The 114,071-nt window shown below is 71.0% G+C and carries 103 protein-coding genes and 1 pseudogene (2 of these 104 running past the window's edge); 62 read left to right on the forward strand and 42 right to left on the reverse strand.

What is annotated here, in order from left to right; genetic code table 11:
- The 6 genes from DEJ49_RS30000 to DEJ49_RS30025 all read left to right on the forward strand — a co-directional run.
- On the forward strand, positions 1–97 hold the 3' portion of the coding sequence (locus DEJ49_RS30000; protein WP_150186999.1) for a PP2C family protein-serine/threonine phosphatase. It extends 1,151 nt beyond the left edge of the window; only the last 97 of its 1,248 coding nucleotides appear in the window; its start codon lies off the left edge, out of view; its stop codon occupies positions 95–97.
- A 75-nt stretch (positions 98–172) separates the two neighbouring features.
- Positions 173–616: a DUF6278 family protein gene (locus tag DEJ49_RS30005; RefSeq protein WP_150187000.1), complete on the forward strand. Its 444-nt coding sequence runs from the start codon at positions 173–175 to the stop codon at positions 614–616.
- 123 nt (positions 617–739) lie between these two features.
- The gene (locus DEJ49_RS30010) at positions 740–1,483 is read left to right on the forward strand and encodes an amino acid ABC transporter ATP-binding protein (RefSeq protein ID WP_150187001.1); all 744 of its coding nucleotides are present in this window, start codon (positions 740–742) and stop codon (positions 1,481–1,483) included.
- 46 nt (positions 1,484–1,529) lie between these two features.
- Complete coding sequence (locus DEJ49_RS30015) at positions 1,530–2,435, forward strand: glutamate ABC transporter substrate-binding protein (protein WP_150188566.1); 906 nt, start codon at positions 1,530–1,532, stop codon at positions 2,433–2,435.
- Between the two features lie 9 nt (positions 2,436–2,444).
- Positions 2,445–3,089, forward strand: a complete 645-nt coding sequence (locus DEJ49_RS30020; RefSeq protein WP_150187002.1) for an amino acid ABC transporter permease — start codon at positions 2,445–2,447, stop codon at positions 3,087–3,089.
- Entirely contained in the window at positions 3,086–3,967 is an 882-nt protein-coding gene (locus tag DEJ49_RS30025) for an amino acid ABC transporter permease (RefSeq protein ID WP_150187003.1), read from the forward strand. Before DEJ49_RS30020 ends, DEJ49_RS30025 begins: the two co-directional genes overlap by 4 nt.
- A 56-nt stretch (positions 3,968–4,023) precedes the next feature.
- On the opposite strand, the gene DEJ49_RS30030 is transcribed toward DEJ49_RS30025, so the two are convergent.
- From DEJ49_RS30030 to DEJ49_RS30040, 3 genes are all read right to left on the reverse strand, one after another.
- Positions 4,024–5,625 carry a CocE/NonD family hydrolase gene (locus DEJ49_RS30030; protein ID WP_150187004.1) on the reverse strand — a complete coding sequence of 534 codons (1,602 nt, stop codon included), beginning with the start codon at positions 5,623–5,625 and terminating at the stop codon, positions 4,024–4,026.
- Positions 5,626–5,741: 116 nt separating this feature from the next.
- Positions 5,742–6,926 carry an Ig-like domain-containing protein gene (locus tag DEJ49_RS30035; protein WP_150187005.1) on the reverse strand — a complete coding sequence of 395 codons (1,185 nt, stop codon included), beginning with the start codon at positions 6,924–6,926 and terminating at the stop codon, positions 5,742–5,744.
- Positions 6,927–7,059: 133 nt separating this feature from the next.
- Positions 7,060–7,815, reverse strand: coding sequence for a hypothetical protein (locus DEJ49_RS30040; RefSeq protein ID WP_150187006.1), 756 nt, complete (start codon positions 7,813–7,815; stop codon positions 7,060–7,062).
- Positions 7,816–7,919: 104 nt separating this feature from the next.
- Between DEJ49_RS30040 and ggt the strand changes: the two genes are divergently transcribed.
- Positions 7,920–9,755 (forward strand): gamma-glutamyltransferase, encoded by a 1,836-nt coding sequence (gene ggt, locus DEJ49_RS30045; RefSeq protein WP_150187007.1) that lies wholly within the window; start codon positions 7,920–7,922, stop codon positions 9,753–9,755.
- A 47-nt stretch (positions 9,756–9,802) separates the two neighbouring features.
- Here ggt and DEJ49_RS30050 read toward each other — a convergent pair whose 3' ends face one another.
- Positions 9,803–11,677 (reverse strand): WD40 repeat domain-containing protein, encoded by a 1,875-nt coding sequence (locus DEJ49_RS30050; protein WP_150187008.1) that lies wholly within the window; start codon positions 11,675–11,677, stop codon positions 9,803–9,805.
- 46 nt (positions 11,678–11,723) lie between these two features.
- Complete coding sequence (gene map, locus DEJ49_RS30055) at positions 11,724–12,491, reverse strand: type I methionyl aminopeptidase (protein WP_150187009.1); 768 nt, start codon at positions 12,489–12,491, stop codon at positions 11,724–11,726.
- Positions 12,492–12,554: 63 nt separating this feature from the next.
- On the opposite strand from map, the gene DEJ49_RS30060 reads away from it, so the two are divergent.
- The 15 genes from DEJ49_RS30060 (at position 12,555) to aroC (ending at position 29,389) form a co-directional block, all read left to right on the forward strand.
- Positions 12,555–12,806 carry a helix-turn-helix domain-containing protein gene (locus DEJ49_RS30060; protein WP_150187010.1) on the forward strand — a complete coding sequence of 84 codons (252 nt, stop codon included), beginning with the start codon at positions 12,555–12,557 and terminating at the stop codon, positions 12,804–12,806.
- Positions 12,807–12,905: 99 nt separating this feature from the next.
- Positions 12,906–14,150, forward strand: a complete 1,245-nt coding sequence (locus DEJ49_RS30065; RefSeq protein WP_190329492.1) for a hypothetical protein — start codon at positions 12,906–12,908, stop codon at positions 14,148–14,150.
- 173 nt (positions 14,151–14,323) lie between these two features.
- The gene (locus tag DEJ49_RS30070; RefSeq protein WP_150187011.1) at positions 14,324–15,166 is read left to right on the forward strand and encodes a nitrilase-related carbon-nitrogen hydrolase; all 843 of its coding nucleotides are present in this window, start codon (positions 14,324–14,326) and stop codon (positions 15,164–15,166) included.
- Positions 15,163–16,446, forward strand: coding sequence for an aspartate aminotransferase family protein (locus DEJ49_RS30075; protein WP_150187012.1), 1,284 nt, complete (start codon positions 15,163–15,165; stop codon positions 16,444–16,446). The genes DEJ49_RS30070 and DEJ49_RS30075 overlap by 4 nt, the downstream gene beginning before the upstream one ends.
- Before the next feature lie 56 nt (positions 16,447–16,502).
- Positions 16,503–17,894, forward strand: a complete 1,392-nt coding sequence (gene hydA / locus DEJ49_RS30080; protein ID WP_150187013.1) for a dihydropyrimidinase — start codon at positions 16,503–16,505, stop codon at positions 17,892–17,894.
- A 328-nt stretch (positions 17,895–18,222) separates the two neighbouring features.
- The gene (locus DEJ49_RS30085; protein WP_150187014.1) at positions 18,223–19,131 is read left to right on the forward strand and encodes an aromatic prenyltransferase; all 909 of its coding nucleotides are present in this window, start codon (positions 18,223–18,225) and stop codon (positions 19,129–19,131) included.
- A 124-nt stretch (positions 19,132–19,255) separates the two neighbouring features.
- Positions 19,256–20,293, forward strand: a complete 1,038-nt coding sequence (gene mvk / locus DEJ49_RS30090) for a mevalonate kinase (protein WP_150187015.1) — start codon at positions 19,256–19,258, stop codon at positions 20,291–20,293.
- Positions 20,283–21,338, forward strand: a complete 1,056-nt coding sequence (gene mvaD / locus DEJ49_RS30095; RefSeq protein ID WP_150187016.1) for a diphosphomevalonate decarboxylase — start codon at positions 20,283–20,285, stop codon at positions 21,336–21,338. Before mvk ends, mvaD begins: the two co-directional genes overlap by 11 nt.
- Positions 21,335–22,450, forward strand: a complete 1,116-nt coding sequence (locus DEJ49_RS30100; protein ID WP_150187017.1) for a phosphomevalonate kinase — start codon at positions 21,335–21,337, stop codon at positions 22,448–22,450. Before mvaD ends, DEJ49_RS30100 begins: the two co-directional genes overlap by 4 nt.
- A complete protein-coding gene (fni, locus tag DEJ49_RS30105; RefSeq protein WP_150187018.1) occupies positions 22,447–23,538 on the forward strand; it encodes a type 2 isopentenyl-diphosphate Delta-isomerase in 1,092 nt (363 codons plus the stop codon). Before DEJ49_RS30100 ends, fni begins: the two co-directional genes overlap by 4 nt.
- Entirely contained in the window at positions 23,535–24,596 is a 1,062-nt protein-coding gene (locus DEJ49_RS30110; protein ID WP_150187019.1) for a hydroxymethylglutaryl-CoA reductase, read from the forward strand. The genes fni and DEJ49_RS30110 overlap by 4 nt, the downstream gene beginning before the upstream one ends.
- Before the next feature lie 3 nt (positions 24,597–24,599).
- Positions 24,600–25,775, forward strand: a complete 1,176-nt coding sequence (locus DEJ49_RS30115) for a hydroxymethylglutaryl-CoA synthase (protein WP_150187020.1) — start codon at positions 24,600–24,602, stop codon at positions 25,773–25,775.
- A gap of 4 nt (positions 25,776–25,779) precedes the next feature.
- Positions 25,780–26,775, forward strand: coding sequence for a 3-oxoacyl-ACP synthase III family protein (locus DEJ49_RS30120; protein WP_150187021.1), 996 nt, complete (start codon positions 25,780–25,782; stop codon positions 26,773–26,775).
- A 132-nt stretch (positions 26,776–26,907) separates the two neighbouring features.
- The gene (gene aroA / locus DEJ49_RS30125) at positions 26,908–28,176 is read left to right on the forward strand and encodes a 3-phosphoshikimate 1-carboxyvinyltransferase (protein WP_223833044.1); all 1,269 of its coding nucleotides are present in this window, start codon (positions 26,908–26,910) and stop codon (positions 28,174–28,176) included.
- Positions 28,177–28,204: 28 nt separating this feature from the next.
- Entirely contained in the window at positions 28,205–29,389 is a 1,185-nt protein-coding gene (gene aroC / locus DEJ49_RS30130) for a chorismate synthase (RefSeq protein WP_150187022.1), read from the forward strand.
- A 133-nt stretch (positions 29,390–29,522) separates the two neighbouring features.
- Here the strand turns inward: aroC and DEJ49_RS30135 are convergent, their stop codons facing one another.
- The 9 genes from DEJ49_RS30135 to DEJ49_RS30175 all read right to left on the reverse strand — a co-directional run bounded on the left by DEJ49_RS30135 (position 29,523) and on the right by DEJ49_RS30175 (position 37,884).
- Positions 29,523–30,008, reverse strand: coding sequence for a hypothetical protein (locus DEJ49_RS30135; RefSeq protein WP_223833045.1), 486 nt, complete (start codon positions 30,006–30,008; stop codon positions 29,523–29,525).
- Between the two features lie 195 nt (positions 30,009–30,203).
- Positions 30,204–31,424 (reverse strand): phage tail sheath family protein, encoded by a 1,221-nt coding sequence (locus DEJ49_RS30140; RefSeq protein WP_150187024.1) that lies wholly within the window; start codon positions 31,422–31,424, stop codon positions 30,204–30,206.
- Positions 31,425–31,507: 83 nt separating this feature from the next.
- A complete protein-coding gene (locus tag DEJ49_RS30145; protein ID WP_150187025.1) occupies positions 31,508–32,533 on the reverse strand; it encodes a methyltransferase in 1,026 nt (341 codons plus the stop codon).
- Positions 32,534–32,580: 47 nt separating this feature from the next.
- Positions 32,581–33,084 (reverse strand): PhzA/PhzB family protein, encoded by a 504-nt coding sequence (locus tag DEJ49_RS30150; protein ID WP_190329493.1) that lies wholly within the window; start codon positions 33,082–33,084, stop codon positions 32,581–32,583.
- A 38-nt stretch (positions 33,085–33,122) separates the two neighbouring features.
- Positions 33,123–33,773 (reverse strand): phenazine biosynthesis FMN-dependent oxidase PhzG, encoded by a 651-nt coding sequence (gene phzG / locus DEJ49_RS30155; protein WP_150187027.1) that lies wholly within the window; start codon positions 33,771–33,773, stop codon positions 33,123–33,125.
- Positions 33,766–34,602 carry a PhzF family phenazine biosynthesis isomerase gene (locus DEJ49_RS30160; protein WP_150187028.1) on the reverse strand — a complete coding sequence of 279 codons (837 nt, stop codon included), beginning with the start codon at positions 34,600–34,602 and terminating at the stop codon, positions 33,766–33,768. Before DEJ49_RS30160 ends, phzG begins: the two co-directional genes overlap by 8 nt.
- 483 nt (positions 34,603–35,085) lie before the next feature.
- Positions 35,086–36,357, reverse strand: coding sequence for an NAD(P)/FAD-dependent oxidoreductase (locus tag DEJ49_RS30165; RefSeq protein WP_150187029.1), 1,272 nt, complete (start codon positions 36,355–36,357; stop codon positions 35,086–35,088).
- Positions 36,357–36,680 (reverse strand): 2Fe-2S iron-sulfur cluster-binding protein, encoded by a 324-nt coding sequence (locus DEJ49_RS30170; protein WP_150173963.1) that lies wholly within the window; start codon positions 36,678–36,680, stop codon positions 36,357–36,359. Before DEJ49_RS30170 ends, DEJ49_RS30165 begins: the two co-directional genes overlap by 1 nt.
- Positions 36,681–36,957: 277 nt before the next feature.
- Positions 36,958–37,884: a LysR family transcriptional regulator gene (locus tag DEJ49_RS30175; RefSeq protein WP_150187030.1), complete on the reverse strand. Its 927-nt coding sequence runs from the start codon at positions 37,882–37,884 to the stop codon at positions 36,958–36,960.
- A 235-nt stretch (positions 37,885–38,119) separates the two neighbouring features.
- Between DEJ49_RS30175 and DEJ49_RS30180 the strand changes: the two genes are divergently transcribed.
- The 5 genes from DEJ49_RS30180 to DEJ49_RS30200 all read left to right on the forward strand — a co-directional run bounded on the left by DEJ49_RS30180 (position 38,120) and on the right by DEJ49_RS30200 (position 45,163).
- Complete coding sequence (locus DEJ49_RS30180) at positions 38,120–39,421, forward strand: cytochrome ubiquinol oxidase subunit I (RefSeq protein ID WP_150187031.1); 1,302 nt, start codon at positions 38,120–38,122, stop codon at positions 39,419–39,421.
- Between the two features lie 82 nt (positions 39,422–39,503).
- Positions 39,504–40,526 (forward strand): cytochrome d ubiquinol oxidase subunit II, encoded by a 1,023-nt coding sequence (gene cydB / locus DEJ49_RS30185; protein ID WP_150187032.1) that lies wholly within the window; start codon positions 39,504–39,506, stop codon positions 40,524–40,526.
- Positions 40,527–40,557: 31 nt separating this feature from the next.
- Positions 40,558–42,300, forward strand: a complete 1,743-nt coding sequence (gene cydD / locus DEJ49_RS30190; RefSeq protein ID WP_150187033.1) for a thiol reductant ABC exporter subunit CydD — start codon at positions 40,558–40,560, stop codon at positions 42,298–42,300.
- Positions 42,297–44,060: a thiol reductant ABC exporter subunit CydC gene (gene cydC, locus DEJ49_RS30195; RefSeq protein ID WP_150187034.1), complete on the forward strand. Its 1,764-nt coding sequence runs from the start codon at positions 42,297–42,299 to the stop codon at positions 44,058–44,060. Before cydD ends, cydC begins: the two co-directional genes overlap by 4 nt.
- Positions 44,061–44,164: 104 nt before the next feature.
- Positions 44,165–45,163, forward strand: coding sequence for a TIGR03842 family LLM class F420-dependent oxidoreductase (locus tag DEJ49_RS30200; protein WP_150187035.1), 999 nt, complete (start codon positions 44,165–44,167; stop codon positions 45,161–45,163).
- Positions 45,164–45,193: 30 nt separating this feature from the next.
- Here DEJ49_RS30200 and DEJ49_RS30205 read toward each other — a convergent pair whose 3' ends face one another.
- The gene (locus DEJ49_RS30205; protein ID WP_150187036.1) at positions 45,194–46,258 is read right to left on the reverse strand and encodes a biotin/lipoate A/B protein ligase family protein; all 1,065 of its coding nucleotides are present in this window, start codon (positions 46,256–46,258) and stop codon (positions 45,194–45,196) included.
- Between the two features lie 187 nt (positions 46,259–46,445).
- Between DEJ49_RS30205 and DEJ49_RS30210 the strand changes: the two genes are divergently transcribed.
- Positions 46,446–47,822 (forward strand): cryptochrome/photolyase family protein, encoded by a 1,377-nt coding sequence (locus DEJ49_RS30210; protein ID WP_150187037.1) that lies wholly within the window; start codon positions 46,446–46,448, stop codon positions 47,820–47,822.
- A 24-nt stretch (positions 47,823–47,846) separates the two neighbouring features.
- On the opposite strand, the gene DEJ49_RS30215 is transcribed toward DEJ49_RS30210, so the two are convergent.
- Together DEJ49_RS30215 and DEJ49_RS30220 are read right to left on the reverse strand one after the other, a co-directional pair.
- A complete protein-coding gene (locus DEJ49_RS30215) occupies positions 47,847–48,587 on the reverse strand; it encodes an SDR family NAD(P)-dependent oxidoreductase (protein WP_150187038.1) in 741 nt (246 codons plus the stop codon).
- Between the two features lie 53 nt (positions 48,588–48,640).
- Entirely contained in the window at positions 48,641–49,285 is a 645-nt protein-coding gene (locus DEJ49_RS30220) for an RNA polymerase sigma factor (protein ID WP_150187039.1), read from the reverse strand.
- A 99-nt stretch (positions 49,286–49,384) separates the two neighbouring features.
- On the opposite strand from DEJ49_RS30220, the gene DEJ49_RS30225 reads away from it, so the two are divergent.
- From DEJ49_RS30225 to DEJ49_RS30255, 7 genes are all read left to right on the forward strand, one after another.
- A complete protein-coding gene (locus DEJ49_RS30225) occupies positions 49,385–50,335 on the forward strand; it encodes a MerR family transcriptional regulator (RefSeq protein ID WP_150187040.1) in 951 nt (316 codons plus the stop codon).
- A 61-nt stretch (positions 50,336–50,396) separates the two neighbouring features.
- Positions 50,397–52,250 carry a gamma-glutamyltransferase family protein gene (locus tag DEJ49_RS30230; protein WP_150187041.1) on the forward strand — a complete coding sequence of 618 codons (1,854 nt, stop codon included), beginning with the start codon at positions 50,397–50,399 and terminating at the stop codon, positions 52,248–52,250.
- A gap of 139 nt (positions 52,251–52,389) precedes the next feature.
- A complete protein-coding gene (locus DEJ49_RS30235) occupies positions 52,390–53,217 on the forward strand; it encodes an inositol monophosphatase family protein (protein ID WP_150187042.1) in 828 nt (275 codons plus the stop codon).
- A 98-nt stretch (positions 53,218–53,315) separates the two neighbouring features.
- On the forward strand, positions 53,316–54,728 hold the full coding sequence (locus DEJ49_RS30240) for a phytoene desaturase family protein (protein WP_150188569.1): 1,413 nt from the start codon (positions 53,316–53,318) through the stop codon (positions 54,726–54,728).
- 5 nt (positions 54,729–54,733) lie between these two features.
- Complete coding sequence (locus tag DEJ49_RS30245; protein ID WP_150188570.1) at positions 54,734–55,255, forward strand: O-acetyl-ADP-ribose deacetylase; 522 nt, start codon at positions 54,734–54,736, stop codon at positions 55,253–55,255.
- Between the two features lie 73 nt (positions 55,256–55,328).
- Entirely contained in the window at positions 55,329–56,846 is a 1,518-nt protein-coding gene (locus DEJ49_RS30250) for an AlkA N-terminal domain-containing protein (RefSeq protein ID WP_150187043.1), read from the forward strand.
- Positions 56,847–56,869: 23 nt separating this feature from the next.
- A complete protein-coding gene (locus tag DEJ49_RS30255) occupies positions 56,870–57,373 on the forward strand; it encodes a methylated-DNA--[protein]-cysteine S-methyltransferase (RefSeq protein WP_150187044.1) in 504 nt (167 codons plus the stop codon).
- Between the two features lie 33 nt (positions 57,374–57,406).
- Here DEJ49_RS30255 and DEJ49_RS30260 read toward each other — a convergent pair whose 3' ends face one another.
- Together DEJ49_RS30260 and DEJ49_RS30265 are read right to left on the reverse strand one after the other, a co-directional pair.
- Positions 57,407–57,907, reverse strand: coding sequence for an NUDIX domain-containing protein (locus DEJ49_RS30260; protein WP_150187045.1), 501 nt, complete (start codon positions 57,905–57,907; stop codon positions 57,407–57,409).
- Positions 57,908–57,983: 76 nt separating this feature from the next.
- Positions 57,984–59,708: a BCCT family transporter gene (locus DEJ49_RS30265; protein WP_150187046.1), complete on the reverse strand. Its 1,725-nt coding sequence runs from the start codon at positions 59,706–59,708 to the stop codon at positions 57,984–57,986.
- Between the two features lie 156 nt (positions 59,709–59,864).
- Here DEJ49_RS30265 and DEJ49_RS30270 point away from each other — a divergent pair, with 156 nt between their 5' ends.
- On the forward strand, positions 59,865–61,034 hold the full coding sequence (locus DEJ49_RS30270) for a glycerate kinase (protein ID WP_150187047.1): 1,170 nt from the start codon (positions 59,865–59,867) through the stop codon (positions 61,032–61,034).
- Positions 61,035–61,093: 59 nt separating this feature from the next.
- Here DEJ49_RS30270 and DEJ49_RS30275 read toward each other — a convergent pair whose 3' ends face one another.
- Positions 61,094–61,720, reverse strand: a complete 627-nt coding sequence (locus DEJ49_RS30275) for a hypothetical protein (RefSeq protein WP_150187048.1) — start codon at positions 61,718–61,720, stop codon at positions 61,094–61,096.
- Positions 61,721–62,439: 719 nt separating this feature from the next.
- Here DEJ49_RS30275 and DEJ49_RS30280 point away from each other — a divergent pair.
- Together DEJ49_RS30280 and DEJ49_RS30285 are read left to right on the forward strand one after the other, a co-directional pair.
- On the forward strand, positions 62,440–64,020 hold the full coding sequence (locus DEJ49_RS30280) for a hypothetical protein (protein ID WP_150187049.1): 1,581 nt from the start codon (positions 62,440–62,442) through the stop codon (positions 64,018–64,020).
- Positions 64,021–64,038: 18 nt separating this feature from the next.
- Entirely contained in the window at positions 64,039–64,512 is a 474-nt protein-coding gene (locus DEJ49_RS30285; protein WP_150187050.1) for a hypothetical protein, read from the forward strand.
- 7 nt (positions 64,513–64,519) lie between these two features.
- Here DEJ49_RS30285 and DEJ49_RS30290 read toward each other — a convergent pair whose 3' ends face one another.
- Positions 64,520–65,173, reverse strand: coding sequence for a hypothetical protein (locus tag DEJ49_RS30290; protein ID WP_150187051.1), 654 nt, complete (start codon positions 65,171–65,173; stop codon positions 64,520–64,522).
- 309 nt (positions 65,174–65,482) lie between these two features.
- Between DEJ49_RS30290 and DEJ49_RS30295 the strand changes: the two genes are divergently transcribed.
- A complete protein-coding gene (locus DEJ49_RS30295; RefSeq protein WP_150187052.1) occupies positions 65,483–66,106 on the forward strand; it encodes a hypothetical protein in 624 nt (207 codons plus the stop codon).
- The gene (locus tag DEJ49_RS30300; RefSeq protein ID WP_150187053.1) at positions 66,103–66,858 is read left to right on the forward strand and encodes a DUF4239 domain-containing protein; all 756 of its coding nucleotides are present in this window, start codon (positions 66,103–66,105) and stop codon (positions 66,856–66,858) included. The genes DEJ49_RS30295 and DEJ49_RS30300 overlap by 4 nt, the downstream gene beginning before the upstream one ends.
- 5 nt (positions 66,859–66,863) lie before the next feature.
- On the opposite strand, the gene DEJ49_RS30305 is transcribed toward DEJ49_RS30300, so the two are convergent.
- Positions 66,864–68,087 carry a PucR family transcriptional regulator gene (locus tag DEJ49_RS30305; protein ID WP_150187054.1) on the reverse strand — a complete coding sequence of 408 codons (1,224 nt, stop codon included), beginning with the start codon at positions 68,085–68,087 and terminating at the stop codon, positions 66,864–66,866.
- Between the two features lie 343 nt (positions 68,088–68,430).
- On the opposite strand from DEJ49_RS30305, the gene DEJ49_RS30310 reads away from it, so the two are divergent.
- Genes DEJ49_RS30310 through DEJ49_RS30330 form a run of 5 tightly spaced genes read left to right on the forward strand, consistent with a single transcriptional unit; the run spans position 68,431 to position 73,318 of the window.
- Complete coding sequence (locus DEJ49_RS30310) at positions 68,431–69,222, forward strand: ABC transporter ATP-binding protein (RefSeq protein WP_150188571.1); 792 nt, start codon at positions 68,431–68,433, stop codon at positions 69,220–69,222.
- Positions 69,219–70,028 carry an ABC transporter ATP-binding protein gene (locus DEJ49_RS30315; protein ID WP_150187055.1) on the forward strand — a complete coding sequence of 270 codons (810 nt, stop codon included), beginning with the start codon at positions 69,219–69,221 and terminating at the stop codon, positions 70,026–70,028. Before DEJ49_RS30310 ends, DEJ49_RS30315 begins: the two co-directional genes overlap by 4 nt.
- Positions 70,025–70,915: a branched-chain amino acid ABC transporter permease gene (locus DEJ49_RS30320; RefSeq protein WP_150187056.1), complete on the forward strand. Its 891-nt coding sequence runs from the start codon at positions 70,025–70,027 to the stop codon at positions 70,913–70,915. The genes DEJ49_RS30315 and DEJ49_RS30320 overlap by 4 nt, the downstream gene beginning before the upstream one ends.
- Complete coding sequence (locus DEJ49_RS30325; RefSeq protein ID WP_150187057.1) at positions 70,908–72,056, forward strand: branched-chain amino acid ABC transporter permease; 1,149 nt, start codon at positions 70,908–70,910, stop codon at positions 72,054–72,056. The genes DEJ49_RS30320 and DEJ49_RS30325 overlap by 8 nt, the downstream gene beginning before the upstream one ends.
- Positions 72,053–73,318: an ABC transporter substrate-binding protein gene (locus DEJ49_RS30330; protein ID WP_150187058.1), complete on the forward strand. Its 1,266-nt coding sequence runs from the start codon at positions 72,053–72,055 to the stop codon at positions 73,316–73,318. Before DEJ49_RS30325 ends, DEJ49_RS30330 begins: the two co-directional genes overlap by 4 nt.
- 101 nt (positions 73,319–73,419) lie before the next feature.
- Here the strand turns inward: DEJ49_RS30330 and pssA are convergent, their stop codons facing one another.
- The 9 genes from pssA to DEJ49_RS30375 form a co-directional block, all read right to left on the reverse strand.
- Complete coding sequence (pssA, locus tag DEJ49_RS30335) at positions 73,420–74,274, reverse strand: CDP-diacylglycerol--serine O-phosphatidyltransferase (RefSeq protein WP_150174018.1); 855 nt, start codon at positions 74,272–74,274, stop codon at positions 73,420–73,422.
- Complete coding sequence (locus tag DEJ49_RS30340; RefSeq protein ID WP_150187059.1) at positions 74,261–74,917, reverse strand: phosphatidylserine decarboxylase; 657 nt, start codon at positions 74,915–74,917, stop codon at positions 74,261–74,263. Before DEJ49_RS30340 ends, pssA begins: the two co-directional genes overlap by 14 nt.
- 169 nt (positions 74,918–75,086) lie before the next feature.
- A complete protein-coding gene (locus DEJ49_RS30345; protein WP_150187060.1) occupies positions 75,087–76,292 on the reverse strand; it encodes an acyl-CoA dehydrogenase family protein in 1,206 nt (401 codons plus the stop codon).
- Between the two features lie 4 nt (positions 76,293–76,296).
- Positions 76,297–76,821, reverse strand: a complete 525-nt coding sequence (locus DEJ49_RS30350; RefSeq protein WP_150187061.1) for a MaoC family dehydratase — start codon at positions 76,819–76,821, stop codon at positions 76,297–76,299.
- A 5-nt stretch (positions 76,822–76,826) separates the two neighbouring features.
- Positions 76,827–77,801 (reverse strand): HpcH/HpaI aldolase/citrate lyase family protein, encoded by a 975-nt coding sequence (locus DEJ49_RS30355; protein WP_150174024.1) that lies wholly within the window; start codon positions 77,799–77,801, stop codon positions 76,827–76,829.
- Positions 77,798–79,825, reverse strand: a complete 2,028-nt coding sequence (locus DEJ49_RS30360) for a protein meaA (RefSeq protein WP_150187062.1) — start codon at positions 79,823–79,825, stop codon at positions 77,798–77,800. Before DEJ49_RS30360 ends, DEJ49_RS30355 begins: the two co-directional genes overlap by 4 nt.
- Positions 79,826–79,847: 22 nt before the next feature.
- Complete coding sequence (gene ccrA, locus DEJ49_RS30365) at positions 79,848–81,209, reverse strand: crotonyl-CoA carboxylase/reductase (protein ID WP_411757212.1); 1,362 nt, start codon at positions 81,207–81,209, stop codon at positions 79,848–79,850.
- A 452-nt stretch (positions 81,210–81,661) separates the two neighbouring features.
- On the reverse strand, positions 81,662–82,468 hold the full coding sequence (locus DEJ49_RS30370; protein WP_190329494.1) for a TetR family transcriptional regulator: 807 nt from the start codon (positions 82,466–82,468) through the stop codon (positions 81,662–81,664).
- Between the two features lie 112 nt (positions 82,469–82,580).
- Positions 82,581–84,362, reverse strand: coding sequence for a 3-hydroxyacyl-CoA dehydrogenase family protein (locus DEJ49_RS30375; RefSeq protein ID WP_150187063.1), 1,782 nt, complete (start codon positions 84,360–84,362; stop codon positions 82,581–82,583).
- Between the two features lie 362 nt (positions 84,363–84,724).
- Between DEJ49_RS30375 and DEJ49_RS30380 the strand changes: the two genes are divergently transcribed.
- The gene (locus DEJ49_RS30380; RefSeq protein WP_150187064.1) at positions 84,725–85,312 is read left to right on the forward strand and encodes an adenylosuccinate lyase; all 588 of its coding nucleotides are present in this window, start codon (positions 84,725–84,727) and stop codon (positions 85,310–85,312) included.
- Between the two features lie 36 nt (positions 85,313–85,348).
- On the opposite strand, the gene DEJ49_RS30385 is transcribed toward DEJ49_RS30380, so the two are convergent.
- From DEJ49_RS30385 to DEJ49_RS30395, 3 genes are all read right to left on the reverse strand, one after another.
- Positions 85,349–85,747 (reverse strand): RidA family protein, encoded by a 399-nt coding sequence (locus tag DEJ49_RS30385; protein WP_150187065.1) that lies wholly within the window; start codon positions 85,745–85,747, stop codon positions 85,349–85,351.
- Positions 85,744–87,297: an alpha/beta hydrolase gene (locus tag DEJ49_RS30390; protein WP_150187066.1), complete on the reverse strand. Its 1,554-nt coding sequence runs from the start codon at positions 87,295–87,297 to the stop codon at positions 85,744–85,746. The genes DEJ49_RS30385 and DEJ49_RS30390 overlap by 4 nt, the downstream gene beginning before the upstream one ends.
- A 134-nt stretch (positions 87,298–87,431) precedes the next feature.
- The gene (locus DEJ49_RS30395; RefSeq protein WP_150187067.1) at positions 87,432–88,466 is read right to left on the reverse strand and encodes an Rv2578c family radical SAM protein; all 1,035 of its coding nucleotides are present in this window, start codon (positions 88,464–88,466) and stop codon (positions 87,432–87,434) included.
- Between the two features lie 220 nt (positions 88,467–88,686).
- On the opposite strand from DEJ49_RS30395, the gene DEJ49_RS30400 reads away from it, so the two are divergent.
- From DEJ49_RS30400 to DEJ49_RS30470, 15 genes are all read left to right on the forward strand, one after another.
- A complete protein-coding gene (locus tag DEJ49_RS30400) occupies positions 88,687–89,010 on the forward strand; it encodes a GNAT family N-acetyltransferase (protein ID WP_263398818.1) in 324 nt (107 codons plus the stop codon).
- Between the two features lie 111 nt (positions 89,011–89,121).
- Entirely contained in the window at positions 89,122–90,369 is a 1,248-nt protein-coding gene (locus tag DEJ49_RS30405) for an SLC13 family permease (RefSeq protein ID WP_150187069.1), read from the forward strand.
- Positions 90,370–90,476: 107 nt separating this feature from the next.
- Complete coding sequence (locus tag DEJ49_RS30410) at positions 90,477–90,920, forward strand: SRPBCC family protein (RefSeq protein ID WP_150187070.1); 444 nt, start codon at positions 90,477–90,479, stop codon at positions 90,918–90,920.
- A 221-nt stretch (positions 90,921–91,141) separates the two neighbouring features.
- Positions 91,142–93,577, forward strand: a complete 2,436-nt coding sequence (locus DEJ49_RS30415) for an MFS transporter (protein ID WP_150187071.1) — start codon at positions 91,142–91,144, stop codon at positions 93,575–93,577.
- A gap of 179 nt (positions 93,578–93,756) precedes the next feature.
- Entirely contained in the window at positions 93,757–96,240 is a 2,484-nt protein-coding gene (locus DEJ49_RS30420) for a SpoIIE family protein phosphatase (RefSeq protein WP_150187072.1), read from the forward strand.
- A gap of 158 nt (positions 96,241–96,398) precedes the next feature.
- Complete coding sequence (locus DEJ49_RS30425) at positions 96,399–97,124, forward strand: class I SAM-dependent methyltransferase (RefSeq protein ID WP_150187073.1); 726 nt, start codon at positions 96,399–96,401, stop codon at positions 97,122–97,124.
- 32 nt (positions 97,125–97,156) lie between these two features.
- A complete protein-coding gene (locus DEJ49_RS30430) occupies positions 97,157–97,498 on the forward strand; it encodes an ArsR/SmtB family transcription factor (protein ID WP_150187074.1) in 342 nt (113 codons plus the stop codon).
- A complete protein-coding gene (locus tag DEJ49_RS30435) occupies positions 97,495–97,881 on the forward strand; it encodes a VOC family protein (RefSeq protein WP_150187075.1) in 387 nt (128 codons plus the stop codon). The genes DEJ49_RS30430 and DEJ49_RS30435 overlap by 4 nt, the downstream gene beginning before the upstream one ends.
- 106 nt (positions 97,882–97,987) lie before the next feature.
- Complete coding sequence (locus DEJ49_RS30440) at positions 97,988–98,491, forward strand: DUF5709 domain-containing protein (protein ID WP_150187076.1); 504 nt, start codon at positions 97,988–97,990, stop codon at positions 98,489–98,491.
- Positions 98,492–98,597: 106 nt separating this feature from the next.
- The gene (locus DEJ49_RS30445) at positions 98,598–99,407 is read left to right on the forward strand and encodes an SDR family oxidoreductase (RefSeq protein WP_150187077.1); all 810 of its coding nucleotides are present in this window, start codon (positions 98,598–98,600) and stop codon (positions 99,405–99,407) included.
- Between the two features lie 157 nt (positions 99,408–99,564).
- Positions 99,565–100,269 (forward strand): nucleotidyltransferase family protein, encoded by a 705-nt coding sequence (locus tag DEJ49_RS30450; protein WP_150187078.1) that lies wholly within the window; start codon positions 99,565–99,567, stop codon positions 100,267–100,269.
- Complete coding sequence (locus DEJ49_RS30455) at positions 100,266–100,520, forward strand: hypothetical protein (RefSeq protein ID WP_150174055.1); 255 nt, start codon at positions 100,266–100,268, stop codon at positions 100,518–100,520. Before DEJ49_RS30450 ends, DEJ49_RS30455 begins: the two co-directional genes overlap by 4 nt.
- Positions 100,517–101,275 (forward strand): metallophosphoesterase, encoded by a 759-nt coding sequence (locus DEJ49_RS30460; protein WP_150187079.1) that lies wholly within the window; start codon positions 100,517–100,519, stop codon positions 101,273–101,275. The genes DEJ49_RS30455 and DEJ49_RS30460 overlap by 4 nt, the downstream gene beginning before the upstream one ends.
- 129 nt (positions 101,276–101,404) lie before the next feature.
- Positions 101,405–102,076: an ANTAR domain-containing protein gene (locus tag DEJ49_RS30465; RefSeq protein WP_150187080.1), complete on the forward strand. Its 672-nt coding sequence runs from the start codon at positions 101,405–101,407 to the stop codon at positions 102,074–102,076.
- 58 nt (positions 102,077–102,134) lie between these two features.
- The gene (locus tag DEJ49_RS30470) at positions 102,135–102,881 is read left to right on the forward strand and encodes a GAF and ANTAR domain-containing protein (protein ID WP_150187081.1); all 747 of its coding nucleotides are present in this window, start codon (positions 102,135–102,137) and stop codon (positions 102,879–102,881) included.
- Between the two features lie 44 nt (positions 102,882–102,925).
- Here the strand turns inward: DEJ49_RS30470 and DEJ49_RS30475 are convergent, their stop codons facing one another.
- On the reverse strand, positions 102,926–103,708 hold the full coding sequence (locus DEJ49_RS30475; RefSeq protein WP_150187082.1) for a hypothetical protein: 783 nt from the start codon (positions 103,706–103,708) through the stop codon (positions 102,926–102,928).
- A 396-nt stretch (positions 103,709–104,104) separates the two neighbouring features.
- On the opposite strand from DEJ49_RS30475, the pseudogene DEJ49_RS30480 reads away from it, so the two are divergent.
- A pseudogene (locus DEJ49_RS30480) lies at positions 104,105–104,986 on the forward strand (LacI family DNA-binding transcriptional regulator); the annotation flags it as partial.
- Positions 104,987–105,030: 44 nt separating this feature from the next.
- Here DEJ49_RS30480 and DEJ49_RS30485 read toward each other — a convergent pair.
- From DEJ49_RS30485 to DEJ49_RS30515, 7 genes are all read right to left on the reverse strand, one after another.
- Positions 105,031–106,779 (reverse strand): chitinase, encoded by a 1,749-nt coding sequence (locus tag DEJ49_RS30485; RefSeq protein ID WP_190329496.1) that lies wholly within the window; start codon positions 106,777–106,779, stop codon positions 105,031–105,033.
- A gap of 227 nt (positions 106,780–107,006) precedes the next feature.
- Positions 107,007–108,158, reverse strand: coding sequence for an aldose epimerase family protein (locus DEJ49_RS30490; protein ID WP_150187084.1), 1,152 nt, complete (start codon positions 108,156–108,158; stop codon positions 107,007–107,009).
- 37 nt (positions 108,159–108,195) lie between these two features.
- Positions 108,196–109,425, reverse strand: a complete 1,230-nt coding sequence (gene mmsB, locus DEJ49_RS30495; RefSeq protein WP_223833046.1) for a multiple monosaccharide ABC transporter permease — start codon at positions 109,423–109,425, stop codon at positions 108,196–108,198.
- A gap of 10 nt (positions 109,426–109,435) precedes the next feature.
- Positions 109,436–110,974 (reverse strand): multiple monosaccharide ABC transporter ATP-binding protein, encoded by a 1,539-nt coding sequence (gene mmsA / locus DEJ49_RS30500; protein WP_150188576.1) that lies wholly within the window; start codon positions 110,972–110,974, stop codon positions 109,436–109,438.
- Between the two features lie 17 nt (positions 110,975–110,991).
- The gene (gene chvE / locus DEJ49_RS30505) at positions 110,992–112,113 is read right to left on the reverse strand and encodes a multiple monosaccharide ABC transporter substrate-binding protein (protein ID WP_411757213.1); all 1,122 of its coding nucleotides are present in this window, start codon (positions 112,111–112,113) and stop codon (positions 110,992–110,994) included.
- A 3-nt stretch (positions 112,114–112,116) separates the two neighbouring features.
- The gene (locus DEJ49_RS30510) at positions 112,117–113,085 is read right to left on the reverse strand and encodes a hypothetical protein (protein ID WP_223833047.1); all 969 of its coding nucleotides are present in this window, start codon (positions 113,083–113,085) and stop codon (positions 112,117–112,119) included.
- A gap of 160 nt (positions 113,086–113,245) precedes the next feature.
- Positions 113,246–114,071, reverse strand: the 3' portion of a protein-coding gene (locus DEJ49_RS30515; protein WP_150187086.1) for a zinc-dependent alcohol dehydrogenase. It continues 188 nt past the right edge of the window; only the last 826 of its 1,014 coding nucleotides appear in the window; its start codon lies beyond the right edge, outside the window; it ends in the stop codon at positions 113,246–113,248.

Genomic DNA, 114,071 nt, shown 5'->3' on the forward strand with positions numbered 1-114,071 from the left:
GACCGAACGCATCCCGGGCCTGGTGGCCGAAGAGCTGGTCAGTGAGGTGCTTCACCAGGACGACACCCTCGCGATCGCCGTACGGCGCACTTCCTGAGTAGGGTGATTCGACCGATTTCGTGATCAACTGATGCAGGAACATTCGCGGAAAAGGGACACGGAGAGGTCGACCATGAACATCCCGTTCCTCGACAAGTGGCGCAGGCGGCACACCGCGACGGACCCGGCCAAGGGCCTCGCGGCCGTGTTCGAGGAAGACCCGGACGGCGTCGCCGACCTGCTGTCCGAGTGTGAACTGCTCCGGTCCCAGGCCAGTGCCGCGGGGCTCGAACTCGACGACTCACCGGCGTCGTTGGCCGCCCTCGACCAGCTCCTGCCGCGCTGGCGCGACGATCCCGAGCTGCTGCCGTGGCTCGGCAACGACGCGGGCCTCTATCTGGGCACCGTGGTGGTGCGGACGGTGCCGGGCGCGACCTGGCACGTGTGGCCGGGCGGCAGCCCCGTCGTACGGCTGAAGACCGGGCGGGACATCCAGGTGGTCGAGGCGGGACTCGACTGGGCGGTGCACGGCGCCCCCGAGCTGTCGCAGGTCTACGGCGAGGCGTCGGAGACGTAACCCGCGTAACCCTAATTGCCTCAAATACGGTTAATGCCCATAAGTGCGTGTCGTCCAGTAAGTCCCGTTTCCACGTGGATAGTTTGCGCGGACGAACACAGCTGAGAGTGGGCAGGTCTTGCCATGGCCGTCGATCCTTTGATCGAGCTGCGTGATGTGAACAAGTACTACGGAGAGCTGCATGTCCTCCAGGACATCGACCTCACCGTCGGCAAGGGGGAGGTGGTCGTGGTCATCGGCCCTTCGGGGTCGGGCAAATCGACACTGTGCCGGACGATCAACCGGCTCGAGACGATCCAGTCGGGGGAGATCAGGCTCGACGGGCGGCCGCTGCCCGACGAGGGGAAGGCGCTCGCGCGGCTCCGTGCCGAAGTCGGCATGGTCTTCCAGTCCTTCAACCTCTTCGCACACAAGACCGTCCTCCAGAACGTCTCCCTCGCACAGATCAAGGTCCGGGGCCGCAAGAAGGACGAGGCGGAGAAGCGTTCCCGCGAACTCCTGGAGCGCGTGGGTCTCTCCGCGCACGCCGACAAGTACCCGGCGCAGCTCTCCGGCGGCCAGCAGCAGCGCGTCGCCATCGCCCGCGCGCTCGCCATGGACCCCAAGGCGCTCCTCTTCGACGAGCCGACCTCGGCCCTCGACCCCGAGATGATCAACGAGGTCCTCGAAGTCATGCAGCAGCTCGCGCGCGAGGGCATGACGATGGTCGTCGTCACCCACGAGATGGGCTTCGCGCGCTCCGCGGCCAACCGGGTCGTCTTCATGGCCGACGGCCGCATCGTCGAGGACCGGACCCCCGAGGACTTCTTCACCCGCCCGGAGAGCGAGCGCGCCAAGGACTTCCTCTCCAAGATCCTCAAGCACTGACGGGGGAGGGGACGTGCTCGTGAAACGACACACCACGCGCCACGCCATGCGTACGACGCGCCTGTTCGCGGCGCTCGTGCTCGCCGCCTGCGCAGCCGCCGCGTGCGGCAAGGAGGGCAGCCCGCCCACCAAGGGCCCCTCGGCCGAGGAACTGCCGAAGTACCGGGTCGCGACCGGCTTCCGGCTGCCCGAGTCGGGGACCTGGAAGAAGGCGAAGAGCCGCGGCCGCTTCGTCGTCGGCGCCAAGGAGGACCAGCCCTACCTCGGCGAGAAGGACCCGGCGAGCGGCGCCTACTCGGGCTTCGACATCGAGATCGCCAAGATGATCTCGGCCTCGCTCGGCCTCGACCCGCAACGGATCGAGTACAAGACGATCGCGTCGGCCAACCGCGAGACCGCCCTGCAGAACGGGCAGATCGATTTCTACGTCGGCACCTACACCATCAACGACAACCGCAAGAAGCTCGTCGGGTTCGGCGGCCCCTACTACATGGCGGGCCAGGGACTGCTGGTGCGCACCGACGAGAAGGACATCAAGGGCCCCGGGGACCTGGACGGCAAACGCGTCTGCTCGGCCGCCGGATCCACCCCGTACCAGCGGATCCAGAAGGACTACCCGAAGGCCACCCTCGTCGCCTACGACACGTACTCGATCTGCGTCGACAACCTGCTGACCTACCAGGTCGACGCCGTCACCACCGACGACGCGATCCTGATCGGCTACGCGGCCAAGGCGCCCGACGAGCTCAAGGTGGTCGGCAAGCCGTTCTCCGAGGAGCCGTACGGCATCGGGGTGCCCCGGGGCGACAACGCCCTCCGGTTCGCCGTCGACGACGCCCTCGCCGCCCGCGAGAAGGACGGCGACTGGAAGAAGGCCTACGACGCCACCCTCGGCCTCTCCGGGGTCCCGGCGCCGAAGCCGCCCGCCATCGACCGCTACCCGGCGAGCTGAGGAGGCGTCGTGGACGTACTGACAGACAACTTCTCCACGTTCGGCAAGGGCTTCCTCGGCACCGTCGAACTCACCGTCTACGCCTCGCTCCTGGCCCTCGCGCTCGGCTTCGTCATGGCGTCGTTCCGGGTGGCGCCCGTCGGGTCCTTCCGGGCGTTCGGCACGGTGTGGGTGACGGTCCTGCGCAACACCCCGCTCACGCTGCTCTTCTTCGCGGTGCTGCTCGGACTGCCGCGCTTCGGACTCGTGCTGCCCTTCAAGGTGTTCGCCGTGCTCGCCCTCGGCTGCTACACCTCCGCCTTCATCTGCGAGGCGCTCAGGTCGGGCATCAACACCGTGCCCAAGGGGCAGGGCGAGGCGGCACGGAGCCTCGGCATGAGCTTCGGCCAGACCCTGTCGACGATCGTGCTGCCGCAGGCGTTCCGGTCCGTCATCGCGCCGGTCGGCTCCAACCTGATCGCGCTCGCCAAGAACTCGGCGATCGCGGGCGCGTTCAGCGTCACCGAGCTGCTCGGCTCGTACAAGACGCTCAGCGAGCTCGGCTACAACATCATCTGGACCTTCGTCTGGATCGCCGTCGGCTACCTCATCATCACCCTCGCCATCAGCGCGATCTTCAATGTCCTCGAGAAGCGCTGGGGAGTCGCCCGATGAAAGCCCTCTCCCACGATTCGACCGCCCTGTACGACATCCCGGGCCCGAAGACCGTGCGCCGCCACAAGCTGTACGGCGTCATCTCCACTTTGCTCGTCCTGGCGCTCGTCGGGTGGATCCTGTATCTGCTGTTCGACACCGACCAGTTCACGGCCACGAAGTGGACGCCCTTCGAGTACAAGGGCATCCAGGAACTGCTCCTGAGGGGCCTCGGCAACACGCTCAAGGCCTTCGCCATCTCCGCGGTCCTCGCGCTCGCGCTCGGCGGACTGCTCGCGACGGGGCGGCTCTCCGACCACCGCCCCGTGCGCTGGCTCGCCACGCTCGTCGTGGAGTTCTTCCGCGCCATGCCGGTGCTTGTGATGATCTTCTTCGTCTTCGTGGCGCTGAAGGTGCAGCCGCTGCCCGCGCTGGTCGCCGGACTCACGCTCTACAACGGCTCCGTACTCGCCGAGGTCTTCCGATCCGGCGTCAACTCCGTCGAGAGGGGGCAGCGGGAGGCGGCCTACGCGCTCGGAATGCGCAAGACACAGGTCATGGGACACGTCCTCGTACCGCAGGCCGTGCGGGCCATGTTGCCCGCCATCATCAGCCAGTTGGTGGTGGCCCTGAAGGACACCTCGCTCGGATATCTGATCACCTACGAGGAGTTCCTCCATGCCGGGAAACTCATCGCGTCGAACCTCGACTACGATTTGCCCTTCATCCCCGTTGTCATGGTGATCTCACCGATCTACATCGGGATGTGCATGTTGCTGTCGTGGTTCGCCCAGTGGGTGTCGAAGCGGCAGCGGCGCAATCCCAAGACCGAGGCCGCGGACGTGGCCCCGGCCGAACCAGGGACGCTGCTGCCGATGGGGGTCCCCCCTGATCGTTAAGATCTTGGGGGAGCAGTAGCCAACAGGGCCAACGCCCACCCGGCAGCAGCCGGAGATCACTGCTCGCGCAGGGGGACGGACACGTACGACGGGTCCGCCGCCGGCGAGGAGAAGGTCAGCTGCGCGCCGGACGGGTTGTGCTCGATGTAGAGCGGGTCGACCGTGTCGACGACCAGGGCGAGCCTGTGCCCTGCCGGTACGTCGTAGGCCGTGGAGAACAGCTCCAGGTCCACGCCGAACGGCTTGCCGGGCGTCTTGCCGTGGAAGGTGTACGGCGCGTTGCTGACCAGCTTGCCGAGGCCGAGCGGGCCCACGTCGTAGAGGTACGCGACGAGGGTGCCGCTCTCCTTGGTGCTGGAGAGCGTCGTGTGCAGCTTCGCGGTCCCGCGCACCCGCTGGGCGGACATGTACTTCTCCGACTGCCAGACGCCCGTGTAGCGGCGCGGGAGCAGCGGCACCGAGGCCATCGGCGGGATCTTCAGGAACTGGTCGAGGGCGTTGGACAGGATGGCGATCCCGCCGTTGGCGCCCGAGTCGACGTTCGTGCGGATCGTGGTGGAGCCCGCCATGTCGATCTTCTTGCGGGTGGGGCCGACCGACTTCCAGTCCGGGTAGCCCTCGTAACCACCCTCGGAGCGGGACTTGAGCTGGACCGGCTGTTCCTTGTCGATGCCGTTGTCCTGGCCCTTGAGGTAGTGGTCGAACCACCGCTGCGTGTTGGTCCAGGTGTCGTTGGGCAGGCCGAGGAGGCCGGTCGCCTCCGCCGTCGCGTGGTCGCCGGGGCGGAACTCCAGGCGCTTGGGTCCGGTCAGACGGTCGTAGAACTTCGCGTACTGGTTGGGCGGGAAGAGCGCGTCGCCCCAGGCGTTGCCGAGCATGATGGCCGCGCCGTTCTCGTTGATCCGGTCGAGATGGGTCACGGGGGAGCGCTTCGCGCCCCACGCGATCATCTCGTCCTCCTTGTCCAGGTTGGACCCGAGGAAGTCCTTGAGCGTCTGCTGGAGCTCGGCGCTGGGGCGGCCGGTGAGAGCGCCCGCGCCGCCGAGGAGGGCGGCGGCCTGCGCGTGCTGGGTGCGGCCGCTGTAGATCGAGTCGATGAGGTCGGCCCAGCCGCTCATCGCGGCGACGGCCTTGACCCGCTTGTCGTGCCCGGCGGCGAGCAGGCTGATGCCCGCGCCGTAGGAGACGCCCGCCATGCCGACCTTCCCGGGGTCGGCGGGGGTGTTCGCCAGGGTCCAGTCGATGACCTTGGAGGCGTCCGCGATGTCCTTCGGGCCCGCGGTCTCGATCTCGCCGCCGGACTGCCAGAAGCCGCGCGAGTTGTAACTGACCACGACGTAGCCGGAGTCCGCGAGCTTCTGGGCCTGGGCCACGTACTCGATCTGGGGCATGGCCCAGCTGGTGGGCAGCACGATCGAGGGGAACCTCGCGCCGGGCCTCGCGTCCTTCGGGGTGAAGACGTTGGCCTTCAGGACCGTGCCGCCGTCGCCGGGGATGTCGACGAAGCGGACGTCGGCGGCGCTCGTGGCTCGTGGCCCTGCGACCGGTGCGGCCTGCGCCGCCGGGGCCAGGCCGAAGGCGGCGCCGACGACGAGGGTCGCCGAGACGGCGCCCGCGGTGGTCGTGCGCAGGACGCGGTGGGGGTGCGGAGCTCTCACGGGTCACTTCCTCACTCGTTGAAAGTGCAAAGTGACCCGACGGTAACCGCGAACCTTTACCGGGGGTAACCCGTCAGTAAGTTACGCCCCGGTAACGATCGTTGAAGGGGGCACGGTTACTTCAGCGCGCTCTTGGCCTGCCAGTCGGACCAGGAGATGTTCCACTCGCCGTAGCCGTTGCCCGGGTCCGGGACGCCCTTCGAGCCGCTGCCGGTGACCTCGAAGGGGTCACCTATCTGGGCCTGGCCGTAGAGCCAGCCCGCGTTGCCGTCGCTCATGCCGACGCAGCCCGAGCTGTGGTTGGTGTTGCCGAAGTACGACGCGTTCCAGGGGGCCGCGTGCGCGTACATGCCCGACCAGGTCAGGCGCATCGAGTAGTCGACCATCTTGTCGTAGGAGCTGCCGAGGCCGACCGTCTCGGAGCGCATGTTGATCGTGCCCTCCTTCGACATCAGGACGGAGGTGCCGCCCCAGGAGGCCTTCTCGCCGCCGGGCGTGCCCGCCGACATCGGCAGCGACTTCACGGTCTTGCCGTCGCGTGTGAGCGTCGCCGTCTTGCTGTCCAGGTTCACCTTGACGACCTGGCTCTTGCCGATGGTGAAGTTCGTCGCGTAGTCGCGTACGAACCAGTCGTCGCCGCCCGAGTCGATGCCGTTGAGCCGCGCGTCCAGCTTCACCTTCGTGCCGGACTTCCAGTACTCCTTGGGCCGCCAGTCGACGCGGTCCTTGCCGTCGTAGTTCTTGATCCAGCCCCAGGAGCCCTCGGTGTCGTTCGAGGTCGTCACCTTCAGGTGCTTCTCGACCTCGGCCTTGTTGCGCACCGGGTTGTCGAAGGTGATCGACAGCGGCTGGGCGATGCCGACCGTGGTGCTCTTGCCCGGGGCGAGGGTCACCTTGTTGACCTTCTCGGGAGCGGCCGTCCTGAACGACGACTTCGCGCTGCCGCCCTCGGCGGTGGTCGCCTCCACCTTGTAGGCGGTGCCGGGCGCCGCCTTGCGCTCCGACGTCCAGGTGGTGCCGTTCGCCGACACCTTGCCGGACAGCGCGGCGCCCTTGTCGTCGGCGACCGTGACCTTCTTCAGCCTGCCGTCGGCGAGGCTGACCCGCACGGGCTTGCCCGCCTCGGCCTTCTGGCCGGTGAGGTTCACCTTGATCTGCGGCTTCTCGGCGGCCTCGGCGGAGGACGACTCGCCGCCGCCCGAGCAGGCGGTCAGGGCGGCGGTGAGCACCGCAAGGCCCGCGGCTGCCGCGTGGCGGGTGCGAAGCGGGCGTCGGCGGCTCGTGGAGCTCTGGGGGGTCAAGAACGTACCTCCGTGCGAATGTGGAACTGCACGGAGAGAGCCCTGAAGGCGGCTTCAGGTTGCCCGATGTGCGGAAATTGCCTGCTAGGTCACAGAAGGGCCCCGTGTGTGTCGACGCCGGGTGAGCGCGGAGTCACTTGGCGCGATGGGAGTTGCGCACCGACGGGGTGGGGATCGGGGTCTGGGCAGCGCGCGTGACGTCCGCGACGAGCTCGACGACGTCGGGTCCGTACGCCTGCGAGTTGACGACCTTCAGGAGCAGGACGAAGGAGTTGTTGCCGTGCTTGCGGGCGAGCTTCTCGTGGTGGCGGGCCAGATAGCGGGTGGCCGCCTGGCTGGTCACGGCGCGCTGGCCGCAGAAGAGGAAGACGGGTCTCGCCTCCTGCCCTTGGTCGGCGGTGAGGCGGGCGAGGATCACGTACTCGTTGAGACCGGCCTCCAGGCGGTAGCGCTCGGCGCCGATCTGGAAGGCCCCGCGGTCCGGCACGGGTTCCGGCTCCGAGTTCACGCGGACGCCGGGCAGCAGGGAGTGCATGTGCGCGGCCATGCGGCGGTTCGCCACCGGATTGCCCACGCAGAACTCGGTGCGTTCGCCGAAGCCCTGCTGGGCCGCGTCGTGCGCGACGACCTGGGCGTGCCCGCCGCACTCCTTGATCACGCCGGACAGCTCGATGAGGGCGAGCACGTCCTGGCGCACCACGGTCAGCTCGGGCCCGCCCGCGTCACGGTTCACCACGAGCAGCGACTCGGCGTTGTCGGGCAGCCCGAAGAAGGCCTGCTTGCGGCGGAGCCTGCGCTTCCACAGGTAGCCGCGGGCGAGCCAGCCAAGGACGGCACTGATGCCGACCGCGATCAGGCCGAGGACGAGGTTGCGCACGTCTTCAGTCATGGCGCCGCATGCTAGCGGGCCACCGGACCCGTGTTCGATGAGGTCCTGACGCGGCGGGCACCGCGAAGTTACGCTGCGCAGACGTTTGTTGACTGGAGGTACGAATGCGTCGCGCTGTCGTACGTAATCTGACGCTATTGGCGGTCGGAGGGGTATTGGTGTCGGTCGGTGCGGCCGCGCCCCCTTCGCCTACGCGCTCAGCGGAACCGGCCTCGCCCACGCGCGCGGCGGAATCCGCCGCGCCGGAGAAGACGCCGGTCGCCGTCGGCCACGGCGGTGCCGTCGCCAGCGTCGACCCGGACGCCTCGGCGGCCGGCATCGAGGTCCTGAGGAAGGGCGGCAACGCCGTGGACGCGGCCGTCGCCACCGCCGCCGCGCTCGGCGTCACCGAGCCCTACTCGGCGGGTGTCGGCGGCGGCGGATACTTCGTCCACTACGACGCGAAGACCCACAAGGTCAGCACCATCGACGGCCGCGAGACCGCCCCGCGCACCGCCGGCTCCGGCCTCTTCCTGGAGGACGGCAAGCCGATCCCCTTCGACCAGGCCGTCACCAGCGGCCTCGGCGTCGGCACCCCCGGCACGCCCGCCACCTGGCAGTCGGCGCTCGACGCCTGGGGCAGCCGGAGCCTCGGCACCCTGCTGAAGCCCGCCGAGCGGCTCGCGCGCGACGGATTCACCGTCGATCCGACGTTCCGCTCGCAGACGGAGACGAACGAGAAGCGGTTCAGGGACTTCCCTGCCACGGCGAAGCTGTTCCTGCCCGGCGGCAAGCTGCCGGTGGTCGGCTCGACGTTCAAGAACCCCGACCTGGCGCGCACTTATCAGGAGCTCGGCCGCAAGGGAGTCGAGGCGCTGTACCGGGGTGACCTCGCCAAGGACTTCGTGCGGACGGTGAACAAGCCGCCCGTCGACCCGGCGGCCGACCGCGTGGTGCGGCCCGGCGACCTCTCCCTCAAGGACCTCAAGGCGTACGCGGTCAAGCGCCAGGCCCCGACCAAGACCTCCTACCGCGGACTCGACGTGTACTCCATGGCGCCCTCCTCCTCCGGCGGCACGACCGTCGGCGAGGCGCTCAACATCCTGGAGCGCACCGACCTCTCCAAGGCGTCGAAGACGAAGTACCTGCACCGCTACATCGAGGCCAGCCGCATCGCGTTCGCCGACCGGGGGCGCTGGGTGGGCGACCCGGCCTTCGAGGACGTACCGACGAAGCAACTCCTCTCGCAGCGGTTCGCCGACTCGCGGGAGTGCCTGATCAAGGACACGGCGGTGCTCAAGAGCCCGCTCGCACCCGGCGACCCCCGTCACCCGGCGCCCTGCGGCAAGGGCGACGAGGCGGCCCCGACGACGTACGAGGGCGAGAACACCACGCACCTCACCGCCGCCGACAAGTGGGGCAACGTCGTGGCGTACACCCTCACCATCGAGTCCACGGGCGGCAGCGGCATCACCGTCCCTGGCCGCGGCTTCCTGCTCAACAACGAACTCACCGACTTCTCCTTCGCGCCCGCCGACCCCGCGGTGCACGACCCGAACCTGCCGGGGCCCGGCAAGCGGCCGCGCTCCTCGATCTCCCCGACGATCGTGCTGAAGCACGGCAAGCCGGTGGTGGCCCTCGGCTCGCCGGGCGGCGCGACCATCGTCACCACCGTCCTGCAGACCCTGACGGGCTTCGTCGACCGTGGCCTCCCGCTGGTCGACGCGATCGCCGCGCCGCGCGCCAGCCAGCGCAACGCCGCGCAGACCGAGCTCGAACCGGGCCTCTGGAACAGCCCGTCGCGGGACTCACTGGAGGCGATCGGGCACTCCTTCAAGCAGAACCCGGAGATCGGCGCGGCCACGGGCGTGCAGCGGCTGCCGGGGGGCAAGTGGCTCGCGGCGGCGGAGAAGGTCCGCAGGGGCGGCGGCTCGGCGATGGTGGTGCGCCCCGAGAAGTGAGAGCGGCGCCGGGGGCCGCGGTGAGGCGGCCCCCGGCGGTCGTACGGCTACGCGGCGGGTGACGCCGCACAGTTCTGCTCCAGCTCGTTCGCGGCCCAGCGGATCGACGACTCCGGGTCGTCGTGCAGGTACCGCAGGACGGGCAGCGCCTCGCGGACCGCGGCCAGCTGCGCGTCGCCGCGGCCGCCCCGCGCCCGGCGCACGTCGGCGAGGTCCGCGATGAGCAGCAGCAGCGTGCTGCGGGACGTGTTGTCCGGGTCCGTCATCAGCTCGACCAGGAACGGGATCGCGGGGACCGCGGCCGTCGACGCGGCGTCCTTGGAGACCAGCAGCCGGTACAGGTCGTGGACCGCGTCCATGGCCGTCTTCTTGTCGTCCGACGCGACCTTGCCGATGAGGTCGGGGACCATGTGGCCGGGCCCGCGCGCGGTCCACAGGGACCCCCAGTCGACGGCGTCCAGGCGCAGCCGGAGGTCGCGGTGCGGCCACAGCTTCGCGGTGTCCAGACGGAGAGACGAGGTGCCGTGGTCGTCGGTGACGTGCAGGGTTCCGTCCGCGTCGAGGCCGAGGAAGCGGATGCCGGTGCCGAGGCGCAGGGACGCCACCGCGTCGGACCCCAGGTCCCAGAGGCGGACCAGGCCGTCGGCCCAGGCGGCGGCGAGCGCGGGGCCGGTCTCCAGCTGGGCGAGGGCGAGCGCGCGGACGGGTGTGGCGCGGCGGGCGAAGGGGGCGCGCAGCGGCTTGCGGCGAGTGCTCCAGTAGCGGATCACGCCGTGCTCGTCGCCGCTCAGGACGAGCCGCTTGCCGTTGCCGAGCCCGAGGCAGGCGAGCGCGGTGACCGGGGCGCGGTGCAGGGCGAGGCTGATGGTCTCGGGGGACTCGTCGTCGGTCTCCAGGACGTGCACCCAACCGTCCGCGTCGCCCGCCACGAGCGTCGTCGCGTTCCGGTCGGCGGCCACGGAGCGCAGGGCGCCGGGCGGGTGTACGAGCGCGGCGGCGGCGCCGGGCACCGCGGGCGGGGCGCTGTGGCCGCGGGAGACGACGCTCCAGCGGCCCCGGGGGTCGGTGACGCCCTGCGCCAGGGAGACGGGGCCGAGATTCTCCAGGGGCGCGGGCACTTCCGTGGGCGGGCTGATGGCCTTGTCGCCGGACCAGTCGACGCCGAGGGTCTCGGCGACCGCGACGAGCGCCTCGCGCGTCCGGGCGTTGATGACGAGCGCGAAGTCGGCGCCCGGCCCGCGCCCGTGCCGTACGACCGCGTCCGGAGCGCCGTACGACAGCGCGTCCGTCCCCATCTCCTGCCAGGGCAGCAGCCCGAGTTCACGGTACGAGGACGTCAGGCGCCGGACGATCTCCGGGTCCGCCTCGACGACCGCCCTGCGCACCCGCAGCGTCCAGCCGTAGTGCGCGGGCAGCCGCTCGAAGGCCAGCTGCGTCAGGAACTCGGAGAGCGACCCGCTCTGCACGACCCACTCACCGCGCAGGCTCACGACGACGCGCGGGTCGGGCAGTTCGGCGTCGGCGGCGAGATAGCCCCACTCGTGGCTGTAGTGGTACTCCGACATGAAGACGCAGACGCGGCGGTCGCCGCCCGGCGCCACGAGCGGGCTGTCCGCGGGCAGTTCGAGCTCCGATATCGTCGGCGGCCACTGCGTGTGGACCCAGTACAGGCGCGGGTTGAAGGCGAAGGAGTTGAGCGGGGAGTCCCACCACTCGTTCAGGGCCTGCGGGACGGGCAGCTCCCAGTCGATGCCGTCCGTGCGGTTCTCGCCGCCCCACCGGGAGTGCCCCGGCTCGCCGCCCGGATCCTCGTACCCCCACTCCTCCTGCACCGCGTGGAGCAACTCCCAGCGTTGGCCGCCCTGTTGCCACGCCCGCAACCGGTCCGCGAACTGTCCGTAGTCAATGATCTCTCGGGTCACCGGAGAAGCGTACGGATGATCAAGGTCGGGGACTGTCCCCGAAGGGTCACAGTGCCGTGAGGATCCTGGGACCGTCCTCGGTGATCGCGACGGAGTGCTCGGCGTGCGCCGCGCGGCTGCCGTCGTTCGTGCGGAGCGTCCAGCCGTCCGGGGCGGGGTGGTAGCCGTCGCCGCCGCCCGCGATCACCATCGGCTCGATGGCCAGGGCCATGCCGGGACGCAGGGGCATGCCGCGGCCGGGGCGGCCCTCGTTCGGGACGCCGGGGTCCTCGTGCATGCGGCGGCCGATGCCGTGGCCGCCGAAGCCCTCCGGGATGCCGTACCCCTCCTTGCGGCAGACGGTGCCGATGGCGTGGGCGATGTCGCCGATGCGGTTGCCGACGACCGCCGCCGCGATGCCCGCCTCCAGGGCGCGCTCCGCCGTCCGGATCAGGCGCTCGTCCTCGGGCCTCGGGGTGCCGACGGTGAAGCTGACCGCCGAGTCGCCGGCCCAGCCCGCGAGCTCGGCGCCGCAGTCCAGGGAGACGAGGTCGCCGTCGCGCAGCCGGTAGGAGGTCGGGATGCCGTGGACGATCGCGTCGTTGACCGAGGCGCACAGGACGGCGGGGAAAGGGGTCGGGGCGAAGTGGGGGCGGTAGCCGAGGAAGGGGGAGGAGGCGCCGGCCTCGCGCAGGACGTCGTGGGCGACCGCGTCCAGGTCGAGCAGGGAGACGCCCGGGGCCGCGGCCTCGCGGGCGGCGGTGAGGGCCTGGGCGACGATGCGGCCCGCTTCGCGCATCGCGTCGATCGATTCTGCTGTCTTGAGTTCCACCATGCCAATAACTATACCGGTATTTGAATGCCGGTATACAAATGGGCGTCGGGGTAGAGTGGGGGCATGGTTCGGACTCCTTTGACCCCGGAAGAGCGCGAGCGCGGCGAGCGTCTCGGGGTGCTTCTTCGTGAGGCCCGCGCGGAGCGGAGCATGGTTTCGGTCGCCGCGGAAGCGGGTCTCTCGGCGGAGACGCTGCGGAAGATCGAGACGGGGCGCGCACCCACCCCCGCGCTGTTCACGGTCGCGGCGCTGGCCTCCGTGCTCGGGCTCTCGCTGGACGAGCTGGTGCAGCGGTGCGAGCTGGTGGTGGCTTGAGTGAGGCCGTCATAAAACTGCATGTAGTCGTCCCGTAACACGTCTGGTGTTATCTTCCGGACCGGAAGACTCCAGGCTTCACGGGACGGTGCTGGTCAGATGGCAGTGGGACAACTCCCGGTTCAGGTCAGGGAGTTCGCGAGATACCTGAGTGAGCTGCTCGGGCGGCTCGACCAGTCGGCGGGCTGGTGCGGCGTGTTCTGGCAGCGCGATCCGGACGGCATGCGCGCCTGTCTGGAGGGCGCGGAGGTGCCGCCCTGGGACGTGGTGCAGGCGCTGCTCCACGACCTCGCGGCCGACCGCGGCCTCCCGGAGGCCGAGCGCGAGACCGACACGGCGCGCATGCTGCACCGGGCCTCCGTCGCCGCGTACGACGCCCGGCCCGGCGGCCGCGAGCTGCTCGGCGACCGGCTCGACATGATGCTCACGGAGCAGCGGATCGCCCTGGAGCGCCAGGCCGACCTGACGCGGCAGCTGGGCACGGCCGCCGACCCCGACGACATCGACCGCATCAACCTCGACCTCGCCTGGGTCCGCGACGACCACGACCGCGCGACGGCCCGCTGCGCCGAGATCCAGGCACGGATGGACCGCCTCGACGACGCGCAGCGGCCGTCGTGGGTCGACCTGGGCACGGCGGCGGGCGACGGACCGGGCGACGGACCGCACGTACCCCGGCAGGACCCCGCGCCCGCCGCGGAAGACCTCTACGGCACGGAGGACCTCTACGGCACGGAGGGCCCCTACGGCACGGAGGGCCCCTACAGCACGGAGGACCTCTACGACGCGGAGCCCCGGCCCGAACCGCCGCCCGAGCCCCGGCCCGAACCCGTGTCCGACGCCGTGCGCGAGCTCATCAAGCTGCGCGGCGAGGGCCGCAGCGGCGAGGCGCACGGCGTGCTCGTCGAGGCCGCCGGCTGGCCCGCGGAGCTGCTGCCCTCGTTCGCCGCCGAGCTGCACCGCGCGGGCCTCGCCGCCGACTGGGCGACGCTGCTGTGGGAGGCCGCCTCGCTGCCGCCGGACCGCCTCGTCGCCCTCGCGGACGCGCTGGCGGGAACCGGCCGCGCCGACGACTGCAGGAAGCTGCTGCGGCAGGGGGTCGCGCGTCCCGCGCCGGAGATCGCCGAGGCGATCGTCGCGCTGCTCGACGCGGGCCGCGAACGCGAGGCCCGCGCCCTGCTCGACTCGTACCTGCGCGTCCGCACCCCCGAGGACGTGGCCCGCTGCGCGCACACCGACCCGCACCGGCTCATACCCCTGCTCCTGGAGGCGGCACGGGGAGTCTCCGAGGAGCACCACTGGGACCTGGTGCACGCCCTGCGCGTGGCCGGATTCAGCGCCTGACCGCGGGCAGCCGTCGCCCGCACGGGTGCGAATCATGATCGTCTCTGCCGGTTGACGGCGATGGTCTTGCTCAGCCCCTCGGGGGAGGCTTACGTTTCTCGGATCCACGCAGCAGATCTACGTGCGTAGAGGCTCATCGACGTCCTCATCAAGGGCATACGAAGGAGCAGCTCATGGCCAACGTCGTACGCGCCGCACTGGTCCAGGCGACCTGGACAGGCGACACCGAATCCATGATCGCCAAGCATGAGGAACACGCCCGCGAGGCGGCCCGGCAGGGCGCCAAGGTGATCGGCTTCCAGGAAGTCTTCAACGCCCCCTACTTCTGCCAGGTCCAGGAGGCCGAGCACTACCGCTGGGCCGAGCCCGTGCCGGACGGCCCCACGGTCACCCGCATGAAGGAGCTCGCGCGCGAGACCGGCATGGTGATCGTCGTCCCCGTCTTCGAGGTCGAGCAGTCGGGCTTCTACTTCAACACCGCCGCCGTCATCGACGCCGACGGCAGCTACCTCGGCAAGTACCGCAAGCACCACATCCCCCAGGTCAAGGGGTTCTGGGAGAAGTACTACTTCAAGCCGGGGAACCTGGGCTGGCCCGTCTTCGACACCGCGGTCGGCAAGGTCGGCGTCTACATCTGCTACGACCGTCACTTCCCCGAGGGCTGGCGCCAGCTGGGCCTGAACGGCGCCCAGATCGTCTACAACCCCTCCGCCACGTCCCGCGGCCTCTCCGCCTACCTCTGGCAGCTCGAACAGCCCGCGGCCGCCGTCGCCAACGAGTACTTCATCGCCGCGATCAACCGCGTCGGCCAGGAGGAGTACGGCGACAACGACTTCTACGGAACCTCGTACTTCGTCGACCCGCGCGGCCGGTTCGTCGGCGAACCCGCGAGCGACAAAACCGAGGAACTCGTCGTCAGGGACCTCGACTTCGGCGTCATCGAGGAAGTACGCCAGCAGTGGGCGTTCTACCGCGACCGCCGCCCCGACGCCTACGAAGGGCTGGTGCAGCCGTGACCGATCTGTACGACCGCCACCGGGCCGTGCTGCCCGACTGGCTCGCGCTCTACTACGAACGGCCGATCGAGCTCACCCACGGCGAGGGGCGCCACGTCTGGGGCGCCGACGGCAGGAAGTACCTCGACTTCTTCGGCGGCATCCTCACCACCATGACGGCCCACGCCCTGCCCGAGGTCACCAAGGCGGTGAGCGAGCAGGCCGGGCGGATCATCCACTCCTCGACGCTCTACCTCAACCGCCCGATGGTCGAACTCGCCGAGCGCGTCGCGGCGTTGTCCGGCATCCCCGACGCCCGCGTCTTCTTCACCACGTCGGGCACCGAGGCCAACGACGCGGCCCTCCTGCTCGCCACCGCGCACCGCCGCTCCAACCAGATCCTGGCGATGCGCAACAGCTACCACGGCCGGTCCTTCACGACCGTCGGCATCACCGGCAACCAGTCGTGGTCGCCCACCAGCCTCTCGCCGCTCCAGACGCTGTACGTCCACGGCGGCGTCCGCGGCCGCGGCCCCTACGCCGCCCTGAGCGACGCCGAGTTCACCGCCGCCTGCGTCGCCGACCTGCGGGACATGCTCGGGCAGGGCCGCGGGGGAGTGGCCGCGCTCATCGCCGAACCGGTCCAGGGCGTCGGCGGGTTCACCTCGCCGCCCGACGGGCTGTACGCCGCGTTCAAGGAAGTCCTGGACGAGCACGGCATCCTGTGGATCTCCGACGAGGTGCAGACCGGCTGGGGCCGCACGGGCGACCACTTCTGGGGCTGGCAGGCCCACGCGCGGAACGGGCCGCCGGACATCCTCACCTTCGCCAAGGGCATCGGCAACGGCATGTCCGTCGGCGGCGTCGTGGCCCGCGCCGACGTCATGAACTCCCTCGACGCCAACTCCATCTCGACGTTCGGCGGCTCCCCGGTCACCATGGCGGCCGGCCTCGCCAACCTCGCGTACCTCCTGGAACACGACCTCCAGGGCAACGCGCGGCGCGTCGGCGGGCTCCTCATCGAGCGGCTGCGCGCGATCTGCGCCCAACTGCCCGTCGTCCGCGAGGTGCGCGGGCGCGGCCTGATGATCGGCATCGAGCTGGTCGAGCCCGACACGGGCCGGCCGAACCCGCAGGCCGCCGCGGCCGTCCTCGAAGCGGCCCGCGAGGGCGGACTGCTCATCGGCAAGGGCGGCGGGCACGACACCAGCGTGCTGCGCGTCGCCCCGCCGCTCTCGCTGACCGTCGCGGAGGCGGAGGAGGGCGCCGCGATCCTCGAACGGGCCCTGCGCGGCGCCTAGTTCAAGGACGGCCGGCACGGTTTTCGTACAGGACCGCAGGAAAGGGAGCGCACCACATGAGGACCCGCACTCTGATCACCGGCGGCCTGGTCATCACGGCCTCCGACGAACTGCCCGTCGACGTCCTGGTGGAGGACGGCCGCGTCGCCGCCCTCGCCACCCGCGACAGCCACGGCTGGACGGCCGACCACGTCATCGACGCGTCCGGGAAGTACGTCATCCCGGGCGGCGTCGACGCCCACACCCACATGGAGATGCCGTTCGGCGGCACCCTCGCCGCCGACACCTTCGAGACCGGCACCCGCGCCGCCGCCTGGGGCGGCACGACCACCATCGTCGACTTCGCGATCCAACCCAAGGGCGGCACGCTCGCGGAGGGCCTCGACACGTGGCACGAGAAGGCGGCCGGGCGGTGCGCGGTCGACTACGGCTTCCACATGATCATGTCCGACGTGAACGAGTCCTCGCTCAAGGAGATGGACACCCTCGTCTCCTCCGGCGTCACCTCGTTCAAGCTGTTCACCGCCTATCCGGGCGTCTTCTTCTCCGACGACGGACAGATCCTCCGGGCGATGCAGCGCGCGGGCGCGAACGGCGGCCTCGTCATGGCGCACGCGGAGAACGGCCTCGCCATCGACGTCCTGGTGGAACAGGCGCTGGCGCGCGGCGAACGGGACCCCCGCTACCACGGGGAGGTCCGCAAGGCGCTCCTGGAGGCCGAGGCGACGCACCGGGTCATCCGGCTCAGCCAGGTGGCGGGCGCCCCGCTGTACGTGGTGCACGTGTCGGCGCGGGAAGCCGTCGCCGAGCTGACCCGGGCACGCGACGACGGACTGCCTGTCTTCGGCGAGACGTGCCCGCAGTACCTCTTCCTGTCGACCGACAACCTCGCGGAGCCGGACTTCGAGGGCGCCAAGTACGTCTGCTCGACCCCGCTGCGCCCCAAGGAGCACCAGGCGGTCCTGTGGCGCGGGCTGCGCACGAACGACCTCCAGGTGGTCTCCACGGACCACTGCCCGTTCTGCTTCAAGGGGCAGAAGGAAATGGGCCGCGAGGACTTCTCGAAGATCCCCAACGGCATGCCCGGTGTCGAGAACCGCATGGACCTGCTGCACCAGGCCGTCGTCGACGGGCACATCAGCCGCCGCCGCTGGATCGAGGTGGCCTGCGCGACGCCGGCCAGGATGTTCGGCCTGTACCCGAGGAAGGGCACGATCGCGCCGGGCGCCGACGCCGACATCGTCATCTACGACCCGCACGCCGAGCAGGTCATGTCGGCGCGGACCCACCACATGAACGTGGACTACTCCGCCTACGAGGGCAAGCGGGTGACGGGACGTGTGGAGACCGTGCTGTCCCGGGGCGTCCCGGTGATCGACAACCGCACGTACACCGGGCACGCGGGGCACGGTTCGTTCCTGGAGCGGGGGATCTGCCAGTACGTGTGAGTGCCGCTGCTCGCGGGCGACTTCACGCGATGTGACCCGGGTCACTTTGGGGGCCTCTTGGCTCGAAGGCGCCGTCCGTGTCACTATTTCTGCACGCCGACTCTGCCCAAAAACCGCCGCGAGGCCGTGGGTTGAGTCCCGCGGCCGCCGGTCGGTACAGGCGAGACCGAGTCTCTGCTCGGTGCAGTACCGATACCCCCTCGCATTCCATGCATGCCTGCCTTGTCGCGGGTCATCACGCATGCCCTGATTGACGATCCTAAGCCGAACTGCTTGATGCGCTCTTGTTCGCGACAGACGCCAAGATCCAGATTCCAGTGGAGGAACAATGTCAGAGTTCGCCAATCTCGAAGAGCTGTACTCGGTCATCGAGAAGACGGCTCGGCTGGTGGACGTCACCGCCTCGCGTGACAAGGTCTGGCCCATCCTCAATGCCTACGAGGACGTCGTCGGGCAGTCCGTCATCTCGTTCCGCGCCTCGACCGGCAGCAGCGCCGACGACCTCGACGCCCGCTTCACGATGCTCCCGAAGGGCTTCGACCCGTACGCCCGCGCCCTGGAGCACGGCCTCACCCCGAAGACGGACCACGCCGTCGGCAGCCTCCTGAAGGAGGTCCACGCGAACACCCCCATCACCAGCTGCGGCGTCGACTTCGGCGTCGCCGGGGGCTTCACGAAGACCTGGTCCTTCCCCAGCGCGGAGAACCTCATCAAGGTCTCCGACCTCGTCGAGCTCCCGTCGATCCCGGCCGCCGTCGCCGCCAACCTCGACTTCTTCAAGAAGTGGGGCATCGACGAGATGGTCAGCACCGTCGGCATCGACTACTCGAAGCGCACGATGAACCTGTACTTCGGCGGCGGCGTCGGCGACCGCGTGCCGGCCGAGGTCTTCGAGGAGAAGGGCGTCCGGGCGATCCTCGGCGAGCTCGGTCTCTCCGAGCCGAGCGAGGAGCTCCTGCGGTTCTGCGAGCGCTCGTTCGTCATCTACGTGACCCTGAGCTGGGACTCCCCGGCCATCAACCGGTTCACGTACTCGGTCATGACGCCGGAGCCGCTGGGCCTGCCGATCACCTTCGCCCCGACCTTCGAGCGCCTCATCAAGGAAGCGCCGTACGACACCACGGGCCGCAACTACGTCTACGGCATAGCGTCGACGCCCAAGGGCGAGTACCACAAGATCGCCTCGTACTACCAGTGGCAGAAGCGCGTGGAGAACCTGCTGCGTTCCGACTCCTGACCATCGGCCGCCCGTCGGGGGCCGAAGTTGCGGGGCCTGCGGAGAGGAAGTCCCCTTCCTCTCCGCAGGCCCTTTTCTCTGGAACGGCTCATTCATTCCTAGAAATCTGGATGATGCGATCTCCATGCGGAAAAGACAAAGGGAGCTGAGTGCGTTGACGACACCGAGCTCAGCGGAAGGGGTGTCAGAAATCCGTCGCGCTCGCTCCGTCGGAATCGGTCGCGCCCACGCGAAGACCATTTTGCTGGGGGAGCACGCGGTCGTCTACGGCGCTCCCGCCCTCGCGCTCCCGGTGCCGCAGCTCGCGGTCACGGCGAGCGCCGGCTGGTCCGCGCAGTCACCCGGTGACGCGGGCGACGTGTCGCTGACCATGACCGGATCTGCCTCCCGGCCGGTGGCCACCCAGGCCTCCGACTGGCTCCGGCGACTCAGCGCCGAGTTCCGGAAGACCATGAACGTCTCCGACGACGTACACCTCGACGTGATCCTGGACTGCGCCATCCCGCCGGGCCGCGGCCTCGGCTCCAGTGCCGCCTGCGCACGCGCCGTGGTGTTCGCGCTCGCCGACCTCTTCGACCGCGAGGTCACGCCGCAGACGGCGTTCGACCTCGTCCAGACCGCAGAGAACGTGGCCCACGGCCGCGCGAGCGGCGTCGACGCCACCGCCGTCGGCGCGCCGGGGCCCCTGCTCTTCCAGCAGGGGCGCTCCGAGGAACTCGCCATCGGGTGCGAGGAGTTGTTCATCATCGCCGACAGCGGCGAGGTGGGCAGGACCAAGGACGCGGTCAGCATGCTCCGCGAAGGCTTCCAGCGTCACGCCGGCGCGCAGGAGAGCTTCGTACGCCGCGCAACGGACCTCACCGACGAGGCCCGGCACGCACTCGCCGACGGAAAGCCCGAGGAGCTCGGCACGCGCATGACGGAGTATCACGAGCTGCTCCGCGCCGCCGGGTTGAGCACCGACCGCATCGACGCCCTGGTCGAAGGGGCGCTCGCGGCCGGCAGCCTCGGCGCCAAGATCACGGGTGGCGGCATGGGCGGCTGCGTCCTCGCGCTCACCCAGTCCGAGCAGGCGAGCGCGGTGACCCGGCGGCTGCACGAAGCCGGCGCCGAACAGACATGGGTCGTACCGCTGAGGGGATTTGCCGGCCATGGTCGCTGAACAACAGGCCACCGCGGTGCTGACCGCACCGACGGGCACCACGGGCAGCGCGACCGCCGTCGCGCACCCGAACATCGCACTGATCAAGTACTGGGGCAAGCTCGACGAGCGGCTCATCCTGCCGCGCACCGACAGCCTCTCGATGACCCTCGACATCTTCCCCACCACCACCCGCGTGCGACGCAGCCCCGGAGCCGGTCACGACGAAGTGACGCTCGGCGGCAAGCCCGCCCAGGGTGAGGCCGAGCGGCGCATCGTCACCTTCCTCGACCTGGTGCGCGAGCGCGCCGGGTCCGCCGACCGCGCCGTCGTGGACACCGAGAACACCGTCCCCACCGGTGCGGGCCTCGCCTCGTCGGCGAGCGGCTTCGCCGCCCTCGCCGTCGCCGCGGCCGCCGCCTACGGCCTCGACCTCGACGCCACCGCCCTGTCCCGCCTGGCCCGGCGCGGATCCGGGTCGGCGTCCCGTTCCCTCTTCGGGGACTTCGTGGTCTGGCACGCCGGACGCCACGACGCCCCCGAGGAGGAGGCGGACCTCAGCTCGTACGCCGAGCCGGTCCCGGCCGGGCCGCTCGACCCCGCCCTCGTCGTCGCCGTCGTCAACGCCGGACCCAAGGACGTGTCCAGCAGGGCGGCCATGCGCAGGACCGTCGACACCTCACCGCTCTTCGAACCGTGGGCCGTCTCCAGCAAGGCCGACCTGGCCGACATGCGCGAGGCGCTCGGCCGCGGCGACCTCGAAGCGGTCGGCGAGATCGCGGAACGCAACGCTCTCGGCATGCACGCCACGATGCTGGCGGCCCGCCCCGCGGTGCGCTACATGTCGCCCGCCTCGCTCACCGTCCTCGACAGCGTGCTGCAACTCAGACGGGACGGCGTCCTCGCCTACGCCACCATGGACGCCGGACCCAATGTCAAGGTGCTCTGCCGCAACGCGGACGCCGACCGGGTGGCCGGTGTCGTCCGCGGCGCCGCGCAGGGCGGCGCCGTCCACATCGCACGCCCCGGCCCCGGCGCCCGGCTGCTGACCGGGGACGGAAGGTGACCGGACGGCCGACCACCGTCCGGCGCGCGCCGGGCAAACTGTTCGTCGCCGGCGAGTACGCGGTGGTGGAGCCGGGCAACCCGGCCATCCTCATCGCCGTCGACCGGTACGTCACCGTCACCGTGTCCGACCCCGGCGACCCCGGCGTCGTACTCTCGTCCGACCTCACCCCGCACACGGCACACTGCCGATGGCGGGACGGCCGGCTGGACGGCACAGACCCGCGGGACGAGCAGCTGCTCCACGAGAGCTTCACCCACGTCGCCGCGGCCATCGAGACCGTCGGCCGGCTGCTCGCCGAACGCGGCCTGCCCGCACCCGCGCTCGACGTGTCGGTCAGCAGCGAACTCCACGACAACGGCACCAAGTTCGGATTCGGGTCCAGCGGCACGGTCGTCGTGGCGACCGTCGCCGCCATGGCGGCCCACTGCGGCCTGCGCCTGACGCGCGACGCCCGCTACCGCCTCGCGATGCTCGCCACCGCGGGCCTCGAACCCAAGGCCTCCGGCGGCGACCTCGCCGCGGGCACCTGGGGCGGCTGGATCACCTACCGGGCACCCGACCGGGCCGCCGTCCTCGACCTCGCGGGCCGGGCGGGCATCGAGGAGGCCCTGCGCGTGCCCTGGCCCGGCCACGAGGTACGCGCACTGCCGCAGCCCGCGGGCCTCGCACTGGAAGTCGGCTGGACCGGGACGCCGGCCTCCACCTCGTCCCTCGTCTCCGGCCTCGACCGGCGGACGTGGCGGGGCAGCGCCTCGCACCAGAAGTTCGTGGAGACCAGCAACGACTTCGTGCGGGCCGCCGTCGACGCGCTTGAGGGCGGCGACGGAGAGGGACTGCTGCGGCAGATCCGGCGCGCCCGGCACGAGCTGGCCCGCCTCGACGACGAGGTCGGGCTCGGAATCTTCACGCCACGGCTGACCGCGCTGTGCGAGGCAGCCGAAGCCGTCGGCGGCGCCGCCAAGCCCTCCGGGGCGGGCGGCGGCGACTGCGGCATCGCGCTGCTCGACGCCGAAGCGGCACAGGACATAGCCCACGTACGGAAACGGTGGACCACGGCGGGCGTGCGGCCCTTGCCGATCCGTCCCGCCATGGAAGGGAACGCAGAATGATCTCTCAACGCAAGGACGACCACGTCCGGCTCGCTGTCGAGCACCAGCGCCAGCACAGCGGACACAACCAGTTCGACGAGGTGTCGTTCATCCACCACGCGCTGGCCGGCATCGACCGGCCGGACGTGTCCCTGGCCACGACCTTCGCCGGCATCTCCTGGCCGGTGCCCCTCTACATCAACGCGATGACCGGCGGCAGCGTCAGCACCGGCATCATCAACCGCGACCTGGCCATCGCCGCCCGCGAGACCGGCGTCGCCGTCGCCTCCGGGTCCATGAGCGCGTACTTCAAGGACCCGTCCTGCGCCGACACCTTCAGCGTGCTCCGCAAGGAGAACCCCGACGGGTTCGTACTCGCCAACGTCAACGCGACGGCCTCGGTCGACAAGGTGCAGCGCGCCATCGACCTCGTCCAGGCCAACGCCCTGCAGATCCACATCAACACCGCGCAGGAAACGCCGATGCCCGAGGGCGACCGGTCGTTCTCCTCCTGGGTCCCGCAGATCGAGAAGATCGCGGCGGCCGTCGAGGTCCCCGTCATCGTCAAGGAGGTCGGCAACGGCCTCAGCCGCGAGACCGTCCTGCTCATCGAGAGCCTCGGCGTCCGGATCGCGGACCTCGGCGGCCGCGGCGGCACGGACTTCGCCCGCATCGAGAACGGCCGGCGCGAACTCGGCGAGTACGCGTTCATGCACGGCTGGGGACAGTCCACCGCGGCCTGCCTCCTCGACACGCAGGACGTCGGCATCCCCGTCCTCGCCTCCGGCGGCGTGCGCAACGCGCTCGACGTCGCCCGTGCCCTCGCGCTCGGCGCGTCCGGCGTCGGCGCCTCCGGCGGATTCCTGCGCACCCTGAAGGACGAGGGCGTCTCCGCGCTGATCGCGCAGATCTCGACGTGGCTCGACCAGCTCGCCGCCCTGCAGACCATGCTCGGCGCGCGCACCCCCGCCGACCTGACGCGCTGCGACCTGCTCATCCGCGGTGAACTCCGTGACTTCTGCGCCGACCGAGGCATCGACACGGGACAGTTCGCGCAGCGCTCCCGCTCCGTCGAGGCCGCCCACCAGCTGACGGGGAGCACCCGATGACCGAGACCCACGCGATCGCCGGCGTCCCGATGCGGTGGGTCGGCCCGATCCGCATCTCCGGGAACGTCACCACCACCGAGACCCAGGTCCCCCTCGCCACCTACGAGACGCCGCTGTGGCCCTCCGTGGGCCGCGGCGCCAAGGTGTCCAGGCTCGTCGAGGAAGGCATCGTCGCCACGCTCGTCGACGAGCGGATGACCCGCTCGGTGCTCGTCGAGGCGACGGACGCACAGACCGCCTACGTCGCCGCGCGGGCCATCGACGCGCGCATCGACGAGCTGCGCGACGTGGTCCGCGGCTGCAGCAGGTTCGCCCAGCTCATCAACATCCGGCACGAGATCAACGCCAACCTGCTCTTCATCCGCTTCGAGTTCACCACCGGCGACGCCTCCGGCCACAACATGGCGACGCTCGCGTCCGACGCGCTCCTGAAGCACCTGCTCGAGACCATCCCCGGCATCTCCTACGGGTCGATCTCCGGCAACTACTGCACGGACAAGAAGGCCACCGCGATCAACGGCATCCTCGGCCGCGGCAAGAACGTGGTCACGGAGCTGCTGATCCCGCGGGACATCGTCACCGATGTGCTGCACACGACGGCCGCGAAGGTCGTCCAGCTGAACATCCGCAAGAACATGCTCGGCACCCTGCTCGCCGGCGGCATCCGTTCGGCGAACGCCCACTACGCCAACATGCTCCTCGGCTTCTACCTCGCCACCGGCCAGGACGCGGCCAACATCGTCGAGGGCTCGCAGGGCGTCACCATGGCCGAGGACCGCGACGGCGACCTCTACTTCGCCTGCACCCTGCCGAACCTGATCGTCGGCACGGTCGGCAACGGCAAGGGCCTCGAGTTCGTGGAGACCAACCTCGCCCGGCTCGGCTGCCGGGCCGACCGCGAGCCCGGCGAGAACGCCCGCCGCCTCGCGGTGATCGGCGCGGCGACGGTCCTGTGCGGTGAGCTCTCGCTCCTCGCCGCCCAGACGAACCCCGGCGAACTGATGCGTGCACATGTCCAGTTGGAGCGCGGCAACAAGACGGAAAAGGTCGGTGTGTAGGGCATGGCCAGTGACTCAGGCATAGGAATCCACGATCTGTCGTTCGCGACGACCGAGTTCGTGCTGCCGCACACGGCGCTCGCCGAGTACAACGGCACGGAGATCGGCAAGTACCACATCGGCATCGGCCAGGAGTCGATGAGCGTGCCGGCGGCCGACGAGGACATCGTCACCCTGGGCGCCGCCGCGGCCGCCCCGATCATCGAACGGCACGGCAGCGAGCGCATCCGCACGGTCGTCTTCGCCACGGAGTCCTCCATCGACCAGGCCAAGTCCGGCGGCGTGTACGTCCATTCGCTGCTCGGGCTGCCTTCGGCGGCGCGCGTCGTCGAGCTGAAGCAGGCCTGTTACGGGGCGACCGCCGGGCTTCAGTTCGCGCTGGGCCTGGTGGCCAGGGACCCCTCGCAGCAGGTCCTCGTGATCGCCAGCGACGTGTCCAAGTACGAACTGGACAGCCCCGGCGAGGCCACGCAGGGCGCGGCCGCCGTCGCGATGCTGGTCGGCGCCGACCCGCAGCTCATCAGGTTCGACGGCCCATCCGGACTGTTCACCGCGGACGTGATGGACTTCTGGCGGCCCAACTACCGGGACGCCGCGCTCGTCGACGGGCAGGAGTCGATCTCCGCCTACCTCCAGGCCGTCGAGGGCTGCTGGAAGGACTACACGGAGCAGGGCGGCCACTCCCTCGACGAGTTCGCCGCGTTCTGCTACCACCAGCCCTTCACCAAGATGGCGTACAAGGCCCACCGCCACCTGCTCGAGTACTGCGGCCACGACGCCGACAAGGACGCCGTCGAGCGGGCGCTCGGCCAGACCACGGCGTACAACCGGGTCATCGGCAACAGCTACACGGCGTCCGTGTATCTCGGCCTCGCCGCACTGCTCGACCAGGCCGACGACCTGACCGGCCGCTCCATCGGCTTCCTCAGCTACGGCTCGGGCAGCGTCGCGGAGTTCTTCGCGGGCCAGGTCGTCCCCGGCTACCGCGACCGGCTGCGCACCGCCGAGCACCGCAAGGCCATCGAGCGCCGCACGGTCCTCGACTACGCGGGCTACCGGGAGCTGCACGAGCGGAAGTTCCCGACCGACGGCGGGGATTACCCGACGCCGGTGCAGAGCGGCGGGCAGTTCCGTCTCGCCGCCCTGCGCGGCCACAAGCGCATCTACGAACGGCGGTAGGCGCATGACGGACATGGCGACCGACATCGCCGTTCTCGGCACCGGCCACTACGTGCCGGACCGCGTCGTCTCCAACGACGAGGTCGGGGCGCCGGCCGGGGTCGAGGGCGAGTGGATCGTCCGCAAGACCGCGATCCGGGAGCGGCGCTGGGCCGCGCCGGACGAGGCCACATCGGACCTGGCGGTCCACGCCGCACGGGCCGCACTGGAGTCCGCGGGCATCACCGCGGCCCAGCTGTCCGTGATCGTGGTGGCCACGTCGACGCCGGACCGGCCGCAGCCGCCGACCGCGGTGTACGTGCAGCAGAAGCTGGGCGCGCTCGGCGCGGCCTCCTTCGACGTCAACGCGGTCTGCTCGGGCAGCATGTACGCGCTGTCCGTGGTCGAGGGCATGCTCGCGCGGCGGGGCGGCCACGCCCTGGTGATCGGCGCGGACGTGTACTCGCGGATCCTGAACCCCGCCGACCGCAAGACGGTCGTTCTGTTCGGCGACGGCGCGGGGGCCATGGTCCTCGGCGCCGGAACCGGCGGCACCGGGGCCCGGGTGCGGCACGTCGCGCTGCACACCTTCGGCGAGCTCGCGGACCTCATCCGGGTGCCCGCCGGAGGCAGCAGGCAACCCCCCGACCAGGCCGTCCTGGACGCGGGACTCCAGTACTTCGCGATGGACGGACGCGAGGTGCGCCGCTTCGTGCTGGAGCAGCTGCCGCAGCTCACCAAGCAGTTCCTGCACGAGGCGGGTGTGGTGCCCGATGACATCGCGCACTTCGTGCCGCACCAGGCCAACGGCGTCATGCTCGACACGGTGATCGGGGACCTGTCCCTGTCCCGCGCCACCACGCACCTGACGCTGGAGCAGTACGGCAACACCGGCGCGGCCTCCATCCCGATCACGCTGGACACGGCGGCCCGCGAGGGCGCCTTCAGCCGCGGCGACCTGATCCTGATGGCGGGCTTCGGCGGCGGCATGGCCGCGGGACTCGCCCTTCTCGAATGGTGAAGGGCCCCGGCGCCTGAAGGCCGCCCCGGCGGTCACCCCCGAAACGGGCCGGGGAGCTCCACTTCCCCCAAGCGAGCTCCCCGGCCTGGCAGTACCCCGAACCTTTCGTCACCGCGCCGCAGGAGGCACCGCGTGATCACGGAGAAGGAGCCCGGCACCGGCCTGGCCGCCCGCGTACCGGGATCCAAGAGTCTGACCAACCGGCTGCTGCTCCTCGCCGCCGCGGCCGACGGCACGAGCACCGTCCGCGCGCCGCTCGTCAGCGAGGACACGGTCGCCTTCCGCGAGGCGCTCGACGTGTGCGGCATCCCGGTGCAGGCGGGCCCCGCGGACACGTTCTGGACCGTGACCGGCACCGGACGCGGCCCCACCGGCTCCGCACGCCCCTGGTGCGCCGACGCGGGGACCGCGGCCCGCTTCCTGCCGCCCTTCGCCGCCACCGGACACGGCACCTTCCTCTTCGACGGCTCGTCGCAACTGCGCGCCCGCCCGCAGCGCCCCCTCATCGAAGCGCTCCGCGCCCTGGGCGCCGACCTCGAACCGGGCCCCGGCAACGGACTCCCGCTGCTGATCCGCGCCCACGGCATCGAGGGCGGCGACCTCTCCGTGGACTCCTCCCTGAGCAGCCAGTACCTCAGCGGTCTCCTGATGGCGGCCCCCCTCATGCGCCGCGGCCTGCGGATCCGCACCGGAGCCCTGGTCAGCCGCCCCTACATCGACATGACCCTCGCCCTGATGCGCCGCTTCGGGGCGCGCGTCGACGAGAGCGCCGACGGCACCATCGCCGTCGCACCGGGGCCCTACGCGGCCACCGACATCGTGGTCGAACCCGACGCGTCCTCCGCCTCGTACGTCTTCGCGGCGGCCGCCGTCACCGGACGCACCGTCACCGTGCCCGGCCTCGGCACCGACAGCCTCCAGGGCGACCTGCGCTTCGTCGACGTGCTCCGGCGGACCGGCGCCGACGTCCGCGTGGGCCCGACCGCCACCACCGTGACCGGCAACGGCCCGCTCCGGGGCGGCTTCACCGTCGACATGGGCGAGATCTCCGACACCTTCATGACCCTCGCGGCCATCGCGCCGCTCGCCGACGCGCCCATCACCATCACCGGCGTCGCCCACGCGCGGCTCAAGGAGTCCGACCGCGTCACCGCCATGGCGGAGAACCTGCGCGCCTGCGGCATCGAGACCGCCGAGGGACCTGACCGGCTCACCATCCACCCCGGGACGCCGCGCCCCGCCCGCATCGCCTGTCACCGCGACCACCGGATCGCCATGTCGTTCTCGGTCCTCGGGCTCGCCGTGCCGGACACGATCTCGCTGGACGACCCGGACTGCGTGGCGAAGACGTTCCCCGAGTTCCACGACGAGATGCGCCGCCTGTTCCAGGACCGGCTCTGAGTACCGACAGCACCACGGAGGAGCACCGTTGAGCAGGTTGCGTTGGCTGACCGCGGGGGAGTCGCACGGACCCGCGCTTGTCGCGACGTTGGAGGGTCTTCCCGCCGGCGTTCCGGTGACGACGGAGATGGTGGCGGATCATCTGGCGCGGCGGCGGCTGGGGTATGGCCGGGGTGCGCGGATGAAGTTCGAGCGTGACGAGGTCACGTTTTTGGGCGGGGTCCGGCATGGGCTGAGCATGGGCTCGCCGATCGCGGTGATGGTGGGCAACACGGAGTGGCCCAAGTGGGAGCAGGTGATGTCGGCCGATCCGGTGGACCCGGAGGTACTGGCCGACCTCGCCCGCAATGCCCCGCTGACGCGGCCGCGTCCGGGCCACGCCGATCTGGCGGGGATGCAGAAGTACGGGTTCGACGAGGCGCGTCCGGTGCTTGAGCGGGCGTCGGCGCGGGAGACCGCGGCGCGGGTGGCGCTGGGTGCGGTGGCGCGGTCGTTCCTGAAGGAGACGGCGGGCATCGAGATCGTCTCGCATGTGACGGAGCTGGCGGCGGCCAAGGCCCCGTACGGGGTGTACCCGACGCCTGCGGATGTGGAGAGGCTGGACGCGGATCCGGTGCGCTGTCTGGATGCGGATGCGTCGAAGGCGATGGTCGCGGAGATCGACCAGGCGCACAAGGACGGCGACACCCTGGGCGGTGTCGTGGAGGTCCTGGCGTATGGGGTGCCGGTGGGGCTGGGTTCGCATGTGCACTGGGACCGGCGTCTGGACGCGCGTCTGGCGGCGGCGCTGATGGGCATTCAGGCGATCAAGGGTGTGGAGGTCGGCGACGGCTTCGACCTGGCGCGGGTGCCGGGGTCGAAGGCGCACGACGAGATCGTGACCACCGAGGACGGCATCCGGCGTACCTCGGGTCGCTCGGGTGGTACGGAGGGTGGTCTGACCACGGGTGAGTTGTTGCGGGTGCGGGCGGCGATGAAGCCGATCGCGACCGTGCCGCGGGCGTTGGCGACGATCGATGTGGCGACGGGTGAGGCGGCCAAGGCGCATCACCAGCGCTCGGACGTGTGTGCGGTGCCGGCGGCCGGGATCGTCGCGGAGGCGATGGTCGCGCTGGTCCTTGCTGATGCGGTGGCGGAGAAGTTCGGCGGGGACAGCGTTCCCGAGACGCGCCGCAACGTGCGGTCCTACGTCGAGACCCTGCGCTTCCGCTGATACGAAGGGAGGCGACCTCCTCAAGAGGCCGCCTCCACCAGTGCTCCGTCGCGCTCTACCCTGCTCTCTCCCGCTGAGCAGGCCGTGCGTCCCGCGAAGCCGTTCCTACGTCAATACCCGCGCCGGACAGCCGTCACGCGGCCTCCTCGCGCTGCCGGTCCATGAGGTGCCGCAGGACGAGCCACTCCCGTACTTCCCACGCATGTCCCGCGGAACAACGGATGCTGCCGTTCCCGACCGTCGCGCCGGAACCGTGGGGTGAGGCGTCGATCGTGCCCGTGCACCGGTCCACCACGCACCGCCGGGTGAGCGGAGTCCGGTCGCCCGGGTCGGGGTCGATGACACGCAGCAGTTCGGTCCGCAGGCCCTGGATCTCGGCGGCGAAATCCTCGGCCGGCGGCTGGGCGGTGAGCCACTCCAGGTGGTGCAGGAGAAAACCCGTCAGGTGCGGTACGGAACGGCCCGGGACCGTGCCCCCGAGTTCATCCGCCGCGTAAATCGCCCACGATTCCAGAATGGCGACGATATTGCTCCGGGTGTCGAGCACGGAAACGTTCAGACGGTCCCGTCTGCGGCTCCCGGACACCTTGGTGGGGTTGCGCCGCCGGGACGTGGCCATGACGTGATGGAGGCCTTCTTGATGGAGGCCGGGAAGCGAACGCAGATCGCGCTCCAGCTTTCCGACACAGGCGTCGCAGAGCAATGAGCCGGTGGTGGTGTCACGTATCTCCGCTCTGTGGTTTCCCGAGCATGAGTGAATCTCCATGGGTTGTGTCTCCTTGTTGTGGCTGGACGGCCCGTGGGACCGCCCCGGTCAAGTGGTTCTGTTGTGTGTGTCGTGCTGGATCCGGAACGTGACGAACTCGGCGGGCCGCAGGGCGGCGAGGCCGACGTCGAGGTTCACCCGGCCGTTCGCCACGTCCTCGGGGGTGTTGTTGGTGTCGTCGCAGACGACCTCGAAGGCCTCGGCGGCGGACGCGCCGGGCAGCGCGCCCTGCCGCCACAGGCCCTTGAGGAACGTCGTGGTGGACTGACGTATGAGAGCCCGCAGTTGGGCCGAGTTGGTGTCGAACGCGGCCCAACGGGTGCCCTGTTCGAGCGAGGCGCGGGTGTAGTTCACCAGACGGCGCACGCCGAGGTCCGCCCAGTCGGCGTCGGTGGACAGCGTCCGCGCGCTCAGCACCCGGACGCCGCGCCCCTGGACGAACCGCAGGCAGTTCACCCCGTGGCCGGTCAGCGACTCCCGTTCGTGCTCGGACAGTTCGCGTTCCTGCTTGATCACGCCCACCAGCGCGCCCACCGGCGTCGTATGGACGCCCTGCTCCGTGTCGCCGCGGCAGCACATCCCCGACACATGACCCGAGGGCGGGACCAGACGTTCGTGTCCGCCGACCTCCGTCACCGTGATCCACGGATAGTGCACGGCGACGAACCGGGCGTCCGGCTCCGCGAGCCCGAACGGCCTGTGGCGCACATCGGCGGGGTCGAGGCCCTGGCGGGTGTGCAGCAGGGCGACCCGGTGTCCCACGCGGCCGCAGTGCCCGGCGATCTCCCGCGCGACGCGGTCCGCGTCCTCCGCCACCCGCCACAGGTCCGGAGCCACCACGAGGCTGACCTCCGGCAGCCGCTCCAGCCTGGCCAGAGCCGACCGGTAGGCAGAGACCCGGTCCTGCTCGCCCTCATCGCCGCCCGTCGCGGCTTCCCCCGTCCCCAGGACCCATGCCCCGCCACCGCCGTTGCGGAAGTGGCCGAGCACGGCGTCGTGGATGTGGGACGGCGGCTCCCCCTCGTTCCTGCGCGGCGAGAACGCCTCGAGGAACTCCAGCGGATGCCGTACGAAGGCGGGCTTGGCCGGCAGGCCGGGGGCGTCCCCGATGAAGGCCGCCACCGAGGTGTGCACGCCGTGGATGAAAGGCGCGCCGTGGCCCGCTCCGCGTGCGACGTCCGCCTCGTCCGCCTCCCGGAGCCGGACACCCGGGCCGAGGGGGCCGGTGGTGGTTGCTGTGCGCGGTTGATTCGGCTGCTGTTGTGGCATGCAGACTCCTCGGACACGACGTGAGGGAGATCCGCGGCCGGGTGGCGCGGACCGGAGAGGCCGGCCTTGGGCCCGCCGGGAGTTCAGCCTGCCGGAGTGAGCACCAGGGCGGAGGTTTCCATGGGCAGTTGGACAGACCGCTCGATGGACAGGCCGGTGCGGGCCGCCAGCTCGCGGTACTCGCCGATGGAACGCTGATGACCGCCGTTGACGACCATCAGGTGGAGGTCCCACAGCGGGGCCAGCAGACCGGCCTTGCCCTCCTGGACGACCATCTCGATGATCAGGAGGCGGGAGTGCGGGGCCATGGCCTCGCGTACGGAACGCAGGAGGCGTACGCAGTCCTCCTCCTGCCAGTCGCCGAGGACCCGGGACAGGAGATACGTGTCGGCCTCGCGCGGGACCGGCGTGGTGAACATGTCCCCGGCGACCAGGTCGGCGCGGTCGGCGCCCACGGTCTGTTCCAGGTGCGCGCGGGCGATGGGCATGGTGTGTTCGAGGTCGATCAGGGTCCCGCGGGCGTCGGGCGCGGCGCCGAGTACGGTGGCGAGCAGTTGGCCGCTGCCGCCCCCGATGTCGACGATGTGCCGGTCGGCGCCGAAGTCGATGTGCTCGGGGACCGCGTCGAAGGCGAAGTTCTTGGCCTGGGCCTTCATGGCCCGCTGGAAGCGCTCCGCGGCATCGGGGTCCTCGCCCAGATAGCCGACGAGGGACCGGCCGTACGCCTTCTCGAAACCGGTCCTGCCGGTACGGAACGTCTCGATCGAGTCGCCCCAGGCCCGGTAGAACTCCTCGCCGTAGAGCAGGGAGACGTCGCGCAGCGAGCCCGGCCTGTCCCGGAGCATGTCGCCTATCTCGGTGTTGCGGTAGCCGTCGCTCTCGTCGCCGTCCACGACGCCGAGACGCAGCAGCAGGCGCAGCAGGCGCCGGACGGCGTCCTCGTCCGCGCCCGCGGCCTTGGCGAGTTCGGCGGGTCCTGTGTGTCCGGCCTCGATCAGATCGGGCAGGCCGAGCTTGGCCGCCGCGTAGACGGCCTGGGTGTGCCAGGCGGCGGTGATGAGGTCGATGGTGGCGCGGGCTGCCGGTCGGGGGGTGCTTTCCGGGCTCATGACCTGTCTTTCCTCGTACGGGTATGGGGGGGTTGGCGCTGCTGGGTTCAGGAGGGGATCCAGTCGCGTTTGATGTGCGGGGTGTCGATGTTCAGGGCGCGCATGTGCTCGATGGGGTTGGTGTATTCGCGGCTGGCGGCGATGAGTCCGTCGTCCAGGGTGAAGCCGTGGATGAAGTGGTTGCGGTAGCGGCCCTCGGGATAGCCGGGGAAGCGGATGGTGCCCTCGCCGTCGCACTCCACCCAGATGACGGCCGGGTCCTGGGTCTCGTAGATCTGCACGTCGGACCACTCCCAGTCGGGCAGCACCTCAAGGGAGAGCTCGTTGTGCTTTTGCAGCTTGGCGCGGCCCTTGACGGTGATGGGGCGGCCGATGTCGGTGTTGAACAGGGCGGCGGTGCCGTCTTCGGTGTAGAGGGTGTAGCGGCGCAGCCGGGCCTCGCGGCCGGTCTCCATGTACTGCTCCACGGCCCGCCGGTTGCGGGCGCGCAGCTCGAGGTGGTTGGTGAACACCGGGGCGGCGGTGGCGGTTTCGGCGGGCAGGGCGCTCATCACATCTCCGAGAACAAGGCGGGGCGGGGCGGGGTGGGTCAGGGCTGCAGGCGGGTGGTGTCCCAGCCGCTGTCGGTGCGGTCGTAGCGCAGCCGCTCGTGCAGCCGGTCGGTGCCATTCGCCCAGAACTCCACGGCGGCCGGCTCCAGGAGGTAGGCCACGAACGTGTCGGGGCAGGGCAGCGCGCGCGGCGGCTCGCCCAGTTCCAGGGCCCTGGCGCGGATCTCTTCGAGGTGGTCCAGGTCGCGCAGCGGCTCGCTCTGCAGCGAGACGGTGGACATGGGGTGGGTGAACACCGCGCGCGCCGCCCACAGTTCCTCCGCCGTCGCGCGCGGGAGCTGGCGCACCGGGCCGGCCACGGTGATCTGCTGGCTGGTCTCGCGCCAGTACAGCACCCCCGACGCCCAGGGGTTGGCGGTCAGTTCCCGGCCCTTCTGGCTGCCGGCGTGGGTGATGAACACGATGCCGGTGTCGGTGACCTGGTTGACCGCCAGGATCCGCGAGGAGGTGCGCCCCGCAGTGTCGGCGGTGGCCAGGGCCAGCGCGCGCGGCTCGCGCACGCCCTGCTCGGTGGCCGTCTTCAGCCAGGCGGACAGCAGGCCCAGCGGCTCCGCGGGCGGCGTGTGGAACTCGGGGAACTCCACCTCGAGGGAGCCCGTCAGCGTCTCGGAACGCCGTACATCAGACATGGATCATTCCTTCGATCGTGACGACGCCGTGGCCGGAGACCTCGACGGAATCGACGCGGTCGCCCTCGCCCTGGACCAGCGCGTTCATGGGGGAGGGGCGGCCGATCTCGATGCCCTGGGTGATCTCGATGCGCTGCCCGTACGAGGCGAGGCCGTGCCGGGCCGCGTGGATGGCGATGGGTCCCGCGACGGAGCCGGTGGCGGCGTCCTCCACGACTCCGTAGGCGGGCGAGAACATGCGGTTGCGCCAGGTGGTCCCGGAGCCGGCGATGCAGTTCGTCGCCATGTCGGGGAAGCTCGCGAGCGCGCGGTGGTCGGGGTCGACCTTCGACAGGGCCTCGAAGCTCTCGAAGCCGACCAGGACGTGCCGCGGGCCGTTGCGGTAGATCTCCACCGGCAGCGTCGACTCGCGGATGCCCAGCGCTTCGAGGAGCTCGTCGGCGCGGTCGAAGGGCTCCCAGACCGGCACCGGCTGGCGCATGCTCGTCGCGACGACCTTCCCACCGACGCGCTGCAGCTCGAAGGGGATCTCGCCCATGGCGGTCTCGATCCGCAGCTGGTCCGCGTCGGTGCGCTGTCCCAGCGCGATGGCCGTGCCCAGCAACGGGTGTCCGGCGAAGGGGAGTTCGTTGACGGGCGTGAAGATCCGCACGTGGAAGTCCCCGCCCTGCTTGGGCCCGAGGACGAACGTGGTCTCCGAGAGGTTCATCTCCCGGGCGATGCGTTGCATCTGCTCGGCGCTCAGGTCGTCGGCGTCGAAGAACACCGCGACCGGGTTGCCGGTGAGAGGCTCTCGGGCGAACGCGTCGACCACTACGTAGTTGTGCATCAGCTCTCCACTGTCGAGGTGCCGGGCCGGCGCTCGGGGGAGGACGCCGGCCCGGCGGTTCATGGGGTGGTGCGGAACGATGCCTACGATGCGCGATCGATCTTTGATCGGAACTGAATCCCGCTGGAATGACGCGGAGCGCGTTCTGCGCACAGTGCTCCGGACGGTCTCCCGGCGGGGTGCGCTCGCAGATTCAGCGATGAAGTGACGCTCAGGCGAAAACGTTTTGAGAGCCCCCGTTGGCCTGGGGTCGATCCTGCCTGATCGAACAAATCGAAGCAATACTGTTTTGACGTTTTACTTCTGAACGCAACAAAAAAGCGCCCGAGTGACGGCAGGCCGGAACTGCCCCTCGGTGCGCGTTCGAAAATGACGAGGTCAGGCCTCGCCGGAATTCAGCAACAATTACCTGAAAGACCGCTGTGGAGTGGCGCGCGACGAGAATTCGGAATTGCCAATTCCCGTCGCGCGCGTCCGTCGCCGTCACAGGGCCACGGGCGCCTCCGTCCCGCGCTCGGCGAGGCTCCGGAGGTACGTCCTGAGGCTGAATCCCGGCGCCGCGGCCTCCGCGGGCGTGAGATCCGTGCCCTGGGTCAGGAGACGGCGTGCCGCGAGGTGATCGGCGGGCCGGTTGACGGACTCGACCGCCTGCAGGTCGTCGCCGCGGAAAAGAAGCACCGAGAAAGCGTCCGGATCGCTGCCGAGGACCACCTCGGTCTCGTGCCCCTCGTTGAATCCCGCGATCTGCACGGTCGTGGCGAACTGATCACTCCAGAACCAGGGCAGTTCGTCGTACGCGCGAGGCGATCCCGCGAGACGCCCGGCGACCGCCTGTGCGTGCCCGACCGCATTCTGCACGGATTCGAGCCGCCGTCGATTTCCGGAGCGCACCTGCGGGAATGCCGCGCAGTCGCCGATCGCCGAAATGTGCGGATCGGTGGTCCGCAGCTGCGCGTCGACGATGATGCCGCCGTCGACCTCGAGGCCTGCCGCGGTGGCCAGTTCCGTGCGCGGGGTGACGCCGACCCCGATCAGGACCAGGTCGGCGGGCAGCCTGCTGCCGTCGGCCAGCTCCACCGCCGTCACGTTCGAACGGCCGTCGCCGTGCAGGGCCTTGAGGCCCCGCCCGAACAGCAACTCCGTGCCGTTGCTCCGGTGCAGCCACGTGAAGTGCTCCGCGGTCGGCGCCGACACGACGCGCGCGAGCGGCCGGTCGAGCGCCTCGACGACCGTCACCTCGACGCCCGCCTCCCGTGCCACGGCGGCGAATTCGAGCCCGATGAACCCGGCTCCCACCACCACGGCGCGGCGCGCCCCCGCCAGCGACGCCTGCAGCGCGACGGCGTCCTGCGCGGTGCGCAGGGTGTGCACGCCGCGCAGCTCCTTGCCCGGCACGTCGAGCGTGCGGGGCGTGGCGCCGGTGGCGAGGACGAGGTGCCCGTAGCCGTAAGCGGAACCGTCGGCCAGCCGCACCGAGCGGGCGGCCGGGTCGATCTCGGTGACGGTGCCGGAGACCAGGTCGATCGACTGGCGTACGTAGTACGTCGCGGGGCGCAGCCACAGCATGGCCTCGTCCGCCTCGCCCTTGAGGTACGCCTTGGACAGCGGCGGCCGCTCGTAGGGGAGCGCGTCCTCCGCGCTGATGAGCGTGATGGACCCTTCGTAGCCGTGCTCCCGCAGGGACGCCGCGGTCTGGTACCCGCCCTGTCCGGCCCCCACCACGACGACCGAATCGGGCTGTGTGCGGTCCGTCATCAGTTCTGCCGTTCCGGGGTGTGGACGATGAGGCCGTCGAGGGCGTCGCTCGACTTGAGCTGGCAGCTCAGCCGGCTGTTGGGCTTGCGCGGGCACGCCGTGAAGTCGAGCATCTCGTCCTCGCGCTCCTTCGGCGGCTCCAGCTTGTCCAGCGTGGTCTCGTCGACGTAGACGTGGCAGGTCGCGCACTGCATGTTGCCGCCGCACTGGGCGACGATGCCGTCGATGTCGTTGAAGACGGCGCCGCGCATGACGCTCGTACCCTCGGGGACGTCGATCGTGGTCTGGTTGCCGTCGACGGCGACGTACGTGATTTTGGGCATGGCGGAACTCCTTGATGGCATCCGGACGTGCGTGCGCGAGCGCGGGCCGTGGTGCGGATGGCCTGGCAATGGAAAACGGAAGGTGGAGACGGCGTGCCGACGGCCGAAGGGGGAACGCGGACACCCCTGTCGACTCGCCATCACTCACTGGCCGTCGGGACACGCGACGTCCTGGGCCAGGGCTGTGGCAGCGGTTGGAGAGTACCAAACCGATTCAGGCCGGGCCAGGACCCGCCGTGCGACCCGGGGGTTGACCCGGTCTTGACTCAGGCGTGACTCAAGGTTGACGTCCGCGGCCGCGGCGCTTGTCGGGCAGCCGGTGCGTCATGAAGGGCCGACTGGTCGTGAACTCCCGGAACTTCACGGCGGCGTCGGAGAGGTAGGCGTCGCGGCTCCACACGAGTGTGAGCACCCGGTGGCAGTCCGGTGCGTTCAAGTGCACCCAGGCCACCGGGACTTGGGAGTCGGTCCCGGCCTGGCGGGAGATGGCGGGGATCAGGCCGATGCCGAGGCCGGCGCTGATCATGTCCTGGCTGGCGCCCGGCTCGTCGCCCTCGCAGGAGATCATCGGGGTGAGGCCCTCGGACGCGAAGAGGCGGTCCAGGAGCATGCGCTGCCACTGCCCGATGCGGGTCGTCACGAACGGCTCGGTGGCGATCTCACGGATCGTCACGCTCTCCTGGCCGTCGAGCCAGTGACCGCGCGGGACGGCGAGCAGCACCTCTTCGCGGGCCAGTTCGATCGCCTCCAGGTTCGTGCCGGTCAGTGGCTGCGACGCCACGCAGAAGTCGACCTCCCTGGCGCGCAGCTGGCGGTCCATCTCCTCCGCGTTCGACTGGAAGAGCCGCACGTCGGCGCGGGGGTAGGCGGCCCGGAAGCTGCCGAGGAGATGCGTGATCGTCAGGAGGGTCTCGGAGGCGACGCTGACCCGGCCGAACGCCGTGTCGCGGGCGTCGCTCAGGACCCTGCGGGCGTCGTCGAGCTCGCTCAGGGCGCGGTCCACGTGGTGCAGGAACACCACGCCGTACTGATTCAGCCGGATGCGGCGGCCCTGCCGGTCGAAGAGCGGGGTGCCGAGCTCGGCCTCCAGACGCGCGATGGTGCGGCTCAGGGAGGGCTGGGCGACGTGCAGCTCCTCCGCGGCGCGGCTGATGTGCTCGTAACGGGCGACTGCCTGGAAGTAGCGCAACTGCAGAAGATCCATGATCCACCTTCACTTATGCCTTCCAGGGCATCATCACATGGCTGAACCGGTCTTGGATTGCATAAGGATTTCTCTCTACCGTTTCCATCGAGGTCACCGCACAGGTGGCGGGCAACGCGGCCCGGCACCTGCACACGCGAAGCGGCGGCCCCACCGTCCACCGTCCGCCACGACCGGCACACCGAACCCCCCCCAGCCGTCCCACCGGCAACCGTCCCCCCAGGAAGGTCGCATCATGAGCGCTGCGGATCTGGCCCGACTCCAGTTCGCGGCCACGACCGGCATCCACTGGCTGTTCGTGATCCTGACCATGGGCCTCGTCCCCATCGTCGCGATCATGCACACCCGGGCCGCGTTCACCCGTGATCCCGCCAGAAGAGCAGTCCGGGAGCGCATGACCCGCTTCTGGGGTCAGCTCTACGTCATCAACTACGCGGTCGGCATCGTCACCGGCCTCGTCATGGAGTTCCAGTTCGGGCTCAGCTGGAGCGGCCTGAGCAAGTTCGCGGGCAACGTCTTCGGCGCCCCACTGGCCCTCGAAACCCTCATCGCCTTCTTCGCCGAGTCCACCTTCCTCGGCATGTGGATCTTCGGCTGGGGCCGCCTGCGCAGGGGCGTGCACGTCACGCTCATCTGGCTGGTCGCCCTCACCGCGTACGCGTCCGGGTACTGGATCCTGATCGCCAACGGCTTCATGCAGCACCCCGTCGGCTACGAGGTGCGCGACGGCGCCGCCTACCTGACCGACTTCGGGGCGCTGCTCACCAACTCCAGCGCTCTGATGGCGCTCTTCCACCTCTCGCTCGGCGCCCTGACGACGGGCGGCTGCTTCGTCGCCGGCGTCAGCGCCTGGCACTACCTGCGCGGCACCAAGGAGACCGAGCTCTTCCGGCCCTCCCTCAAGCTCGGACTCTGGGTGTCGACGGTCGCCTCGTTCTTCGTCGTCGTCGTCGGCGAGATGCAGCGCCCCATCATCGAGCGCACGCAGCCCATGAAGGACGCGGTCCTGGAGAACAGCGGCGTCGCCGAAGTGCAGGCGCAGCTCGTCAAGGAGCACGGCCCGGGCAACTACGTGCCCTGGCAGGACACCATGCGGATCTCGATGGACGCGATGACGCTCATCGGCAACACGGTGTCCACCATCACCTTCATCGCCCTCATCCTGCTCTGGAAGAACCGGCTGATGCGCTGGCGCTGGGCCTCCTGGATCCTCGTCGCGACCATCCCCTTCCCGTTCATCGCCTCCGTGGGCGGCTGGATCGTCCGCGAGGTCGGACGCCAACCCTGGATCGTGTACGGCGAGTTGACGGTCGAGGACGCGCTCTCCCACGTGGGGAAGACCTCGCTGCTGCTGTCCTGCGTCCTCTTCATCTCCATCTTCGTCGCCCTCGCCGTGACGAACTGGACGCTCATCACCAAGTTCGCGCTCCGCGGCCCCGATGCCACCCAGCTCGGCGTCAGCGACCCGCTCCCGGACGACCTCCCCGAGGGCCCGGCGGGCAGCGCCGACGAGAAGCAGCCGGTACCCGCCCTCTGAGCCGGACCGACCCCCGGCACCCCCACAGAAGATCTCCTCCGCCACGGAAGATCTCCCCTGCTGTAACGGAAAGTTGAGCGAGATGAGTCTGGAGACCGTCTGGCTGGCCCTCCTCGGCCTGCTACTCGCCGGGTACTTTGTACTCGGCGGCTACGACTACGGCGCACAGATGCTGCACCCCTTCCTCGGCCGAGACGGTCAGGAGGAGAAGCGCACCAGCGGAAACGCCGCCCTCGACGCCATCGCGCCGTTCTTCCTCGGCAACGAGGTCTGGCTGGTCGCCTTCGCCGGAGTCATGTTCGGTGCCTTCCCGCACCTCGAAGGCACCCTCCTGTCCGGCATGTACCCGCTGATCGTCGCGATCCTCGCAGGACTGGTCCTCGGCAACGCCGCGGTCCAGCTGCGCCGCCGCTCCCGCAGCGCCCGCGGCCGCCGGGCCTGGGACGTCCTGATCGTCGTCGGCGGCGCCGTCCCCGCCGTCTGCTGGGGCCTCGTCGTGGGGCTGCTGCTCCACGGGGTGCCGCGCCGCGCCGACGGCAGCTTCCACATCGGGTTCGGCGAGGTGTTCGCGCCGTTCGTGCTCGTCTGCGGCGTCACCACCGTGCTGCTCTTCGCGGCACACGGCGCGACCTTCGTCGCCCTGCGCTCCGGGCCCGAACTCGCTGCCCGGGCGCGGAAGATGGCCGCGAGCCTCCTCGTCGGCGTCGCCGCCGTCGGCGCCCTCGCGCTGCTCCTCACGGTCTTCGGCGCGGGCGCCTCCATGACGAACCGCACGACGTCCTGGATCATCGCCGCCCTGATCGTCGCCGCGCTCGGCGCCGCCTGGTGGTACCTCGGCCGCGGCAACAACGTCCTCGCGTTCGCCGCCACCTGCTGCGCCACCGCGCTGCCGGTGCTGCTCCTCGGGGCGGGCCACTACCCGTACCTCCTGATCACCGAGGCCGGCGCGGGCCTGGACATCGACCACGCCATCACGGACGACGCCACGCTGAAGATCCTCAGCGGCTTCGGGGTCCTGGTGATCCCGACGATCCTCGCCTACCAGTTCTGGAGCTGGTGGGCCTTCCGGGGGCGGACGGGACAGCGTCACCCCAGCTACTTCTGACCCCCGGAAAGCGACGAGAGGTACCCCCACGATGAAGCCCGTCGAACGCCGCCTCATGCGGGACATCCCAGTGCTGCGGCGCCACATGACGTACTCCTCGGTACTGGCCCTGGCGGGCGCCGGGCTCATCGTCACCCAGGCCGTCCTGCTCGCCACCGCCCTCGCGGACGGCTTCGCGGGACACGGCATCCGCACCGGCACGCTGGCCGCGCTCGGCACCGTCATGGCCCTGCGCGCCCTGCTCACCTGGGTCCGCGGCGCGCTCGCCCAGCGCGCCGCGGCCGGTGCCAAGGCCACCCTGCGCGACCGGATCACCGGACAGCTGCAGCGGACGGGACCGCTGCGGCTCGCCGACCGCCGCCACGGCGAGACCGCCACCCTGCTCACCCGCGGCCTCGACGCCCTCGACCCCTACGTCGTCGGCTACCTGCCCACCCGGGCGGCCGTCGCCGTCGTCCCCCTCACCGTGGTCGCCTGGGTCGCGTGGACCGACTGGACCTCGGCACTGATCATCGTCATCACGCTGCCGCTCATCCCCGTCTTCGGCGCGCTGGTCGGCATGCACACCGCCCAGCGCACCGCCCGCCAATGGCGGTTGCTCTCCCGGCTCGGCGGCCACTTCCTCGACGTCGTCGCCGGACTGCCGACGCTCCGTGCCTTCGGCCGCGAACACCACCAGACCAAGGTCGTCCACGACATGGCCGACGCGCACCGCAGGGCCACCATGCGGACCCTGCGTGTCGCGTTCCTCTCCTCCCTCGTCCTGGAGACCGTCGCCACCCTCTCCGTCGCCCTCGTCGCCGTCCCGGTCGGACTGCGGCTCCTGCACGGCGACGTGGGCCTGCACACCGCCCTCGTCGTCCTCTTCCTCGCCCCCGAGGCGTACCTGCCGTTGCGCGCCATGGGCGCCGCCTTCCACGACAGCGCCGAAGGCATCTCGGTGGCCGAACGCGTCTTCGCCGCCCTCGACGACGAGGACACGGACCGGCCCGGCACCCACCGCGCCCCCGCGCCCGACGCCCGCACGGCGGCCCTCACCCTCGACGACGTCACCGTCCACTACCCCGGCCGCACCGAGCCCGCCCTGCACCACGTCTCCCTCACCGTCGCCCCCGGCGAGCACGTCGCCCTGGTCGGCCCCAGCGGCGCGGGCAAGTCCACGCTGCTCTCGCTGCTCCTCGGCTTCGTCACCCCCGCGTCGGGCCGGGTCCAGGCCGGCGGCACCGACCTCGCGGAACTCGACCCCGACGACTGGTGCGCCCAGGTCGCCTGGGTGCCGCAGCGCCCGCACCTGATCGCGGGCACCGTCGCCGAGAACATCCGCCTGGGCCGCCCCGAGGCGACCGACGCGGAAGTACGGGAAGCGGCCCGCGCCGCCTCCGCGGACCTCTTCGTCGACGAGCTGCCCCACGCGTACGACACCGTGCTCGGCGAGCACGGCGCGGGGCTCTCCGCCGGTCAGCGCCAGCGGATCGCGCTGGCCCGCGCGTTCCTCAAGGACGCGCCGGTCCTGCTGCTCGACGAACCCACCGCACACCTCGACCCGGAGAGCGAGGCCGCCGTCACGCGCGCCACGGTCGCCCTCATGCGCGGCCGTACAGCGATCGTGGTCGCCCACCGCACAAGCCTGCTTCCCCACGCGGACCGGATCATCACGGTACGGGCGGGCACGATCGCCCTGCCCGAACCGGTGACCACGAACCCGCCGTCCCGCGCACGCGCGGCGACCCCCTCCCTCGAACCCGTCGCCCCGGAAAGGCTGGTGGTCTCATGACCTCGTACGTCAAGGCCGCCGCCGTCCCCGGGCCCGCCCGGGGAACGCGCCCCACCGCCCGTCTCCTCCTCCACCACCTCCTGCCGTACTGGCGCAGGCTGCTGCCCGCCGCGCTCGCCGCGGCCGGCAGTGAGCTCGCCGCCGCCGCACTGATGGCCACCGCCGCCTGGCTCATCACCCGTGCCGCCGAGCAGCCGCCCCTCGCCGCGGTGAGCGTCGCGATCGTCGCCGTACGGGCCCTCGCCCTCGGGCGCGGGGCACTCCGGTACGTCGACCGGCTCCTCGGCCACGACGGCGTGCTGCACGCCGTCGCCGGCTTCCGCGCCCGGGTGTTCGAGGCGCTCGTGCCGCTCGCCCCGGCCGGCACCCCCGCCTTCCGCAGCGGCGACCTGCTGACCCGCCTCGTCGACGACGTGGACGCCGCCCAGGACCTGCTGCTGCGGGTGATGATCCCGGCGACCGCGGCGTTCGTGGTCGCCGCGGCCGCCACCGGAACCGTCGCCGTACTGCTGCCGGGAGCGGGCGTGCTGCTCGGTCTGCTGCTCGCCGTGGCGGGCATCCTCGTGCCCGCCGCGGTCCTCGTCCTGTCCCGCCGCGCCGGCCGCGTCGAGAAGGCGGCCCGCGCCGAACTCGCCGCCGTCACCGTGGACCTGACACAGGGCGCCGCCGACCTCGCCGCGTACGGCGCCCGCGGCCGCACCCACGACCGGGCCCGCGCCGTCACCGCACACATCGCCGAACTGGAGCGCCACAAGGCGCTGACCACGTCGCTCGCCCAAGCGATGGTGCTCGTGCTGCAGGGCGCCGCGACGGTCGGCGTGACCTGGCTCGCCCTGCGCGCCCACGCCGCGGGCGACCTGCCCGCCGTGCAGCTCACCGTCCTCGCCGTCCTCGCGCTCGTCTCCTTCGAGGCGCTCGCACCGCTGCCCGCCGCCGCCCGCCGCTTCGTCGAGGTCCGGGCCTCCGCACAGCGCCTCGCCGACCTCTTCGACACCCCGGCGCCCGTCGCCGACCCCCGGACCCCGGACCCGCTGCCCACCGACGCACCACTCGACGTGACCATCACCGACCTGCGGGTCCGCCACGTCCAGGACAACCCCCCGGCCCTGGACGGTGCGAACCTGCGGCTGCCGGCCGGCCGTCGAGTGGTGCTCATCGGGGCCAGCGGGTCCGGTAAATCCACCCTGATCGCGGCGCTCATGCGGTTCGTGCCGTACGAAGCGGGCAGCATCCGCGTCGGCGGCCGCGAACTCAGCGACTGCACGGGCGCCGACGCCCGCCGCGCCATCACCGGCATGACGCAGGACGCGCACGTCTTCCACGCCACGATCCGCGCCAACCTCGTCCTCGCCGCCCCCGGCGCCACCGACGCCGAACTGCGCGAGGCGGCCCGCAGGGCCAGGATCCTGGACTGGATCGAATCACTGCCGGAGGGCTGGGAGACCGTGCTCGGCGGGGACGGCGCCACCATGTCGGGAGGCCAGCGCCGCCGTCTGCTCCTTGCCCGCGCGCTCCTCGCCGACCCGCCCGTCCTCGTCCTCGACGAACCCACCGAAGGCCTCGACCCGGACACCGCGGCCGAGGTGCTCGCCGACATCCTCGACGCCACCCGCGGCCGCACCACGCTCCTGGTCACGCACGAGCGCGCGGGCCTCGCGGGCGCCGACGAGATCGTCACCCTGGACCGGGGCCGGATCCGCCCCGCCACCCCCGAGGACCTCGACACCGCGACGGACGGCCTCGCCGCCATGGCGCTCTGAGACACGCGCGGACCCGCCCCGTATGCCCGCCGAGTCCCTCTTGCCAAGCACCGGCGACCCGTCCAGCATGGTCCCTCCTCGGACGACAGTGAGGAGCGAAGGCCATGGACTTTGGACTCGTACTGCAGACCGACCCGCCCGCATCAGAGGTCGTCGGCCTCATGAGGCGCGCGGAGCGCAACGGCTTCCGCTACGGCTGGACCTTCGACTCGTCCGTGCTGTGGCAGGAGCCGTTCGTCATCTACAGCCGCATCCTCGAACACACCACACGCCTGACCGTCGGCCCCATGGTCACCAACCCCGGCACCCGCACCTGGGAAGTCACCGCGTCGACCTTCGCGACCCTCAACGACATGTACGGCAACCGCACCGTCTGCGGCATCGGGCGCGGCGACTCCGCGATGCGCGTCGCGGGACGCAGGCCCAACACCCTGGCCAGGCTCGCCGAGGCCATCGACGTCATCCGTGACCTCGCCGAGGGGCGCGAGGCCGACATCGGCGGGCAGACGCTGCGGCTGCCGTGGGTCAGGGACGGCAGGCTGCCGGTGTGGATGGCGGCGTACGGTCCGAAGGCGCTCGCACTCGCCGGACAGAAGGCCGACGGGTTCATCCTGCAGCTCGCCGACCCGTACCTGACGCAGTGGATGGTCAAGGCCGTACGGGACGCGGCCGCCGACGCAGGACGCGACCCCGCGGACGTCAAGATCTGCGTGGCCGCGCCCGCCTACGTGGGCGACGATGTCGCGCACGCCCGCGAACAGTGCCGTTGGTTCGGCGGCATGGTCGGCAACCACGTCGCCGACCTGGTCGCCAAGTACGGCGAGCACTCGTCGATGGTGCCGGAGGCCCTCACCGCGTACATCAAGGCGCGCGAGGGCTACGACTACAGCCGCCACGGGCGCGCCGGGAACCCCGACACCGCGTTCGTGCCCGACGAGATCGTCGACCGGTTCTGCCTGCTCGGGCCCGTCGAAGCGCACCTCGAACGGCTGCGTGAGCTACAGGAGTCGGGCGTCGACCAGTTCGCGGTGTACGCGATGCACGACGCCCGTGAGGACGTCATCGACGCCTACGGCTCCTCGGTGATCCCACAGCTCTCCTGAGCCGCCGGCCCGCTCGGGGGGCCAGGATCATCAGGGCACCCGGGCCGTCCACTCCTCCGTCGTGAACTTGGTCCGCACGAGCTCCTGCGCGCGCGCCATCTCCTCGTCGGTGACCTTCCCCTCGGCGAGGCCGTACCGGCCGCGGAACGAGTCGACCATGCGCTCGATGACGGCCTCGCGCGGCAGTCCGGTCTGGCGGCGCAGGGGATCGACGCGCTTCTTGGCGCTCCGCGTGCCTTTGTCGGAGAGCTTCTCCTTGCCGATGCGCAGCACCTCCAGCATCTTGTCCGCGTCGATGTCGTACGACATCGTCACGTGATGCAGCACCGCGCCCGGCCCGCCGCCCGGCGCCACCGTCCGCTTCTGCGCGGCGCCCGCGATCTTCCCCGCGTCCGTCGCGATGTCGTTGAGCGGCTGGTACCACGCCTTGATGCCCATGTCGGCGAGGGCGCCGAGCACCCAGTCGTCCAGGTACGCGTAGCTGTCCTGGAAGGAGAGGCCCTGCACGAGGGCGTCCGGGACGGAGAGCGAGTACGTGATGGTGTTGCCCGGCTCCACGAACATCGCGCCGCCGCCCGAGATCCGGCGCACGACGTCGATTCCGTGCCGGGCCGCGCCCTGTGCGTCCACCTCGTTGGCGAGCGACTGGAAACTGCCGATGATCACCGAGGGCGACGCCCACTCCCACACGCGCAGCGTCGGCGGCCTGCGGCCCGCCGCGACCTCCTGGGTCAGCACCTCGTCGAGGGCCATGTGCAGCGCGGGTGGCTGCGGGCCCTCGTGGATCAGCTGCCAGTCGTAGTCGGTCCAGTCCGTCGCGTGCGCGAGGGCACGGCGGACGGCGACCCCGACACCCTCCGACGTCAGGCCGTACATGACGGTGCCCTCGGGGAGCGCGGCCTCGATGCGGGCGGCGAGGCCCGGGGCGTCCGTGTCGGCCGGCGCGCCGTTCAGCGCGCCGTTGATCGCGTCGAGCGCCTCGTCGGGTTCCAGGAAGAAGTCACCGGCCACGCGGGTGTTCCGCAGCTCGCCGCCCTCGACGTCCAGATCCACGACGACGAGCTTGCCGCCGGGGACCTTGTACTCACCGTGCACCGTGCCGCCTCCATGCCGCGTTCGCCCTATGCGCCCTTTTCCGAATCATCCCTCAACGCTAGCCCAGAGAGGGAATGTCCCCCTCGTGTGCTCCGTGCGGGGGACCGTGCCCCGGACGGCGCATCCGTCGGCCGCCGACCGTCCGAAGAACAGGGGAAGCACCACCCGGCCCCCTGGAGTCCGCGCCATGCACATCTCGGTCGTCCTGTTCACCTCTGACCTGCGGGTGCACGACCATCCGCCGCTGCGTGCCGCCGTCTCCGGGGCGGACGCCGTGGTGCCGCTCTTCGTCCGCGACCGGGCCATCGCCGACGTGAGCGACGCGGGCCCCAACCGGGAGGCGTTCCTCGCCGACTGTCTGGCCGACCTCGACCGGCAGCTGCGGGAGCGCGGCGGGCGGCTCGTGGTGCGCGCCGGCGACGTCGTCGAACAGGTGCGGTCGGTCGTCGAGGCGGCGGACGCCGACGAGGTCCACATGGCGGCAGGCGTCAGCCGGTACGCGCACGCCCGCGAACGCCGACTGCGCGAGGCCCTGGAACGGGACGGCCGCCGCCTGTACGTCCACGACGCCGTGGTCACCGCCGTCGCCCCCGGCGCCGTGACCCCCGCCAACTCCGACCACTTCGCCGTCTTCACCCCGTACTTCCGCCGCTGGACCGCCGAGGGCGTACGGGCCGTGCTCGCCGCCCCGCGCAGCCTGCGCGTCCCGGACCACGTCCACTCACAGCCGTACCCCTCCCGCGAGGGCATGGACGGCCTCTCGCCGGGGCTCGCCGAGGGCGGCGAGAGCAGGGGCCGCGCCCTGTGGAAGGCGTGGCTGCGCGACGGCATCGACCAGTACACGGAGAACCACGACGACCTGGCGGGCGACGCCACGTCGAAGCTGTCGCCGCATCTGCACTTCGGCACGCTGTCCTGCGCCGAACTCGTCCACGGCGCCCGCAGGCGGTCCTCCGGCGGCGCCGAGGACTTCGTCCGGCAGCTGTGCTGGCGCGACTTCCACCACCAGGTGCTCGCCGCCCGGCCGCGCGCGGCCACCGCCGACTACCGCACGCGCGGCGACCGCTGGCGCTCCGGCAGGGCGGCGGACGCCGACGTCCGCGCCTGGCAGGACGGGGCCACGGGGTACCCGGTCGTCGACGCCGCCATGCGCCAGCTGCGGCACGAGGGCTGGATGCACAACCGGGCCAGACTCCTGACCGCGAGCTTCCTCACCAAGACCCTGTACGTCGACTGGCGGGTCGGCGCCCGCCACTTCCAGCGGCTCCTCGTCGACGGCGACCTCGCCAACAACCAGCTCAACTGGCAGTGGGTGGCCGGGACCGGCACGGACAGCCGCCCCAACCGGGTGCTCAACCCCGTGCTGCAGGGCAAGCGTTACGACCCCGACGGCACGTACGTACGCCGCTGGCTGCCCGAACTGGCCGGCCTGCGCGGCGCGGCGGTCCACGAACCGTGGAAGCTGCCGAAGAAGACGCGGGCCGAGTACGACTACCCCGAGCCGATCGTCGAACTGTCCGAGGGGCTGCAGCGGTTCAGGCGGGCCCGCGGATTCTTCGAGTGACCCGCGGATTCTTCGAGTGAGGGGTCAGGCCGAGGCGATGCTGTCCATCAGGAAGTGCACCGCCTTCAGCGCGTCGGCCCCCGGCGGCAGGGCGGGCGCCTGCCCGGTCAGGGACCGCTCGGTGAACCCGGTGTCCAGATGCGGCGAGCGGATGTCGAGGACCGTGACGGCGCGCGGTGCGAGCTCCTCGGCAAGCACCCCCAGCCAGCCGCTCAGCGCCTCCTTGGAAGCGGTGTAGTCCGCGGTGCCCGCGATGTGGTCGGCCTGCGCGGGCGGGTGCGGGCGGTCGGGACGCTCGGGCTGTCCCATGGGCAGCGGTACGTCGACGGTGGCGTCCGTACGAGCCCGCTCCGGCACCCCTCCCGTCATCGCCAGCAGGAACCCCTTGTCCGCCACCACGGGTGCCGCGCCCCTCAACACCGCCATGGGACACAGCGCGTTGACGGTCAGCAGATGACCCGCCATCGCGTTCGACACGTCCTCCACCGCGCCGAAGGCGGCAGCCCCCACCGTCACGAGCACCCCGTCGAGGCCAGACAGCGCCCGCTCCGCCCACGGCCCGAGCGCGGAGCACTGGTCCAGGTCGCACGCCTCGAAGCACCGGGCGGGCGGGCCTCCGAGGTCGCGCGCGAGAGCGGCCAGGCGCACGGGGTTGCGACCGGCGAGCGCGGGCAGCGCGCCGCGCTCCGCCAGCGCGCACGCGATGAGGCCGCCCAGAACGCCGGTGGCGCCGACCACGAGAACGCGGGCACCCGAGATGTCCATTCGTCTTCCTCCAGAGGGCAAGAGGTTGAGTGGTTGAGGAGATGCCCGGTACTTCACGCCGACCGTGCGGATCGGATGCGCTCGCCGCGGACCGGCTCGGGTCCATCGGGCCGCGACGGACCCGCCGACGTCAACCCTTCGCGCAGCGCCCGCAGTCCGCGCCGCGTATGGCTCTTGACCGTGCCCAGCGGCAGACCGGTCCGCTCCGAGATCTGCGACTGCGACAGGTCGCCGTAGAACGCCAACCGCAGCACCAGCTGCTGGGGCGGGGGCAGGAGCGCGAGCTCGCGCTGGACGAGGACCCGGTCGAGCACCTGCTCGGGCCCCGGCCCGCCGACGGGCGGTATCTCCTGTCGGGCACCCACGGCGGCCAGGAGCACGGCACGCCGCGCCCGCGCCGCGAGCGCGTCGGCGACCTTGTGCCGTGTGATGCCGACCAGCCAGCCGGCCAGGCCGCCCGCGCCGGGCCGGTACCCGCGTCGGCCGCGCCACGCGGCGAGGAACACCTGCTGCGTCACGTCCTCCGCGTCGGGCCCGTCGCCCAGGGCGCGCCTGGCGAGCCGGTGGACGAGGCGGCCCCAGCGGAGATAGGCCGCGGCGAGCTGATCGTCACTGAGCGGATGTCCGGGGGCCGGGGGTTCGGACGGTTCTTCGGGGGTCTGCGAGGCATGAGGGAAGGGGAATTCTACCGTCGCCATGGCACGTACTCCTCGTACAGGGACCGGAGTTGACCCCAGATTGGTGACAGTCCGTGAGAGGCGACAACTTGCAGCGATTGTGCGTCGTATCGTCGCGGGATGACAGCTGCACCGACGTCCGGCACCGCGCTGACCACAGGAACCGTCGCCCGCAGGCTGGGCGTCGCACCGACGACGCTCCGCTCCTGGGAGCGGCGCTACGGCATCGGCCCCGCCGACCGTCAGCAGGGCCGCCACCGCCGCTGGAGCTCCGCCGACGTGGGGCGCGTGGAAGAGATGTGCCGGCTGACCGCGCTGGGCGTACCGCCCGCCGAGGCCGCGCGCGCGGCGCTGCAGGAGACGCCCGTCGAGCTCCCGCGCCAGCGCCGCCGCGGCGACTCCGCCGCCCTCTCGCTCGGCAACGTACGCCAGGAGTGCCGGGGCCTCGCCAGGGCGGCGGTGCGGCTCGACGCCCCCGCCGTCGAGACCCAACTGGCCACCACCGTGGGGGAGTACGGCTACACCACGGGCTGGGAGGAGGTCATGGCACCCGCCCTGCACGCGATCGGACGCAAGTGGGCGTCGTCCGGCGAGCGGTACGTGGAGGTCGAGCACCTCCTCTCCTGGCACGTCTCCTCCTCCCTGCGGCTCGCCCGGAACATGCGCGGCACGTCGGCGTCGACGCCCACCGGGCCCGTACTGCTCACGTGCGTACCGGGGGAGCAGCACACCCTTCCGCTGGAGGCGCTCGTCGCCGTCCTCGGTGAACGGGGCGTGTCCACACGGATGTTCGGCGCCGCGCTGCCCGCCGAGGCGCTGTACGAGGCGGTCCGGCGCATTGGCCCCTCGGCGGTGGTTCTCTGGGCGCACTCCCGCAACACCGCGGACCGCGCGCTGGTACGTCTGATCACGGAGGCGGAGTGGGGCGTGCGGGGCGCCCGGACACACCCGGCCGTTCTGGTCGCGGGGCCCGGGTGGTCGCCGGGGGTGGGGACGTACGGACCCGGCGTGGAACGGCTGACGGGTCTACGGACGGCGGCGGATCGGATCGAGTCGCTTTTCGGGGGGTGACCGCCGGTGCCCGTGGCGTGACCGGTCGACCCGTGTGGCTGCGGGAGTTAGCCTGCCGATCATGTTCACGACGCGTCCCACCCTCCAGGGCACCTTCGGCATGGTGTCGTCCACGCACTGGCTCGCCTCGCAGTCCGCGATGGCCGTCCTGGAGGACGGGGGCAACGCGTTCGACGCCGCCGTCGCCGCCGGGTTCGTCCTGCATGTGGTCGAGCCGCATCTCAACGGGCCCGCGGGCGAGGTGCCGGTCATCCTCGCGCCCGCCGGGGGCGAGGTGCGTGTCCTGTGCGGCCAGGGCGTCGCGCCCGCCGGTGCGACCGTGGAGCACTACCGGTCGCTCGGTCTCGACCTGGTACCCGGCACCGGGCCGCTCGCCGCGGCCGTGCCGGGCGCCTTCGACGCGTGGATGCTGCTCCTGCGGGACCACGGCACGAAGTCCCTCGCGGACGTCCTGAAGTACGCGATCGGGTACGCGGAGGACGGGCACGCGCCCGTGGAGCGTGTCTGCGAGACCGTGGAGACGGTGCGGGAACTCTTCGAACGGGAGTGGCCGTCCTCGGCCGAGGTCTATCTGCCCGGCGGCACGCCCCCGCGGCCGGGCGAGCTCTTCCGCAATCCCGCGCTCGCCGCGACGTGGCGGCGGTTGATAGCGGAGGCGGAGGCAGCGGCCGGTGGCGGGGGTGGTGCGTCGCGTGTGGCGGAGATCGAGGCCGCGCGGGCCGTGTGGCGTGACGGATTCATCGCCGAGGCGCTCGTACGGCAGGCCGGGCGGCCGACCCTGGACACGAGCGGCGAGCGGCACGTGGGCACGCTCTCGGCGGATGACCTGCGCGGGTGGGAGGCGTCGTACGAGGCGCCCGTCACGTACGACTGGAACGGCTGGACCCTGTGCAAGGCGGGTCTGTGGAGCCAGGGGCCCGCGTTCCTGCAGCAGTTCGCGCTGCTGCCGGCGAGCGTGGCGGAGCTTCCGGAGTACGGATCCGCCGAGTACGTCCACCTCCTGGTCGAGGGCTGCAAGCTGGCCATGGCGGATCGGGAGGCCTGGTACGGGGACGCGGGGGCGGCTCCCGGTGCGGCGGATGGCGTGACCGTGGGTGAGCTGCTGTCCGCGGAGTACAACGCGGAGCGGCGACGGCTCGTCGGGGAGAAGGCGTCGCGCGACCTGCGGCCCGGCGCGCCCGGCGGGCGCGAGCCGCGGCTCTCCGCGCACGCGCTCGCGGTGGCGGCGGGGGACACGCCGGGGGCGGACGCGTGGGGCGGTACGGCGATGGCGGGGGCGGGGGAGCCGACCGTGGCCGGGGACGGGGGGACCCGCGGCGACACGTGTCACATCGACATCGTCGACCGCTGGGGGAACATGCTGAGCGCGACGCCGAGTGGTGGCTGGCTGCAGTCCAATCCCGTCGTGCCCGAACTCGGCTTTCCGCTCGGTACGCGGCTCCAGATGACGTGGCTGGAGGAGGGTCTCCCTAATTCCCTCACGCCGGGCAGGCGCCCGCGCACGACGCTGTCCCCGTCGATGGCGCTCAAGGACGGGGTGCCTGTGCTGGCCTTCGGTACGCCCGGGGGAGACCAGCAGGACCAGTGGCAGGTCCACTTCTTCCTGGGGGTGGTCATGCGGGACGCGGTGCGCGGCGGGCTCGACCTGCAGGGTGCGATCGACGCTGTCAATTGGCACACGGAGGCGTTCCCCGGCTCGTTCCACCCCCGCGAGATGCGGGCGGGCAGCCTGACGGTGGAGTCCCGCATGCCGCCTGAGGTGGTCGAGGAGCTGCGCCGCAGGGGGCACGTGGTGGTGGTCGGGGGTGCGTGGTCGGAGGGGCGGTTGTGCGCGGTGGCGCGGGAGCCGGGGTCCGGGGTGTTGTCGGCGGGGGCGAACGCGCGAGGGATGCAGGGGTATGCGGTGGGGCGGTGATCAGCTCTGACGGGGGGTCTGGCGGGGGCGCCCACAAGCCGCCCCCCCGGGGAGGCCCGCGCCAGGGGTTTCCCGGGGGTTAACGTCGCGTTTGGCGGGGGCGTACGGGATGTCAGTGGAGCGTGCTCTCATGGGAGGCATGATCGAAGAGTTTTTGACGCACGGCGTACGCGACGTGGAGGAAGCCCTCCGGAAGGCCGCCGCCGCGGAGGTCACCCCCCGCTTCCGGCAGCTCGCCGAGGGCGACATCGTGGAGAAGAGCGGCCCGCACGACATGGTGACGGTCGCCGACCGCCGCGCGGAGGAGCAGCTGACCGTCGACCTCGCCGCCCTGCTCCCCGGCTCGGTGGTCGTCGGTGAGGAAGCGGTGCATGCGGATCCCTCGCGGTACGAGGCGATACGGGGAGACGCGCCCGTCTGGATCGTCGACCCCGTGGACGGAACCCGGCAGTTCGTGAACGGGAACCCGGGGTTCTGCATGCTCGTCGCCCTCGCGGTGGGCGGCGAGGTCCAGGCCTCGTGGACGTACGCGCCGATGCTGGACGAGATGGCCGTCGCGGTCCGCGGCCGGGGCGCGTGGCTGAACGGACAGCGGCTGGTGGCGGGCGCACCCGCACCCGGCGCCGACCTGGACGTGGCGACCTCGCACCCGGACTTCACCACGGAGGAGCAGAAGCAGGCCCTGCTGGGGCTCGTGACCGACGGCGTGCGGCCGAGGCCCTGCGGATCGGCGGGCTTGGAGTATCTCGCCATCGCCCGCGGGGAGTTGGACGCCATCGCGTTCTCGTGGGAGCTCGCCTGGGACCACGCCGCGGGGCTGCTGCTCGTCGCGGAGGCCGGCGGCGCCGACCTGACGCTCACGGGGGAGCCGTTCCGGATAGGCGGGGGCAACGCCCTGCCGTTCACCGCGGCCCGCGACGCCGCCACGGCCCGCCGGATCGCAGCGCTCCTCGCGGCCGGCGTCTGAGCCCCGCGCCCGGGAGGGGCTCAAGGGAGGGTGCAGGTCGTCCGTCCTATCCTGGGCGGCAGAGGCCGTCGGCTGACAAAGGAGTCCGGGTGCCGTCGATGCTTGACGCCGTCGTCGTGGGGGCGGGACCGAACGGGCTGACCGCTGCCGTGGAGCTGGCCCGCCGCGGCTTCTCCGTGGCCGTCTTCGAGGCCAGGAGCACCGTCGGGGGCGGCGCGCGCACGCAGGAGCTGACGCTCCCCGGATTCCGGCACGACCCCTGCTCCGCCGCCCACCCCCTGGGCATCAACTCCCCGGCGTTCCGCGGCATGCCCCTGGACCGGTACGGACTGGAGTGGCTCCAGCCCCCGCTCCCCATGGCCCACCCCTTCCCGGACGGCACCGCCGCCGTCCTGTCCCGCTCCGTCGCCGAGACCGCCGCCTCCTTCGGGCCGCGCGACGCGGGGGCGTACCGCAGGCTGATCGAGCCCTTCCTGCCCAAGTGGGACACGCTCCTCCAGGACTTCATGTCCCTGCCGATGAGCTCGCTGCCGCGCGACCCCGTGACCCTCGCCCGCTTCGGACTCGCCGGACTGCCGCCGTCGACGTGGCTGATGCGGCGCTTCCGCGACGACCGGGCCCGCGCGCTGTTCGCGGGGCTCGTCGCGCACGTCATCGCGCCGCTCGACGGCATCGTCACGGGCGGCGTCGGCATGGTCTTCGCGCTGGCCGCGCACGCCCGCGGCTGGCCCCTGGCGCGCGGCGGCTCGCAGTCGATCTCCGACGCGCTCGCCGCGTACCTGAAGGACCTCGGCGGCTCCGTCCACACGGACTACGAAGTGAAGCGGCTCGACGACCTGCCGCCCGCCCGCGCCTACGTCTTCGACACCTCGCCGACCGCCCTCGCCAGGATCGCGGGGCTCGGCCGCGCGTACGAGGGGTACCGGTACGGCGCGAGCGTCTTCAAGATCGACTACGCGCTCGACGGGCCCGTCCCCTGGACCGCGGAGGAGCCGCAGACCGCGGGAACCGTGCAGATCGGTCCCGGCAGCAAGGACATCGGCGCCGCGCTGCGCGCCGCCTCGCGCGAGGGGCGGGCGCCGGACGCGCCGTTCCTGATCACCGTGCAGCCCAGCGTCGTCGACCCCTCCCGCGCCCCGGCGGGCAAGCACGTCTTCTGGGCCTACGGGCACGTGCCCAACGGCTGGCGGGGCGACCTGACCGACGCCATCGAGCGGCAGCTGGAGCGCTTCGCCCCCGGCTTCCGCGACCGCGTCCTCGCCCGCGCCACGGCCGGCCCGCCCGAACTCGCCGCGCACAACGCGAACTACGTGGGCGGTGACATCGCCTGCGGCGCCGCGAGCGGACTGCAGCTGCTGCTGCGCCCCAAGCTCTCCCTCTTCCCGTACGCGACACCGCATCCCGCGGTCTTCATCTGTTCGTCCGCGACGCCTCCGGGACCCGGTGTGCACGGCATGTCCGGGCACAACGCCGCGAAGGCCGTGTGGCGCATGCTCAGGAGCAGCCCGTGACACCCGTGACCGTGCCCATCACGCTGATCCAGGGCGACATCACCGCGCAGCACGCCGACGCCATCGTCAACGCGGCGAACTCGTCGCTGCTCGGCGGCGGCGGGGTCGACGGCGCCATCCACCGGCGCGGCGGGCCCGACATCCTCGCCGACTGCCGCCGCCTGCGCGCCTCCCACTACGGCAAGGGGCTGCCCACCGGCCGCGCCGTCGCGACCACGGCGGGGCGGCTCGACGCGCGGCACGTGATCCACACCGTCGGTCCGGTCTGGTCCGCCACGGAGGACCGCTCCGAGCTCCTGGCGTCCTGCCACCGCGAGTCGCTGCGGGTCGCCGCCGAGCTCGGGGCGCGTACGGTCGCGTTCCCCGCGATCTCCACGGGCGTCTACCGCTGGCCGCTCGCGGACGCGGCGCGCATCGCCGTCGCGACGGTACGGGAGACGGCAGATCCGGAACGCTTCGACGAGGTGCGGTTCGTGCTGTTCGGGCAGGAGGCGTACGACGCGTTCGCGGCGGCCGTGGAGCGGTAGCGCGCCCGGCAGGGCGACGTCGATGTCGGATTTCCGCCAGCCGCGGCCGGGTGCGATCCGCGAAGCTGGGGGCATGCACACCGACACAGAGCGCTGTGTACGCGCCGTTCAGTCGAAGGACGCCCGATTCGACGGCTGGTTCTTCACGGCCGTCGTCACCACGCGGATCTACTGCCGTCCCAGCTGCCCTGTCGTGCCGCCCAAGCCCGAGAACATGACGTTCTACCCGAGCGCCGCGGCCTGCCAGCAGGCCGGCTTCCGCGCCTGCAAGCGGTGCCGGCCGGACAGCAGCCCCGGCTCTCCCGAGTGGAACCAGCGGGCCGACCTCGTCGCCCGCGCGATGCGTCTGATCGGTGACGGCGTCGTCGACCGCGACGGTGTCCCCGGCCTCGCGACCCGCCTCGGCTACAGCACCCGGCAGGTCGAACGCCACCTGCGCGCCGAACTCGGCGCGGGCCCCCTCGCCCTGGCCCGGGCCCAACGCGCCCAGACGGCCCGCCTCCTCATCGAGACGACCACCCTGCCCATGGCGGAGATCGCCTTCGCGGCGGGCTTCGCCTCGATCCGCACGTTTAACGACACGGTCCGCGAGGTCTTCGCGCTCTCCCCAGGCGAGCTGCGAGCGCGTGTGCCGAAACGCCTGCCCGCCGCCGCGGACGGCGACGTCCGCGGCAGTACCGTGTCTGGCACGCCCGGCCCCGCGGGCGGCACCCTCGCCCTGCGCCTGCCGTTCCGCGCGCCGCTCCATCCCGACAACCTCTTCGGGCACCTCATCGCCACCGCCGTGCCCGGCGTCGAGGAGTGGCGGGACGGGGCGTACCGCAGGACGCTCAGCCTTCCCTACGGGCACGGCATCGTCGCGCTCACCCCGCACCCCGACCACATCGCCTGCCGGCTCTCCCTCACCGATCTGCGCGATCTCACCATCGCCATCAGCCGGTGCCGCCGCATGCTCGACCTGGACGCCGATCCGGCCGCCGTAGACGGCCAGTTGAGGGACGACCCGCTGCTCGCGCCGCTCGTCGACAAGGCTCCGGGGCGGCGTGTGCCGCGTACCGTCGACGAGGCCGAGTTCGCCGTACGGGCCGTCCTGGGCCAGCAGGTCTCCACCGCGGCCGCCCGTACCCACGCCGCCCGCCTCGTCACCGCGCACGGGCGCCCCGTCGAGGACCCCGACGGCGGGCTCACGCACCTCTTCCCCACCCCGGACGAGCTCGCCGCGCTCGACCCCGAGACCCTCGCCCTGCCCCGCAGCCGCCGCACCACCCTCACGACACTGGTCGAGCACCTCGCCGACGGCAGTCTCCGCCTCGGCCCGGAGAGCGACTGGGACGAAGCCCGCGCCCGTCTCACCGAGCTCCCCGGCTTCGGCCCCTGGACCGTCGAGGTCATCGCGATGCGCGCGCTCGGCGACCCGGACGCGTTCCTCCCCTCCGACCTCGGCATCCGGCGTGCCGCACAGGAGTTGGGGCTCCCGCACACCCCCGCCGCCCTCACCGCGCGCGCCGCCGCGTGGCGGCCCTGGCGGGCGTACGCGGTGCAGTACCTGTGGGCCACCGACGCCCACCCGATCAACTTCATCCCCGCGTGACGGACCTGCCAAGGAATGTAGTCATGGAACGCCTGCACACCCTCATCGACAGCCCCTACGGGCCCCTCACCCTCGTCGCCACCGACGGCGTCCTCAGCGGTCTCTACATGACCGAGCAACGGCACCGCCCGGCCGATGAGACCTTCGGCGACCGCGACCCGGCGCCCTTCGGCGCGGCGATCGGCCAGCTTGAGGCCTACTTCGCCGGGGAGCTGACGGAGTTCGACGTGCCGCTGCGCCTCGACGGCACGCCGTTCCAGCGGCTGGTCTGGGACGAGCTGCGCCGCATCCCGTACGGCGAGACCCGCACGTACGGCGAACTCGCCGAAGCCCTCGGCAAGCCGAGCGCCTCCCGCGCGGTCGGCCTCGCCAACGGCAAGAACCCCATCGGCGTCATCGTGCCCTGCCACCGCGTCATCGGCGCCAACGGCAGCCTCACCGGCTACGGCGGCGGCCTCGACCGCAAGCAGCGGCTCCTGACCTTCGAGCGAGGGGCGGGCAGGACGCCCGAGAACGCGCTGTTCTGAGCCGCCCGACCCGGAGACCCGTCTTAGGGCGCGTCAGCCGACCCGGTGGCCGTCCTCCAGCTCCGCGGGGCCGTTTCCGTGCGCCAGTACGTCCAGCGCGGCCGCCACCCGGCGCCCCAGCTCGCTCGGCAGGTACTCCGCGAGCTCCTGCGGAGCCACGAGCCGCCAGGACAGGAGTTCCTCCTCCTGCAGCGTGATCGACTCCAGCTGCTTGGCGCCGAGCACCCCGCCGTCGTACAGGTACGCCACCAGCGGGGGCCGCGGTCGCAGGGGGCCCGGCGGCACCCAGTCCACCGCGAGCAGCGGGCCGAGTCCGACGTCGAGCCCGATCTCCTCGACGGTCTCCCTGCGCGCCCCCTGCCGGGGCGTCTCGCCCGTGTCCGACTCCACGGTCCCGCCCGGCAGCGCCCACCCCTCGCGGTAGTTGGGCTCGACGAGCAGGACCCGGCCCTCGGCGTCCCGGAAGAGCGCGGCGGCCCCGACGAGGACGCGGGGGAGCCCGGCGATGTACGTGGTGTAGTCCTGGATGGTCACGGGGGAAGGGTAGCCGGGGGCGTCGGTCGGGTCCCGGTCGGCCGGGAGGACGTCGCGACGCGCGGGGCGGCCCTCGTCAGTCGCCGTCCTGACCGCGGGACCTGGCGATCCGGCGGAGCCGCGGGTGCCGGTCCGGGCCCTGCTCGGTGATCGCCTCGCCGACCATCGTGCGCACCGCGTCCCGCAGCCCGTGCAGCGCCTGGCCGCGTGCGGGGCCCGCGCCCGGATCGCCGCGCAGCTCCTTCAGGAGCGCCCAGCACAGCGTCAGCATCACCACGACGAACGGCAGCGCCACCAGGATCGTCGCGCTCTGCAGCGAGTCGAGACCGCCCGCGACCAGGAGCACCGCGGCCACCGCCGCCATGAGGACGCCCCACGTGACGACCAGCCAGGTCGGGGGGTGCAGGGAGCCGCGGCTGCTGAGCGAGCCCATCACCAGCGACGCGGAGTCGGCGCTCGTGACGAAGTACGTCATCACGAGGAGCATCGCGACCCACGAGGTGACCGTGCCGAGCGGCAGCGCGTCCAGCATCGCGAAGAGCGAGGACTCCGCCCCTTCCTCGACCTTCGCCGCCATGTCGACCTTGCCGGTCGCGTCGAGCCTGATGCCGGTGCCGCCCATCACGCAGAACCAGACGACGGTCGCGCCGCTCGGCACGAGGAGCACGCCGATCAGGAACTCGCGGATCGTCCGGCCGTGCGAGATACGGGCGATGAACGTGCCGACGAAGGGGGCCCAGGACAGCCACCACGCCCAGTAGAAGACCGTCCAGGAGCCGAGCCAGCCGCTGTCGGTGAAGGCGCCGGTGCGCGAGGCCATCGGGAGCAGCTGGTGGAGGTAGCCGCCGACGCTCGCCGGGATGGCGTCCAGGATGTAGACGGTCGGCCCGAGGACGAAGACGAACAGCATCAGGCAGGCGGCCAGCACGATGTTGAGGGTGCTGAGCCACTTCACGCCCTTGTGCACCCCGGAGAAGGCCGACAGCACGAAGGCGGCGCCGAGGGAGACGATGATGATGAGCTGCAGGGTGGTCGAACTCTCCACGCCCGTCGTGAGGTTGAGTCCCGTGGCGACCTGGAGCGCGCCGACGCCGAGGCTGGTGGCCGTGCCGAAGACGGTGGCGAAGACCGCGAGCAGGTCGATGATCCTGCCGGGCAGGCCCGCCGCCCGCCGCGCGCCGATGAGCGGTACGAAGACGGAGCTGAGCCGGTTGCCGCGGCCCTTGCGGAAGCCCGCGTAGGCGAGGGCGAGGCCGACGATGCCGTAGATCGCCCAGGGCGTCAGCGTCCAGTGGAAGAAGGAGTACTCCAGGGCGGTGCGGGCCGCGCCGCCGGAGCGGGGTCCGGCGGTCGAGGACGGCGGGGGGTCCAGGTAGTGGGTCAGGGGCTCGCCGACGCCGTAGAACATCAGGCCGATGCCCATGCCCGCGCTGAACATCATCGCGATCCACGCGAGGTTCGTGAACTCGGGCCGCGCGTCGTCCGTGCCGAGACGGATCCGGCCGAAGCGGCTCAGCGCCAGGCCCACGCACAGGACGAGGAAGACGTCCGCGGCGATCACGAAGAGCCAGGCGAAGTTGTCGAGGACCCAGCCGAGCGCGCTGTCGGAGGCGCGGTCGAAGGAGTGTTTGCCGAGCGCCGCCCAGGCCACCACCCCGAGCACCGCGGCGACGCCGACACCGACGACGAGGTAGTCGGGGGTGCCGTCCGGAGGCGATCCTTCCGCGGAGTCCGGACCGCCCGGGGGAGGGCCCGTCGGACCGTCACCAGGACGGGGCTGATCGATCATTTCCGTACTCATGGCGCACCACTATGGTGCGATATCGGGGGATTTTCCGACGGGCCACGCCGTCTCACGTCCCGGCGACCATGGGCAGCGGCCCCTGTCTGCGGTTATGGTCGCAGCGGCGCGACTGCCTTGACGCGAGCAAGGCCCGGAAAGCAAGGGGAATGCAAGGTGGCGGACGCTGCAAGCAGGGCGGGACACGAGCAGCAGGCGCAGCGCGTGCTCATCGCCGCGGACAAGTTCAAGGGATCGCTCACGGCCGTGCAGGTCGCCGAGCGGGTGACGGCCGGGCTGCACCGGGTCGCCCCCGGCGTCACGGTCGAGGCGCTGCCGGTCGCCGACGGCGGCGACGGCACGGTCGCCGCGGCCGTCGCGGGCGGCTTCGAGCGCCGCGAGGTGCGCGTCACGGGACCGCTCGGCAACGCGGTGACGGCGGCTTACGCGCTGAAGGACGGCACCGCCGTGGTGGAGATGGCCGAGGCGTCGGGCCTCCAGCTGCTCCCCGAGGGCGTCTTCGCGCCTCTCACCTCCACGACGTACGGCTCCGGAGAGCTGATCCGCGCGGCGCTCGACGCGGGCGCCCGCACCATCGTCTTCGGCGTCGGCGGCAGCGCCACGACCGACGGCGGCGCCGGCATGCTGGCCGCGCTCGGCGCGCGGTTCCTGGACGCCGACGGCGAGCCCGTCGCGCCCGGCGGCGGCCCGCTGAAGGACCTGGCGACCGCCGACCTGTCGGGCCTCGACCCACGTCTGAAGGACGTCGAGATCGTCCTCGCCAGCGACGTCGACAACCCGCTGACCGGCCCGAAGGGCGCCCCGGCCGTCTACGGACCGCAGAAGGGTGCCGAGCCCGCGGACGTCGCCGCGCTGGACGCCGCGCTCGCCCACTACGCCACGGTCCTGGAGAAGACGATCGGCCCGAAGGCCGCGGAGTACGCGCAGTCGCCGGGCGCCGGCGCCGCGGGCGGCATCGGGTACGGCGCGCTGGTCGGTCTCGGCGCGGGCTTCCGGCCCGGCATCGAGGTCATGCTCGACGTGCTCGGCTTCGCGCCCGCCCTGGAGCGGGCGACGCTCGTCATCACCGGTGAGGGCTCGCTCGACGAGCAGACCCTGCACGGCAAGGCACCGGCGGGCGTGGCCGCCGCCGCGCGGGCCGCCGGAATCGAAGTGGTCGCGGTCTGCGGCCGCCTCGCGCTCGCCCCGGAAGTCCTCGGCAAGGCGGGCATCCGCCGCGCGTACGCCCTGACCGACGTCGAGCCGGACGTGGCGCGGTGCATCGCCGAGGCGGGCCCGATCCTGGAGACGGTGGCGGAGGGCATCGCCCGCGACTTCCTGGTCTGAGGGCGGACACGAGCCCAGGCGCGGGCCTGGCCTGGGCTCGGGGGGTATGACACAGGCTCTCAGCAGTCGGGGAGGCCGAGTCCGTCGCGGTGGTCCGGGATGAGCCAGACAACGGAGAGATATCCACTCCGGCCGTCGGCCGCACGCAGCCGGTACCAGACGGTGCTTTCGTCGAGGCCGGGGTTGGCATCGTCGACCGTGTTTTCGTCCTGGCCATTGGTGACCCGCTCCCCGGTGGTTCGGCACACGGCGGTCAGGTGGTCCCCGGACGCGAGATCACCGGGTACGTTGCAGGCCGGTCGGTGCGCCTTGCACTTCTTCTCCGCGATCGTGGACAGGTAGGCGGGATGGTCGGTGTCCTCCCGCATCTGTGTCGCCCCGTCGGTCACCCGGTTCGCCACTGTCACCGTCACCGGTTCGGAGGTGGCGGGACTGCGGTCGGGAGGGGGCGTCGCAGTGGGGCGGTGGGGCGAGGACGATGACGGAGCCGAAGGGGTGGGCGCAGCGGCCGTCGCGGTCTTTGGGGTGATGGGCGAGGGGTGGGTCGGCTTGGAGTCGGTCGACGCTGATGCCATCTTCGGCGGGGTGGAGTGCCGGCCGGGATCAGCGGCCCGCTGCTCGCCCGGAGAGTTGTCGTGGCGGACCACCGCGAACCACATGACCACCGAGACGGCGAGCGCCGTCAACAGCGTGACCCCGGTTGCCGCGAAGCCCTTCCGCAAGCGTCGGCCGGAAGAGTTCGCCGAACGCCTCAGGTCGGTTTCGTCACGGCCGGACGGGGTGCACGCCGGGACATCCGGTCGGGGGTCGCCGCCGCAGGCCCGGTAGGCGCTTGCCCAGCCACGCAGCAGGTCCTGCGTCTCGTGTGACCGCTGTCGGTGGCACACGGACCAGGCGGAGACCAGAAGTTCCACGTACTTCCATGGTGGCTGTCGGTCTGCGCAGTGCGGCCTGGTGCTCACCACGCTGAGCCAGGTGGACATCTCCGGCGAGGCCCCCACCCCGGGGATCAGCCCCGATCCGGCAATCTCCTCAGCCGCGCTGTCCAGCGCCTGGAAGCTGGGTCCCGCCGCTCCGAAGGCGCTCAGGGCTGTCCGGAAGTCCCTCCACCGCCCGTCCCCGTCGTGTCGGCGTACCCGCTCCAGTAATTCATGCCACGGCGTGCTCGTGCTCATGTGTTGCCGGTCCTCCCCTGGTCACCACACCACCAGCATTGCGCAGAGCGGACAGAGGCATGACGTTGCCTCATACACGAACAAAAGGATCACGAGTGACGTCGTTCGCTGTTCGGCTGGGCACTGCAGGCGTACGGGTCAGGATGGTTTGGCACCGATCCGGAGGACGGGTACCGCGTTCCTCGTTACGTTTGTGGTGCCGCGGTTGACATCGACGCCAGGAGATTCCCGTGAAGCGGACGAACCTCACGCCCACCGAGCAGGTCCTGGAACAGGTGAGATCGGCGAAGGCTCAGCAGGCACTCGCCCGTTGGCTGGAGCGGCAAACCGCAACAGTCACACCCGCGGGCTGGACCGGTGAGGGCTTCACCGAGGCCCAGGTGCTGGGCGTCTATCTCCAGGACTACCTCGACCATCCGAGCGGGGTGATCATCAAAATCGTCGAGAAGGGGAACCGGGACAAGGAGTTCAAGGCTCATAAACAGGCGTACAAGGACTCGTCCAGGGACTCACCGCGCTTCGCGGAGGAACACCTTGCTGAGCTGCTGGACGACATGATCCAGCTGGACAACGGCGGATCCATCATATTCCAAAGGGTGGTGGGGGGTGGCTTCGACGAGACGCAGCAACTCGACAAGGCGCTCATCGAAAGTCTCGATCCCGTCGCCGCGTGCCGACACATCGCTTCCTCCCTGCTGGACGAGTGGAACACGCATTCGGAGCATTCGGGCTCGCTGCCGCAGGACATCGGCGTCGTCTTCGACGAATTGCTCGGACAGCGCATCGCTCCCGGGGGGACGATCGCCGCGTGGGCTTCTCGGCACGAAGGGCTCCTCGTCGAGCCCCGGACGTGGCTCAGTCACGGTGGCCAACGGCTGATCAACCCGTTCGCCCTTGGCGCGCGAGCATCCCTCGGTTCCCAACTGCCCAAAATGATCATCATGCGCGGCAAAACACACGGGGATCTGCACCCGGGAAACGTGTTGGTCAGTACGGCAACGGGAGGCCTTTCGTACTTTCTGGTGGACCTGGCCCGGTACTCCGCGTCAGGGCCGCTGTCCTGGGACCCTGTCTACCTCACGCTGACCACGGTCGCGAAGTTCCTGCCCGACCTGGACTTCCGCTCCCGTGAGGCGCTGCAGCATTGGGTGCTCGATCCCGCCGGACGGCCGGATCCCGCGTGGCCTCGGCCGCTGCGGGCCACTGGGGCCGGGGTGCACCATGCCACCGTCGAGTGGGCGCAAGGGCGGGGCATTCTTCCCCTCTGGAAGCAGCAGCGGCTGCTGTGCCTCACCGCCGTCGCGCTCCTCCTCACCGGCCGAGACCGCCTGCTCACGCCTGAGTCCCGAACCTGGTTCTTCTGGCTCGCGGCACGAGCGGCAACTCAACTCGTCGGAGAAGATGCGGACTTCACTCGGGAGGATCCGCTCATGCTGCCCGAGTCGCTCATCGTCGGTAACGTGGTCAGCCTGGACGATCGCCGCGCCCCGGACTCCGTACGACCGTCGTCCGCGGACCATGTCGCGGATGAGGCGGAGCCTTGGAACGAGTTGCTCGCGGAGTTGCGCGTCGTCCAGTTGGACGCGCCGGATCCGGTGACCCTGGCAGCACACACCGAGGCTCTTCGGCTTCGTCTGGTCCATACGCTGAGATCTGATGGCGTATACCGGAGCACATCCATAAAGCTCCTGGCCGAGCTCGCGGCCACGCTGGACGAGGCGCTTCGGCCCGGCGCCACGAGTACCGACGTACGAGCCGCGTGCCAGCACGCCACACTGCTCAGGACCTGGATCCTCGGCAAGCTCTCCTGACCACTCCTCCGAGTCGGCATGGCCGGGCCACTCGCCACCGTCGCGGCGCACGTCAGGAGTGAACTCGAGGAACTCCTCGCAGTGACGGAGGAGATCGAGGTGCTTCAGGGAGAGGCCTTCAGCATCGTGGCGAGGATCGAGGCACTCCGGAGGGAAGTGGAGGGGTTGGCGGGGCGGGCCGTTACTCCCGAGCTGATCAGCGTGATGACCAGGAAACTGGTGGCGGTCCGGCGTTCCGCGGACGCCGTTCGGATGCACGTCCACAGCAGGCGTGACCACCCTCCGCACGTCTACCTCAACTCACTGGGCAAGCTTGCCGAATTCCTCGACGAGGAACTCCGATTGGCCATCGATCATTTCGCTGAAGTGGAACGCAGCAACCCGTCCGCACTGCGGAGATCCGAGCACGGCCAAGTGATCAACATCCGCATCGAGGAGGGAAGCGAAGGCGGGGGAGTAGAAGACGGCGGCTCCGCGCACTCTGCGAGCTGACCGGCGTTCATTCCGGTACTGGTCCTACGATGAGCCGTTCGAGAGCGGCCATGGCCGCATGGGCCGGATGCACGAACTCGTGTCGGAACCGGGCCGATTCGGCGTAAGGCCCGATGAAGTCGGCCAGTTCGGGCATCGCGCGCAGGTCGACCTCTGTCCCGTCGACTCGCGGCATGACGTCCTCGTACTCGGTGATCAATGATCGGAGATAGGCCTCTGCCTTGTTGAACGAGGTGATGAGTTCTGGGTCCGCCTCAAAGAGCCCGCCCTCGACACTCATGGTTCGTGCCATCGTTTCCAGGGCCAACTGCGCGTCCAGGACAGCCTGCAGCAACTCGTCGTACCGGGCGATACGCACCCGCCGGTCGAGGTGGATCGGCCCACTGGTCAATGCCGAGGCGCGCAGCAGCCGCCGGGACCGTTTCACTGTGTTGTAGTGGGCGATGAGTTCGCCCAGATAGCGCTGCCAGGTCTTACGGAGGGCCTCGGCGTGTTCCTCCTCCTGCCGGAGCCGCTCTGTCCGCCGGTCGGCTTCCCGGTTGAACGCCTGATAGGTGAGTGAGACGCCACCACCGAGCACGGCGACCAAGAAGAACTGCAACAACGCCTTGTACGCCTCGGCGCCGACGGCTTTCGTCGCCGCGCCATGCCAGAAAACCAACCCGACGGCGAAGACCAGGCTGATGAATGCGCCGGTCGCGATGGCAATCGTGAGCCGGCGTTTGAGAGAGCGCCCCGTATTGTCGATACGTGGAGCCTAGCGGCGGTTCGCGTGCCGGTCGACGGTGCGGATACAGACTGCGCCATGGCGCCGCTCACATGCCGATGGCCCCCGTCGGCGCCTCGTAACCAACAAGGCAGCGTGCGTGTCCGCGCCTCGGCTCAACCGCTCACGGCGCCACCGCGTTCCGATCACCCGTGTCGAACCGGGAACGTGATCGTTTCTTCTCTACGTGAGAAGGAGTCGATCTTGACCGGGTGGGTGCGGCTCGGCGGTGGTCTCGGCATCGTCGTGAGCCTGTGCCCGGTGCCGGGGCTGACCGTCGACGCGCAGGTCGGCGCGCATGTGGACACGTACGCGGGGGCGCTCGGCGTGGTCCTCTCGGAGCGGCTCGAGATCTGCCGCGAGGACCACCCGGGTGCCCCCGACGACATCGGTACCGACGCCGGTACCGCCGTCGGCACCGATGTCGTGCCCGAGCTGCATGCCCGGCCGGGCCTCGACGCGCCGCCTGCCCCGCCCGCGAAAGCGGCCCCCCGCCCGGCCAGGCCCCCGGCGCCCCCCACCGGCCCACCGCCCCGCACCGCGCCCCGCATCCGCGAACTCCACGTCCCCGTACGCCTGGAGTCCCGCCCCCGCTCCGCGCACCCCGCGCCCGGCCCGCCGCCCCGGCCCGCCCTCTCGGCGCCCGGCTACCGGCCCGCCGAGGAGCGCGAGCGTGAGGGCGGGCGGTCCATGGTCACCACGACGATGGTCGTCACCACACCCGCGGTCCTCGCCGCGGCGCTACTGCGCCCGCGCTCCCGCTCCGCCGTGTCCGGTGCGTCCGGCGCCCGTTCCCGCCCCACCCCGCCCTCCGGAGGCCCCTCGTGACGGAATGGTTCGTACTCGGTCTTGCCATGGTGCTTGCCTGCGCGATCGTGCTGGCCGTGACCGTGATCAGACATCGCAGGGTGCCCGAGGACGACGACACCAGCGAGACGCCGGACGTCCTGGAGTACATGGTCATGATGGTCGGCGTCGTGTACGCGATCGTCCTCGGTCTCGCCATCGCCGGTGTCTGGGAGGCCCGCGGCGCCGCCCAGGACGGCACCCGCGACGAGGCGCAGGCCCTGCACGAGATCAGCAGGCGCGTGCAGGTCTACCCGGCGGACGCGCGCGAACGCGTCGAGGACGACGTACGGCGGTACAGCGAGCACGTCACCACCGTCGAGTGGCCGCACATGATCGAGGAGCATCAGCTCACGGACCGGGGCGGTGAACTCCTCGACACCCTGCGCCGGGACATCGCGCGGCGCCCGCCCGCCAGCGAACTGGAGGCGCAGACCTACCAGCCGTTGCTCGACCAGGTGGCCGCCGCCGACGAGGCGCGCAGGGCGCGGGCCGACAACGCGGAGGAGACGCTGCCCGGCGTGGTCTGGTTCGGCCTCGTCGCGGGGGCGTTCGTCACCGTCGGACTGATCTTCACGCTGCAGATCAGACGCTCCTCCAGGGAACTGCTGCTCGCCGGGACCTTCAGCGCCCTGATCGCCTTCCTCCTCTTCCTGGTCTGGAACTTCGACGCGCCGTTCGGCAGGACGGCGACGGAGACGACGACCGCTTTCCAGGACCTGATCAGTGCATGAGCTGGTCAATGTGTGACCTGCCGCTGCGCGAGCCGGTGCGCCTCCACCGCGAGTGACACCTCCACCAGGTCCCGCGGGCGGGCCAGGGAGCGCGAGGTCAGCTGCTCCAGGCGGCGCAGGCGGTTGAAGACGGTGTTGCGGTGGCAGTACAGGCGACCGGCCGCACGGCCCGCCGAACCCTCGCAGGCCAGCCAGGCGTCCAGCGTCTCCAACAGCACGGCCCGGTCGGCCGGTTCGAGCGCGAGGACCTCGCCGAGGACCTCCGACACGAGCCGCCCCGCCAGCTCCGGCTGGCTGACCACGAGGGCCGTCGGCATCCGCTGGTCCAGGCGGACGATGCCGGTCGCGTCCGGCGGACACGTGCGCAGCGCGAGCTCCGCGAGCCGTCGGGCGTGGCCGAGCTCGGCGAGTCCGGCCACGACGGGGCTGATGCCGCCGGGTCCGGGGCACCGCCCGTCGAGCAGCCGGGCCAGACCGTCGAGACCCTCGTCGGCGCCGAGCGCGACCACGCCGACCTCGCAGTCCGTCCGCATCCGCCAGACGAACCGGAACCCCGCCCGCTGGATCTGCCGGTGGAACGCCTCGCGCCCGTCGCGCCGCTCCGCGCGGAGCACGATCACCGCGTACGGGCCGTGCTCGGGCAGGTCGAGACCGGCGGCGGCCCGCGCGGCGAGGCCCGGCGCCGACCGGCCCTCCAGGAGGGCGTCGAGCAGCGCCTGCAGCTGCTCGTCCGTGCGCCGCCGCAACTCCAGCTCCGTCGCGCGGTACGCGTCGGACGCCACGGCGGCCTGTGCGTCCACCGCCGACCACACCATCGTCGCCGAGCGCATCAGGACCGCGAGCTTCTCCGGGTCCTTGCCCGCGGTGCCCTCCAGGAGCGAGTCCCACACGAGGTAGCCCGCGTTGCGGTACGAGTGCACCAACAGGTCGAGCGGAAGCCCCTGTTGGGCACGGCGCCGGCCCGCCTCCTCCGCGTACTCCAGGTCGCGGCGCGGCGAGGCCCGCGGGGCCGAGATGGCCTCGATGCCGATCCGCATGGCCTCCTCGGCCTCCCGCCACTGCACGTCGTACGGCAGGACGCTCCCGTACACCGACGAATGCTCGCCGAGCTGCCGCAGATGCTGGTCGACCAGCTCGGGCAGGCGCGGCAGCAGCGCGGTGCACGCCTCCTTGAGGAGCTTCCAGTCGTGTCCGGTCCGAGGCCTGCGTCCGTTCGCGAGCCCGCTCATCGTTCCCCCCGTCGCCGCGCGCCAGGGCGCCGTCGGCACGGCGCTGCTGGGGAGGATGCCATCGCTCCGCCCCCTCCGGCAGGCCCCTGACACGCGGTGTTGTGCCCATGCACAACGGCGGGGCGCCCCCGGTGGTCTCCCGCAGCGTTTCCCCCACTGCCCGTGGACGGGCGGCCCCCGCGGTGCTGGGGTGAGCGCCACACGACGGCGGACGTGCCGTACGGGACGAGGGGGGCGGTACGTGGGCGGCTCGATTGCGGAGGACAGGGGTGGTGCGGACGCGGCCGGGCACGGCGGCGGTGCGGGCCGGCGCGGACGTCCCGGGCGCGGGACGGGACTCGTCGTGCGGGACGTCTCCGTCGGATACGGGCCCGTGCGGGCGCTGCGGCGGGTCTCGCTCGATCTGCCGGACGGCACCGTCGTCGCCGTGCTCGGGGGCAACGGCGCGGGCAAGTCGACGCTGCTGCGGGCCGTCTCGCGGACGCTCTCCTTCCAGGGCGGGACGCTCACCTCGGGGTCCGTCCATTTCGGTGGGCGTCGCATCGACGGGCTCTCGGCGGACCGGGTCGTCGCCGCCGGGATCTCCCAGGTGCCCGAAGGGCGGCAGGTCTTCGCCCGGATGACCGTCACCGACAACCTGCGGGCGGGCGCCCTCGGCGCCACCGGTTCGCGTGCCGCCAAGGCCGACGCCCTGCGGCGCGTCCACGACCTCTTCCCCGTACTCGCCGAACGCGGCGCCCAACGCGCCGGACTGCTCTCCGGCGGCGAGCAGCAGATGCTCGCGGTCGGCCGGGCCCTCATGGCCTCCCCGCGCCTGCTCCTCCTCGACGAACCCTCCCTGGGCCTCGCCCCGCTGATGGCCGCCCGCATCGCCGACACCATCCGCGAGATCAACGCGCAGGGCACCTCCGTACTCCTCGTCGAGCAGAACGCCGCCCTCGCCCTGCGCCTCGCCACCACCGCCTACGTCCTCGACGTCGGCGAGGTCGCCCTGTCCGGGCCCGCCGACGAACTCGCCGCCTCCGACGAGGTACGCCGCCGCTACCTGGGCGTGGTCGACGAGGCCGCGGCGGCCGACGCGACCCGCGGGACCGGCGCACCGCTGACACTGCGGCGCTGGGAGGCCGACCGGTGAACGAGACATCCGTACCGGCCCTCGACGTCCGCGACCTCACCGTCCGCTTCGCCGGGCTCACCGCACTCGACGCCGTCAGCTTCACCGTCCGCCCCGGCACCGTGCACGCCGTCATCGGGCCGAACGGCGCGGGCAAGTCCACCTGCTTCAACGTCCTGTCCGGCGTCTACCGCGCCACCTCCGGCAGCGTCCGCTTCGGCGCGCACGAGCTCACCGGACTGCGCCCGCACCGCATCGCGGAGCTCGGCGTCGCCCGGATCTTCCAGAACCTCGCGCTGCCGCCCCGCGCCACCGTCGCCGACAGCCTCCTCCTCGGCCGCCACCGGCTGACCCGCGCCGGCTTCATGGCCGCCGGACTCCGGCTCCCCTCGGCCGCCCGCGAAGAACACCGCCACCGCGAACGCGTCCGCGAGATAGCCGCCTTCGTCGGCCTGGAACACCAACTCGACCAGCCCGCGGGCGCCCTGCCCTACGGCCAGCAGAAGCTCGCCGAGCTCGCCCGCGCCCTCTGCATGGAGCCGCGCCTGCTGCTCCTCGACGAGCCAGTCGCCGGGATGACCGCCGACGAGCGGCGCCGCACCGCGGCCGTCATCGCGGGCGTCCGCGACAGCCTCGGCATCTCGATCGTCCTGGTGGAACACGACATGGGGGTGGTGATGCGGCTCGCGGACGCGGTGACCGTACTCGACTTCGGGCGCCGGATCGCCGACGGCGCCCCCGGCGACGTACAGAACGATCCGGCGGTCGTACGCGCCTACCTGGGCGAGGGCGAATGGACCGGGGACGGAGAGGGACGACGACCGTGACCACCTTCATCGAGCTGTTCCTCAACGGCATCTCCATGGGGTCGGTCTACGCCCTCATCGCCCTCGGCTTCGTCGTCATCTTCCGCGCCACCGAGGTCGTGAACTTCGCCCACGCCTCACTGCTCCTCGCGGGCGGCTACATCACCGCGTCCCTCCACGACGACCTCGGCTTCTGGCCGGCGCTGCTCGTCGGCATCGCGGGCGCCGCGGTGGTCGGCGCGGCCGTCGAGTTCCTCGTCATGCGCCGCTACCGGGGCTCGGACCACAGCGTGCTCGCCATCGTCACCATCGGCGTCGACATCCTGCTCACCACCGAACTCACCCGTCGCCTCGGCACCGACGTCCTGCCGCTGGGCGACCCGTGGGGCGACGACGTGCTGACCATCGGGCCGATCTCCCTCGCCCACACCCGCATCGCCGCGTTCGTCGCCGCCGCCCTGCTCATCACCGTTTTCCTCCTCGCCTTCCGCCACACCTCATGGGGCGTGGCGATGCGGGCCGCCGCCGAGAGCCCGGAGACCGCCGCGCTGATGGGCGTACGGCTGGGAAGGGTGTCGCTCGGCGCATGGGCGGTCGCGGGGGCGCTCGCCGCTGTGGCCGCGCTGTTCCTCACCGTCTTCCCGACGCCAGGACTGGAGCGCGCCACCTCGCTCGCCGCCCTGAAGGCGTTCCCGGCCGCGATCCTCGGCGGCCTCGACTCCACCACGGGCGCGCTGGTCGGGGGCCTCGTCGTCGGCGTCACCGAGTCCCTCGCCACCGGCTACCAGAGCGAGCTCAGCTTCCTCGGCCGCGGGCTCGGCGACCTGGCGCCCTATCTCGTCATGACCGTCATCCTGCTGCTGCGACCCGCCGGGCTGTTCGGCACGAAGGAGCTCGCCCGTGTCTGAGGCCCCCGCCTCCAAGGCCCCCGTCTCCGAGCCCGTCGAGGCCGTCGCCGCACCCGCCGCCCGCTCCGTCCGCCGTACGCGGCTCAGGCGCCCCCGCACGTACCTGTGGGCCGCCTGCACGGCCGTCCTGCTCGCCCTGCCGTTCTACCTGGACCGCTTCTGGCTCCAGGCGGGCCTCTTCGCCATGGCCGCCGCCATCGGCGCGATCGGCATCAACCTCCTCACCGGCGCCACCGGCCAGCTCTCCATGGGACACGCGTTCTTCCTCGCCATCGGCGCGTACGGCTACTGCGTCCTCGCGGGCGACGGGGGAGACGGCCTGACCGGGCTTGGCCTGCCGACCTGGCTCGCCGCGACCCTCGCCGTGGCGCTCGCCGGACTCGCGGGCGGCCTCTTCAGCCCCATCGCGGGGCGCCTGAGCGGCGCGTACCTCGGCATCGCGACCCTCGCGCTGATCTTCATCGGGCAGCACGTGCTCTTCAACGCCCACGACCTCACCGGCGGCTCCAACGGACGTGACGTGCCGCCCCTGAACGTCTTCGGCATCGCCTTCGACGAAAGCGAGGTCGTGGTCGCGGCCGTGCCGTTCGGCTCCGTCGAGAAGCTCTGGTACGCGGGACTCGTGCTGCTCGTCGGCTGCGGGCTCTTCGCCCGCGGCGTGCTGCGCGGCCGCCCGGGGCGCGCCATGAACGCGATCCGCGACCACCGTGTCGCCGCGGGCGTGATGGGCGTCCCGGTCGCCCGCTACCGCGCCGGGGTCTTCGTCCTGTCGTCCATGTACGCGGGCCTCGCCGGGGTGCTGCTCGCCCTGGTCTTCCAGCGCACCGTCCCCGACTACTTCGGCATGACGCTCTCCCTGGAATACCTCGCCATGATCGTGATCGGCGGCCTCGGCTCGGTCGCGGGAGCCGTCGCGGGCGCCGCACTCGTCTCCCTGCTGCCCCAGCTGCTGACCCGGTACAGCGACGCGCTCCCCCTGGTCTCGGCACCCGGCACCGGAGGGATCGCACCGGGCGAGGCGTCCCGGTATCTGTACGGCGCCGCCGTCGTGGCGGTGGTGCTCTTCCTGCCCGGCGGCCTGGTGAGCATCGCCGCGCGGCGCAGCAGGCAAAGACCAGGCACTCCAGGGGAGGAAGCATGAAAGCACTGACCAGGGCCACCGCGACCGCCACGGCGCTCGCCGCGCTGCTCGCACTGTCGGCGTGCAGCTCGAAGGCCAATGACGACGGTGGCGACGGCGACAAGGGCGCGGGCGGGGTGAAGACCGGCGACGGCGTCACCGGCGAGACGATCGACCTCGGCGTCCTCACCGACATGACCGGCGTCTACGCCACGCTCGGCAAGAGCGTCACCCAGGCCCAGCAGCTCTACGTCGACCAGACCAACGCGGACGGCGGCATCTGCGGCCGCAAGCTGAAGCTCACGGTCCGCGACCACGGCTACGACCCGCAGAAGGCCGTCGCCGCCTACACCGAGCTGGAGCCGAAGGTCCTCGGCTTCGCCCAGTTCATCGGCTCCCCGTTCGTCGCCGCCGTCGAACGACGCGTCGACGCCAACAAGGGTCTCGTCCTGCCGCAGGCCTGGTCGGCGAACCTGCTGGGCAGCCCGTACGTGCGCGTGATCGGCTCCACGTACGACCTGGAGACGATCAACGCGATCGACTTCCTGATGAAGGAGAAGGGCCTCAAGAAGGGCGACAAGCTCGGCCACGTCTACTTCGAGGGCGACTACGGAGAGAACGCCTTGAAGGGCTCGAAGCACATGGCCCGGAAGGCGGGCCTCACGGTCGTCGAGCAGAAGATCAAACCGACGGACAACGACATGACCGCCCAGGTCTCCGCCCTGAAGAAGGCCGGCGTCAAGGCCGTCGTGATCAGCGCGGGCCCCCGCCAGGCGGCCTCCCTCGTCGGCGTCGCGGCGGCGGGACGCTTCGACGTCCCGGTCATCGGCAACAACTCGGCGTTCGCCCCCCAGCTCCTCGCCACGCAGTCGGGCCCGGCCCTGGAGAAGAACTACTACGTGGCCTCTCCCACGCTCCCCATCGGCGCGGACACGCCGGAGGCGAAGAAACTCGTCGCCGACTACAAGAAGGCCCACCCGAAGGACTCCCTCGACAACGGTGTCGTGGCGGGCTGGACGGCGGCGTCCGTCTTCGGGGAGGCCCTGAAGGCGGCGTGCGACAAGAAGGACCTCACGCGCGAGGGCGTCGGCAAGGCGCTCCTTACGCTCGACGCCTTCGACGCGGGCTTCGGCGCCCCCCAAAACTTCACCGACCCCAAGACCCCCTCGTCGAAACAGAGCGTCATCCTCCGCCCCGACAAGAAGGCAACAGGCGGCATGAAGGTAGTCCGGCAGCCGAGCGCGGCGGATGCAGCGCAGGGGTTCAGCCCGTCCGGCGATTGAGGACGAGCCCGAAGGGCGACAGACGGCAAGCGAAGGGGGGCCTGAACCAAAAGGTTCAGGCCCCCCTTAAAACCGCTCAAGCGCCGCAGGCACCCGCGCCGCTACGGCAACTGCGCTGCCCGAGCCTCACGCCGGTTCCCCCGAAAGTTGTTCACCCTCCGAGCCGTGGCGAAGAGGGGAATCACCGCACCCAGGACGAGCTGCAGCGCGCAGCCCGTCTGCAGGAGCAGCTGGCCGCCGGGAGCCTCGAACGCCCACGCCGCGAGCAGCCCCATCGCCGCGACGATCCAGGAGAGCATGGCCACCGCGAGGGGACCGCGCGGCTTCGGGTACTCGACGCGGCTGACCATGAGCCAGGCCGTGCCGATGATCGCGAGGAGCGTCGCCACGAAGGGCAGCTCCAGGAGCACGATCGAGACGACCGTCAGCGCCCCGAAGGGCGACGGCATGCCCTGGAAGGTGCCGTCCTTCACGGTCACGCACGAGAACCGCGCAAGCCGCAGCACCACCGCCAGCAGCACGACGATCGCGCCGACCGCCGCCACCCGCTGGTGCGCGTCGTCGGCGACCATGCCGTAGACCAGGACGAAGTACGCCGGGGCCAGACCGAAGCTGATCAGGTCCGACAGGTTGTCCAGCTCCGCGCCCATCGGCGAGGAGCGCAGCTTGCGGGCCACGAGACCGTCGAAGAGGTCGAAGACGGCCGCGCAGAGCATCAGGATCACGGCGGTCGCGGCGGAGTGCCGCGCCATGCCGCTCTCGTTGCTGCCCTGGAGGTGCGGGATGAGGATGCCCGTGGTGGTGAAGTACACCGCCATGAACCCGCACGTGGCGTTACCGAGCGTGAGGGTGTCCGCTATCGAGAGGCGCAGTGAGAGAGGCATCTCCTCGTCGGCCTCGTCCTCCACCGCCTCGGGCACCCAGCCCGCCTGTGTCTCTGGATCAACCACGGTCAATGCGAGTCACCCCAGCCACGGTCTTCTGACCGACCTCGACGTCCACCTCGACACCCTCGGGGAGGTAGATGTCGACGCGCGAGCCGAAACGGATCAGGCCGATCCGCTCACCCTGCTCCACCTTCGTGCCCTGCGGCACGTACGGCACGATGCGCCGCGCGACCGCGCCCGCGATCTGGATCATCTCGATGTCGCCGAGCTCGGTGTCGAAGTGCCAGACAACGCGCTCGTTGTTCTCGCTCTCCTTGTTGAACGCCGGGACGAACCCGCCGGGGATGTGCTCCACGGACGTCACGGTGCCCGCCAGGGGCGCACGGTTGACGTGGACGTTCAGCGGGCTCATGAAGATCGCGACGCGGGTGCGCCCGTCCTTCCACGGCATGATGCTCTGCACCACACCGTCGGCCGGAGAGATGACGCGGCCCTGGGCGATCTCGCGCTCGGGGTCGCGGAAGAACCACAGCATGCCGGCCGCGAGGGCGGTGGCAGGGACGGCTACGGCCGCGGCGCCCTTCGAGTGGCGAGCGCGGGCGAGGCTGAGTGCCGCGGTGGCGACGGTGGGCAGGAGCCACGGCGATGCTCCGCGGGCAAGGCGTCCCTGGAGAATGCCGTCGCGTGGTGCAGAGGTTTGGCTGTGGGGCATGGATGACCTTCGTAGCGGATGAGGCCGCGCAGGGAATGGGGGACGGCGGCTTTTCCGGATGTTATCGGTTGCGAGCCACAACTGGGCAAGCCAGGAAGCCGAGTCCGCGGCTGAAGAGTGTTGACAGGGTGTGATCTTCTTCTCGGCGAAAGTGGCCCAAACCGGGCATCTAGCCCTGGAATCGATACTCTTCGAGTAGCCGTCGGCCAATGATCATTTTCTGGATCTCGGCGGTACCTTCACCGATCAGCAGCATGGGTGCCTCCCTGTAGAGGCGCTCGATCTCATACTCCTTCGAGAAGCCGTACCCACCATGGATCCGGAACGCGTCCTCCACGACTTCCTTGCAGTACTCGGAGGCGAGGTACTTCGCCATGCCTGCTTCGAGGTCGTTTCGTTCCCCGGAGTCCTTTTTGCGTGCTGCGTTCACCATCATCGCATGCGCGGCCTCGACCTTGGTAGCCATCTCGGCCAGCTTGAACTGGATGGCCTGGTGTTGGGCGATCGCCTTGCCGAAAGTGTGACGTTGCTGGGCATACGAGACGCCCAGTTCGAAGGCACGCTGAGCGACTCCACAGCCACGAGCTGCGACATTGACGCGACCGACCTCGACGCCGTCCATCATTTGGTAAAACCCTCGGCCGGTGACCCCGCCGAGCACACGATTGGCCGGAATTCGCAGTCCGTCCATGATGAGTTCGGTCGTGTCGACGCCCTTGTAACCCATCTTGTCGATCTTGCCGGGGATGGTGAGGCCGGGCCGGACCTCTCCGAAGCCGGGCTCCTTCTCCACGAGGAAGGTCGTCATCGACTTGTGGGGCGCCGTGCCCTCCGGGTGTCCTTCGTCACTCCGGCAGAGGACGGCCACCAGAGTCGACGTTCCGCCGTTGGTGAGCCACATCTTCTGACCGTTCAGAACGTACTCGTCGCCGTCCTTCACGCCCTTGGACGTGATGGCCGACACATCGGAGCCGAGCCCCGGCTCCGACATCGAGAACGCGCCCCGCACCTCGCCGGCCGCCATCCGCGGCAGGAAGGTCTCCTTCTGCTCCTGCGTGCCGTGCTGCTTGAGCATGTAAGCGACGATGAAGTGGGTGTTGATGATGCCGGAGACCGACATCCAGCCACGCGCGATCTCCTCCACGCACAGCGCGTACGTGAGCAGCGACTCGCCCAGACCGCCGTACTCCTCCGGGATCATGAGCCCGAAGAGGCCCAACTCCTTGAGGCCGTCGACGATCTGCTGCGGGTACTCGTCACGGTGCTCAAGACCGGTCGCGACAGGGATGATCTCCTTGTCGACGAAGTCCCGGACCGTGGCCAGGATCTCCTGCTGGATGTCGGTGAGACCGGCGGTCTGCGCGAGTCGGCTCATGGGTTCACTTCTCCGTGCTCTTCGAAGGGGCGTTCAGCTCCGGGCGGCCGGGCTGCTCGCCGCCGCGCTCCTTGATGTACGTCTCTGTGGGAACCATCACCTTGCGGCGGAACACGCAGACCAGCGTGCCGTCCTGCTTGTAGCCCTTGGTCTCCACGTACACGATGCCGCGGTCCGACTTGGACCGGGACGGCGTCTTGTCGAGGACCGTCGTCTCGCCGTAGATCGTGTCGCCGTGGAAGGTCGGCGCCACGTGCTTCAGCGACTCGATCTCCAGGTTGGCGATGGCCTTGCCCGAGACGTCGGGGACGGACATGCCGAGCAACAGCGAGTAGATGTAGTTGCCCACGACGACGTTCTTCCCGAAGTCCGTCGTCTTCTCCGCATAGTTCGTGTCCATGTGGAGGGGGTGGTGGTTCATGGTGAGCAGGCAGAAGAGGTGGTCGTCGTACTCGGTGACCGTCTTTCCGGGCCAGTGCTTGTACACGGCGCCGACTTCGAACTCTTCGTAGGTGCGGCCGAACTGCATGTGTCTTACGCCTCCGGGGCCTCGAACTTGGACGTGCGGGTCATCCCGGCCGCACGGCCCTTCCCGGAGATGACGAGCGCCATCTTCCGGCTGGCCTCGTCGATCATCTCGTCGCCGAGCATCGCCGAGCCCTTCTTGCCGCCCGCCTCGGACGTGTAGTACTCGTACGCGTCGAGGATCAGCTCGGCGTGGTCGAAGTCCTCCTGCGAGGGCGAGAAGACCTCGTTGGCGGCCTCCACCTGGCCGGGGTGCAGGACCCACTTGCCGTCGAAGCCGAGCGCCGCGGCGCGGTTCGCGACCTCGCGGTAGCCGTCGACGTTCTTGATCTGCAGGTAGGGACCGTCGATCGCCTGGAGGTTGTTGGCGCGGGCGGCCATCAGGATCTTCATCAGGATGAAGTGGTAGGCGTCCGCCGGGTAGCCGGGCGGCTGCTCGCCGACGACCAGGGACTTCATGTTGATGGACGCCATGAAGTCGGCCGGGCCGAAGATGATCGTCTCGACGCGCTGGGAGGCCTCGGCGATCGCGTTGACGTTGTTGAGGCCCTGCGCGTTCTCGATCTGCGCCTCGATGCCGATCTTGCCGACCTCGAAGCCCATCGTCTTCTCGATCTGGGTGAGGAGCAGGTCGAGGGCGACGACCTGCTCGGCCGTCTGCACCTTCGGCAGCATGATGCAGTCGAGGTTCTGCCCGGCCCCCTCGACGACGGTCACGACGTCGCGGTACGTCCACTCGGTCGTCCAGTCGTTGACGCGCACGACCCGCGTCTTGCCCGTCCAGTCGCCCTCGTTGAGGAACTTGACGATGGTGTGCCGCGCCTCGGGCTTGGCGAGCGGCGCGCAGGCGTCCTCCAGGTCGAGGAAGACCTGGTCGGCGGGGAGGCCCTGGGCCTTCTCCAGGAAGCGGGGGTTCGACCCCGGGACCGCGAGACAGGAGCGGCGCGGACGAAGGCGGTTGATGGGCGCGGTGGGCGCGGTCATGCGGGGACCTCCAGGGGGTCGAGGTGGTTCGCTTTCCGGATCTCGTCGACGATACGGCCGATGATCTCGGTGATGCCGAAGTCCTTGGGGGTGAAGACGGCGGCGACACCCGCCGCCTTCAGGTCCTCGGCGTCGCTGTTGGGGATGATGCCGCCGGCGATGACGGGGATGTCGGTGGCGCCGGCCTTGCGGAGCCGCTCCAGCACGTCGGGGACGAGCTCCGCGTGCGAGCCGGAGAGGATCGACAGGCCGACCGCGTGGACGTCCTCGGCGAGCGCCGCGTCGACGATCTGCTCGGGCGTGAGCCGGATGCCCTGGTAGACCACTTCGAAGCCGGCGTCACGCGCGCGCACCGCGATCTGCTCGGCGCCGTTGGAGTGTCCGTCGAGGCCCGGCTTGCCGACCAGGAAGCGGAGCCGGCCGCCGCCGAGGTCCTCGGCGGTCCGTGCGACCTTCTCGCGGACGAGGGCGAGCGGCGTGCCCTCCTCAGCGGTGACGGCCACCGGAGCGCTGGAGACGCCCGTAGGAGCCCGGAACTCCCCGAAGACCTCCCGGAGTGCCCCGGCCCACTCGCCGGTCGTCACACCGGCGCGTGCGCACTCCAGGGTGGCCTCCATGAGGTTGCCCGTCCCGGCCGCCACCTCCTTCAGCCGTTCCAGGGCCTTGCAGGGGCGGGGGTGGTTGAACGGCGGCTGGTAGCGGGTGTCACGCCACTGCTTCAGGGCGTCCACGACGCGGGCCTCGACCGCCGGGTCGACCGTCATGATCGCCGCGTCCAGGTCGGAGGTGAGCGGGCTCGGCTCCGTGGACTCGTAGGAGTTCACGCCGACGATCTTCTCCTGGCCGGACTCGATGCGGGCCCGGCGCTCCGCGTGCGAGGAGACGAGCTGCGACTTGAGGTAGCCGGACTCGACGGCGGCCATCGCGCCGCCCATCTTCTCGATGCGGTCCATCTCCGCGAGGGAGTCCTCGACGAGGGCGGCCACCTTGGACTCGATGACGTGCGAGCCCGCGAAGATGTCCTCGTACTCCAGGAGGTCGCTCTCGTGCGCCAGGACCTGCTGGATGCGCAGCGACCACTGCTGGTCCCAGGGCCGGGGGAGACCCAGCGCCTCGTTCCAGGCGGGCAGCTGCACGGCACGCGCGCGTGCGTCCTTGGAGAGGGTGACGGCCAGCATCTCCAGGACGATGCGCTGGACGTTGTTCTCCGGCTGGGCCTCGGTCAGGCCGAGGGAGTTGACCTGCACGCCGTAGCGGAACCGGCGCTGTTTCGGGTTCTCGATGCCGTATCGCTCGCGCGTGACCTGTTCCCAGATCCGCCCGAACGCCCGCATCTTGCACATCTCCTCGATGAACCGGACTCCGGCGTTCACAAAGAAGGAGATGCGGGCCACGACGTCCCCGAACTTCTCCTCGGGGACCTGCCCCGAGTCGCGTACGGCATCGAGAACCGCGATGGCGGTGGACATCGCGTACGCGATCTCCTGGACCGGTGTGGCCCCCGCCTCCTGGAGGTGGTAGCTGCAGATGTTGATCGGATTCCACTTGGGGATCCGCGCCACCGTGTACGTGATCATGTCGGTGGTGAGGCGCAGGGAGGGACCCGGCGGGAAGACGTGCGTCCCGCGCGAGAGGTACTCCTTGACGATGTCGTTCTGTGTCGTCCCCTGGAGCTTGGTGATGTCCGCACCCTGCTCCTCCGCGACCACCTGGTAGAGCGCCAGGAGCCACATGGCGGTGGCGTTGATCGTCATCGAGGTGTTCATCTGCTCCAGGGGGATGTCCTGGAACAGCCGTCGCATGTCACCGAGGTGCGAGACGGGCACACCGACCCGGCCGACCTCGCCGCGGGCGAGGATGTGGTCGGGGTCGTAGCCGGTCTGCGTGGGCAGGTCGAACGCGACCGAGAGGCCCGTCTGCCCCTTGGCGAGGTTGCGCCGGTACAACTCGTTGGACGCCTCCGCCGTGGAGTGACCGGCGTACGTCCGCATGAGCCACGGCCGGTCCTTCTGACGCTCTGTCATCTTGCGCTGCTCCTCAGTGCGTTCAGACGTTGCGGAAGCGGTTGATCGCGTCGATGTGCTCGGCGCGCTTCTCCGGATCGCGCACTCCCAGGCCCTCCTCGGGCGCGAGGGCGAGGACGCCGACCTTGCCCTGGTGGAGGTTGCGGTGGACGTCGTAGGCGGCCTGTCCGGTGTCCTCCAGGGAGTAGACCTTGGAGAGCGTCGGGTGGATCTTGCCCTTGGCGATCAGGCGGTTGGCCTCCCACGCCTCGCGGTAGTTGGCGAAGTGCGAGCCGATGATGCGCTTGAGGGACATCCACAGGTAGCGGTTGTCGTACTCGTGCATGTAGCCCGAGGTCGACGCGCAGGTCGTGATGGTGCCGCCCTTGCGGGTGACGTAGACGCTGGCGCCGAAGGTCTCGCGGCCGGGGTGCTCGAAGACGATGTCGATGTCCTCGCCGCCGGTGAGCTCGCGGATGCGCTTGCCGAAGCGCTTCCACTCCTTGGGGTCCTGGGTCCGCTCGTCCTTCCAGAACTTGTAGCCCTCGGCGTTGCGGTCGATGATCGCGTCGGCGCCCATGGCGCGGCAGATCTCCGCCTTCTGCGGGCTGCTCACCACACAGATGGGGTTGGCGCCGCCGGCGAGCGCGAACTGCGTGGCGTACGACCCGAGTCCGCCGCTCGCGCCCCAGATCAGCACGTTGTCGCCCTGCTTCATGCCGGCGCCGTTGCCCGACACCAGCTGGCGGTACGCGGTGGAGTTCACCAGGCCGGGGGACGCGGCCTCCTCCCAGCTGAGGTGGCCCGGCTTGGGCATCAGCTGGTTGGACTTGACCAGGGCGATCTCGGCGAGGCCGCCGAAGTTGGTCTCGAAGCCCCAGATGCGCTGCTCGGGGTCGAGCATCGTGTCGTTGTGGCCGTCGGACGACTCCAGTTCGACGGACAGACAGTGCGCGACGACCTCGTCGCCCGGGTTCCAGGCGTTCACGCCGGGACCGGTGCGCAGGACGACGCCCGCGAGGTCGGATCCGATGATGTGGTACGGCAGGTCGTGGCGCTTGGTGAGCTCGCTGAGCTTGCCGTAGCGCTCCAGGAAGCTGAAGGTCGACAGCGGCTCGAAGATCGAGGTCCACACGGAGTTGTAGTTGACCGAGGAGGCCATGACGGCCACCAGCGCCTCGCCGGGGCCGAGTTCGGGGATCGGCACGTCGTCGAGGTGGAGCGACTTGCGGGGGTCCTTGTCGCGGGTCTCGAGGCCCGCGAACATCTCCGCGTCCTCCTTGTGCACGGTGATCGCGCGGTACGACTCGGGCAGCGGGAGAGCGGCGAAATCTGCGGATGTGACCGTGGCCGAGCCACTCGCGGTCGCGGTCTGGGCCTGAATCGCGTCCAGGATTTCCTTCACGGTTTACCTCCGGCGGAAGCGCTGAGGGGGCGCTTTTTTCGAGGGGATACGTCGGGGTTTGTTGCGGTGCTCTGGAGGGGTGTGCCGTCGGTTCGGCGAAGGGTGGTGCTCGGCAACGCCTTGGTGTGGCGCGGGAGGTGCCTGTGACGCAGGCGTCCGGGCGCGCAAGCCGTGGCTTGTGGGGACAGCCGACGTGCGCGAGATCCCTGCACGCCGGCCGCCCGGACAACATCAACGTATGGCACCGCGTGCCAACGGGCAAGACACTGGGTGCCATTAATTTTTGACCGATGATCGATCACCGCAGGTCAGAGGGGGTGCCGTGCAGGACGAAGGGGGCGCTACCGAACGGTAGCGCCCCCTTCTAAGCCACGCATGAAGGCGGATCAAAACCTGCCTAGGAACACCCGAACGACCCCGTCGAGAGACCCCTCAGGACCTCTGGGAGGTCTCTAGGCACGCTCCCTGAGCGCCTTCTCGATGGTCCGCATGACCTCGTCCAGCGGCGCGTCCGTACGCGCCACCGCGACCAGCACCTCGCCCTGCTCGGACACCGTCGCGGGCGTCGACGCGGGCATCGTGTCGCGGCCCGCGCCGATCCCCGTGCCGAAGGTCCGCCGCACGATCGCGAACGCGTGGTCCAGCTGCGTCTCCACGTCGCCCTGACCGCCCGCCCGCAGCCACCGCCTGAGGACGTGGTTGTGGGCGGTGACGACCGCCGACGCGGCGACCTCGGCGAGCAGCGGGTCGTCGTTGCCGTCGTGGTGCGCCTGCTCGTCGAAGTGGCCCAGCAGATAGCGCGTGAACAGCCGCTCATAACGGGCCACCGAGGCGATCTCGCGCTCGCGGAGCGTGGGGACCTCACGGGTGAGGCGGTAGCGCTCCACGGAGACCGCGGGCGACGCCGCGTACATCTTCATGACTTCCTTGATGCCCCGGCACACCGTGTCCAGCGGGTGCTCGTGCGGCGGGGCCGCGTTGAGGACCGCCTCCGCGCGGATCAGGGTGTCGTCGTGGTCCGGGAAGATCGCCTCTTCCTTGGAGCGGAAGTGCCGGAAGAAGGTCCGGCGGGCCACCCCGGCCTGCGCGGCGATCTCGTCGACCGTCGTCGCCTCGTACCCCTTGGACGCGAAGAGCTCCATGGCAGCGGCCGCCAGCTCCCTGCGCATCTTGAGCCGTTGGGCGGCGGCACGGCTGCCCGCGGCACTCTCGGGAGCGTCGGGGGTTGCGTTGCGTGAGGACTTGGCGGCCTTGGACATGCCATGAACGTACTGCATGTGCGCGCCACGGTGCTCCTGAGGGACGGGGCTGCCCGAGGGTTCGAGCAGCCCGCCCCAGTCCGTCCGTTCCCCCGGTCGCTCCTCGGCCTGCTCAGCGCCGCGCATATTCGCGGAAGCCACGGCCCGTCTTGCGGCCGAGGCAGCCCGCGGCCACCAGGTGTTCGAGCAGCGGCGCCGGGGCCAGACCCGGGTCGCGGAACTCGCGGTGCAGGACCTTCTCGATGGCCAGCGACACGTCCAGGCCGACGACGTCCAGGAGCTCGAAGGGGCCCATGGGGTAGCCGCCGCCGAGCTTCATCGCGGCGTCGATGTCGTCCAGCGACGCGTAGTGCTCCTCGACCATCTTGATCGCGTTGTTGAGGTACGGGAACAGCAGCGCGTTCACGATGAAGCCGGCGCGGTCGCCGCAGTCCACCGGGTGCTTGCGGATCCTCGTGCACACCTCGCGGACCGTCGCCCGCACGTCGTCCCCGGTCACGACCGTGCGGACCACCTCGACCAGCTTCATCGCCGGGGCCGGGTTGAAGAAGTGCATGCCGATCACGTCACGCGGCCGCGAGGTGGCGCGGGCGCAGGCGACGACCGGCAGCGAGGACGTCGTGGTCGCCAGGATCGCGCCCGGCTTGCAGACCTTGTCGAGCGTCGCGAAGAGCTGCCGCTTGATGTCCAGGTCCTCCGCGACGGCCTCCAGAGCCAGATCGACGTCCGCGAACGCCTCGTACGACCCCGCGGGCGTGATCCGCTCCAGCGTCTGCGCCGCCGCCTCCGCCGTCATCCTGCCCTTGTCCACGGAGCGGGACAGGGACTTCCCGATGCGGGACTTGGCGGTCTCCGCCTTCTCCTCGGTCCGCGCGGCGAGCACCACGGAGAAGCCCGTCTTGGCGAAGACCTCCGCGATGCCGGACGCCATCGTCCCCGAGCCCGCGACACCGACCGAGCGGACCGTACGGCCGGGCGCACGCTCCTCGTCCTCGACCGGGGTCAGCGAGTCGCGCACGACCTCCGCGCTGCCCGCCTCCGCGTACGTGTAGAAGCCGCGGCCCGCCTTGCGCCCGGTCAGACCCGCCTCGCTCAGCTGCTTGAGGATCGGCGCGGGCGCGTGCAGACGGTCCTGTGACTCTGCGTACATGGCGTCCAGGACCGTGCGGGCGGTGTCCACGCCGATCAGGTCGAGCAGCGCGAGCGGGCCCATCGGCAGGCCGCAGCCGAGCCGCATCGCCGCGTCGATGTCCTCGCGGGACGCGTACTTCGCCTCGTACATCGCGGCGGCCTGGTTGAGGTAGCCGAAGAGCAGCCCGTCGGCGACGAAGCCCGGCCGGTCGCCGACCGCGACGGGCTCTTTGTCCAGCGCGAGGGCCAGGTCGGTGACCGCGGCGACGGCGGCGGGCGCGGTCAGCACCGACGACACGACCTCGACCAGCTTCATCGCGGGCGCCGGGTTGAAGAAGTGCAGGCCCAACACCCGCTCGGGACGCGCCGATTCGGCGGCGAGCCGGGTCACGGACAGCGCGTTGGTGCCGGTCGCGATGATCGTCCCGGGGCGCACGACGGCGTCGAGCTCGCGGACGACCTGCTGCTTGATCTCGTACGACTCCGGGACGACCTCGATGACCAGGTCGGCGTCGGCCGCGGCGCGCAGATCGGTGAAGGTGCGGAAGCGGGTGAGGACGCCGCGGCGCTCCTCCTCGGTGAGGCGCTCTCGGCGCACGGCGCGGGCGGTCGAAGCCTCCAGGGACTCGACGGCGCGGGTGGCCGCGGCCTGGGAGATGTCGATGCCGATGACCTCGCGGCCCGCCCGGGCCAGGACCTCGGTGATGCCGGTGCCCATCGTGCCCAGACCGATGACGGCGACGGTGTTCAGGGGAGCGTCCATGCGTGGACTCCAGGAAGAGAGTGACGACTGAGGGGCGCGCGGGTACGGCCATGGCGACGGCCGCACGGCGAGCGGGAAAGTGGTGCGTGTCGTGTCCGGGCGGCGCGCAGGGGCACGCCCGGTGAGGGGGAGTCGACCGGCTCTGTCCCGGAGCCACGTCGTACTGAGGTACGTGAAGTACCGAACCGACCAGACACTCACGGCGGCTGCGTCACCAGGCCACCGCGAGAAAAGGAACTGCTACGGGGAGTGTGCCCCGCTCACATGAGACTAACCGGCGAGTAACGAGCGCGCCAGCCCGCGATGTTTTCCCGTGTCTGTGATCTACATCGCGACCGCCGGTAAGGCTTAGGCTCGCGACCATGGATGAGGAGTTGCGGACGGTGACGGAACGCTTACGGGCGGAGGCGGGCGGATCGAAGGAGTACCAGAGGCTGCTCGCCGCGGAGGATCCCGACGAGCTCGCCGAGGTGCTCGTCTCGCCGGGGCAGCCCCTGTGGGCCCGGGAGTTGGCCGCGGTCAGACTCGGCGTCGCGGGCGACCGCAGAGCCTTCGAGTCGCTCGTCCTCCTCCTGAACCACCGGGACCCACCACGCTGCGCCGCCGCGGCCCACGCCCTGGCCCGCCTCGGCGACCCGCGTACGGCACGCGCGGCCGCCGCCCTGGCGACGAACGAGCTCCGCGTCGCCTACGCCCTCTATCCCGTGCGCCTGCTCACGGAGCTCCGCGCCCCGGAGTCCGCGCCCGCGCTGATCACCACGCTCCAGCGCAGACTGGCGCCGCACGACCCGTTCGGCAAGATCGCGCTGGCCTGTGTGGAGGGCCTCGGCGCACTCGGCGACGCCCGCGCGAGGCCGGTCCTGACGGCCGCCCGCGGTCATCCCCGCCTCGCGGCGGCGGCGTCGGCGGCACTGGCCCGCCTCCCGCGGGACGACGACCGCACGGGCTGACGGCTGCTCCGGCTGACGACTGGTCCGGAGCGACGGCTACTCGGACACCACGGCGAACGCCTCTATCTCCATCAGGAACTCGGGCCCCACGAGCGACGCCACCTGCACCGCCGAGGCCGCGGGGAGTCGCTCGGGGTCGAGGAAGGCGTCCCGTGCGGCGCGCACGGCGGGCATGTGCGCCATGTCCGTCACGAAGTACGTCAGCTTCACGACGTCGTCGAAGGTGGCGCCCGCCGCCGCGAGGCACCGCCGGAGGTTCTCGAAGACCTGCCGTGCCTGCGCGGCCGCGTCGCCCTCGCCGACCGGTTCGCCCTCCTCGTCCAGGGCCAACTGGCCCGAGACCGCGACGAAGCGGCCCGTTCCCATGACGACGTGCGTGTACGCGGTGGCGGGGGCGACGCCCTCGGGCGCGTGGATGTGGGTCAGTCGGCTCATGTGCCCATCGTGGACCACGGGTGTGACAGTGCCCTCGGCTGTGCCTGCCTCGGGGTCTGTGGCTTCGGGGCCGGTCGGGCCTTGCAGACCGCGTCGGTCCCGCCGTCGCCGGTGGGGACCTTGCCGGTCGTCAGGTAGACCGCCAAGTGCCGGTCGAGGCACGTGTTGCCGCTGAGGGTGACGCCGTGGTTGCCGCCGCCCTCTTCGATCACCAGGCGTGAGCCGCGCAGCATGTGGTGGAGTCTGACGGCTCCGTCGTACGGGGTGGCCGGGTCGTCCGTGCCCTGGAACAGCAGGACGGGCGGCAGTTCGGAGTTGGCGACGTTCGGCCGGCTCAGGTGGTGCGTCGGCCAGAACGCGCACGGCGCGTTGTACCAGGCGTTGTTCCAGGTCGTGAACGGCGCCTTCGTGTGCATCCGGTCGTTGTCGTCGCGCCACGTCCGCCACTCACGCGGCCACCGCACGTCCCGGCACTGCACGGCGCTGTAGACGCTGTAGCCGTTCTCGCCCGCGGCGTCGACCGCGCCGAACATGCCGTACGCCGCCACGAGCGGCCTGCTGTTCCCGTCGTTCACGTACGCGGCGAACGCCTCGGCCAGGCGCGGCCAGTAGCCGTTGTAGTAGCCGCCGGGCAGGAACGTGTCCTCCAGTTCGGCGGCGCCCACCTTCTCGCCCGCGGGCTTCTCGGCGAGTGCCCCGCGCATTGCGTACCACTTGGCTTCGACGCCACCGGGGTCCTCGCCGAGCCCGTAGGCAGCGTCATGGCGGGCGATCCAGGTCATGAACGCCTTGTGGCGCTTGTCGAAGGCCTCGTCCTGGCGGAGGTTGTCGTCGTACCAGACACCCGTCGGGTCCACGAGGGAGTCGAGCGCCATGCGCCGCACGCGCTGCGGGTAGAGGCGTCCGTAGAGAGCGCCCAGGTACGTGCCGTAGGAGTAGCCGAAGAAGTTGACGCGCTGCGCGCCGAGGGCCGCGCGGATGTCGTCCATGTCCTGGACCACGCTCACCGAGTCGATGAACGGCAGGACGTCGCCGTACTTCTTGCCGCACGCCGTCGCGAACGCCCGCGCCCTGCGCAGGTTCTCGCGCTCCAGGGCGGCCGTGGCCGGGACGGAGGCGGGGCGCACGGGGTCGAAGTGCCCCGGCGCGCAGTTGAGCGCGGGCCTGCTCCTGCCGACCCCGCGCGGGTCGAAGCCCACGATGTCGTACTGCGCGGCCGTCTTCCCGGGCAGCGACTTCGCGACGAACCCCGCCATCGACAGGCCGCTGCCGCCGGGGCCGCCGGGGTTCACCAGGAGCGGCCCCTGAGAGGTCTTCGCGGTGTGCGGGACGCGGGACAGGGCGAGGGTGATCTGCCGCCCGCGGGGCTCCTGGTGGTCGAGAGGCACCTTCAGGGAGGCGCACTGGAGCGTCGGATAGGTCTTGGTGGCGCACTTCTTCCAGGCGAGCGGGGAGCGCTCCGCGGGGGCTCCCGCAGCGGGCGGCACCGCCGCGGCCAGCGTCGCGGTCACGGCGGCGACCGCGCACAGTACGAGGGCACTCTTCTTCATCCGGCCTCCCAGAGCGGTGGGTTCGGGGCCCCGGGGGCCGCGATCTCCGGCGCATCCTTCCGGACCGCGCCCCCGAAGAGCGCCCGTCCCGGCCGGGGACAACCCGAACGGGCCAAGCCGGTCGGAGGGGGCGGTCAGAGCAGGGTGAGCTGCGTGGGTCCCGCGGCGGGCTCGGGTGCCTCCGGGACCCTGATCCGTCGTGCGGCACCCGCGCGCGTGGGGCCGATGCCGAACTCCTCGGCCAGCTCGTGCACCTGGCGGGTGACGCGGCGCTGGTACCACTTCGGGGCGTACGCGCCCTCCGCGTACAACCGCTCGTACCGCCGCACCAGATGCGGGTGGTGCCGGCCGAGCCACGTCATGAACCACTCCCGCGCCCCGGGCCGCAGATGCAGCACCAGCGGTGTCACCGAGGTCGCCCCCGACTCGGCGACGGCCCGCACCGTCGCGCGCAGCTGGTCCGGATGGTCGCCCAGGAAGGGGATGACCGGCGCCATCAGGACACCGCAGCCGATGCCGTGCTCGGTGAGGGTGCGCACCGCGTCGAGGCGGCGCCCGGGCGCCGGAGTGCCCGGCTCGACCGTGCGCCACAGCTCCTCGTCGACGAAGCCCACGGACACGGAGATCCCCACGTCGGTCACCGCGGCCGCCTGCCGCAGCAGGTCCAGGTCGCGCAGGATCAGCGTGCCCTTGGTCAGGATGGAGAACGGGTTCCCGCGGTCGCGCAGGGCCGCGATGATCCCCGGCATCAGCCGGTAGCGGCCCTCCGCGCGCTGGTAGCAGTCCACGTTCGTGCCCATGGCGATGTGGTCGCCGTGCCAGCGCGGCGAGGCGAGCTGGCGCCGCAGCAGTTCGGCGGCGTTGACCTTGACGACGATCTGGCTGTCGAACCCGAGGCCGGTGTCCAGGTCCAGATAGCTGTGCGTCTTGCGCGCGAAACAGTAGACACACGCGTGCGTGCACCCCCGGTAGGGGTTGACCGTCCATTCGAACGGCATGCGGGACGCCCCGGGCACGCGGTTCACGATCGACCTGGCCCGTATCTCGTGGAACGTGATCCCCGCGAACTCAGGGGTGTCGAACACGCGCGTCGTGACCGCGTCCGCGCCGAACAGCGCGGCATCCGCGGGGCCGCGGCGCGGCCCGTCGGAAAGGTTTTCCCAGCGCATGACGCCTCCTCGGTAGCACTGGCCACAGAATAGAACATACGTTCCCTTGATCGTGCGACCCCGCTCCGCGTGCCGTGTCCAGCTCCGCGCGCCGTGACTCGCACCGCGTGTCTTCCCTTTCCACCACCATCGCCGCCGAGCTGTCGACCGAGCGCCTGACCCTGCGCGCCTGGACGGCCGACGAGGTCGCCGACGTCCTCGCGGAGCCCACGGCCACCGGTTGATCGTCGAACGGGAGAGCGGCGCCGTCGTCGGCTCCCTCAGCCTGCTCTGGCCGCCGAGCGAGAGCACCGTCGAGTTCGGCTACGGAGTCGTGCCCTCGCGCCGCGGCCGCGGCCACGCCCCCGAGGCCGTACGGGCCCTCACGGCCCACGCTCTGACCTCGCCCGAGGCCACCGTGGCGTACGCCGAGGTCGAACTCGGCAACGAAGCCTCCGTCCGCGTCCTGGAGAAGGCGGGCCTGCACCGCTGGGGCAGTGACGGGACGACGGCCCGCTACCGCACGGACGCGCCGGAACCGGCACCGACACCGTCCCTGAAGTAGCGGATCACGGGCCCGGCGGCGGCGCGCACCCCCTCCGCCGGGCCCGTTCCGGCCGGTCCGCCGCCAGGCCCGCCGAACGCGCGACGGACGACGCGATGGATGATCGGAAGCATGCTCGTCGAGTCCCTGTCCGTCGCAGCCCTGGCCGTCGTCCTCGTCTGCGCCGTCGTCCGCCCCTTCGGCCTGCCCGAGGCCGCCTTCGCCGTGCCCGCCGCCGGCGCCGTGATCCTGGCCGGGGCGATCCCGCTCGACGACGTACGGGAGGAGGCCGCCCGGCTCGGGCCCGTCATCGGATTCCTCGCGGGCGTCCTCGTCCTCGCCAAGCTCTGCGCCGACGAAGGGCTCTTCCGCGCCTGCGGCGGCTGGATGGCACGCCGTGCCGCGGGACGCCCCCGCACGCTGCTCGGCGCCGTCTTCGCCCTGGCCTCGGTGATCACCGCGACCCTGAGCCTGGACGCCACCGTGGTCCTCCTGACGCCCGTCGTCTTCGCCACGGCCGCCCGCATGGGCGCCCGCCCCGCGCCGCACGTCTACGCGAGCGCCCACCTGTCCAACACCGCGTCCCTCCTGCTGCCCGTCTCCAACCTGACGAACCTCCTCGCCTTCACTGCGACCGGACTGAGCTTCACGCGCTTCGCGCTGCTCATGACGCTGCCCTGGCTGGTCGCCATCGCCGTCGAGTACGTCGTCTTCCTGCGGTTCTTCGCCGCCGACCTCGACGCACCCGCCGACGGCACCGAGCCCGCGGAACCGCCGCGCATGCCGCGGTTCGCCCTGGTGACCGTCGCCGCCACCCTCGCCGGATTCGCCGTCGCCTCCGCCGTCGGCATCGAACCGGCCTGGTCGGCCGCGGCCGGTGCGGCCGTCCTCGCGGTACGGGCCCTGCTGCGCCGTCGTACGACACCCGTGGCGATCCTGCGCTCGGCCCAGCTGCCGTTCCTGGCCTTCGTCCTCGCCCTCGGCATCGTCGTCAGGGCCGTCGTGGACAACGGCCTCGGCGACGCCCTCGGCCGGGTCCTGCCCGACGGCACCGCGCTGCCCGCCCTGCTCGGCACCGCCGCCGTCGCCGCGCTGCTCGCCAACCTGATCAACAACCTGCCCGCCGTCCTCGCCCTCGTCCCGCTGGCCGCCCCCGCCGGGCCCGGAGCCGTGCTCGCCGTGCTGATCGGCGTGAACATCGGACCCAACCTCACCTACGCCGGATCGCTCGCCACGCTGCTCTGGCGCCGCATCGCCCACCAGCACGAACACGACGTCAGCCTCGGACGGTTCACCCGCCTCGGACTCCTCACCACCCCCGCCGCCCTGGTCCTCTCCACCCTCGCGCTGTGGGTCTCCCTGCGGCTCCTGCCCGGCTGAGCACGCCCCTCGCCGGGCTCTTGCGGGGGACCCGATTTGGGAGGCCGGTGCGGCGGGTGGTTGGCTTTCCGCGAAGTCCCCGAGTCACAACTGCTGGAGGAAGTGCAATGGCGCAGGTCGAGGCGGTCACCGAGCGGATCATCACGGCACAGCCGGACGATGTCTTCGACGCGCTGGCCGACTACGAGGGCACGCGGGAGAAGCTCCTTTCGGAGCACTTCAGCGAGTACGAGGTGCGCGAGGGCGGCGACGGAGAAGGCACCCTCGTCCACTGGAAGCTGCAGGCCACCAGCAAGCGCATCCGCGACTGCCTCCTCGAGGTCAGCGAGCCCACCGACGGCGAACTGGTCGAGAAGGACCGCAACTCCTCCATGGTCACGACCTGGACGGTGACCCCGGCGGGCGAGGGCAAGTCCCGCGTGGTCGTCACCACCGTGTGGAACGGCGCGGGCGGCATCGGCGGCTTCTTCGAGAAGACCTTCGCGCCCAAGGGTCTCGGGCGCATCTACGACACCGTGCTCGCCAACCTCGCCGCCGAGGTCGAGAAGTAGCTTCCGCGACGGCCGGGCGGCCAACTCCCGCCTAGGCCATCAGTGTTGTTCTCACGCTCACCGTTTCGAGTGGTTTTCTGTTCGGCTCCGTTGTACGCCGTAGGGCTCCGACCGGCGCATACGCCCGTGGCGCCCCACACGACACCGACTCGTCGCGCTTGCTCCCCGTTCTTGCGCAATGCGAGAAATGGGCGGCGCAGGCGCGACGAGGGGAGCAGTACGTGGGCGGGACGACGCTGGTGCAGGTCGCCGAGCAGGACGAACAACGGGACGAGGAGGCCGGGTGGGGCGCGGGAGAAGCGCCGTGCGCGCCCCCCGCACCACCCGATCCGACGGCCGAGCACCTCAGCCCCGGCCGCGTCCGGATGGTGTTCGTCGGGCTGATGCTCGCGCTGCTCCTCGCCGCGCTGGAGCAGATGATCGTCGCCACCGCGCTCCCGAAGATCGTCGGTGAGCTGCACGGCCTCGACAAGATGTCCTGGGCGATCACCGCCTACCTGCTCACCTCCACCATCGGCCTGCCGATCTACGGCAAGCTCGGCGACCTGTTCGGGCGCAAGGGCGTCTTCCAGTTCGCGATCGTCATCTTCGTCATCGGGTCGGCGCTCGCCGGCTGGTCACGGACGATGGAGCAGCTGATCGCCTTCCGCGCGATCCAGGGCGTCGGCGCGGGCGGCCTCATGATCGGCGTCCAGGCGATCATCGCGGACATCGTGCCGCCCCGGCAGCGCGGCCGCTACATGGGCCTGATCGGCGCCGCGTTCGGCCTCGCCTCGGTCGCGGGACCCCTGCTCGGCGGCTTCTTCACCGACCACGCCTCCTGGCGCTGGTGCTTCTACTTCAACGTGCCCTTCGGGCTCGTCACCCTCCTCGTCGTCTCCCTCGTCCTGAAGCTGCCCAAGCCCACCGCGAAGGCCCGGATCGACCTCCTGGGCGCGCTGTTGCTCGCGGCCGCCTCCACCTGCCTGGTCCTGCTGACCAGTTGGGGCGGGACCGAGTACGCGTGGGGCGACCGCATGATCCTCGGCCTCGGCGCCGGTGCGGTCGCGGCGAGCGTGCTCTTCCTCGTCGCTGAGAGGTACGCGGCAGAACCGATCATTCCGCTGCGCCTGTTCCGTGATCCGGTCTTCAACATCACCGGTCTTGTAGGGATGGTCGTCGGGATCGCCCTCTTCGGGGCGGCCAGTTACCTGCCGACCTTCCTACAGATGGTCGACGGCGCGAGCGCCACCGAGTCCGGCCTGCTCATGCTGCCGATGATGGGCGGCATCGTCGGCGCGTCGATCATCTCGGGGCAGCTCATCAGCCACACGGGCCGCTACAAGATCTACCCGATCGTCGGCGGCATCCTCTCCGTCATCGGCATGTGGCTCCTCTCGCGCCTCGAAGTCGACACGTCCCGGCTGGAGTACAGCATCTGGATGGCGGTGCTCGGCGCGGGCATCGGCCTGGTCATGCCGGTCCTGGTGCTCGCCGTGCAGAACGCGGTACGCCCCACCGACCTCGGCACCGCCACCAGCGCCAACAACTACTTCCGGCAGATCGGCGGCAGCGTGGGCGCCGCGATCTTCGGCACGCTCTTCGCGGACCGGCTCGCCGACGCGCTCCAGGACCGGCTCCCCGCCGGGTCCGGCGCGGCCGTGCCCGACGCCGAGTCCATCACCCCGCAGCTCGTCCACGCGCTGCCCGCGCCGCTGCGCGACGGCTACATCCAGGCCTACGCGGACGCGATGCCGCGGATCTTCCTCTACCTGGTGCCGGTGCTCGTCCTCGGCATGCTGCTCGCCTTCTTCCTCAAGGAGACCCCCCTGTTGTCCAGCGCCACCTCCACCAACGCACCCGCCGCCGACACCGCGACCGTCGGCGCCGTCCCGCAGGCCCGCGCGACGGCGTACACCGCCGGGGTCCCGGTCTGCGGCACCGTGCAGCACCCCGACGGCACCGTGGTGCCGCGCGCCGCCCTCACCCTCATCGACGTGGCGGGACAGCAGATCGGACGCGGCGCGAGCGGCGAGGACGGGCGGTACGCCCTCGCGACGCCGGGCGCCGGATCGTTCGTACTGATCGCGGCGGCCGGCGGGCACCAGCCACAGGCCGTCACCGTCACCGTCGGCGAGCGGCCCGTCGAGCTCGACGTGGTCCTCGGCGGTGCGGGCCGCCTCGCGGGCACCGTGGTGACCGCCGACGGGACGCCCGTCAGGGACGCCGCCGTCACCCTCACCGACGTCCGCGGCGAGGTCGTCGCCACCACCCGCAGCGGGCGCGAGGGCAGCTACGTCATCACCGAGCTCGTGGCGGGCGAGTACACCCTGGCCGCGAGCGCCCCCGCGTTCCGCCCCGCCGCGCTCCCCGTCACCGTGCAGGCCTCGCGCGAGACGCGGCAGGACGTCGAGCTCGCGGGCGGCGCCGTGCTGCGCGGCACGGTGCGGGCCGGCGGCGGCCGGCCCGTCGAGGACGCGCGCGTGACCCTGCTCGACGCGGCGGGGAACGTCGTCGACACCCTGACGACCCAGGCGGACGGCACCTTCCGTTTCGTCGACCTCTCGTCCGGCGAGTACACCGTGATCGCGGCGGGTTACCCGCCGGTCGCCACCGTCCTCCAGGTCGCGGGCGGCGGCCGCACGGAGCGGGACCTGCAGCTCGGTCACGAGGACTGAGGCGTTCCGGCGGCGGGGGCGCGGCGGCGGGCACCGGCGGGGCGCCCCGTGGGGGCGTGCGCCGGTGCCCGGGGCGGTCCGGGCCAATTCCCGCATTGCCCCGCACGGCAACCCGCCAGCGCCGTACGGTGGTTGGTGGCGGCTCAGATCTTGCGCTGCCGCGGGAAGGAGCATGAGCCATGGAACAAGGCACTCCGGGCGAGCCGCCGACGCAGAGTGCCGCGTCCGGCCGCATCCCGCTCGCCGTGGTCGTCGTGGACGGCGCCGGACTCGTCTCGCACTGGAGCGTCGGTGCACGCCGCCTCTTCGGGTACGAGAAGGAGGACGCCGTCGGCCGTCCGGTGGGCGACCTGCTTCCGGTGCACGGCGCGATCCCCGAGGACCGCGAGTCCTACGGAGCGTTCGACGGGCTCGGCCCTGACCTGGAGACCTCCCTCGACCGGCGCATCTCCTACCCGGCCGCCGGGCGTGCCCGGCTCACCGGATCGAGGAGCGGCGGCGACTGCCGCGTCGACGTGCTCTGGTGGGCGTACCCCCTGGTCGGGCCGGGACCCGAGCGGCTCCTCGTGCTCGCCGCGGACGCCGCGCGCCTGGCGGCGTACGACGGGCCCGAGAGCGGCCAGGACCCTCGAACCGAGCGGAACGAACGAACCGAGCGGAGCGAGCGGGAACTGCGGGTCGAGCGCATCGCGCCCGGCTTCGCCCTGCACACGGACTTCCCCGGCGCCGACGAGCTGGCCGCCCGCCTCCCCGAGATCCTGCCGAGCATGAGCGTGGGCGAGAGCGCCCGCATCGTCGCCCAGGTGCTCGAACTGGGCTATCCCGTCCTGGAGTTCAGCCACCACGACCGGGTGCCCGTCACCCCGGACTGGGGCGTCGCCCGCCGCGCCGAACGCAAGGAGCGCAGGCAGCGCGCCGCGCAGGCGGCCGCCCGCGGCCTTCCGGTGGCCCCCGACGCCGTCGACGACGAGGGCGAGGACCTCGAGTACGCGGCCGTGCGCGAGCACCTCGAGTTCCTCAACGAGGTCAGCGGGCGGATCGGCTCCTCGCTCGACCTGTCGCGGACCATCGTGGAGGTCAGCAGGGCCGTCGTGCCGCGCTTCACGGACGTCGCGGGCACCTATCTGCGCGAGCAGGTCGTCGCCGGTGAGGGGTTCCCCGAGGGGCCGCCGGACGAGACCACGATGTGGCACCGGGTCGCGGTGGAGCACACGGACGAGCCAGGACGCTGGGACGACGTGGTGCCGGTCGGCGAGTCCATGCCGTTCCCCGCCCACACGCCGTTCTTCCAGTGCATGACCTCCGGCGACCCGGTGCTCGTGCCCCGCATCACCGAGGAGATGGGCAACGCCATCGCCTCCCAGTTCGAGAAGCGCGACATCCGCCCGCTGATCAACCACCGCTCGATGCTCGTCGTCCCGCTCAAGGCGCGCAACGTGGTGCTCGGCTTCATGATCCTGCTCCGCCACCGGGAGCGGCCCGTCTTCAACGACATGGACCGCGTCACCGGCGCCGAACTGGCCGCCCGCGCGGGCCTCGTGCTCGACAACGCCCGCATGTACACGTACCAGGAGAGCGTCGCCGACACCCTCCAGGACAGCATGCTGCCGCACATCCAGCCCCGGATGCCCGGCTGCGACATCGCCACCCGCTACCTGCCGGGCACGCTCCTCGGCCGGGTCGGCGGCGACTGGTTCGACTCCGTGAAACTGCCCGGCTCCCGAACCGCCCTCGTCGTCGGCGACGTGATGGGACACGGCCTCAACTCGGCGGCGATGATGGGGCAGTTGCGTACGGCCGTGCAGACCATGGCCGCCCTCGACCTGCCGCCCGAGCAGCTCCTGCGCAACCTCGACGACCTCGCGCAGCGCCTCGGCGAGCACTATCTGGCGACCTGCCTGTACGCGGTCTACGACCCGATCGCGAGCGAGCTGCACCTCGCCAACGCGGGCCACATCCCGCCGGTCCTCGTGCGCGCCGCGGACGGCCGCAGCGAGCTCCTCGACCTGCCCACCGGGGCGCCCATCGGCGTCGGCGGCGTGCCCTTCGAGTCGGTCACGATGCGGGTGGCGCCCGGCGACCGGCTGCTGATGTGCACGGACGGCCTGGTCGAGGTCCGCGGCGAGGACATCGGCGTCGGCCTCGCCACGCTCACCGAGTCCGCCGCGCACCCCGCCGCGTCCATGGACGACGCCTGCGACACGATCATCCGCGCCCTCAACACGCGCGGCGGCCGCAAGGACGACGTGGCGCTCCTGATGGCGCGGCTCAACGGAATCCCGGCCGAGAACGTCGCGCACTGGCGGCTCGCCGTCGACCCCGCGGAGGTGGGCAGGGCCCGCGACATGGTCCGCGCCCAGCTGCGCGGCTGGTCCCTGGAGGGGTTGAGCGACACCGCCGAGCTGGTCGTCGGCGAGCTCGTCACCAACGTCGTGCGCCACGCCCGCAGCAGCAGGATCGACCTGCGCATGGTCCGCTCCGGCGTCCTGGTGTGCGAGGTCGAGGACGAGGACCAGACCCTGCCGACGTTGCTCAGCGCGGGCCCGGCGGACGAGTTCGGACGCGGCCTGCGCGTGGTCAGCGGTCTCGCGAAGGAGTGGGGGACCAGCCGCACGCGCGCGGGCAAGACGGTCTGGTGCGAGCTGGCGCTGCCGCGGCGCTAGGGGCCGTTGCGGAAGGATTTGTCCGGCGGGCGCCGCGACGTCGGCGTACCGAATGCACGGTGAAGGAATGCGCGGGCGCTTGTCCGTGCGACCGGGGCGCGGTAGACCGATCTCGTCGTCGGCTTCGGCGGCTGCGTCGCACCCCGGGGAGCACGGACATGAGCGTCACGAGTCGGTACAGGGCGGCGTGGGAAGGGTTCTGGCGGGAGGCCCCCGACGAGCCGGGGGCGGTCTTCTGGGACGCCGAGCCGATTCTCACCGCCGGTCTCCATCTCGCGCTCTTCGAACCGCACATGACCACCGCCGGCCTGCCCGTCGTCGACCTCGGCTGCGGCAACGGCACCCAGACGCGGTTCCTCGCCGACCGCTTCCCGCGCGTCCTCGGCGTCGACCTGTCGGCGGCGGCCCTCGAACGCGCCCGCCGCGCGGACCCCGCCGACCAGGTCGACTTCCGGGAGCTCGACGCGGTCGAGAAGAGCGAGGCGGAGCAGCTGCACGCGGAGATCGGCGACGCGAACGTCTACATGCGAGGCGTACTCCACCAGTGCGACCCCGCCGACCGGCAGCCGCTGCTCGACAGCATCGCCACGCTGCTCGGCGAGCGCGGCCGAGCCTTCGTCGTGGAACCCTCGGAGGCGGCACGGCCCGTTCTGCTGGGCCTGGCGCGGGGTCCCGCGGGGCCGCCGCCCAAGCTGGCGCCGATCTTCGCGCACGGCCTCGCGCCCGCCGAGGTCGCCGATGCTTCGGTCGCTTCGTACGTCGAAGGGGCCGGGCTCGCGGTGCTGGCGTCCGGGGAACTCCCGCTCACGACGACGGAGTTCACGTCCGACGGTACGCGCATCGAGCTGCCGTCGAGGTGGCTGGTGGTCGGGCGCACGGGTTGATAGGCAAGGCGCTGCTTGCATAAGCTCCGGTCATGGAAGAGGATGTCTTCAAGGCACTGGCCGACCCCACCCGCAGGCGCATCCTCGACGGGCTCGTGGAGCGGGACGGCCAGACCCTGTACGAGATCTGCTCACGGCTGCTGACCAGACACGGCCTGGGCCTTTCCCGGCAGGCGATCAGCCAGCACCTTGCCGTGCTCGAAGCGGCGGGCCTGGTCCACACGCGGCGCCAGGGCCGCTACAAGTTTCACGACCTCGACACCGCGCCCCTGGAGCGCGTCATGACCAGATGGCTCAGGCCGGCCGAGGCCGACACCCTGGAGACCGAAGCCCCCGAGGCAGACGCCCCCGACGCAACGGAGAGCACCCCATGAGGATCAACCTGACCAGCGTTTTCGTCGACGACCAGCTCAAGGCCCTGGCCTTCTACACCGACGTACTCGGCTTTCAGCAGAAGAACAAGGTCGCGGTCGGCGACGACTGGTGGCTGACCGTGGTCTCGCCCGAGGACCCCGAAGGCACGGAGCTGCTCCTGGAGCCCGACGGGCACCCGGCCGTGAAGCCGTACAAGGCGGCGCTGGTCGAGGACGGCATCCCGGCCGCCGCCTTCACCGTCGACGACGTCGCCGCGGAGTTCGAGCGGCTGCGCGGGCTCGGCGTGCGCTTCACCCAGGAGCCGCTCCAGATGGACGACGTCACCGTCGCCGTCCTCGACGACACCTGCGGCAACCTGATCCAGATCATGCACACGGCCTAACGGTCGGCTGATCGTTTGGGGGAGTGCGTCGCGGGCACTACGAAGGGCTGTGCGCGACCATCGAAGGGCGAGCGCGACAAACCGGACCCCCGAGCGCGAGGTAGTCATGAGCGACCAGAACATGGCGGACGACGCCTACCAGCCCACCGGCGACAACGAGGAGCAGGAGGACGCGGCGCCGCTGGACCTCCAGGACGCGCTGGACGAGCGCACGTACGACGACATGCTCGACGAGGGCTACTCGCCGCCGGAGAAGCCGCTCGGCGTGAACAAGACCGGCACGACGGCGGCGGAGCAGCACGAGGGCGAGACGCTCGACGAGCGGCTGCGGCAGGAAGTCCCCGACGAGGAGGTGCCCGACGCGGAGCGCCCCGGCCGTGACGGCATCGGCGACCTGCCGGACGGCGAGGGCGAGCCCATGGACCCGGAGGCCGGACGGGACCGCGCGGGCCGCCTGGTGGCCCCCGACGAGGGCGCCCACACCGACGTCGACAAGCAGGTCGTCGCCCGCGACGAGGGCATCGACGGCGGCGCGGCGGGCGCGGAGGAGGCGGCGGTCCACATCGTCGCCGACGAGGATCTGCCGCCGGTGCGGGACGACCGGGACTGAGCACGGCGCACGGCCGCGGCATGCCGCCCGCGGGCGGGATGTGTCGCTCTGCCCGAAGCTGGGCGGAGGGCGACGAGTGATCCGTTCCACGAGCAGGAGGACCTCCATGACCGTCCCCACCTCTTCCGGCCCCGGCGTGGCCGTCGTCACCGGCGCGGACTCCGGCATCGGCCGGGCCACGGCCGTCCGGCTCGCCGCCGCGGGAATGGACGTAGGGATCACCTGGCACAGCGACGAGGACGGTGCCGAGCAGACCGCCGAGGAGGTGCGCGGGCACGGCCGGCGTGCCGAAGTCGCCCGAATGGACCTGACCCGGCTCCCCGGTGCCGCGGACGTCGTCGACGACCTCGCCGAGCGCCTCGGCCGCATCGACGTCCTGGTCAACAACGCGGGCACCGGCACGGCGACGCCCTACCTCGACCTCGAACACGCCGACGTCCAGCGCGTCGTCGACGTCGACCTCATCGGCCCGTTCCTCTGCGGCCAGCGCGCCGCGCGGCGCATGATCCGGCAGGGCGGGGGCGGCCGCATCGTCAACGTGACGTCGGTGCACGAGCACCAGCCCCGCGTGGGCGCGGCCCCCTACTGCGCCGCCAAGGGCGGACTCGGGCTGCTCACCCAGGTGATGGCCCTGGAACTCGCGGAGCACGGCATCACCGTCAACGCCGTCGCGCCCGGCGAGATCGCCACGCCCATGACCGGGCAGGAGGACACGGACGTGCACGAGGTGAGCCGGCCCGGCATCCCGCTCGGCCGACCGGGCGACGCCAGGGAGATCGCCGCCGTCATCGCCTTCCTCGCGAGCCCGGACGCCTCCTACGTGACCGGCGCGTCGTACGTCGCCGACGGCGGCATGGTGCGCATGGGACCCCAGGCCGGTTCGCATCTGCGGAGCGACGAGTGGCGCCGCCCCTGAACCGGACCCGGGGACCCGTGCCGCAACCGGCCCGTGTCGAACCCGGCGGCCCGGGTACCGGAGCTGCCTGGAGCAGGGATCGTCGGACAGCACCGGCCCGCACGATCCGCACGGTCCGTGCGGGTGCGCATGCCGGGGTCCGGAAACGGAGCAGCAGGTGACGCCGAACGCAGAAGACCTCACCCGACAGGACACGGCCCCCGACGCGCAGGGCGCGCATGCCCCGTACGCCGGTGGCTCCCCCCGCGCCGAGACGTCCGCGGTCCATCACGACCTGCCCGCGGAGGATCTTCCGCCCGACCTCAACCAGGCCATCCTGGAGGCCGCCAAGCAGGTCGGCGCGCTCCTCAAGAGAGGCGAGCACGACTTCGCCCTCGCCGGCAGCGTCGCCGTGTACGCGCACGGCGGGACCGGCAACCTCCAGCACGACGCCGACTTCGCCATCAGGCCCGAGGACGCGGAGGCGGTCGCGGCGACACTGGAGGAGGCAGGCCTGACGGTGTACGCGCCGCCCGAGGACTGGCTGCTCAAGGCCAAGTGCCTCGGCCAGGACATCGACCTCATCTTCGAACTGGGCGGCGAGCCGGTCACCACGGAACTGCTCGGCCGCGCCGTGCAGCTGCCGGTGGACTCCGTGCAGATGCCGGTCCTGGCCCCGACCGATCTCGTACGGGCGCTGCTCGCCGCCTTCTCCGAGCACCACTGCGACTTCGGCGCCGTCCTGCCGATCGCACGGCAGCTGCGCGAGAGGGTCGACTGGGCGGCGCTCCGCGACGCGTTCGGGTCCGCGCCGATGCCGGCGGCCTTCCTCTACCTGCTCGAACGTCTGGAAGTCATCGCACCGCGAGGAGGAGACGGATGAACGACCCGGCCCACGTCGAGTACCGCATCGCCCATCTGAAGGAGCGGCTCGCCGCCGAGGAACTGGGCGAGCTCGGCATCCGCGTCGAGCCGCGCGGATCGTCCGTGGCGGTCGTCGGAACCGTGCCCACCACCCACTGCCGCGACGAGCTGCTGCGCACCGTGAACGAGGAACTGGACGGCGAGACGGTCCACTTCGACGTCGTAGTGGCCGAATCGGCGGCCCCGGACCACCCGGAGGAACTCGCATGATCCGCATCGCAGCCGTGGGGGACATCCACATGGGCCTCGACAGCCAGGGCGTGCTCCGGCCCGCGTTCGAAACGCTGCCCGACTGCGCGGACCTGCTGCTGCTGGCCGGGGACCTCACCCGGCACGGCACGCCGGAGGAGGCGGAGGTCGTCGCCCGGGAGGTGACCGGTCTCCCCGTGCCCGTCGTCGCCGTGCTCGGCAACCACGACCACCACGACGAACAGCCCGAAGCGGTCACCGCCGTCCTGCGCGAGGCGGGCGTACGGGTCCTCGAAGGGGAGGGCACGGTCGTCGAGGTCGACGGGGCGAGCGTGGGCATCGCGGGCACCAAGGGGTTCGGCGGCGGCTTCGTCGGCCGCAGCGGCAGCGAGTTCGGTGAACCCCTGATGAAGGAGTTCATCCGCTACACCCGCCGCTGCGCGGACGGCCTGCGCACCTCCCTGGAAGAGCTCGCCGAGCAGGGCTGCGGTACGCGAGTGGCGCTGACGCACTTCGCGCCCGTGCCGGACACGCTCGCGGGGGAGCCCCTGGAGATCTACCCGTTCCTCGGCAGCTACCTGCTCGCGGAGGCCGTCGACGCGGCGGGCGCGGACCTGGCCGTCCACGGCCACGCGCACGCGGGCACCGAACACGGCATGACCACGGGCGGCGTCCCGGTCCGCAACGTCGCCCAGCCCGTCATCCGCAAGGCGTTCAGCGTGTACCACCTGAAGGACCGCAGCCCGGCGGAGGCCGTGACGGCCGCGGCGGAGTGACGTGACCGGACTTCGGCACAGGCGTCTCCTGGAGGGGACGTAGGGGAGTAGCCTTCTGGATACGGAACGTGGTTGTCTTCCGGAACCGGTTCGCCGCACGGCGCGGAAGGCTCAGTGATGGGGCAACGGGTGACTTTGCAGGAACTGCTCGTCGGGCTGGAGGAGGCCGTCGACGGCGGCCGACACCGTGAGTGGGCCGTGCAGTGCGCACATGCGCTCGGGCTCGGCGGCATCGCGGTTTCCTTGCGATGGGGCGCGGAACTCGTCTGGTTCAGCGACGGTGTCAGCGCGCGGCTGGAGGACGCCCAGTTCACCTTGGGGCAGGGGCCCGGGGTGGCGGCGGAGTTCACCGACGTGCCTCACCAGGTGCCGGACCTGGCCCGCGACGCCGCCGAGGAGTGGCCGCAGTTCGCCGCCGAGGCCAGGGATTTGGGCGTGTGGGCGGTCTTCGTCTGGCCCGTCCGCTCGGGCGCGGTGCGGCTCGGGTCGCTGACCGGCTACCGCAGGACGCCCGGACCGCTCACCCCGCAGCAGTCGGCGGACGGGCTGCGGGTGGCCGACGCGCTGGCCGGCCGGCTGCTGGCCTGGCGGCCGGGCAACGAAAGTTCCACCGACGGGCAGGGCGAGGCCGGCACGGTCGACCTGCACTGGGCCGAAGTGCACCAGGCCACCGGCGTGCTCAGCTGCCGGCTCGGCGTGCCCCTGGGCGAGGCGATGGTCAGGCTGCGGGCCCAGGCCTTCGCCGAGGGCAGAGCAGTCACCGAGACCGCCCGCGAGATCCTCCGGGAACTGCCCTCGTGAACCCGTTGACCGGTGCGGGCCGTCGTAGGGCACCCGCGCACCGAGGAGTCAAGGCATTATGAGCCGAGAACAGAAGATCGCCGCAACCTTCGTCGAACTCGCCGACACACTCGTCGCGGACTTCGACGTCATCGACTTCCTGCAGCAACTCACCGTCCGCTGTCGCGACATCTTCGCGGTCGCCGACGTCGCCGTCCTGCTGGGCTATCCGGGGCCGCAGTTGTACAGCCCCGCCCCGTGCGACCCCAGCCCCACCCTGGCCGCGGTCCTCGATCTCGCCCTCGGCGAGGGGCCGGCCTGTGAGGCCTACCGCACCGCGAGTGTCATCAGCCCCGGAAACCTCGCCACCGCGCCCGCGTCCTGGGGCGACTTCACCGCCCAGGCCCGCGAGGCCGGTTACACGTACGCCAGTGCCGTCCCCATGCGGCTGCGCGAGGACACGCTCGGCAGCGTGCTGCTCCTGCGCGCCACCGACAGCCCGTTGCCCGCCGACGACCTCGTCATGGCCCAGGCGTTCGCCGACGCCGCCACCATCGGTCTGCTCCACGCCCGCGCCCTCAAGGACACCGAGGCCGTCAACGCGCAGCTCCACACCGCGCTGCACAGCCGCATCACCATCGAGCAGGCGAAGGGCTTCCTCGCGGCCCACCGCAACACGTCACTCGACGACGCCTTCGCCGCCATGCGCGGCCACGCCCGCAGCCACCGTCTCCTGCTCACCGCCGTGGCCCGCCACGTCGTCGACACCGGCGACCTCCCACTGCCCCCCGCCGCGTCGCCCCACCACCACCCGGCCGAGGGCTGACGCCCGGGTCGTACGTCGGCGGGACGAGCGGGAACCGTTGACGTCTATGAAGCGTTGTAGACGCAGTAGATCGCGGCGAACTCGGTGATCCCGATGGTGACCAGGCACGGGATGCACGCGAGCGGGCCCGCGACGCAGGCGGAACATGTGGCCGCGATCGCCGCGATGGTCGCCATCGTGTACCCCTGACGGATCATGCAGGCCTTGAAGCGCTCCCAGAAGGTGGAGGCCGTCAGTTTCTGCGGCGAGATGGGTGTCACGGACTCCGCGGCCGTCGACGCGTCCTTGGGCGTGCCGCTCACTTCGCCCGTCGGTGACGCCGTCTTGTCGAGCGTGGCCTTTCCGTCGGTCCAGACCCGCACTCGGACGGAGCCGTCGCTCCCGGCCTGGTAGACGTGCTCGATGGTCTGGGTGACGCGACCGGAACGGTCGTAGACGGTGGCGAGCATGCTGGGGACGGCCGCGGTGCCCGCGTACGGGAGGTACACGATGCGGGTGCCGGTCGAGCGCGACACGCGCACGGTGGCGCCTGCCTCGTCGATTCCGGCTCCCTCGGGAAGATGTACGGCGATCTTTCCGGAGAGAACCTTTTCTTTCGTGCGCTCGATCAGTTCGCGGGACTTCTCCGGTGTTTCCTTGACGTACTTCTTCCGGAAGTCGGAGCCGTTCTTGACGAGCCTTTCGTAGCTCTGTCTGCCCGGTTCGTCGCGCCGGTCGGAGGCTTGGGCCTGGAAGGGGATGACCGCGGCGATCGTGGCCGAAATCAGCACGATGACGAGGGTGCGGAGCCGCACACCGGGGGTGCCGCGAAGAGAGTATCTGTGCATGGTTGATCGCTTCTCCGGGTTCTGGGGAGTGGATTTCCGAAGCTACCCGGAGAAGAAATTGGGTGCTGTCCGAATGAGCCGTTGGGGGATCAGGGTGGCGGCTCCAAGGATTCGGGGCGGGGCGATTCGTCGAATTGATTCGACACTCCGATACGCGCCGAACATCTTGACATGTTCTTGTAATGCCTTGGCGGTGGGAGCGCTCCTACTCCGCGCTGCTATCGAAGGAGTTGCTCGTCGTGCGACACCCCCCACGTCCGTTACGCACGCTCGCCGTGCCGGCCGGCGTCCTGCCGGCGGCGAGGCCGTGCCATCGCGGACTGGAAGGCCAACACCGTCCGCATCCCCCTCAACGAGGAGTGCTGGCTCGGGACGCCGGTCCTCGAACTGCACTGGTCCCACGGCGCCCGCGCGCTCGCCGGCGCCAAGTCGAACGTCATCGCGCTGATGATGCCGCTGCGCACCGACATGTACGTGCCGGTGATGATGGAGGTCGCCCTCGCCGTCACGACCACGGCCCGGGCCCACGGGTACGACGTGCTGCTGCTCACCGGCGCGGAAGGGCCCGCCGCCGTCCGCCGCGTCACCGGCAGCGGGATCGCCGACGCGATGATCCTCATGGACGTCGAACTCGACGACGAGCGGCTGCCGTTGCTGCGTGCGGGGGACCGGCCCGCCGTCCTGATCGGTCTGCCCGCCGACACCGAGGGACTGGCGTGCGTGGATCTCGACTTCGCGGCGACGGGCGCCCTGTGCGCGGAGCACCTGGCCGGGCTCGGCCACCGGGACGTCGCGCTCATCGGCGAGGCGCCGGCGGTGTACGAACGCCACACCGGTTTCGCCGAACGCACCCTGGACGGACTCCGTTCGCGCGCGGGCGAGTTGGGCCTGCGTCTGCTGCACCGCCCCACTGACGGCGGCTACGACGCGATGGCCACGACCCTCGCCCGCATCTTCGACGAGCGGCCAGGGACGACGGGCTTCGTCGTGCAGAACGAGTCGGCCGTCGAGCCGCTGCTCGCGCTGTTGCGGCAGCGGGGACGCGCGGTGCCCGAGGACGTCTCGGTGGTGGCGATCTGCCCCGACCAGGTCGCCGTCGGGGCGTCCGTGCGGCTCACCTCGGTCTCCGTACCGGCGCAGGAGATGGGGCGCCGTGCGGTGGAGCGGATCGTCGCGAGGCTCGCGGGGCGCGGCACGGACGGCGTCGAACTCCTCGCCCCCGAACTGACGGTGAGGGCGAGCACGGGTCCCATCCCGCGCCCGCCCTCCAACCGGTGACCGCCGGACCACCGGTCGCTTCCGTCCCGGACGGTCCCCAGGCCCTAGGGAAGGCTGTGGACCTTCGGGCCGACCGTGTTCGACCAGGCGCTGCCCGCCGTCGCGTCCCAGTTCGTCGACCACGTCATGGCGCCGCGCAGCCCCGGGTACGTCTTCGACGGCTTGAACGAGCCGCAGCCGGTGCCGCGGGCGAGGCAGTCGAGGGCGTTGTTCACGATCGTCGGCGAGACATAGCCGCTGCCCGCGCCGCGCGGCGACGCCGGGACGCCGATCCCGACCTGCGACGCGTCGAGGCCGCCCTCGAGCTGGATGCAGGCGAGCGCGGTCAGGAAGTCCACGCTGCCCTGGCTGTAGACCTTGCCGTCACAGCCGAGCATCGAACCGCTGTTGTAGTACTGCATGTTGACGACGGTGAGGATGTCCTTCACGTTCAGTGCCGTCTGGAAGTAGCCGCCGGACGTGGACTGCATGTCGATGGTCTGCGGTGCCATCGTGAGGACCAGCTTGGGACCGGTCTTCGCGGCGAGCTGGCGCAGCGCCTTCGTCATGTAGGTGGGGTTGAGGCCGTTCTCCAGGTCGATGTCGACGCCGCTGAAGCCGTACTCCTGCATCAGCGCGTACGCGCTGTTCGCGAAGGCCGTCGCCGAGGCGTCGCTGTTGACGGAGATGGTGCCCTTCTCGCCGCCGACCGAGAGGATCACGGACTTGCCCGCGGCCTTCTTCGCGGCGATGTCCGCCTTGAAGTCGGCGACGGAGGTGTAGCCGACGGCCGGGTCCAGGTTGAAGGTGATCTGGCCCGGCGTGGTGGTGGCGTCGGCGAAGGAGACGGCGATGATGTCGTACTGCGACGACACGTCGCGCAGCTTCTGCACCGTCGCGCCGTTGTTGAAGTTCTGCCAGTAGCCGGTCAGCGCGTGCTTGGGCACGGTGCCGCCGTCGTTGCCGCCGTCGTCCTTGGGGGTCCGTACGGAGACCGCCGCCGACTTGGCGGACTCGCCCGCCGCGTTCGAGGCGCTCACCTGGAAGTCGTACGTGGTCTCCGGGGCGAGGCCGGTGACGGTCGTGGAGGCGCCGCTGGTCGAGGCGACCTTCGCGCCGTCGCGGTAGACGGTGTACCCGGTGGCCGTGGAGGACGGGGTCCAGGACAGGTCCACCGACTTGGGCGTCGTCGCGCCCGCCTTGAGGCCGGTCGGCACGGCCGGTATCTCCACCGGGTCGGTGCCGCCGCCCCCGTCGGGCCCAAAGACGCTGACATCGTCCACCAAGTACGCGCTCTGCCCGTACCAGCCGTGCGTGTACACCGTGACCGACGTGGTGTTCGCGCCGGTGGTGAAGCTGGTGGAGAGCTGCTGCCAGGCCGAGGTGCCCGGCGTCCACGTCGACACGTCGGTGGTGCCGGTGCCGCGGGCGCCCAGGTAGGCGTAGCCGCCCTGCACCCAACTGCTGAGCTTGTACGTGGAGTTGGGCTTCACCTTGACGAGCTGGGAACACTCGGCGTGGTTCTGGCCCGACGGGGTGGCCTTCAGCGCCTTGGCGCCGCCGTGCACGGGTGAGGTGACGGCGGCACCACTGTTCGCGGCGCAGGTCCAGTCGCTCAGGTCCGACTCGAACCCGGCGTTCTTGGCGACGTTGACGTCCGCCTGGACGTCCGCCGCGGCGCCGGCCCGTGTAGCGTCCGCCGACTGCGCGGGCGCGGCGAGCGCGGTGACGGCGAGTGCGCTCGCCGCACCGACGGCGAGCACCGCGCCGAATCTCCGGCGAAAGCCGGGTCTGCCCTGACGTACACGGTCCACGGGGTGCCTCCAGGAAGAGGTGAGGAGCGGAGCGGATGTGAAACGACGGTGGCCACCGCGCTACTGCTGTGCGCATCGTTGGTCCAGACCAATCGGGTTGTCAAGACGTCCGGTGAGGTGAACGTGGAGCGGGCGGCCCTGACCTTGACATGAACACCATCGAACCCCGAGCATCGAAGCGCTTCGAGGATCGCCCTCGCACCTTCCGATGTCCGCACCGACTCCGCTCAGCGCGCCGAGAAGGCGTGCACCGTGGTCGACCTGTAGGTCTCCCCGGGCCGCAGCACCGTGGAAGGGAACGACGGCTGGTTCGGGGAGTCCGGGAAGTGCTGGGTCTCCAGGCAGAGGCCGTCGCCCTGGCGGTACGTGCGGCCCGAGGGGCCCGCCAGGGTGCCGTCGAGGAAGTTGCCGGAGTAGAACTGGACGCCGGGTTCCGTCGTGGCGATCTTCATCGTGCGGCCGGAAGCCGGGTCCCGCAGGGTCCCGAAGGGCTCGGGGCGGCGGGTGAGGCCCTTGTCCAGGACCCAGTTGTGGTCGTACCCCTTGGCCCCCACCAGTTGCGGATGCGCGACGCGGATGTCCTCGCCGACGGCCTTCGCCCGCCGGAAGTCGAAGGGCGTGCCCACGACCGGCGCCAGCTCACCCGTCGGGATCAGACCTGCGTCGGTGGGGGTGAACCTGGATGCACTCAGGGCGAGTTCGTGGTCGTGGATGCTGCCGCTGCCCTCGCCCGCCAGGTTGTAGTACGTGTGGTTGGTGAGGTTCACGACGGTCGCCCTGTCCGTCGTCGCCGCGTAGTCGATGCGCCAGTCGCCGCGAGGCGTGAGGGTGTACGTCACCTTCACACGGAGCGTGCCGGGGTATCCCATCTCGCCGTCGACGCTCACATACCGCAGGACGAGGCCGACTCCCGAGGGGCCGGTGAACGGATCCACGTCCCACACCCGCGTGTTGAAGCCCTTCGCTCCGCCGTGCAGGCTGTTCTCGCCGTCGTTGACGGAGAGCTGATGCGTCGTGCCGTCCAGGGTGAAGCGGCCCCGCGCGATGCGGTTGCCGTAGCGGCCGATGAGAGCGCCGAAGAACGTGTCCCCGGCGACGTACGCCTCGACGTTGTCGTAGCCGAGGGAGACATTCGCGTACCGGCCGCGCCGGTCCGGCAGTTCGAGGGACTGGACGATGCCGCCGTACGACAGGACCTTCAGCCGCGTGCCGCCGTTCGCCAGCGACCAGCGGTACACCTTGGTGCCGTCGGCGAGCCTGCCGAACAGCTCCTTCGTGGGCCGGGCGCCCTCCGTCGCGTACGAGGTGCCGCTCGCGACGGTCGAGGTGAGGCCGGCCGCGGCCGCCGCCGCCAGCACGGTGCGTCTGCTCGTTTCCATGTGCGCCTCCGGGAAGGGGGGGAATTCGGGGGGAGTGCTAGCGGCCGACCTTGCGCTTGTTCCAGACGTCGAAACCGACCGCCGCCAGCAGCACCAGGCCCTTGATGACCTGCTGGTAGTCCGTGCCGATGTTGACCAGGGACATGCCCTGGTTGAGCACGCCGAGGACCAGGCCGCCGATGACGGCGCCCATGACCGTGCCGACGCCGCCGCTCATCGACGCGCCGCCGATGAACGACGCGGCGATCGCCTCCAGTTCGAAGTTCAGGCCCGCCTGCGGGGTGCCCGCGTTCAGGCGTGCCGCGTAGACACAGCCCGCGAGGGCCGCGAGCACACCCATGTTGACGAAGATCAGGAAGGTGACGCGCTTGTCCTTGACGCCGGACAGCTTCGCCGCCGCCTTGTTGCCGCCGAGCGCGTACACGTGCCGGCCGATGACCGCGTTGCGCATGACGTAGCCGAGCCCGATCAGCAGACCGCACATGATGAGCAGCACCACGGGCACACCGCGGAAGCTCGCGAGGGTCAGGGTGAAGGCGACGACGGCCGCGGTGATCGCGACCAGCTTGGCCGCCCACAGGCTCGTCGGCGTGACGTCCAGGTCGTACGCGAGCTGCTGCTTGCGGCTGCGCCACTCGCGGAGGACCAGGAACACGATCGTCGCGAAGCCGATCACCAGCGTCGGGTTGTGGTACTGCGTGTACGGGCCCATCTCCGGGATGAAGCCCTTGGCGATGTTCTGGAAGCCGTCGGGGAACGGCGAGAGCGACTGGCCCTCCAGGACGATCTGGGTGAGACCTCGGAACAGCAGCATCCCGGCCAGCGTCACGATGAACGACGGGATGCCGACGTACGCGATGAAGAAGCCCTGCCACGCGCCCGCGACCGCGCCGATCAGCAGCGAGAGGACGAGCGCGAGCACCCACGGCATGTCGTGCTTGACCATCATCACCGCCGACATGGCGCCGACGAAGGCGACCAGCGAGCCGACGGACAGGTCGATGTGGCCCGCGATGATGACGATCATCATGCCGATGGCCAGGATCAGGATGTAGCCGTTCTGCTGGATCAGGTTGGAGACGTTGCTCGGCAGGAGCAGGACGCCGTCCGACCAGATCTGGAAGAGGATGACGATGAAGGCCAGGGCGATGAGCATGCCGTACTGGCGCATGTTGGAGCGCACGCTGCGCAGCAGCAGTTCGCCGACGGACTGCCGGGCGGGTGGCGCGGACGTCGTGTCGCGCGCGGGCTCGGTCGTGGTGGTCATGGCGGAGGCCTCAGCTTCTGTTCTTGGTCATGTGGCGCATCAGGAGTTCCTGGGTGGCGTCCGCGCGGGCGACCTCACCGGTCAGCCGGCCCTCGGCCATCGTGTAGATCCGGTCGCACATCCCGAGCAGCTCGGGCAGCTCGGAGGAGATGAAGAGCACCGCCTTGCCGGCCGCGGCCAGCCGGTCGATGACGGTGTAGATCTCGTACTTCGCGCCGACGTCGATGCCGCGCGTCGGCTCGTCGAGGATCAGCACCTCGGGGTCGGCGTGGATCCACTTGCTGAGCACGACCTTCTGCTGGTTGCCGCCGGACAACCGCCCCACCTGCTCGAACACGGTGGGCGCCTTGATGTTCATCGACTTCCGGTAGCGCTCGGCGACGGACCGCTCGTGGTGCCCGTCCACGAAGCCGTCCCTGCGCCGCATGCCGGGCAGCGAGGCCAGGGAGATGTTGCGGTTGATGTCGTCGATGAGGTTCAGGCCGTACTGCTTGCGGTCCTCGGTGACGTACGCGATACCGGCCTCGACCGCGGCGGGCACCGTCTTCGTCACGACCCCGCGGCCCCCGACCGACACCGTACCGGTGACGTACTGCCCGTAGGAGCGGCCGAAGACGGACATCGCGAGCTCCGTGCGGCCCGCGCCCATCAGCCCCGCGATGCCGACGATCTCGCCGCGCCGCACGGTCAGCGACACGTCGTCGACGACCGTGCGCTGGTGGTCGACCGGGTGCCGCACCGTCCAGTTCTCGATGGCGAGGGCGAGCGTGCCCGCGTCCTCGCCCTCGTAGGGCGTGCGGTCGGGGAAGCGGTGGTCGAGGTCGCGGCCGACCATGCCGCGGATGATCCGGTCCTCCGACAACCGCGGTTCGCTGTCCGGGCGTTCGCGGACCCTCAGGGTCTCGATGGTCCGGCCGTCGCGCAGGATCGTCACCGAGTCCGTGATGGCCCGGATCTCGTTCAGCTTGTGGGAGATGATGATGCCGGCGATGCCCTGCTCGCGCAGCTCCACGATGAGGTCGAGCAGCTTCGCGCTGTCCTCGTCGTTGAGCGCGGCGGTCGGCTCGTCCAGGATCAGCAGCTTCACCTCCTTGGACAGCGCCTTCGCGATCTCCACCAGCTGCTGCTTGCCCACGCCGATGTCGGCGACCGGCGTCTGCGGCTTCTCGTCCAGGCCCACCCGCTTCAGGAGCGCGCTCGCCCTGCGCAGCGTGCCGTGCCAGTCGATGAACCCGCGGCTGCCCTGCTCGTTGCCGAGGAAGATGTTCTCGGCGATCGACAGGTGGGGGACGAGGGCGAGCTCCTGGTGGATGATGACGATGCCGCGGCGCTCGCTGGCCCGGATGTCCTTGAAGGCCATCCGCTCGCCCTCGAAGTGGATCTCGCCGTCGTAGCTGCCGTGGGCGTGGACGCCGCTGAGGACCTTCATCAGCGTCGACTTGCCCGCGCCGTTCTCGCCGCAGATCGCGTGGATCTCCCCGGCACGCACGGTCAGATTCACGTCGGAGAGCGCCTTGACGCCGGGGAACGTCTTGGTGATGCCGCGCATCTCCAGCACCGGCCGGCTCACTTGAGCTGCCCCGCCGTGAAGTACCCCTCTTCGACGAGGAGTTGCGTGTTGCTCCGGTCCACGCTGACGGGGTCGAGCAGATAGGCCGGCACGGTCTTCCTGCCGTTGTGGTAGCCGGTCGTGTCGTTGACCTTCGGCTTCCTGTCGTTCAGGACGGCGTCGCCCATGGCCACCGTCTGCGCGGCCAGCTTGCGGGTGTCCTTGAACACCGTCTGCGTCTGCTCGCCCCGGATGATGGACTTCACCGACGCGAGCTCCGCGTCCTGCCCCGTGATCACCGGCAGCGGCCGGCTCTTGGAGCCGTACCCCGCGCTCTTCAGCGCCGAGATGATGCCGAGCGAGATCCCGTCGTACGGCGAGAGGACCGCGTCGACCTTCGCCGAGCCGTAGTTCTTGCTGATCAGGTCGTCCATGCGCTTCTGCGCGGTGCCGCCGTCCCAGCGCAGGGTGGTGGCCTGGTTCATCCTCGTCTGCTTGCTGCGGACGGTGAGCCTGCCGCTCTCGAAGTACGGGCGCAGCACCTTCATGGCGCCGTTCCAGAAGTACTTGGTGTTGTTGTCGTCCGGCGACCCCGCGAACAGCTCGATGTTGTACGAGTCACCGGACTTGTCCCCCGGTTTGCCCAGCTTGAGCTTGTCGACGATGTACTGCGCCTCCAGGCGGCCGACGCGCTCGTTGTCGAACGACGCGTAATAGTCGACGTTCTCCGTGCCGAGGATGAGCCGGTCGTACGAGATCACGGGGATGCCCGCGTCGTGCGCCCGCCCCAGGACGTCGGTCAGCGCGGAGCCGTCGATCGCGGCCACCACCAGGAGACTGCGCCCCTTGGTGATCATGTTCTCGAGCTGGGCGACCTGGTTCTCGACCTTGTCGTCGCCGTACTGCAGATCGGTCTCGTAACCGGCCTTCTGGAACTGCTTCGCCATGTTCTCGCCGTCGGCTATCCACCGCTCCGAGGACTTGGTGGGCATCGCGAGGCCGATGGTGGCGCCCTCTCCCGCGTCCGGTTTGTAGCGGCTGCCGCCCTTGGCCTCCTGACCGCACGCGGCGGTCAGCGTGCCGAGCAGGAGGGCGGCGGCCGCGGCGGCGGCGAGGCGGGTGCGTCTGCGGATGGTCACGGGTCAGCTCCCTTCGGGGAAGCGGTTCAGGTCGCCGGGCAGCCGGGAGCCGAGCGGCGACATTCCGGCGTCGGCGCCGTGCCGGGCGAGCAGGTCCAGGGCGAGCCGGCCGCGGCGCACGCGCTCGCGGGCGGTGTCGAGGGTGAGGTCGCGCAGGTGGGCGCCGTAGGGATAGATGCCGGGTGCCTTCGCGAGCCCGAACTTCAGGTACAGGGGGGCGCCGCGCCGGATCAGCTCGGCGATCTCGTACATGCGGATGTAGCCGCCGAGGTCGTCCGGCGCCTCGACGTACATGTCCATTGGAGCGGCCGACACCCGCCGGATCTCCGTGAGGTGAGTGAGCGTCAGGTCGCTCGGCACGTTCAGCGAGTCCGCGCCGAGCCGCTCGTACACGGCGTACGCGGCGGGGTTGACGGGCCCGATCAGCGCCGACACCTTCAGTGTCGTGTCGGCCGGAACGACCCCGGCGCTCCTGGCCCGGTGCAACGTCCACAGCACGCCCTCGTCGGCGACGAGCAGACACTTCACGCCCAACTCCGTGGCACGCACGGCGTCTTCGACGCACCCGGCGACGGCATCGTGTCCCCGGGCACGCAGCCCGGCACCGTGCGAATCGGTGCGCACGGAGGCACCGGTGTCCCAGGTGCCGCGCGGCCCGGTGAACAGACAGAGCTCGATGTCGCGCTCGGCGGCGGTCTCGACCATCTCGGTGATCTCGGCGTCGGACAGCATCCAGACACCGCTGCCCTGGCTGATCCGGTGGATCGGCACGTCGAGCCGCGCGGACTCCTTGAGCACGACACCGAGCGCCTCGGGCCCTTCGACGGAGGGAATCTCGACCCGCCAGGCGCCCCCGTCGGGGAAGACGTGCGGGGAGGCGTCGGCGGGATCGGGGGAGGGGGCGGCGAGCCCGAGGGAGGTGAGGGCGGGTTCGCCGGGTCGGCGGGGGTGGGGGTATGACGAGTGGGGCACGGTGGTCCTTCGCAGGATCGTTGCGTTCGGCATATCGAACGAGGTTCGGTTCGTGGGGTGCGCGTAGTCACGGCTGTGCGTGACGGGAGACGTTGCGGTGTCTGACCCAGGGGCGCGGGGAACTGCGCGACCAGCCACATCGGACCCGCAGACGAAGAGGTCAAGGCACCAGCAGCACCTTCCCGGTTCCGGGGCCACCACCCCCGACCAGGGCAACCGCCTCCCCGAACCGCTCCAGCGGAAACTCGTGGGTAATCAGAGCCGCCGGGTCGATCAACCCCAGGCCGAAGGCCCGAGTCGCGTCCACCCACGCCGAGGACGACGCACCGAAAACGGACCGCACCTCCAGCTGACTCAGCGACAGATGCACCGGATCGATCCCCACGGCACCCGCCGTGAACATCCCCGTGAGCACGACCCGCCCGCCCCTGCGGGCGAGCAGGCAGGACGACGCGGCCGTGGTCGCCGCCCCCGCCGTCTCGACGACGAGATCGAAGGAGCCGTACGCCGACTCGGCCTCGTCGGGCGTCAGGGCGAGGGAACCGCCGAAGCCCAGCGCCAGCGCCCCACGTGCCTCGCGAGGATCGACGACGGCCAGCACGGCCGGGCTGCCCGCCGCGAGCCACTGCACGGCGAGCAGCCCGAGCGTGCCCGCGCCGACCACGGCGATGCGCTCCCCGGGCCGCGCCCGCCCCGCCCGTACCGCCGCCGCGATCACGGCGGACGGTTCGAGCAGGGCGGCGGCCCGCAGATCCGCGTCGTCGCGCAGCGGATGCAGCAGCCGCGCGGGCACCACGACGTGGTCGGCGAAGGCGCCGGGTTCCGTGAAACCGGTCTCCGCGTAGCCGCCCGTGCACAGGCTCGTCTCACCGCACCGGCACCGCGTGCACACGCCGCACGCCCGGAAGCCCTCGGCGACGGTCTTGCGGCCGACGAGCGCGGGGTCGGCGCCGGGGCCGACGGCCACCACGGTGCCGGACCACTCG

The organism is Streptomyces venezuelae (assembly GCF_008642335.1).
Lineage (GTDB): Bacteria > Actinomycetota > Actinomycetes > Streptomycetales > Streptomycetaceae > Streptomyces > Streptomyces venezuelae_F.

Bases quoted from the DNA above. Each gene is read 5' to 3' on its own strand.
- DEJ49_RS30370 (WP_190329494.1), bottom strand. From the start codon at position 82,468: ATGTCCAAGGCCGCCAAGTCCTCACGCAACGCAACCCCCGACGCTCCC.
- cydC (WP_150187034.1), top strand. From the start codon at position 42,297: ATGACCTCGTACGTCAAGGCCGCCGCCGTCCCCGGGCCCGCCCGGGGA.
- DEJ49_RS30435 (WP_150187075.1), top strand. From the start codon at position 97,495: ATGAGGATCAACCTGACCAGCGTTTTCGTCGACGACCAGCTCAAGGCC.
- DEJ49_RS30455 (WP_150174055.1), top strand. From the start codon at position 100,266: ATGAACGACCCGGCCCACGTCGAGTACCGCATCGCCCATCTGAAGGAG.
- DEJ49_RS30380 (WP_150187064.1), top strand. From the start codon at position 84,725: ATGGATGAGGAGTTGCGGACGGTGACGGAACGCTTACGGGCGGAGGCG.
- mvk (WP_150187015.1), top strand. From the start codon at position 19,256: ATGCGGAAAAGACAAAGGGAGCTGAGTGCGTTGACGACACCGAGCTCA.
- DEJ49_RS30460 (WP_150187079.1), top strand. From the start codon at position 100,517: ATGATCCGCATCGCAGCCGTGGGGGACATCCACATGGGCCTCGACAGC.
- DEJ49_RS30420 (WP_150187072.1), top strand. From the start codon at position 93,757: ATGGAACAAGGCACTCCGGGCGAGCCGCCGACGCAGAGTGCCGCGTCC.
- DEJ49_RS30250 (WP_150187043.1), top strand. From the start codon at position 55,329: ATGCACACCGACACAGAGCGCTGTGTACGCGCCGTTCAGTCGAAGGAC.
- DEJ49_RS30210 (WP_150187037.1), top strand. From the start codon at position 46,446: ATGCACATCTCGGTCGTCCTGTTCACCTCTGACCTGCGGGTGCACGAC.
- DEJ49_RS30235 (WP_150187042.1), top strand. From the start codon at position 52,390: ATGATCGAAGAGTTTTTGACGCACGGCGTACGCGACGTGGAGGAAGCC.
- mmsB (WP_223833046.1), bottom strand. From the start codon at position 109,425: ATGACCACCACGACCGAGCCCGCGCGCGACACGACGTCCGCGCCACCC.
- DEJ49_RS30430 (WP_150187074.1), top strand. From the start codon at position 97,157: ATGGAAGAGGATGTCTTCAAGGCACTGGCCGACCCCACCCGCAGGCGC.
- DEJ49_RS30425 (WP_150187073.1), top strand. From the start codon at position 96,399: ATGAGCGTCACGAGTCGGTACAGGGCGGCGTGGGAAGGGTTCTGGCGG.
- DEJ49_RS30150 (WP_190329493.1), bottom strand. From the start codon at position 33,084: ATGAGCGCCCTGCCCGCCGAAACCGCCACCGCCGCCCCGGTGTTCACC.
- DEJ49_RS30215 (WP_150187038.1), bottom strand. From the start codon at position 48,587: ATGGACATCTCGGGTGCCCGCGTTCTCGTGGTCGGCGCCACCGGCGTT.
- DEJ49_RS30010 (WP_150187001.1), top strand. From the start codon at position 740: ATGGCCGTCGATCCTTTGATCGAGCTGCGTGATGTGAACAAGTACTAC.
- phzG (WP_150187027.1), bottom strand. From the start codon at position 33,773: ATGTCTGATGTACGGCGTTCCGAGACGCTGACGGGCTCCCTCGAGGTG.
- DEJ49_RS30140 (WP_150187024.1), bottom strand. From the start codon at position 31,424: ATGCCACAACAGCAGCCGAATCAACCGCGCACAGCAACCACCACCGGC.
- cydD (WP_150187033.1), top strand. From the start codon at position 40,558: ATGAAGCCCGTCGAACGCCGCCTCATGCGGGACATCCCAGTGCTGCGG.
- DEJ49_RS30120 (WP_150187021.1), top strand. From the start codon at position 25,780: ATGACGGACATGGCGACCGACATCGCCGTTCTCGGCACCGGCCACTAC.
- DEJ49_RS30145 (WP_150187025.1), bottom strand. From the start codon at position 32,533: ATGAGCCCGGAAAGCACCCCCCGACCGGCAGCCCGCGCCACCATCGAC.
- DEJ49_RS30060 (WP_150187010.1), top strand. From the start codon at position 12,555: ATGGTTCGGACTCCTTTGACCCCGGAAGAGCGCGAGCGCGGCGAGCGT.
- DEJ49_RS30170 (WP_150173963.1), bottom strand. From the start codon at position 36,680: ATGCCCAAAATCACGTACGTCGCCGTCGACGGCAACCAGACCACGATC.
- ggt (WP_150187007.1), top strand. From the start codon at position 7,920: ATGCGTCGCGCTGTCGTACGTAATCTGACGCTATTGGCGGTCGGAGGG.
- DEJ49_RS30085 (WP_150187014.1), top strand. From the start codon at position 18,223: ATGTCAGAGTTCGCCAATCTCGAAGAGCTGTACTCGGTCATCGAGAAG.
- DEJ49_RS30025 (WP_150187003.1), top strand. From the start codon at position 3,086: ATGAAAGCCCTCTCCCACGATTCGACCGCCCTGTACGACATCCCGGGC.
- DEJ49_RS30040 (WP_150187006.1), bottom strand. From the start codon at position 7,815: ATGACTGAAGACGTGCGCAACCTCGTCCTCGGCCTGATCGCGGTCGGC.
- DEJ49_RS30305 (WP_150187054.1), bottom strand. From the start codon at position 68,087: ATGAGCGGGCTCGCGAACGGACGCAGGCCTCGGACCGGACACGACTGG.
- map (WP_150187009.1), bottom strand. From the start codon at position 12,491: ATGGTGGAACTCAAGACAGCAGAATCGATCGACGCGATGCGCGAAGCG.
- DEJ49_RS30340 (WP_150187059.1), bottom strand. From the start codon at position 74,917: ATGCCCCACAGCCAAACCTCTGCACCACGCGACGGCATTCTCCAGGGA.
- DEJ49_RS30230 (WP_150187041.1), top strand. From the start codon at position 50,397: ATGTTCACGACGCGTCCCACCCTCCAGGGCACCTTCGGCATGGTGTCG.
- DEJ49_RS30405 (WP_150187069.1), top strand. From the start codon at position 89,122: ATGCTCGTCGAGTCCCTGTCCGTCGCAGCCCTGGCCGTCGTCCTCGTC.
- DEJ49_RS30440 (WP_150187076.1), top strand. From the start codon at position 97,988: ATGAGCGACCAGAACATGGCGGACGACGCCTACCAGCCCACCGGCGAC.
- DEJ49_RS30065 (WP_190329492.1), top strand. From the start codon at position 12,906: ATGGCAGTGGGACAACTCCCGGTTCAGGTCAGGGAGTTCGCGAGATAC.
- DEJ49_RS30255 (WP_150187044.1), top strand. From the start codon at position 56,870: ATGGAACGCCTGCACACCCTCATCGACAGCCCCTACGGGCCCCTCACC.
- DEJ49_RS30220 (WP_150187039.1), bottom strand. From the start codon at position 49,285: ATGGCGACGGTAGAATTCCCCTTCCCTCATGCCTCGCAGACCCCCGAA.
- DEJ49_RS30240 (WP_150188569.1), top strand. From the start codon at position 53,316: ATGCTTGACGCCGTCGTCGTGGGGGCGGGACCGAACGGGCTGACCGCT.
- DEJ49_RS30330 (WP_150187058.1), top strand. From the start codon at position 72,053: ATGAAAGCACTGACCAGGGCCACCGCGACCGCCACGGCGCTCGCCGCG.
- DEJ49_RS30390 (WP_150187066.1), bottom strand. From the start codon at position 87,297: ATGAAGAAGAGTGCCCTCGTACTGTGCGCGGTCGCCGCCGTGACCGCG.
- DEJ49_RS30445 (WP_150187077.1), top strand. From the start codon at position 98,598: ATGACCGTCCCCACCTCTTCCGGCCCCGGCGTGGCCGTCGTCACCGGC.
- DEJ49_RS30115 (WP_150187020.1), top strand. From the start codon at position 24,600: ATGGCCAGTGACTCAGGCATAGGAATCCACGATCTGTCGTTCGCGACG.
- DEJ49_RS30470 (WP_150187081.1), top strand. From the start codon at position 102,135: ATGAGCCGAGAACAGAAGATCGCCGCAACCTTCGTCGAACTCGCCGAC.
- DEJ49_RS30410 (WP_150187070.1), top strand. From the start codon at position 90,477: ATGGCGCAGGTCGAGGCGGTCACCGAGCGGATCATCACGGCACAGCCG.
- DEJ49_RS30110 (WP_150187019.1), top strand. From the start codon at position 23,535: ATGACCGAGACCCACGCGATCGCCGGCGTCCCGATGCGGTGGGTCGGC.
- DEJ49_RS30375 (WP_150187063.1), bottom strand. From the start codon at position 84,362: ATGGACGCTCCCCTGAACACCGTCGCCGTCATCGGTCTGGGCACGATG.
- DEJ49_RS30350 (WP_150187061.1), bottom strand. From the start codon at position 76,821: ATGCAGTTCGGCCGCACCTACGAAGAGTTCGAAGTCGGCGCCGTGTAC.
- mmsA (WP_150188576.1), bottom strand. From the start codon at position 110,974: ATGCGCGGCATCACCAAGACGTTCCCCGGCGTCAAGGCGCTCTCCGAC.
- DEJ49_RS30355 (WP_150174024.1), bottom strand. From the start codon at position 77,801: ATGACCGCGCCCACCGCGCCCATCAACCGCCTTCGTCCGCGCCGCTCC.
- DEJ49_RS30395 (WP_150187067.1), bottom strand. From the start codon at position 88,466: ATGCGCTGGGAAAACCTTTCCGACGGGCCGCGCCGCGGCCCCGCGGAT.
- DEJ49_RS30200 (WP_150187035.1), top strand. From the start codon at position 44,165: ATGGACTTTGGACTCGTACTGCAGACCGACCCGCCCGCATCAGAGGTC.
- DEJ49_RS30070 (WP_150187011.1), top strand. From the start codon at position 14,324: ATGGCCAACGTCGTACGCGCCGCACTGGTCCAGGCGACCTGGACAGGC.
- DEJ49_RS30175 (WP_150187030.1), bottom strand. From the start codon at position 37,884: ATGGATCTTCTGCAGTTGCGCTACTTCCAGGCAGTCGCCCGTTACGAG.
- DEJ49_RS30005 (WP_150187000.1), top strand. From the start codon at position 173: ATGAACATCCCGTTCCTCGACAAGTGGCGCAGGCGGCACACCGCGACG.
- DEJ49_RS30225 (WP_150187040.1), top strand. From the start codon at position 49,385: ATGACAGCTGCACCGACGTCCGGCACCGCGCTGACCACAGGAACCGTC.
- DEJ49_RS30160 (WP_150187028.1), bottom strand. From the start codon at position 34,602: ATGCACAACTACGTAGTGGTCGACGCGTTCGCCCGAGAGCCTCTCACC.
- DEJ49_RS30475 (WP_150187082.1), bottom strand. From the start codon at position 103,708: ATGCACAGATACTCTCTTCGCGGCACCCCCGGTGTGCGGCTCCGCACC.
- DEJ49_RS30265 (WP_150187046.1), bottom strand. From the start codon at position 59,708: ATGAGTACGGAAATGATCGATCAGCCCCGTCCTGGTGACGGTCCGACG.
- DEJ49_RS30490 (WP_150187084.1), bottom strand. From the start codon at position 108,158: ATGGAAACGAGCAGACGCACCGTGCTGGCGGCGGCGGCCGCGGCCGGC.
- DEJ49_RS30135 (WP_223833045.1), bottom strand. From the start codon at position 30,008: ATGGCCACGTCCCGGCGGCGCAACCCCACCAAGGTGTCCGGGAGCCGC.
- DEJ49_RS30285 (WP_150187050.1), top strand. From the start codon at position 64,039: ATGGCCGGGCCACTCGCCACCGTCGCGGCGCACGTCAGGAGTGAACTC.
- fni (WP_150187018.1), top strand. From the start codon at position 22,447: ATGATCTCTCAACGCAAGGACGACCACGTCCGGCTCGCTGTCGAGCAC.
- hydA (WP_150187013.1), top strand. From the start codon at position 16,503: ATGAGGACCCGCACTCTGATCACCGGCGGCCTGGTCATCACGGCCTCC.
- DEJ49_RS30015 (WP_150188566.1), top strand. From the start codon at position 1,530: ATGCGTACGACGCGCCTGTTCGCGGCGCTCGTGCTCGCCGCCTGCGCA.
- cydB (WP_150187032.1), top strand. From the start codon at position 39,504: ATGAGTCTGGAGACCGTCTGGCTGGCCCTCCTCGGCCTGCTACTCGCC.
- DEJ49_RS30360 (WP_150187062.1), bottom strand. From the start codon at position 79,825: ATGACAGAGCGTCAGAAGGACCGGCCGTGGCTCATGCGGACGTACGCC.
- DEJ49_RS30345 (WP_150187060.1), bottom strand. From the start codon at position 76,292: ATGAGCCGACTCGCGCAGACCGCCGGTCTCACCGACATCCAGCAGGAG.
- DEJ49_RS30165 (WP_150187029.1), bottom strand. From the start codon at position 36,357: ATGACGGACCGCACACAGCCCGATTCGGTCGTCGTGGTGGGGGCCGGA.
- mvaD (WP_150187016.1), top strand. From the start codon at position 20,283: ATGGTCGCTGAACAACAGGCCACCGCGGTGCTGACCGCACCGACGGGC.
- DEJ49_RS30180 (WP_150187031.1), top strand. From the start codon at position 38,120: ATGAGCGCTGCGGATCTGGCCCGACTCCAGTTCGCGGCCACGACCGGC.
- DEJ49_RS30385 (WP_150187065.1), bottom strand. From the start codon at position 85,747: ATGAGCCGACTGACCCACATCCACGCGCCCGAGGGCGTCGCCCCCGCC.